General features: G+C 67.7%; 121 protein-coding genes and 1 pseudogene (1 of these 122 running past the window's edge). 60 read left to right on the forward strand and 62 right to left on the reverse strand.

From position 1 onward, the window contains the following. Positions 1–157: 157 nt before the first annotated feature. From LPA44_RS08630 to LPA44_RS08650, 5 genes are read left to right on the forward strand one after another with little or no spacing between them, the layout of a single operon-like run. A complete protein-coding gene (locus LPA44_RS08630; RefSeq protein WP_230889180.1) occupies positions 158–613 on the forward strand; it encodes a hypothetical protein in 456 nt (151 codons plus the stop codon). A gap of 8 nt (positions 614–621) precedes the next feature. Continuing rightward, positions 622–936 (forward strand): transcription factor S, encoded by a 315-nt coding sequence (locus LPA44_RS08635; RefSeq protein WP_230889181.1) that lies wholly within the window; start codon positions 622–624, stop codon positions 934–936. Positions 937–980: 44 nt separating this feature from the next. Beyond that, a complete protein-coding gene (locus LPA44_RS08640) occupies positions 981–1160 on the forward strand; it encodes a hypothetical protein (RefSeq protein WP_230889182.1) in 180 nt (59 codons plus the stop codon). Next, positions 1124–1411: an NUDIX domain-containing protein gene (locus LPA44_RS08645; RefSeq protein ID WP_230889183.1), complete on the forward strand. Its 288-nt coding sequence runs from the start codon at positions 1124–1126 to the stop codon at positions 1409–1411. Before LPA44_RS08640 ends, LPA44_RS08645 begins: the two co-directional genes overlap by 37 nt. Positions 1412–1471: 60 nt before the next feature. Then, a complete protein-coding gene (locus LPA44_RS08650) occupies positions 1472–2965 on the forward strand; it encodes a hypothetical protein (protein ID WP_230889184.1) in 1494 nt (497 codons plus the stop codon). Between the two features lies 1 nt (position 2966). Here LPA44_RS08650 and LPA44_RS08655 read toward each other — a convergent pair whose 3' ends face one another. Further along, entirely contained in the window at positions 2967–3827 is an 861-nt protein-coding gene (locus tag LPA44_RS08655) for a ZIP family metal transporter (RefSeq protein WP_230889185.1), read from the reverse strand. An 81-nt stretch (positions 3828–3908) separates the two neighbouring features. Here LPA44_RS08655 and LPA44_RS08660 point away from each other — a divergent pair, with 81 nt between their 5' ends. Further along, complete coding sequence (locus tag LPA44_RS08660) at positions 3909–4592, forward strand: YqjF family protein (RefSeq protein WP_230889186.1); 684 nt, start codon at positions 3909–3911, stop codon at positions 4590–4592. Here LPA44_RS08660 and LPA44_RS08665 read toward each other — a convergent pair whose 3' ends face one another. The 4 genes from LPA44_RS08665 to LPA44_RS08680 form a co-directional block, all read right to left on the reverse strand. After that, on the reverse strand, positions 4593–5267 hold the full coding sequence (locus LPA44_RS08665) for an SDR family oxidoreductase (protein ID WP_230889187.1): 675 nt from the start codon (positions 5265–5267) through the stop codon (positions 4593–4595). It abuts the gene before it with no gap. 43 nt (positions 5268–5310) lie between these two features. Further along, positions 5311–6636 carry a GTPase gene (locus tag LPA44_RS08670; RefSeq protein ID WP_230889188.1) on the reverse strand — a complete coding sequence of 442 codons (1326 nt, stop codon included), beginning with the start codon at positions 6634–6636 and terminating at the stop codon, positions 5311–5313. A 43-nt stretch (positions 6637–6679) separates the two neighbouring features. Then, the gene (locus LPA44_RS08675; RefSeq protein WP_230889189.1) at positions 6680–7591 is read right to left on the reverse strand and encodes a sodium:calcium antiporter; all 912 of its coding nucleotides are present in this window, start codon (positions 7589–7591) and stop codon (positions 6680–6682) included. A gap of 93 nt (positions 7592–7684) precedes the next feature. Further along, positions 7685–8503: a rhodanese-like domain-containing protein gene (locus LPA44_RS08680; RefSeq protein ID WP_230889190.1), complete on the reverse strand. Its 819-nt coding sequence runs from the start codon at positions 8501–8503 to the stop codon at positions 7685–7687. Positions 8504–8620: 117 nt separating this feature from the next. Here LPA44_RS08680 and LPA44_RS08685 point away from each other — a divergent pair, with 117 nt between their 5' ends. Further along, complete coding sequence (locus LPA44_RS08685) at positions 8621–9499, forward strand: DUF6159 family protein (protein ID WP_230889191.1); 879 nt, start codon at positions 8621–8623, stop codon at positions 9497–9499. Here the strand turns inward: LPA44_RS08685 and LPA44_RS08690 are convergent. Next, positions 9496–9870 (reverse strand): cupin domain-containing protein, encoded by a 375-nt coding sequence (locus LPA44_RS08690; RefSeq protein ID WP_230889192.1) that lies wholly within the window; start codon positions 9868–9870, stop codon positions 9496–9498. The two genes, LPA44_RS08685 and LPA44_RS08690, sit on opposite strands and share 4 nt — an antisense overlap. Before the next feature lie 118 nt (positions 9871–9988). Between LPA44_RS08690 and LPA44_RS08695 the strand changes: the two genes are divergently transcribed. Both LPA44_RS08695 and LPA44_RS08700 read left to right on the forward strand, forming a co-directional pair. Next, the gene (locus LPA44_RS08695) at positions 9989–11179 is read left to right on the forward strand and encodes a redox-regulated ATPase YchF (RefSeq protein WP_230889193.1); all 1191 of its coding nucleotides are present in this window, start codon (positions 9989–9991) and stop codon (positions 11177–11179) included. A 52-nt stretch (positions 11180–11231) separates the two neighbouring features. After that, positions 11232–11561 carry a DMT family transporter gene (locus LPA44_RS08700; protein ID WP_230889194.1) on the forward strand — a complete coding sequence of 110 codons (330 nt, stop codon included), beginning with the start codon at positions 11232–11234 and terminating at the stop codon, positions 11559–11561. Here LPA44_RS08700 and LPA44_RS08705 read toward each other — a convergent pair. Continuing rightward, positions 11558–12517 carry an AEC family transporter gene (locus tag LPA44_RS08705; RefSeq protein ID WP_230889195.1) on the reverse strand — a complete coding sequence of 320 codons (960 nt, stop codon included), beginning with the start codon at positions 12515–12517 and terminating at the stop codon, positions 11558–11560. The two genes, LPA44_RS08700 and LPA44_RS08705, sit on opposite strands and share 4 nt — an antisense overlap. Before the next feature lie 210 nt (positions 12518–12727). Between LPA44_RS08705 and LPA44_RS08710 the strand changes: the two genes are divergently transcribed. Beyond that, positions 12728–13012 (forward strand): translation initiation factor eIF-1A, encoded by a 285-nt coding sequence (locus LPA44_RS08710; protein WP_330166349.1) that lies wholly within the window; start codon positions 12728–12730, stop codon positions 13010–13012. Between the two features lie 65 nt (positions 13013–13077). On the opposite strand, the gene LPA44_RS08715 is transcribed toward LPA44_RS08710, so the two are convergent. Continuing rightward, positions 13078–13512 (reverse strand): universal stress protein, encoded by a 435-nt coding sequence (locus LPA44_RS08715; RefSeq protein WP_230889196.1) that lies wholly within the window; start codon positions 13510–13512, stop codon positions 13078–13080. A 138-nt stretch (positions 13513–13650) separates the two neighbouring features. Next, positions 13651–13845 carry a cold-shock protein gene (locus tag LPA44_RS08720; RefSeq protein WP_059057480.1) on the reverse strand — a complete coding sequence of 65 codons (195 nt, stop codon included), beginning with the start codon at positions 13843–13845 and terminating at the stop codon, positions 13651–13653. A gap of 141 nt (positions 13846–13986) precedes the next feature. Here LPA44_RS08720 and LPA44_RS08725 point away from each other — a divergent pair, with 141 nt between their 5' ends. Next, positions 13987–16311 carry a hypothetical protein gene (locus LPA44_RS08725; RefSeq protein WP_230889197.1) on the forward strand — a complete coding sequence of 775 codons (2325 nt, stop codon included), beginning with the start codon at positions 13987–13989 and terminating at the stop codon, positions 16309–16311. On the opposite strand, the gene LPA44_RS08730 is transcribed toward LPA44_RS08725, so the two are convergent. Further along, entirely contained in the window at positions 16308–17453 is a 1146-nt protein-coding gene (locus tag LPA44_RS08730) for a cobalamin-independent methionine synthase II family protein (RefSeq protein WP_230889198.1), read from the reverse strand. The genes LPA44_RS08725 and LPA44_RS08730 overlap by 4 nt on opposite strands. A gap of 170 nt (positions 17454–17623) precedes the next feature. Between LPA44_RS08730 and LPA44_RS08735 the strand changes: the two genes are divergently transcribed. Next, on the forward strand, positions 17624–18553 hold the full coding sequence (locus LPA44_RS08735) for an EamA family transporter (RefSeq protein ID WP_230889199.1): 930 nt from the start codon (positions 17624–17626) through the stop codon (positions 18551–18553). A 164-nt stretch (positions 18554–18717) separates the two neighbouring features. Here LPA44_RS08735 and LPA44_RS08740 read toward each other — a convergent pair whose 3' ends face one another. The 3 genes from LPA44_RS08740 to LPA44_RS08750 all read right to left on the reverse strand — a co-directional run bounded on the left by LPA44_RS08740 (position 18718) and on the right by LPA44_RS08750 (position 21550). After that, on the reverse strand, positions 18718–18945 hold the full coding sequence (locus LPA44_RS08740; RefSeq protein WP_230889200.1) for a hypothetical protein: 228 nt from the start codon (positions 18943–18945) through the stop codon (positions 18718–18720). 228 nt (positions 18946–19173) lie between these two features. Further along, positions 19174–20574 carry an FAD-dependent oxidoreductase gene (locus tag LPA44_RS08745; RefSeq protein WP_230889201.1) on the reverse strand — a complete coding sequence of 467 codons (1401 nt, stop codon included), beginning with the start codon at positions 20572–20574 and terminating at the stop codon, positions 19174–19176. Positions 20575–20791: 217 nt separating this feature from the next. Next, positions 20792–21550 (reverse strand): Nif3-like dinuclear metal center hexameric protein, encoded by a 759-nt coding sequence (locus tag LPA44_RS08750; RefSeq protein WP_230889202.1) that lies wholly within the window; start codon positions 21548–21550, stop codon positions 20792–20794. 122 nt (positions 21551–21672) lie between these two features. On the opposite strand from LPA44_RS08750, the gene LPA44_RS18250 reads away from it, so the two are divergent. Further along, entirely contained in the window at positions 21673–22215 is a 543-nt protein-coding gene (locus LPA44_RS18250) for an HVO_2922 family protein (RefSeq protein WP_230889203.1), read from the forward strand. A gap of 4 nt (positions 22216–22219) precedes the next feature. Here the strand turns inward: LPA44_RS18250 and speB are convergent, their stop codons facing one another. The 5 genes from speB to LPA44_RS08780 form a co-directional block, all read right to left on the reverse strand. After that, a complete protein-coding gene (speB, locus tag LPA44_RS08760) occupies positions 22220–23038 on the reverse strand; it encodes an agmatinase (protein WP_230889204.1) in 819 nt (272 codons plus the stop codon). Between the two features lie 3 nt (positions 23039–23041). Beyond that, entirely contained in the window at positions 23042–23422 is a 381-nt protein-coding gene (locus tag LPA44_RS08765) for a translation initiation factor IF-5A (RefSeq protein WP_230889205.1), read from the reverse strand. 110 nt (positions 23423–23532) lie between these two features. Further along, the gene (locus LPA44_RS08770; RefSeq protein WP_230889206.1) at positions 23533–24606 is read right to left on the reverse strand and encodes an aminotransferase class I/II-fold pyridoxal phosphate-dependent enzyme; all 1074 of its coding nucleotides are present in this window, start codon (positions 24604–24606) and stop codon (positions 23533–23535) included. A 50-nt stretch (positions 24607–24656) separates the two neighbouring features. Then, a complete protein-coding gene (locus LPA44_RS08775) occupies positions 24657–26318 on the reverse strand; it encodes an ABC1 kinase family protein (protein ID WP_230889207.1) in 1662 nt (553 codons plus the stop codon). Between the two features lie 4 nt (positions 26319–26322). Next, positions 26323–26673 (reverse strand): Hsp20/alpha crystallin family protein, encoded by a 351-nt coding sequence (locus LPA44_RS08780; RefSeq protein WP_230889208.1) that lies wholly within the window; start codon positions 26671–26673, stop codon positions 26323–26325. A 635-nt stretch (positions 26674–27308) separates the two neighbouring features. Between LPA44_RS08780 and LPA44_RS08785 the strand changes: the two genes are divergently transcribed. Beyond that, positions 27309–28508, forward strand: a complete 1200-nt coding sequence (locus LPA44_RS08785; RefSeq protein ID WP_230889209.1) for a molybdopterin molybdotransferase MoeA — start codon at positions 27309–27311, stop codon at positions 28506–28508. Then, positions 28505–30379 carry a molybdopterin biosynthesis protein gene (locus tag LPA44_RS08790; protein WP_230889210.1) on the forward strand — a complete coding sequence of 625 codons (1875 nt, stop codon included), beginning with the start codon at positions 28505–28507 and terminating at the stop codon, positions 30377–30379. The genes LPA44_RS08785 and LPA44_RS08790 overlap by 4 nt, the downstream gene beginning before the upstream one ends. On the opposite strand, the gene LPA44_RS08795 is transcribed toward LPA44_RS08790, so the two are convergent. From LPA44_RS08795 to LPA44_RS08805, 3 genes are read right to left on the reverse strand one after another with little or no spacing between them, the layout of a single operon-like run. Beyond that, the gene (locus tag LPA44_RS08795) at positions 30376–31026 is read right to left on the reverse strand and encodes an HAD family hydrolase (protein WP_230889211.1); all 651 of its coding nucleotides are present in this window, start codon (positions 31024–31026) and stop codon (positions 30376–30378) included. The genes LPA44_RS08790 and LPA44_RS08795 overlap by 4 nt on opposite strands. A 48-nt stretch (positions 31027–31074) precedes the next feature. Further along, on the reverse strand, positions 31075–31443 hold the full coding sequence (gene lwrS / locus LPA44_RS08800; protein ID WP_230889212.1) for an LWR-salt protein: 369 nt from the start codon (positions 31441–31443) through the stop codon (positions 31075–31077). Between the two features lies 1 nt (position 31444). Further along, a complete protein-coding gene (locus tag LPA44_RS08805) occupies positions 31445–31720 on the reverse strand; it encodes a 4a-hydroxytetrahydrobiopterin dehydratase (RefSeq protein WP_230889213.1) in 276 nt (91 codons plus the stop codon). Positions 31721–31797: 77 nt separating this feature from the next. Between LPA44_RS08805 and LPA44_RS08810 the strand changes: the two genes are divergently transcribed. Further along, positions 31798–31965, forward strand: coding sequence for a hypothetical protein (locus tag LPA44_RS08810; protein WP_230889214.1), 168 nt, complete (start codon positions 31798–31800; stop codon positions 31963–31965). Here the strand turns inward: LPA44_RS08810 and hemA are convergent. The 4 genes from hemA to LPA44_RS08830 all read right to left on the reverse strand — a co-directional run bounded on the left by hemA (position 31962) and on the right by LPA44_RS08830 (position 35561). After that, on the reverse strand, positions 31962–33269 hold the full coding sequence (gene hemA / locus LPA44_RS08815) for a glutamyl-tRNA reductase (protein ID WP_230889215.1): 1308 nt from the start codon (positions 33267–33269) through the stop codon (positions 31962–31964). The two genes, LPA44_RS08810 and hemA, sit on opposite strands and share 4 nt — an antisense overlap. Continuing rightward, complete coding sequence (locus LPA44_RS08820; RefSeq protein WP_230889216.1) at positions 33266–33922, reverse strand: precorrin-2 dehydrogenase/sirohydrochlorin ferrochelatase family protein; 657 nt, start codon at positions 33920–33922, stop codon at positions 33266–33268. The genes hemA and LPA44_RS08820 overlap by 4 nt, the downstream gene beginning before the upstream one ends. A gap of 34 nt (positions 33923–33956) precedes the next feature. Beyond that, positions 33957–35012, reverse strand: a complete 1056-nt coding sequence (ahbB, locus tag LPA44_RS08825) for a siroheme decarboxylase subunit beta (protein ID WP_230889217.1) — start codon at positions 35010–35012, stop codon at positions 33957–33959. A gap of 132 nt (positions 35013–35144) precedes the next feature. Further along, positions 35145–35561, reverse strand: a complete 417-nt coding sequence (locus LPA44_RS08830; protein ID WP_230889218.1) for a DUF5778 family protein — start codon at positions 35559–35561, stop codon at positions 35145–35147. Positions 35562–35668: 107 nt separating this feature from the next. Between LPA44_RS08830 and uppS the strand changes: the two genes are divergently transcribed. Beyond that, positions 35669–36577, forward strand: coding sequence for a polyprenyl diphosphate synthase (gene uppS / locus LPA44_RS08835; protein WP_230889219.1), 909 nt, complete (start codon positions 35669–35671; stop codon positions 36575–36577). 49 nt (positions 36578–36626) lie between these two features. Here the strand turns inward: uppS and LPA44_RS08840 are convergent, their stop codons facing one another. Then, positions 36627–37235: an undecaprenyl diphosphate synthase family protein gene (locus LPA44_RS08840; protein ID WP_230889220.1), complete on the reverse strand. Its 609-nt coding sequence runs from the start codon at positions 37233–37235 to the stop codon at positions 36627–36629. 134 nt (positions 37236–37369) lie between these two features. On the opposite strand from LPA44_RS08840, the gene LPA44_RS08845 reads away from it, so the two are divergent. Next, positions 37370–38692 carry a DUF92 domain-containing protein gene (locus LPA44_RS08845; protein ID WP_230889221.1) on the forward strand — a complete coding sequence of 441 codons (1323 nt, stop codon included), beginning with the start codon at positions 37370–37372 and terminating at the stop codon, positions 38690–38692. A gap of 11 nt (positions 38693–38703) precedes the next feature. Here LPA44_RS08845 and dnaG read toward each other — a convergent pair whose 3' ends face one another. Further along, complete coding sequence (dnaG, locus tag LPA44_RS08850; protein ID WP_230889222.1) at positions 38704–40038, reverse strand: DNA primase DnaG; 1335 nt, start codon at positions 40036–40038, stop codon at positions 38704–38706. Positions 40039–40282: 244 nt separating this feature from the next. Here dnaG and LPA44_RS08855 point away from each other — a divergent pair, with 244 nt between their 5' ends. After that, positions 40283–40492, forward strand: coding sequence for a DUF3311 domain-containing protein (locus tag LPA44_RS08855; protein WP_230889223.1), 210 nt, complete (start codon positions 40283–40285; stop codon positions 40490–40492). Further along, positions 40489–41970 carry a sodium:solute symporter family protein gene (locus tag LPA44_RS08860; RefSeq protein ID WP_230889224.1) on the forward strand — a complete coding sequence of 494 codons (1482 nt, stop codon included), beginning with the start codon at positions 40489–40491 and terminating at the stop codon, positions 41968–41970. Before LPA44_RS08855 ends, LPA44_RS08860 begins: the two co-directional genes overlap by 4 nt. Here LPA44_RS08860 and LPA44_RS08865 read toward each other — a convergent pair whose 3' ends face one another. Next, positions 41971–42252, reverse strand: a complete 282-nt coding sequence (locus LPA44_RS08865) for a PadR family transcriptional regulator (protein WP_230889225.1) — start codon at positions 42250–42252, stop codon at positions 41971–41973. A 56-nt stretch (positions 42253–42308) separates the two neighbouring features. Next, positions 42309–42920: a DUF998 domain-containing protein gene (locus LPA44_RS08870; RefSeq protein ID WP_230889226.1), complete on the reverse strand. Its 612-nt coding sequence runs from the start codon at positions 42918–42920 to the stop codon at positions 42309–42311. Between the two features lie 67 nt (positions 42921–42987). Between LPA44_RS08870 and LPA44_RS08875 the strand changes: the two are divergent. Together LPA44_RS08875 and LPA44_RS08880 are read left to right on the forward strand one after the other, a co-directional pair. Next, a pseudogene (locus LPA44_RS08875) lies at positions 42988–43611 on the forward strand (IS6 family transposase); the annotation flags it as partial. Positions 43612–43673: 62 nt separating this feature from the next. After that, positions 43674–44570, forward strand: a complete 897-nt coding sequence (locus LPA44_RS08880; protein WP_230889227.1) for an HFX_2341 family transcriptional regulator — start codon at positions 43674–43676, stop codon at positions 44568–44570. A 253-nt stretch (positions 44571–44823) separates the two neighbouring features. Here the strand turns inward: LPA44_RS08880 and LPA44_RS08885 are convergent, their stop codons facing one another. From LPA44_RS08885 to LPA44_RS08895, 3 genes are read right to left on the reverse strand one after another with little or no spacing between them, the layout of a single operon-like run. Continuing rightward, positions 44824–45879, reverse strand: a complete 1056-nt coding sequence (locus tag LPA44_RS08885; RefSeq protein ID WP_230889228.1) for a hypothetical protein — start codon at positions 45877–45879, stop codon at positions 44824–44826. Positions 45880–45921: 42 nt separating this feature from the next. Further along, complete coding sequence (locus tag LPA44_RS08890) at positions 45922–46593, reverse strand: DUF1405 domain-containing protein (RefSeq protein WP_230889229.1); 672 nt, start codon at positions 46591–46593, stop codon at positions 45922–45924. Between the two features lie 52 nt (positions 46594–46645). Next, positions 46646–48460, reverse strand: a complete 1815-nt coding sequence (locus LPA44_RS08895; RefSeq protein WP_230889341.1) for a formate/nitrite transporter family protein — start codon at positions 48458–48460, stop codon at positions 46646–46648. Positions 48461–48656: 196 nt separating this feature from the next. Here LPA44_RS08895 and pdxS point away from each other — a divergent pair, with 196 nt between their 5' ends. Further along, positions 48657–49565 carry a pyridoxal 5'-phosphate synthase lyase subunit PdxS gene (pdxS, locus tag LPA44_RS08900; protein ID WP_230889230.1) on the forward strand — a complete coding sequence of 303 codons (909 nt, stop codon included), beginning with the start codon at positions 48657–48659 and terminating at the stop codon, positions 49563–49565. A 114-nt stretch (positions 49566–49679) separates the two neighbouring features. Further along, positions 49680–51227 (forward strand): TrkH family potassium uptake protein, encoded by a 1548-nt coding sequence (locus tag LPA44_RS08905; RefSeq protein WP_230889231.1) that lies wholly within the window; start codon positions 49680–49682, stop codon positions 51225–51227. A 28-nt stretch (positions 51228–51255) separates the two neighbouring features. On the opposite strand, the gene LPA44_RS08910 is transcribed toward LPA44_RS08905, so the two are convergent. Next, positions 51256–52002: a hypothetical protein gene (locus tag LPA44_RS08910; RefSeq protein WP_230889232.1), complete on the reverse strand. Its 747-nt coding sequence runs from the start codon at positions 52000–52002 to the stop codon at positions 51256–51258. Between the two features lie 387 nt (positions 52003–52389). On the opposite strand from LPA44_RS08910, the gene LPA44_RS08915 reads away from it, so the two are divergent. The 8 genes from LPA44_RS08915 to LPA44_RS08950 all read left to right on the forward strand — a co-directional run bounded on the left by LPA44_RS08915 (position 52390) and on the right by LPA44_RS08950 (position 60535). Then, on the forward strand, positions 52390–53589 hold the full coding sequence (locus LPA44_RS08915; RefSeq protein WP_230889233.1) for a LeuA family protein: 1200 nt from the start codon (positions 52390–52392) through the stop codon (positions 53587–53589). Positions 53590–53842: 253 nt separating this feature from the next. Then, positions 53843–55621, forward strand: coding sequence for a biosynthetic-type acetolactate synthase large subunit (gene ilvB, locus LPA44_RS08920; protein WP_230889234.1), 1779 nt, complete (start codon positions 53843–53845; stop codon positions 55619–55621). Continuing rightward, positions 55618–56247, forward strand: a complete 630-nt coding sequence (gene ilvN / locus LPA44_RS08925) for an acetolactate synthase small subunit (protein WP_230889235.1) — start codon at positions 55618–55620, stop codon at positions 56245–56247. The genes ilvB and ilvN overlap by 4 nt, the downstream gene beginning before the upstream one ends. Beyond that, positions 56244–57296 (forward strand): ketol-acid reductoisomerase, encoded by a 1053-nt coding sequence (ilvC, locus tag LPA44_RS08930; RefSeq protein WP_230889236.1) that lies wholly within the window; start codon positions 56244–56246, stop codon positions 57294–57296. Before ilvN ends, ilvC begins: the two co-directional genes overlap by 4 nt. Further along, positions 57289–57525, forward strand: a complete 237-nt coding sequence (locus LPA44_RS08935) for a hypothetical protein (RefSeq protein WP_230889237.1) — start codon at positions 57289–57291, stop codon at positions 57523–57525. Before ilvC ends, LPA44_RS08935 begins: the two co-directional genes overlap by 8 nt. Then, positions 57518–58942: a 3-isopropylmalate dehydratase large subunit gene (gene leuC, locus LPA44_RS08940; protein WP_230889238.1), complete on the forward strand. Its 1425-nt coding sequence runs from the start codon at positions 57518–57520 to the stop codon at positions 58940–58942. The genes LPA44_RS08935 and leuC overlap by 8 nt, the downstream gene beginning before the upstream one ends. Then, positions 58939–59553, forward strand: coding sequence for a 3-isopropylmalate dehydratase small subunit (leuD, locus tag LPA44_RS08945; protein ID WP_230889239.1), 615 nt, complete (start codon positions 58939–58941; stop codon positions 59551–59553). The genes leuC and leuD overlap by 4 nt, the downstream gene beginning before the upstream one ends. Beyond that, positions 59546–60535 carry an isocitrate/isopropylmalate dehydrogenase family protein gene (locus LPA44_RS08950; RefSeq protein WP_230889240.1) on the forward strand — a complete coding sequence of 330 codons (990 nt, stop codon included), beginning with the start codon at positions 59546–59548 and terminating at the stop codon, positions 60533–60535. Before leuD ends, LPA44_RS08950 begins: the two co-directional genes overlap by 8 nt. A gap of 13 nt (positions 60536–60548) precedes the next feature. Here LPA44_RS08950 and LPA44_RS08955 read toward each other — a convergent pair whose 3' ends face one another. The 4 genes from LPA44_RS08955 to LPA44_RS08970 all read right to left on the reverse strand — a co-directional run bounded on the left by LPA44_RS08955 (position 60549) and on the right by LPA44_RS08970 (position 63990). Continuing rightward, positions 60549–61316, reverse strand: a complete 768-nt coding sequence (locus LPA44_RS08955) for an amino acid ABC transporter ATP-binding protein (RefSeq protein ID WP_230889241.1) — start codon at positions 61314–61316, stop codon at positions 60549–60551. After that, positions 61313–62047, reverse strand: a complete 735-nt coding sequence (locus LPA44_RS08960) for an ABC transporter permease (RefSeq protein ID WP_442903375.1) — start codon at positions 62045–62047, stop codon at positions 61313–61315. The genes LPA44_RS08955 and LPA44_RS08960 overlap by 4 nt, the downstream gene beginning before the upstream one ends. Before the next feature lie 26 nt (positions 62048–62073). Beyond that, a complete protein-coding gene (locus LPA44_RS08965) occupies positions 62074–63000 on the reverse strand; it encodes a substrate-binding domain-containing protein (protein WP_230889243.1) in 927 nt (308 codons plus the stop codon). A 114-nt stretch (positions 63001–63114) separates the two neighbouring features. Further along, complete coding sequence (locus tag LPA44_RS08970; RefSeq protein WP_230889244.1) at positions 63115–63990, reverse strand: homoserine kinase; 876 nt, start codon at positions 63988–63990, stop codon at positions 63115–63117. A 96-nt stretch (positions 63991–64086) separates the two neighbouring features. On the opposite strand from LPA44_RS08970, the gene LPA44_RS08975 reads away from it, so the two are divergent. Further along, entirely contained in the window at positions 64087–65427 is a 1341-nt protein-coding gene (locus LPA44_RS08975) for an NAD(P)/FAD-dependent oxidoreductase (RefSeq protein WP_230889245.1), read from the forward strand. On the opposite strand, the gene LPA44_RS08980 is transcribed toward LPA44_RS08975, so the two are convergent. Continuing rightward, a complete protein-coding gene (locus LPA44_RS08980; protein WP_230889342.1) occupies positions 65428–66000 on the reverse strand; it encodes a DUF6149 family protein in 573 nt (190 codons plus the stop codon). It abuts the gene before it with no gap. A 161-nt stretch (positions 66001–66161) separates the two neighbouring features. Between LPA44_RS08980 and LPA44_RS08985 the strand changes: the two genes are divergently transcribed. The 3 genes from LPA44_RS08985 to LPA44_RS08995 all read left to right on the forward strand — a co-directional run bounded on the left by LPA44_RS08985 (position 66162) and on the right by LPA44_RS08995 (position 68232). Continuing rightward, the gene (locus LPA44_RS08985; RefSeq protein ID WP_230889246.1) at positions 66162–67415 is read left to right on the forward strand and encodes an NAD(P)/FAD-dependent oxidoreductase; all 1254 of its coding nucleotides are present in this window, start codon (positions 66162–66164) and stop codon (positions 67413–67415) included. A gap of 92 nt (positions 67416–67507) precedes the next feature. Continuing rightward, a complete protein-coding gene (locus LPA44_RS08990) occupies positions 67508–67762 on the forward strand; it encodes a hypothetical protein (RefSeq protein WP_230889247.1) in 255 nt (84 codons plus the stop codon). Between the two features lie 50 nt (positions 67763–67812). After that, on the forward strand, positions 67813–68232 hold the full coding sequence (locus LPA44_RS08995) for a DUF7124 domain-containing protein (RefSeq protein ID WP_230889248.1): 420 nt from the start codon (positions 67813–67815) through the stop codon (positions 68230–68232). 201 nt (positions 68233–68433) lie between these two features. Here the strand turns inward: LPA44_RS08995 and LPA44_RS09000 are convergent, their stop codons facing one another. Then, entirely contained in the window at positions 68434–68850 is a 417-nt protein-coding gene (locus tag LPA44_RS09000) for a hypothetical protein (RefSeq protein WP_230889249.1), read from the reverse strand. 237 nt (positions 68851–69087) lie between these two features. On the opposite strand from LPA44_RS09000, the gene LPA44_RS09005 reads away from it, so the two are divergent. The 5 genes from LPA44_RS09005 to LPA44_RS09020 all read left to right on the forward strand — a co-directional run bounded on the left by LPA44_RS09005 (position 69088) and on the right by LPA44_RS09020 (position 72843). Next, positions 69088–69633: a DUF5815 family protein gene (locus LPA44_RS09005; protein WP_230889250.1), complete on the forward strand. Its 546-nt coding sequence runs from the start codon at positions 69088–69090 to the stop codon at positions 69631–69633. A 639-nt stretch (positions 69634–70272) separates the two neighbouring features. Continuing rightward, on the forward strand, positions 70273–70476 hold the full coding sequence (locus LPA44_RS09010; RefSeq protein ID WP_230889251.1) for a hypothetical protein: 204 nt from the start codon (positions 70273–70275) through the stop codon (positions 70474–70476). Next, positions 70476–70724 (forward strand): hypothetical protein, encoded by a 249-nt coding sequence (locus LPA44_RS09015; RefSeq protein ID WP_230889252.1) that lies wholly within the window; start codon positions 70476–70478, stop codon positions 70722–70724. The genes LPA44_RS09010 and LPA44_RS09015 overlap by 1 nt, the downstream gene beginning before the upstream one ends. A 459-nt stretch (positions 70725–71183) precedes the next feature. After that, on the forward strand, positions 71184–71993 hold the full coding sequence (locus LPA44_RS18365; protein ID WP_442903376.1) for a hypothetical protein: 810 nt from the start codon (positions 71184–71186) through the stop codon (positions 71991–71993). A gap of 232 nt (positions 71994–72225) precedes the next feature. Next, a complete protein-coding gene (locus LPA44_RS09020; RefSeq protein WP_230889253.1) occupies positions 72226–72843 on the forward strand; it encodes a zinc ribbon domain-containing protein in 618 nt (205 codons plus the stop codon). Positions 72844–73003: 160 nt separating this feature from the next. Here the strand turns inward: LPA44_RS09020 and LPA44_RS09025 are convergent, their stop codons facing one another. Further along, on the reverse strand, positions 73004–74116 hold the full coding sequence (locus LPA44_RS09025) for a tyrosine-type recombinase/integrase (protein ID WP_230889254.1): 1113 nt from the start codon (positions 74114–74116) through the stop codon (positions 73004–73006). A gap of 380 nt (positions 74117–74496) precedes the next feature. On the opposite strand from LPA44_RS09025, the gene carB reads away from it, so the two are divergent. Next, complete coding sequence (carB, locus tag LPA44_RS09030; RefSeq protein WP_230889255.1) at positions 74497–77730, forward strand: carbamoyl-phosphate synthase large subunit; 3234 nt, start codon at positions 74497–74499, stop codon at positions 77728–77730. Between the two features lies 1 nt (position 77731). Here carB and LPA44_RS09035 read toward each other — a convergent pair whose 3' ends face one another. After that, positions 77732–77998, reverse strand: coding sequence for a hypothetical protein (locus LPA44_RS09035; RefSeq protein WP_230889256.1), 267 nt, complete (start codon positions 77996–77998; stop codon positions 77732–77734). A gap of 110 nt (positions 77999–78108) precedes the next feature. On the opposite strand from LPA44_RS09035, the gene LPA44_RS09040 reads away from it, so the two are divergent. From LPA44_RS09040 to LPA44_RS09050, 3 genes are read left to right on the forward strand one after another with little or no spacing between them, the layout of a single operon-like run. After that, on the forward strand, positions 78109–78426 hold the full coding sequence (locus LPA44_RS09040) for a hypothetical protein (protein WP_230889257.1): 318 nt from the start codon (positions 78109–78111) through the stop codon (positions 78424–78426). Continuing rightward, a complete protein-coding gene (locus LPA44_RS09045; protein ID WP_230889258.1) occupies positions 78423–78791 on the forward strand; it encodes a hypothetical protein in 369 nt (122 codons plus the stop codon). Before LPA44_RS09040 ends, LPA44_RS09045 begins: the two co-directional genes overlap by 4 nt. Then, positions 78781–79314, forward strand: coding sequence for a DUF7504 family protein (locus LPA44_RS09050; protein WP_230889259.1), 534 nt, complete (start codon positions 78781–78783; stop codon positions 79312–79314). The genes LPA44_RS09045 and LPA44_RS09050 overlap by 11 nt, the downstream gene beginning before the upstream one ends. On the opposite strand, the gene carA is transcribed toward LPA44_RS09050, so the two are convergent. Further along, positions 79311–80369 (reverse strand): glutamine-hydrolyzing carbamoyl-phosphate synthase small subunit, encoded by a 1059-nt coding sequence (carA, locus tag LPA44_RS09055; RefSeq protein ID WP_230889260.1) that lies wholly within the window; start codon positions 80367–80369, stop codon positions 79311–79313. The two genes, LPA44_RS09050 and carA, sit on opposite strands and share 4 nt — an antisense overlap. Positions 80370–80466: 97 nt before the next feature. Here carA and LPA44_RS09060 point away from each other — a divergent pair, with 97 nt between their 5' ends. From LPA44_RS09060 to LPA44_RS09070, 3 genes are read left to right on the forward strand one after another with little or no spacing between them, the layout of a single operon-like run. After that, positions 80467–80880, forward strand: a complete 414-nt coding sequence (locus LPA44_RS09060; protein WP_157502984.1) for an Lrp/AsnC family transcriptional regulator — start codon at positions 80467–80469, stop codon at positions 80878–80880. Between the two features lie 48 nt (positions 80881–80928). Continuing rightward, positions 80929–81552: an isopentenyl-diphosphate Delta-isomerase gene (gene idi, locus LPA44_RS09065; RefSeq protein WP_230889261.1), complete on the forward strand. Its 624-nt coding sequence runs from the start codon at positions 80929–80931 to the stop codon at positions 81550–81552. Between the two features lie 43 nt (positions 81553–81595). Further along, a complete protein-coding gene (locus LPA44_RS09070; protein ID WP_230889262.1) occupies positions 81596–82009 on the forward strand; it encodes a desampylase in 414 nt (137 codons plus the stop codon). Between the two features lie 18 nt (positions 82010–82027). Here LPA44_RS09070 and LPA44_RS09075 read toward each other — a convergent pair whose 3' ends face one another. After that, positions 82028–82264 carry a hypothetical protein gene (locus tag LPA44_RS09075; protein ID WP_230889263.1) on the reverse strand — a complete coding sequence of 79 codons (237 nt, stop codon included), beginning with the start codon at positions 82262–82264 and terminating at the stop codon, positions 82028–82030. Next, positions 82264–83304 carry a zinc-binding dehydrogenase gene (locus tag LPA44_RS09080; RefSeq protein ID WP_230889264.1) on the reverse strand — a complete coding sequence of 347 codons (1041 nt, stop codon included), beginning with the start codon at positions 83302–83304 and terminating at the stop codon, positions 82264–82266. Before LPA44_RS09080 ends, LPA44_RS09075 begins: the two co-directional genes overlap by 1 nt. A gap of 73 nt (positions 83305–83377) precedes the next feature. On the opposite strand from LPA44_RS09080, the gene LPA44_RS09085 reads away from it, so the two are divergent. Next, entirely contained in the window at positions 83378–84016 is a 639-nt protein-coding gene (locus LPA44_RS09085; protein ID WP_230889265.1) for a MogA/MoaB family molybdenum cofactor biosynthesis protein, read from the forward strand. Positions 84017–84073: 57 nt separating this feature from the next. Here LPA44_RS09085 and LPA44_RS09090 read toward each other — a convergent pair whose 3' ends face one another. Together LPA44_RS09090 and LPA44_RS09095 are read right to left on the reverse strand one after the other, a co-directional pair. Further along, positions 84074–84688 (reverse strand): hypothetical protein, encoded by a 615-nt coding sequence (locus LPA44_RS09090; protein ID WP_230889266.1) that lies wholly within the window; start codon positions 84686–84688, stop codon positions 84074–84076. A 180-nt stretch (positions 84689–84868) separates the two neighbouring features. After that, on the reverse strand, positions 84869–85855 hold the full coding sequence (locus LPA44_RS09095) for a zinc-binding dehydrogenase (RefSeq protein WP_269069906.1): 987 nt from the start codon (positions 85853–85855) through the stop codon (positions 84869–84871). A 166-nt stretch (positions 85856–86021) separates the two neighbouring features. On the opposite strand from LPA44_RS09095, the gene LPA44_RS09100 reads away from it, so the two are divergent. Then, entirely contained in the window at positions 86022–86726 is a 705-nt protein-coding gene (locus LPA44_RS09100; protein WP_230889268.1) for a 5-formyltetrahydrofolate cyclo-ligase, read from the forward strand. Between the two features lie 43 nt (positions 86727–86769). After that, positions 86770–87006 (forward strand): hypothetical protein, encoded by a 237-nt coding sequence (locus LPA44_RS09105; RefSeq protein WP_230889269.1) that lies wholly within the window; start codon positions 86770–86772, stop codon positions 87004–87006. Here the strand turns inward: LPA44_RS09105 and LPA44_RS09110 are convergent. The 6 genes from LPA44_RS09110 to LPA44_RS09135 form a co-directional block, all read right to left on the reverse strand. Further along, positions 87001–87318, reverse strand: coding sequence for a cupin domain-containing protein (locus LPA44_RS09110; RefSeq protein ID WP_230889270.1), 318 nt, complete (start codon positions 87316–87318; stop codon positions 87001–87003). The genes LPA44_RS09105 and LPA44_RS09110 overlap by 6 nt on opposite strands. Positions 87319–87343: 25 nt before the next feature. Next, positions 87344–87670: an NAD-binding protein gene (locus LPA44_RS09115; protein ID WP_230889271.1), complete on the reverse strand. Its 327-nt coding sequence runs from the start codon at positions 87668–87670 to the stop codon at positions 87344–87346. After that, complete coding sequence (guaA, locus tag LPA44_RS09120) at positions 87667–88584, reverse strand: glutamine-hydrolyzing GMP synthase (RefSeq protein ID WP_230889272.1); 918 nt, start codon at positions 88582–88584, stop codon at positions 87667–87669. Before guaA ends, LPA44_RS09115 begins: the two co-directional genes overlap by 4 nt. Further along, positions 88584–90224: a CTP synthase gene (locus LPA44_RS09125; protein WP_230889273.1), complete on the reverse strand. Its 1641-nt coding sequence runs from the start codon at positions 90222–90224 to the stop codon at positions 88584–88586. The genes guaA and LPA44_RS09125 overlap by 1 nt, the downstream gene beginning before the upstream one ends. A gap of 74 nt (positions 90225–90298) precedes the next feature. Further along, positions 90299–91255 carry a hypothetical protein gene (locus tag LPA44_RS09130; protein WP_230889274.1) on the reverse strand — a complete coding sequence of 319 codons (957 nt, stop codon included), beginning with the start codon at positions 91253–91255 and terminating at the stop codon, positions 90299–90301. Positions 91256–91299: 44 nt separating this feature from the next. Next, positions 91300–91905, reverse strand: a complete 606-nt coding sequence (locus tag LPA44_RS09135) for an alpha/beta hydrolase (protein WP_230889275.1) — start codon at positions 91903–91905, stop codon at positions 91300–91302. 206 nt (positions 91906–92111) lie between these two features. Between LPA44_RS09135 and LPA44_RS09140 the strand changes: the two genes are divergently transcribed. The 3 genes from LPA44_RS09140 (at position 92112) to LPA44_RS09150 (ending at position 94463) form a co-directional block, all read left to right on the forward strand. Next, entirely contained in the window at positions 92112–92897 is a 786-nt protein-coding gene (locus tag LPA44_RS09140) for a PspA/IM30 family protein (protein WP_230889276.1), read from the forward strand. Between the two features lie 61 nt (positions 92898–92958). After that, the gene (locus LPA44_RS09145) at positions 92959–93984 is read left to right on the forward strand and encodes a hypothetical protein (RefSeq protein ID WP_230889277.1); all 1026 of its coding nucleotides are present in this window, start codon (positions 92959–92961) and stop codon (positions 93982–93984) included. Between the two features lie 47 nt (positions 93985–94031). Continuing rightward, positions 94032–94463: a universal stress protein gene (locus LPA44_RS09150; protein WP_230889278.1), complete on the forward strand. Its 432-nt coding sequence runs from the start codon at positions 94032–94034 to the stop codon at positions 94461–94463. A 16-nt stretch (positions 94464–94479) separates the two neighbouring features. Here LPA44_RS09150 and LPA44_RS09155 read toward each other — a convergent pair whose 3' ends face one another. Then, positions 94480–94752: a hypothetical protein gene (locus LPA44_RS09155; RefSeq protein WP_230889279.1), complete on the reverse strand. Its 273-nt coding sequence runs from the start codon at positions 94750–94752 to the stop codon at positions 94480–94482. Then, positions 94713–94925: a hypothetical protein gene (locus LPA44_RS09160; protein WP_230889280.1), complete on the reverse strand. Its 213-nt coding sequence runs from the start codon at positions 94923–94925 to the stop codon at positions 94713–94715. The genes LPA44_RS09155 and LPA44_RS09160 overlap by 40 nt, the downstream gene beginning before the upstream one ends. A 12-nt stretch (positions 94926–94937) precedes the next feature. Here LPA44_RS09160 and LPA44_RS09165 point away from each other — a divergent pair, with 12 nt between their 5' ends. Beyond that, positions 94938–95744, forward strand: a complete 807-nt coding sequence (locus tag LPA44_RS09165) for a chloride channel protein (RefSeq protein WP_230889281.1) — start codon at positions 94938–94940, stop codon at positions 95742–95744. A gap of 21 nt (positions 95745–95765) precedes the next feature. Here LPA44_RS09165 and thrS read toward each other — a convergent pair whose 3' ends face one another. The 6 genes from thrS to LPA44_RS09195 all read right to left on the reverse strand — a co-directional run bounded on the left by thrS (position 95766) and on the right by LPA44_RS09195 (position 103193). After that, positions 95766–97691: a threonine--tRNA ligase gene (gene thrS, locus LPA44_RS09170; RefSeq protein ID WP_230889282.1), complete on the reverse strand. Its 1926-nt coding sequence runs from the start codon at positions 97689–97691 to the stop codon at positions 95766–95768. Positions 97692–98259: 568 nt separating this feature from the next. Further along, positions 98260–99294, reverse strand: a complete 1035-nt coding sequence (locus LPA44_RS09175) for a dipeptide epimerase (protein ID WP_230889283.1) — start codon at positions 99292–99294, stop codon at positions 98260–98262. Beyond that, positions 99291–100304, reverse strand: coding sequence for a DUF1611 domain-containing protein (locus LPA44_RS09180; RefSeq protein ID WP_230889284.1), 1014 nt, complete (start codon positions 100302–100304; stop codon positions 99291–99293). The genes LPA44_RS09175 and LPA44_RS09180 overlap by 4 nt, the downstream gene beginning before the upstream one ends. A 75-nt stretch (positions 100305–100379) precedes the next feature. Then, positions 100380–101282: a Vms1/Ankzf1 family peptidyl-tRNA hydrolase gene (locus LPA44_RS09185; protein WP_230889285.1), complete on the reverse strand. Its 903-nt coding sequence runs from the start codon at positions 101280–101282 to the stop codon at positions 100380–100382. A 319-nt stretch (positions 101283–101601) separates the two neighbouring features. Next, positions 101602–101994, reverse strand: coding sequence for a hypothetical protein (locus LPA44_RS09190; protein ID WP_230889286.1), 393 nt, complete (start codon positions 101992–101994; stop codon positions 101602–101604). A 131-nt stretch (positions 101995–102125) separates the two neighbouring features. Further along, entirely contained in the window at positions 102126–103193 is a 1068-nt protein-coding gene (locus LPA44_RS09195; protein WP_230889287.1) for an NAD(P)/FAD-dependent oxidoreductase, read from the reverse strand. 81 nt (positions 103194–103274) lie between these two features. Between LPA44_RS09195 and LPA44_RS09200 the strand changes: the two genes are divergently transcribed. Then, complete coding sequence (locus LPA44_RS09200) at positions 103275–103451, forward strand: hypothetical protein (protein ID WP_230889288.1); 177 nt, start codon at positions 103275–103277, stop codon at positions 103449–103451. A gap of 380 nt (positions 103452–103831) precedes the next feature. Here the strand turns inward: LPA44_RS09200 and LPA44_RS09205 are convergent, their stop codons facing one another. Further along, a complete protein-coding gene (locus LPA44_RS09205; protein ID WP_230889289.1) occupies positions 103832–104170 on the reverse strand; it encodes a DUF5802 family protein in 339 nt (112 codons plus the stop codon). Between the two features lie 116 nt (positions 104171–104286). On the opposite strand from LPA44_RS09205, the gene LPA44_RS09210 reads away from it, so the two are divergent. Genes LPA44_RS09210 through LPA44_RS09225 form a run of 4 tightly spaced genes read left to right on the forward strand, consistent with a single transcriptional unit; the run spans position 104287 to position 108866 of the window. Beyond that, positions 104287–104937 (forward strand): ArsR/SmtB family transcription factor, encoded by a 651-nt coding sequence (locus LPA44_RS09210; RefSeq protein ID WP_230889290.1) that lies wholly within the window; start codon positions 104287–104289, stop codon positions 104935–104937. A gap of 47 nt (positions 104938–104984) precedes the next feature. Beyond that, positions 104985–106256: a Glu-tRNA(Gln) amidotransferase subunit GatD gene (gene gatD, locus LPA44_RS09215; RefSeq protein WP_230889291.1), complete on the forward strand. Its 1272-nt coding sequence runs from the start codon at positions 104985–104987 to the stop codon at positions 106254–106256. After that, positions 106253–107176, forward strand: coding sequence for a GNAT family N-acetyltransferase (locus LPA44_RS09220; RefSeq protein WP_230889292.1), 924 nt, complete (start codon positions 106253–106255; stop codon positions 107174–107176). The genes gatD and LPA44_RS09220 overlap by 4 nt, the downstream gene beginning before the upstream one ends. Before the next feature lie 46 nt (positions 107177–107222). Then, on the forward strand, positions 107223–108866 hold the full coding sequence (locus tag LPA44_RS09225) for a potassium channel family protein (RefSeq protein WP_230889293.1): 1644 nt from the start codon (positions 107223–107225) through the stop codon (positions 108864–108866). Here the strand turns inward: LPA44_RS09225 and LPA44_RS09230 are convergent, their stop codons facing one another. Then, positions 108867–109133, reverse strand: the final stretch of a protein-coding gene (locus LPA44_RS09230) for a glycerophosphodiester phosphodiesterase (protein WP_230889294.1). It continues 489 nt past the right edge of the window; the window shows 267 of its 756 coding nt (coding positions 490–756); its start codon lies beyond the right edge, outside the window; its stop codon occupies positions 108867–108869. It lies immediately after the preceding gene.

Genomic DNA, 109133 nt, shown 5'->3' on the forward strand with positions numbered 1-109133 from the left:
TGGCTCGGTACCGACGGCGAGACGCTCGAAGCGATGGCCGAGGGTGACGAGGATGCCGACGAGGGGCCGGAAGTCGTCGACCCGGAGCGCGTCGAGGGCGACGAACTCTCCGAGGTCGTGGACGACTTCGACGAGGACCAGCCGAAGGGTGAGCGCGATGAGTGACGAACACGACGGCGACGACGAACACGAGGAGCGGGAGCCGCTAGCGGACCTCCGCGAGGACGTCGAGCGAAGCCGCGAAGCAGAGACGGACGACGAGTTCGAGGAGCTGTTCACGGACGTCGACGTCGGCAGCGTCGACGAGGAAGAGGTCTGGGAGCAACTCTCGGAGTCCGCGGACGAGCCGGTCGCGGACGCGGTGGGCGTCGCGGAGTCGGCGGGTGTCGAAGCCGGGGCCAGCGGGGAACTCGACCGCGACGTACGCGTCGTCGAGAAACGGCTCTGCCAGGGCTGCGAGCATTTCTCGGACCCGCCGGAGACGGCGTGCACGCACGAGGGGACGACTATCGAGGCGGAGGTCGACACCGACCACTTCCGCGTCGTGAATTGTCCGGTGGTCGCGGCCCGCGAGGAGAGCGAGGCGAGTGATTTTTCCGCGGACGAGCCCTAGCTCGAGACATGCAGTTCTGCGACGAGTGCGGGTCGATGATGCACAAGCAGGACGACGAGCGGGTGTGTTCCGGTTGTGGGAACACCGAGCCCGCCGGCGACAGCGGCGAGTTCGTCACGACCGCCGCTCAGGACACCAGCGACGTCATCGAGACGAGCGAGGAGGCCAACTTCGAGGGGAAACCCACGGCCGAGGAAATCTGTCCGGACTGTGGCCACGACGAGGCGTGGTACACCATCAAGCAGACTGGCGCCGCCGACGAGCCGCCGACGCGCTTCTTCAAATGTAAGGAGTGCGGGAGTCGGTGGCGCGAGTACGCCTAGCACACCTCCGAAACGTTCACGCTCGACTGGGGTGACGCGAGCATATGAACGAGTTCGCGTACGTCGTGAACGTGGACTGCGCCGTGGTGAGAGACGACGAGTACCTCGTCATCGAGCGCGGCAGCGAGGAGGAGCACGCACCGGGAACTGTCGCGTTCCCGGGCGGGAAAGTCGAACAGGAACAAGGTTGGATGCCATCGAGAACACGGCCCGGCGGGAGGTAAGCGAAGAGGTCGGCATTGAGGTCGGGGACATCGAGTACGTCTGCAGTAACACGTTCGTCGCCGACGAGGGGACGCAGTGCTTGAACGTGGTGACGCGCGGCGAGTACGTCGCTGGCGAGCCACGGGTGTACGCCACCGACGAGGTCGAGCGCGCGTTCTGGCTGCCGTACGAGCACTTCGAAGGAAACGAGAACGTACCCGAGTACGTTGTCGAGTTTGCCAAGCGCGTCGCGGCCACCAGAGCGGACTGACGGTTCAGTCGCTGTGTGAGTCCACAGAAGGGCTTTACTGCCGGCGCTGGAGGTCTGAGTATGCGACGCCGAGCCCTCCTGTCGTCGCTGGCGGCGACCACCGCAGCCCTCGCGGGGTGTGCGTCGTCGGGCGATGGCACCGGAACGACCGTCGATGACCCGCAGACGACTAGACCTGTAACGTCGACGAGCGCCGGCGACGTGCCCTCGGGCGAGCCCGAGGCGTACGCGAGCATCGTCGAGTTAGAGACGGGACCGCGGACGTACGCGTTCGCGCCGACGCGCCAGCGCACCGACGACGAGGTGGAGGTGGCGCTGTGGTTCGACCGCACGGCAACGGCCGACCACCCCGCGCGCTTGCGGGGGTGGCTGGAAAACCGGGGCGACTACGCGAACCCGGTTGACGTGGAGTGGATTCCTGCCGTCGGACGAGTGCACGGTCGACAGCCGAGCGGCTACGACCATGGGGCCCGCCTGCACTTCGCGCCGACGGGGAACAACGATCTCGCGGAGACGGTGCCGGAGGTGGTGCGCGACGAGTCCGGCTACTGGCGCGTCGAAGACCTTGGACCATGGATGACCGAGACAGAGCCGATGGAGGCGGGCGAGCGCGTCGAACTGGAGTACGTGCTCGTCGGCGAGCCGGGGATGGACGGGCGACCAACGGGTACCTACGAGTTCCGCGGCCGGGACGGCGACGCGCGGGTCGCCGTCTGGGACACGACTAGTCCAGGGCCGGACGCGGCGTCGCGGTTCGACGGCCGGTCGGTCCCGGCGCTCGCCGAAGACGCGACAGTACAGTGGTTCCACGACGCTGCCGAATCAACAGAAGTGTTCGTCCAACCGGCCAGCGAGCGCGTCGAACTTGACGCTCGCGTAGCGTTCGAGGTGGTGAACCACAGCCACGAGTCGGTAGGCTGCGGGCACTGGAACCTCCACAAGCTCGTGGACGGCGAGTGGTTCCACGTCGCGCCGATGGGGCATACGTCGGACTGCCGGCAGCTCGCGCCGGGCAGCCGGGAGTCGTGGGCGCTACGCGCGTTCAACGGCGACGCCGTGCCGTGCGAGGTGAGCGGAGGTGGCTGCCGGGACGGGCTGACGCGGGGCTATCTCGGTGGCGGCGAGTACGCCGTCGTCGCGGGCTACGGCCACCCCGAGGACCAAAGCGCGGCGCTTGTGGAACTCGTTGGCGATCCCGTGACCATCACCCCGACCGAGGATGCGACCGTTGAGGTGGATGGTGACACGGCGGTGGTGGTGACCGGGCGGTACGGCGACGGCGAGCGTCCGCCGGACGCGTCGTTCACGCTGACGCGCGTGGTGGACGCCGACGAGCGCGTCATCGCCGAACGAGTGATGGGCGACGGCGGGTTCGCCCGAGCGGGAAGCGGACTACGGAACGCGCTCGCGGCAGCGACAGACGACGTCGAGCGCGTGGTGGTGCGAACGGACGAGCATGCGGTGGATGGCGCGCTTGGCTACGATGCCGACACGCGGCGGTTCACGTTCCGCGGGCAAGCGTATGAGGTCACGCGCGGCGAACCAGAAGAGTGAGTCACTGCAGCAGCAGCCACGCGGTCGCGACCGCGATGCCGCCGAGCGCGGTGGAGGCGACGGCGTGGAGGCGGAGCTGGTCGAGGACGCCGTGGTCGTGGTCGTCGAGGCCGCGGGTGGCGGCGGCGTGGACTTCGCTGCCGGTCTCGCACTCGGGGAGGAAGTCCATCGCGACGTGGAGGAAGATGCCGGCGGCGAACCCGAAGATGACGGCGCGGAAGGTGGCGTCCGTTGGGAATGAGAGGATAGTGACCGCGAGCGCGGCGATGCCGACGCCGGCGGATGGGAGTAGCAGCATCATCGGGGAGCGGCCCTGCGCGGTGAGCCGGCGCGCGGCGGCGTAGCCCGCGGGGCCTTTGTGGGAGACGATGGCGAGCCCGAGTAGCGGGCCGAGGTCGGGCATCGCGGTGTAGACGATGCCGATGATGGAGCCGGCGGTCAGCGAGTGCGCGGCCAACTCGGCGGACGTGCGGTCCAGCGGGAGGTCGCGGTGTGTGACGAGGTGGCCGATGGTGTGTGCGCCGAAGCCGACGAGGATGCCGGCGGCGATGCCGAAGCCGCCGGGTTTGGGAGCGTAGCCGATGGCCTGCGGGACGAGGAACGCGGCGGAGCTGGCGACCATCGCGCCGCTGGCGAGGCCGTACCCCCAGACGAGGCCTGTTGGGTGTTCGGTGCTGGCGCGTGCGCCGATTGCGGCGGCGCCGGCCATCGCGGCGAACGCGACCCACGCGATGCCGAGGAGTTTCCGCGCTTCGCCCGTGCTGAAGACGTAGGCGGACAGCGCGAGGAACGCGACGAGACTGACGACGCCGAGGCGCGAGGTGCGCGCCCGGATCGTCGCGACGGACTGCGTGACAGACATTCAGTTATTAAATTCTCCCGGAGAGTTAATACTGTGTCGGTTGGCCGGCACGCCGAAGACCCCAGGTTGCGTACTTCGAGTATGGACGTCGTCTCAATGGAGTGGCGGGACGTGTTGGTCGCGAGTTGGCCGGTCGACCCCGAAGTCGTCGCCAGAAGACTCCCCGACGGTGTCGAGGTGGACACGTTCGACGGCCGTGCGTGGCTGTCCGCGGTCCCGTTCGTGATGAAGGACGTCCGGCCGTTCGGCATTCCCGCGTCCATCGGCCGGACGTTCGGCGAACTGAACCTCCGCACGTACGTCACCGGCGACGCCGGCCCTGGCATCTACTTCTTCAACCTCGACGCGAACGACCGGCTCGGCGTCGCGCTCGCGCGCACCCTGTTCCGGCTGCCGTACTACCGCGCGAAGATGAACGTCACCCAGGAAGACGGCGCAGTCGAGTTCCAGAGCCACCGCACGCACTCCGGCGTCCCGGACCTGGAGTTCGACGCGACCTACGGACCGGTCGGCGAGCCCGAGACGGCGAGTCCCGGCACCCTCGAAGCGTTCCTGCTGGAGCGCTACCGCTTCTACGCGGCCGGCCGCAAGCGGGTGTTCTGCGGCGAAGTCGCCCACGACCCGTGGCGGCTCGCGCACGCCGACGCGACGTTCCGCACGAACGACCTCTTCGCCGCGAACGGCTTCGAACAGCCCGAATCCGTCCCACACCTCCTCTACAGCCCGGGCGTCGACGTCACCGCCGAGCGCGTGCGCGTCGTCTGACTACTCGCTCGATGCCTGCCAGTCCGCGAGGTCCAGCACCGCGCCGTCGAGGCGCTCGGGCTCCGATACCGCCCACGTGAACAACCCCGCGACTTCCGCGGGGTCGCGGCCCCCCTCCCCGTGGAGCGCAGTGTCGACGGCGCCAGGATCTACGCAGCCGACGGCCTGCTCGCAGTCCGCCGCGAACTGGCGCGCGACGCCCTCGACGGCGGCCTTCGAGACGGCGTACGCGCCGAACCCAGGCTCTGTGTCGCGGGCGACGCTCCCGGTCGGAACGACTACCCGCCCGGTCTCGTCCATGTGCGGGAGCGCCTCGCGAACGGCCGCGAACACGCCGCGGGCGTTCGTCCGCATCGTGTCGTCGAACGCGCTGTAGGACTCCTCGAGGAGCGGCGTCTCGCCCGCCGACCCGTGGTAGACGGCCGCGCAGGGCGCAACCACGTCGATACCGGAGGCGTCGCCGGCCTTCGACGCGCGCTCCATGAGGCGTTCGAGTTCGTACTCGTCGCGCACGTCCGCCCGCAGGAACTCGCCACCGAGCTCGTCGGCCAGTGCATCGAGCGCTTGTCGGTCCCGGCCGCCGAGCACGACCGTTGCCCCCTCGTCGGCGAACGCCCGCGCGACCGCTTCGCCGAGGCCGCCGGTCGCACCAGTCACCGCTACCGTGGTCGTCATGGCGACAGCGACGACGCCACCGGGGGTAAATCTCCCGGATGGCTCAGAGGCCGATGTCGTCGGCGTGCGCGTCGACGAAGTCCGCAACCGTGGTGTCGTGGAACTCCACGTGGTAGTCGACCTGCACGATTGGCGCGTCCACGTCGACGTACTCCGACAGCGAGTGCGGCGTCCCCGCGACGACGACCTCGGGGTCCACGTTCCGGATGGTGGCTTCGAGGTCCGCTATCTGCTCGTCGGTGTACCCCATCGCGGGCAGCAGCCGGTCGAGGTGGTCGTACTTCTCCAGAGTGTCCGCGATGGAGCCGACGGCTTCCTCGCGCGGGTCGAGGCGCGTGGCGTCGTAGCGCTCGGCGGCGACCGTGCCGGCGCCGTAGTCGGTGCCGCCGTGCGTGAGCGACGGTCCATCTTCGACCACGAGCGCGTCCTTCCCGCGGACGGCGTCGGGGTCGTCGACGGTCACGACGGAGTCCGCGTGGAGAATCTCGGCGTCTGGGTTTACCTCGCGAACGTTCTCCACGACGGTCCGAATCTGGTCCTCGCTGGCGCTGTTCTCCTTGTTCACGACCACGACGTCCGCGTCCCGGAGATTCGCCTCCCCGGGGTGGGAGGTCAGTTCGTCGCCGGCGCGCAGCGGGTCCGCGAGCACGACGTGGAGGTCCGGGCGGACGAACGGAAGTTCGTTGTTCCCGCCGTCCCATACGATGACGTCGGCTTCCGCGCTCGCGCGCTCGACGATTTCGGCGTAGTCGACGCCCGCGTAGACGACGTGCCCGCGCTGGACGTGCTGTTCGTACTCCTCGCGTTCCTCGATGGTGAGGTCGGCGAGGTCGGACTCGTCGGCGAAGCGCTCGACGCGCTTCTCGGTGAGGTCGCCGTACGGCATCGGCTCGCGGACGACGGCGACGTCGTATCCACGGGATTCGAGTTCGGCGGTGAGCGCCCGCGACACCTGGCTCTTCCCGCAGCCCGTGCGTACCGCGTCCACCGCGAGCACGGGCACGTCGGCGTCGAGTTGCATCTCGTCGGGGCCGACGACGCGGAAGTCCGCGCCGGCCGCCAGCGCCCGTGAGGCGACGTGCATCACCTTCTCGTGGGAGACGTCGGAGTAGGAGAAGACGACCTCGTCGGCGGCGTACTCGTCAACGACGGCTTCGAGTTCGGGTTCGGGGACGATGGGGATGCCGTCGGGGTGGTCTGGGCCAGCGAGTGCCGCGGGGAACGTGGCGTGGTGGTCGCCCGTCTCACCGAGGTTCTGACTTGGCGCGGCGGTGAACGCGACGACGCGGTGGTCGCGGCTGTCGCGGAAGACGGTCAGGAAGTCGTGGAAGTCACGGCCGAGGGCACCCACGATGACGACTCGTCGCATATACTATAGCGTCGCCACGCCACCACTGTAAGCCTACCCGCCACTACCCGAGGAGGAAGGTAGGGACGTAGAGCACGAGACACGCCAGCGACCCGGCGCGGCCGACGGGCCGGCGCGTGTAGACGACCGCGAGCACGAGCGCGCTCGCGACGATCATGTAGCCGACGGAGGTGAGGACGGCGTCGACGCCGGTGACGTGGACGCCCGCGAGCGCGGCGCCGACGCCCAGCGAGAACAGCGGGTCCGTGATGTTCGAGCCGAGCAGCGTCCCCACCGCGATGCCGGTGCGGTCGCGGCGGACGGCGACCAGCGCCACCGCGATTTCGGGCGCGGTCGTCCCTAGCCCCGTGACGAGGCCGACGAGGTAACTCGGGACGCCCACGGCGACTGCGAGCCGTTGGCCGCCCGTCACGAGGAGGTGGCCGCCGACGACCACCAGCGCGACCCCAAGGAGGACGTAGCCTGTGGCGCGCTGGAGCGTCAGCTCCGACTCCGCGACGTGTTCGGCGTAGTCCTCGTGCTCGGCAAGCACCGCGAGGAAACCCAGGTACGCCAGCACCATGAGCGCGCCCTGGACGCGCGTGATGGTGCCGGACTGGAGCGCGACCGCCATCACCGCCATTGCGGCGAGCATTCCACCGCCGTAGACGCGGGTCTTCTCACGGGCGACCGACAGCGGCGCGGCCAGCGAGAGAATACCCACGCCGAGCGTAATCTGGGAGGTCGCGGAGCCGACGATGTGGCCGACGACGAGGTCGCCGGAGCCGTACGCCGCGGCGTACATCGACGTCGCGATTTCGGGCACCGAACTCCCGACGGAGACGACGGTGACGCCGACGAAGAACGTGGAGATGCCGGCATGTCGGGCGAGTTCGCTCGCGCCGTCGACGACGCGGTCGCCGCCGTAGACGAGCGTCGTGACGCCCGCTAGCAGCGTGAGCAGTGACGCGAACACGCTATCGGGCGCGGGCTACGGGGTGTCGTTCGGACGCGCGACTACGCATCGGTTGGGCGGAGACGCCGCATCGGGAAAACAACCGGGGCCGGGTCAGCCCGTCAGCACTGTGCCGGTGAGGTCGCCGAGCGGCCGTGTGACGTCGAAGGCGGGTGTCTGGACGTGAATCGGCGTGTCATCGGTGACGTCGTAGAATTTGAGGTGGAGACTGAACGTGCCGTCGGCGGCGATGGGCGCGGCCTCCTGTTGGCCCGAGGGCTCGTGGGTCGCCCACGCGTAGTCGCCGGCGTGCTGGGGGTCGACCTCGCCGTCGACGAACGCCTCCTGGGGCGCGCTGAAGTCGGTGCCGCGCATCGGCTCGCCGTTCTCGTACCACGGGCCGAACCCCTCGTCGATGACGAAGACGTTCGTGAAGCCGGCCTGCTGGAGCGCGGACGCCCGAACCGAGGAGAGGTGGTGCGGGCAGCCGCAGTAGCAGACGATGCGGTCATCCTTCGACCAGCCGCTGATACCGCCGCCCTCCGAGCCGCGCTGGGCGGGGCTGCTCACGGCGCCGTAGATGTGCGCGCGCTCGTACTGCTGGAGGCCGCGGGCGTCCACGAATCGGGCGTCCGCGCGCTGGTGCCAGTAGCGCGCCACCTCGATGGGCGCGAGCCGGATGGTCTCGCCGTTCGTGGTCGTCGTCGGGAACGACGACGGGTCGACGTTACGCTCGTCAGGGTTGCCGTACTCGGGTGGGTAGCCGTCGGCCGGGTCCTCGTCGGCCGGTAGCGAGGTGTTCGCGTGGAACTCCGCGTTGAGGTTGCCGACGTGGTTGACCGACGACGACGAGGAGCCCAGCAGCCCGAGACAGCCCGAGACCGCAGCCAGCGAGCCCGCGGCACTGGCGGCGAGGAACGCGCGACGGTTCATACCCGTATCTGTGGGCGTCACCGAAGTAAGGGCTGTCGCTGTCCGCACCGTTCGCTCGTTCGCAGCGACTGCGGGCGCGGGGAAGCACTCATCCCGAGCGCCGGTGTACGACCGAGCATGGGACTGCGACGCCGCCTCCGGAACGGGATTACGCTCGCGCGTGACAGCATCGACGTGCTGCGCGACCACCCGAACCTGCTGTGGTTCCCGTTGCTGGCGGGCACCGCTGGCGTCGTGTTCGTCGTGTTGGCGTTCGGCGTCGGAGTCGGCCTGCTCCCGCTGACCGTGCTCGTGAACGCGCCCGAAGCAACCCTGTACGTCGCGCTCGCGGTCGGTTACTTCGGCTCGGCGTTCCTCGCGGTGCTGTTCACGGCGGGGTTGATGTTCGCGACGAAGGACGCCATCGAGGGCCGCGAGCCGAGCGTACGCGCGGGCTTGCGGGCGGCGTGGCAGCACAAGGGCACGCTGTTCGCGTGGGCGGTCGTCAGCACGCTCGTCGGACTCGTCGTGCGCGTGCTCCAGGAGTCGGACAACCTCGCGGGCGTCATCGCGGGTGTGCTGCTGAGTACGTCGTGGGCAGTCATCACGTACTTCGTCGTCCCGGTCGCCATCTTCGAGGACGAGGACATCCGCGGCGTGTTCGGGCGCAGCGTCGACATCGTCCGGGACACGTGGGGCGAGTCGCTGGGCGCGGAGTTCGGCCTCGGGTTCGTCCACGCCGCGCTCTTTCTGGTGGCCCTGCTCGTCGCCGTCGTCGTCTTCGTAGCCTCGGGCAGCATCGCTGCGGCGGCGGCCGTCGGCCTCCCGCTATTCGTCGTGGCGTTCGTCGTCGCGTCGACGCTGAACGGCATCGCGAAAGTCGCACTCTACGAGTACGCGACCACAGGCCAGCCGCCGAACTACTTCGAGAACGTCGACTTCGATGTCGGCGGGGAGAACGACGGCACCCGACAGCCCAAGTCGCCGCTCCAGGATCGGCTCCGCGGCGGCATCTAGAGCCGTTCCAGTTCCTCGACAGTTCGCTCGCTGTCGTCGGCGTCGCCCGTGTTCGTCGTGCCTGCCGGCTCGAACAGCACGACTTTCGTCTCCTCGTGGGTGACCGGGCGGTGTTCGACGCCCGCGGTCGCGACCGTCAGGTCACCAGGGCCGAGGTGGACCGCGTCCTCGTGGTCGTCCTCGCGGTACTCGATGGTGAGGTCGCCCTCGACGACGTAGAACAGTTCGTCGGCATTCTCGTGGGCGTGCCAGACGAACTCGCCGTCCAGCCGCGCGACCTTGACGTGCTGGTCGTTCAGTTCGGCGAGTACGCGGGGCTCCCACGTCTCCTCGAACGACGCGAACGCTTCGGCGAGCGAACGAGCTTCCATGCGCGGAAGTGGGTGCTGTGGGGCGAAAGGTCGTTCGACGCCGGCAGCCGTATGAGAGGCCGTCACAGACCACAGCGGGGACGCAACCCGTTTGTACGGCGGTCCACTGTATCTAACAATGAGTTATCGGATTGGGCTCGTGGGCAAGCCCTCTGTGGGGAAGTCCACGTTCTTCAACGCGGCGACGATGAACGACGTGCCGGAGGGCGCGTACCCGTTCACGACGATCGACCCGGCGGTCGGCGAAGCCTACGTGCGCGTGGACTGCGCGGCACCGGAATTCGACGAGACGTGCACGCCCTCGACGGGCTACTGCGAGGACGGCACGCGGTTCGTTCCGACGAAACTCGTGGACGTCGCGGGGCTCATCCCCGGCGCTCACGAGGGCGCTGGCCTCGGCAACCAGTTCCTCACGGACCTCAACGAGGCCGACGTGCTCGTCCACGTCGTCGACTTCTCCGGGACGACGGACATGGAGGGCGAGGCCACCGAGGGCCACGACCCCAGGAAGGACATCGACTTCCTCGAAGACGAACTCGACCAGTGGTACCTCGACATCCTGGAGAAGGGCATCGAGCGCTTCGAGGGCCAGCACGCCGGCGAGACCGCGCTCGAAGTCGAACTCGCCGAGCAGATGAGCGCGTTCCGCACCACCGACGAGGAAATCAAGCAGGTCATCCTCGCGCTGGGCCTCGAACTCGACCCCGCGACGTGGGACGACGACGACCGAATGGAACTCGCGCGCGAGATTCGCAAGCGCACGAAGCCGATGGTCGTCGCCGCGAACAAGATGGACACCCCCGAAGCGCAGGAAAACTGGGAGACCATCACCGACGACCCCGACTACGACCACCTGACGTTCGTACCGACGAGCGCGCACGCCGAGAAGGCGCTCAAGCAGGCCAGCGAGAACGGCGTCGTCGACTACCGCCCCGGCAGCGACGACTTCAAGATTACCGGCGACGTCGGCGACGAGCAGGCCGCCGGCCTCGAATCGATTCGCGAGTTCCTCGGCGAATTCGGCGGCACGGGCGTCCAGCAAGCCCTCGAAGCCGCGCTGTTCGACGAACTCGGCGTCGTCCCCGTCTTCCCGGGTTCCGCGAACGGGCTCGGGACAACCGACGGCCGCGTGCTCCCGGACGTCTTCCTGCTGCCGGAGGGCGCGACCGCCGAACAGTTCGCGTACCACGTCCACAGCGACGTCGGCGATGGCTTCCTCCACGCCAAGGACTGCCGCGCGAACCGCCAAATCGCCGCCGACCACGAACTCGACCCGCGGGACGTCGTCGAAATCATCACCACGAACTGAGCGCTCGCCCGGGTCCGACACGTTGAGGGACCCGAGCGCTCTCTATCCGGCCATGTCGCCGTGGCTGGTGTTGCTCGTCGCCGGACTGTTCGAGACTATCTGGGCAATCGGACTCGCGTACACTGACGGCTTCACGGAGCCGCTGCCGTCGGCTGCCACGCTGGCGGCGATGGGCGTCTCCGTCTACTTGTTGTCGCGGGCCGTCCAACAGATTCCGGTCGGGACGGCGTACGCCGTCTGGACGGGCATTGGCGCGGTCGCGACCGCGATTCTCGGCGTCTACCTCTTCGACGAGCCGGTGTCGGCGCTGCGCGTGGGCTGCATCGCGCTCGTCGTCGTCGGTATCGCCGGCCTCCAGGTCACGAGCAGCGGCCACGCCTAGAGCACGACACCCGAGCGCAAGAACGCAATGAGTACCGTCAACACCGGGATGCCGAGCAGCGTGGTGACGAGCACGCACGTCGAGACGTACTCGGGGACGGAGACGCCCTCCGAGCGCGCGCCGGCGGCGAACTCGCCGACGAGGATGACCGGCGTGACTGCCGCGGGCATCGCGGCTTCGAGGACGAACACGCGCGCGACCGTCGCGTCCCCGAACGGTATCACGAGCGCGACGCCGAGCGCGACCAGCGGCGCGACCCCGAGCTTGAGCGCCGTGGCCGGTGCCGTCCGGGAGACCGCCGCGCCCGTGTTGGTGCGCGCGAGCTGGATGCCGAGGACGAGCAACATAACGGGAATCGAGGCGTCGCCGACCAGTTTGAGCGACTCCATACCCGCGTTGCTGGCGGGCGGGACGACGCCGAATGCGCGGGCCGCGAGCGCGGCGACGACGGCGTAGACGAGCGGCAGCCGGAACACGCGACGGAGGCCGACCAGTCCCGCGGAGCCGCCGCTCCGGGACGCCGCATAGACGCCGAGCGTGTACATCAGCACGGACTGCACGGAGAGGAACACGACCGCGGTCTGGCGGCCGACGTCGCCGAACGCGAAGTCCGAAACGGGGACGCCGAGGTTTCCGGCGTTCGAGAACATGGCGACGAGCACGAGCGCGCTCAGAATCGGCTCGCGCTCGCCGAGCAGGCGGCCGGTCGCCTCCGCGACGCCCCACATCGCCACCGTAAACGCGACAATGCCGACCGTCAGCCACTGGAGTGTGGCGGCGTCCAGCTCGGTGACCGCGAGGCTGTGGAAGACGAGCGCGGGCGCGAGCACGTAGACGACCGCGGTGTTCAGCGGCTGCGGGTCGACGTCCTTCAGCGTCGCGAGCACGTAGCCGACGGCCGCGATGGCGACGATGGGGCCGACTGCGCCGAGGAAGATGCTGGCGAAGTCAACCATTAGCGAGTGGCCTCCGGGCGGCGCGAGCGGTTCGCGGGCGAGGCGACGGGACGTGAGTCCGGGAGCACGGCTTGTTTCGATGCTCGCAGGTAGGGCCTTTCTGTATTTCGACACCGGACCGCATCGGGGAGGCCGTACGGCAAGCTATCACGTGAGATGTGGTACCACTCCTTCCCGTTGATTTAAACGTCTCGGACGGCTATACTATGTGTGAGCGAAGAATCTGGGCGCCGCAACCTGCGGATGCCCGACGAAGACGAACTTTTCGCCGTCGTGACCGAACACAACGGCGGAAATCACGTGCGTGTGCAGTGCGAAGACGGCGAGAACCGGATGGGCCGCATCCCCGGCCGAATGAAATACCGAACCTGGATCAACGAGGGCGACGTCGTCCTCGTCGAACCTTGGGACTGGCAGGACGAGAAGGCCAACATCGAGTGGCGCTACGACGAGCAGGACGCGGACCAGCTCCGCGAAGAAGGCCACATTAACTGAATCGCCGGCTTCGAAGTAGTTCTGCAGTCTTTTCCCGTATTTCGACGTCGTAGCGACGCTGCCAGCTACTCCTCGTCGGTTAGCGACACCGTGAGCACGGGCACGTCCGCAGAGGTCACGACCTCCCGGGAGACGCTACCGAGCATCGAGTTCTCGAAGTCGCCGCGCCGCGTCCCCATCACGACGAGGTCGACGTCCGACTCGTCGGCGTAGTCGAGGATCTCCTCGCCGGGGTTGCCGCGGCGCAGTTCCGTCTCGACAGTAACGCCCTCGGCCTCGAAGGTCTGTTTCGCGTCACTGAGCGCGCCCCGACCCTCCGCGCGAAGCTGTTCGACGGCTTCGCTCTGCATCGCGTCGTCGAGCGTGAGGAACGCACGGTCGTCGACCACGTAGAGCACGTGGACGGTCGCGTCGCGGCGCGCGGCGATGTCTGCGGCGTGTGCGAACACCTTCAGCGAGGCGTCGCCGCCGTCAGTCGGGACCAGAATCCGGTCGTACATGCTCGCCGGTAGCACCGACTGCGTAATAGGCGCCGGGATTTCGCTCGGGTGCACAGAACCGCGACGCCGTCGCTGTGTGTCGTAGTTCCGAAAGAAACGTAGTGTCTGTGTCGCTGTGAGGCGACGGAAAGAGTCGAATTAGAGCCGGACGACGTTCGTCGCGCGCGGACCCTTCTCAGCCTCTTCGATGTCGAATTCGATCTCGGTGCCTTCGGTGAGGTCCTCGCCGCCGACGTCCTCCATGTGGAAGAACACGTCCTCGTCCGCGTCCTCAGTCTCGATGAAACCGTAGCCGCCCGTGTCGTTGAAGAAGTCAACCGTACCGTTTGCCATTACAACCATACGAAGGCCGGGTACACGGTTAAGGGTTGGCATCCAGCCGTCGACGCGGCGAAGACCCGCAACACGCACGTACGGACTTCGACAGTTCGAACGGCCAACTGATTTTTGGCAGCCTGGGTCGCACATCCGATAATGGCGACACACCACATTCCGAAGGGCGTGAGCCTCGACACGCTCCGGGAGATTATCGCCGGCTGGGACGCCGTCGGCGCGGCGGCGGAACCGAAGTACACCACCGCCGTGGAGGACGCCACGGACATCAGCGACGCGGTGGGCCGACAGACGCGGTTCCTCGAAGACGTCGGCGTGCTCACCGAGGAGGGACAGAAGCACCGGCTGACGGACCGCGGGCAAGCCCTGGCGGGCGCGCTCGCGGTGGACGACGAGGAGCGCGCTAGCGGCCGCGCGCGCGAACTGCTGGCGGACTGGCCGGTGACCGAGGAACTTCGCGGGCTCGTCCGTGGGAATCCCAGTACGGAGGACGAACTCGTGCCGCTCGTGGCCGCCATCACGGGCCACGACCCCGAAGCGAGTCGCGTCCGGAGCGGCATCACCACCCTACTGGAACTGTACGACTGGGCGGGCCTGCTGGACCGCGACGAGGACGGTCAGTATCGCCTCCCCGAAGGAGAGCGTCTGCCGAGCGGCGAAACAGCCGAAGCGGCGACCGGCGAACACGAGACTGAAGCCGGTGCGGCGGTCGGCCGCGTCGCCGCGGAGGCCGAGTCCGCCGCCGAGACCGCCGAGGACGTCGAGGAGACGGTCGAGACCACGGCCGAGCAGGCGGAGACGGCGAGGGAGGCAGCCGAAGCCGCCGCGGCGGAGGCCCACGAGGCAGCCAAGCGCGCGGAAGCGGCGAGTGAGTCCGTCGAAGATACCGCGGTCGCGGTCGAGGAGGCCGCTGCGGACGTCGAGACGGCCGCGGAGCAGGCACGCGAGCGCATCGAGTCGGTGTCCGAAACGGCGGCGGGCGTCGAGACGACCGTCGACGAAGCCGTCGAAGCTGTCGAGGAAGTCACCGAGACTGCCGGGGAAGTTTCTGAAACTGCCGGTGAAGCCACCGAAACCGCCGAAGCCGCGGCAGTAGAGTCTGCCGTCGAACCGGCTGCGGAGGCCGCCGCGGAAGCCGAAGAAACGGTCGAGTCCGCCGTCGAGCCAGTCGCAGAAGCGGCCGAAGCAGAGGGAGAAGCCGTCGAGTCGGCGGTAGAGCCGGTCGCCGAAGCAGCCGGCGAGGAGGCGACGGAAGTGGAGTCGGCTGTGGAACCAGTCGCAGAGGCAGCCGAAGCAGGAGCGGAAGCGGTTGAGTCCGGCGCGGAGCCGGTAAGCGAGGAACTCGAGTCCGCCGTCGAACCCGCGACCGAGGAAGTCGAAGCTGCGGAGTCGGCGGTCGAGGAGGTCGCCGAGGAGCCGGCGACGACACCCGAATCAGCCGTGGAGTCGGTGCAGGACGTCGCGCGCGAGGCGAGCCGCGGCATCAGCCCGGAAGCCGAAACTGAAGCCGGGGACGAGGGTGAAGCCGCGGAAGCCGCCGAAGTAGCAGAGGGAGCTGCCAGCACGTCGCTCCCGCCGGAAGTCGAGTTGGAGTTAGACGACGGGACGAACGTCCACATCGCGGTCGGGGACGACGACGGCATCCAGATTTCCGTCGACGGCGACGTCGACCTGGAGGATTTGAGCGTGGGCGGCGACCTCGATGTCGAGGAGGCCGCGGACGGCGGGTCCGACGACCTCCAGCCCGACGGCGGCGAGCCCGAGCCAGACGTCGACATCTCCGAGGAGGGCGAGACGGTGACCATCGAAATCGGTGCCGAACCCGGAATCACGATTTCGGTCGGCGGCGAGGAAGCCGGTGAAGCGGCCGAAGAAGCCACAGAAGAAGGTGAAGCGGCAGCCGAGGAAGGCGAGGAGGTAGCCGAAGAAGCCACGGAAGAAGCAGCAGAGGCCGCCGAAGCAGGCGAGGAAGAAGCGGAAGCGACGGAGGAGGCGGCCGAAGAGGAAGCGGCCGAAGCAGCCGAGGAAGTCGAAGAAGCGGGCGAGGCGGCTGCCAAGGAAGCCGAAGTGGCCGCCGAGGAAGCGGAAGAGGAAGTCGAAGGCGAGGCCGAGGAGGTCGCCGAAGAGGGCGAAGAAGCCGCTGAAGAGATGGAAGAAGCAACCGAGTCGGCCGAAGAGGCGGCGGAGTCCGTGGAAGCGGCCGCGGAAATCGAGGGCGTAGACGTTCCCGAAGAGGCTATCGAGGCGCTCGTGGATGCGGCGGACGTCTCAGACGTTGAGGCACTCGTCGACGAAATCGAGGCCGCTGCAACGGCGACGGCGGAAGGAAACGGCGAAGGCGGCGAGTCGGGCGACGGCGAGCACGCGCTCTCGCTGGAAGTGGACTTGGACGCCGACCCCGAGGATCTCGAAGTGCTCGTGGGGAGCATCCGGCGCGGGCTGACCGGCGAGAGCGCGGAGGACTAGAACAGGCGGTCGGTGGCGACCGCGGCCCCGTCGACGAGTGCTTCGAGTTTCTTCCACGCGATCTCGGGGTGGACCATCGCGAGGCCGGCCTGCGTGTCGAACCCGCAGTCGGGCGCGGCGACGATGCGCGTGGGGTCGCCGACGGCGTCCGCGACGCGCTCGATGCGGTCCGCGACGACGTCGGGGTGTTCGACGACGTTCGTCTTCACGTCGACGACGCCCGGAAGCAGGTCCCAGCCGTCGGGAAGCGGGTGTTCCGCGAAGACGCGGTACTCGTGTTCGTGGCGGGGATTGGCTTCCTCGATGGAGAGCCCGCCGACGTCGAGTTCGTACAGTTCCGGGAGCACGTCCACGAGCGGGGTGTCGCGGTGGTGGGGGCCTTCGTAGCTCCCCCAGCAGGTGTGGACGCGAATCTGGTCGTCGGGGATGTTCCAGGTGGCTTCGTTGAGCGCTGCGACGTGCAGGCGGACGATGGGCTTGAGCTTCTCGACGGGGCGGTCCCCGAAGCCGCGGTGCCCGGTCGTCAGCAGGTCCGGGGCATCGAGGTGGAGGATTGCGCCGGTGTCGGCGATGGCTTCGTACTCCTCGCGGAGGGCGTCACCGACGGCGTGGACGAACTCCTCGTGGGAGTCGTAGTACTCGTTGACGAGCGTCGCGGCGGCGACGCCGGGGGAGGCCGCCGTCAGGAACGTCCCCTCGAAGTCGGCATCGACGGCGTCGAGCGCGTCCGTGAACGTCTCGATTTCCTCGTCGACGGCTTCCGTGCCGACGTACTCGACGGGGCCGGTGACCGACGGCTGTTTCGTGAGGTCGATGGTCTCGGTGTCGAAGGCGTCGCTGGCGTACTCGGGGAAGTCCGCGAGGTCGTCCCACAGCGGCGCGTCGCGCTCGCCGCCGATGCCGGAGAGGCGGTTGGCGACGTACCAGTTGAAGGAGACGCGGGGCTGCTCGCCGTTGTTCACGACGTCGAGACCGACGTCGGCCTGCTTCCGGACGACGGACTCGGTGGCGTCCTGGACGGTCTGGTGCCACTGCTCGGGGTCGACGGCCTCGCCGTCCTGGCGGCGCTGCAGGAGGTCAAGGAGTTCGGGGTCGCGGGGGAGACTGCCGATATGCGTCGTGGAGATGTGGTCGTCGCTCATTCGTTGTCCGTCCAGACGCCGACGGCGGTGATATGACTTGCGGTAGTATCTCAACTCAAAATATTCCTATAGGTTATCTAGTTCCGGTGAGAAACGACGACGCAGCACGAACGAGCAGTCACCGAACGGGCCAAACGCCCTTTCTCCCGGCCGCCTGAACGACCGGTATAGTGATTCCGCCGACGCTCCCGTTCGACTGCGGGCTGGCGGCACCACCCGCGGTCTGCTCGCTGGCGCTGCTCTCGACGATACTCTGGGGGCTGACCCCGGTGGTCGTGAAGTACGCACTCTCGCGGGGCGGCACACCGCTCCAGGCGGCGGTCGTCATCGTCTCTGTCGACGCCGCCGTGCTCTGGGTAGTGACCACGGTGCTCCACGGCCCAGCCGCCGTATTGCAGTTCTCCGCGCGAGCCGTCGGGCTGTTCGCGCTCGCCGGCGCGATGGGGACAGCGGTGGGCCGCCTCGTGGTCTACAGCGGCATTGACCGCCTCGGGGCCTCCATCAACACCGCCGGCGTGAGCACGCGCCCGCTGTTCGCGGTAGTCATCGGCGCCGTCGTACTCGGCGAGCGCGTCGGCCAACTGACGCTCGTCGGTGCCGCCGTGCTGACCGTCGGTCTCGTCGTCCTCTCGCTGTCGAAGGGCGGCGACGTCAGAGGGTGGCAACGGCGAGACCTATTGTTCCCGCTGTCCGCCGCTGCGCTGTACGCCGCCGCGAACGCGGTCCGCCGCACCGGCCTTGACGCCGCCGGCACGAGCGCGCTCCCCGCGGTGACCGTCAACGAAACTGCCGCCGTGCTCGTCATACTCGGCTACGTGCTCGTCCGTGGCCGCACAGACGAACTGGCTGCACCTCGGGAGACGTACGCGCTGTTCGCGCTCGTCGGCGTGCTCACCGCCACTGGGATGGTGTCGCTGTTCACCGCGCTCGAACACCCCGCCGGCCGCCTCGTCGTCGTCGACCCGCTTGTCGCCGCCGCGCCGCTGTTCACGACCGCGTTCGCGGCCGTCCTGCTCAGCGACGTCGAACGCGTCACGCGCGGCGTGGTCGCCGGCGCGCTCGTGGTCGTCGCTGGCGCGGCGTTCGTCACGCTCGGCTAGGTACTCGAAGTCGAAGAGTCGGCCTCGGCACTCATAGGGCTCGTCGTCCCGCGGGAGCCACCCCGGGTCGGCCCGGTGGCGTCGTCATCGGCCGCGTAGACGTACTGGAGCCACGGACAAGAGGATTCCGAGAGCGTTCACTCGCTACGAGGCACGTCAAGGAGTCAGACGCCGTCCGGCATCGCGTGGTTGGCGTCGTCGGCGAGGTTCCGGAGGCGTTCGGTGTGCGCCGCGTCGAACTGGGACTGGCATCGGGCGACCCACGACTCGGGCGTGTCGCCGTGCTGTCGGTCCGTGTCGTCCGAGACGGGCGTGGTCTGCGTCGCCGTCCCGGGAGGTGTCTCGCTGGTGGTCGGTTTCGATTCGGTCGCGTGCTGTGGATGTGTGCTCACGTCTGAAGTGTGTGGAGAGTCGGTCTGAAGGCTGTACGGCCGGGAAGGAGTTACTCGCGTACAGGTACGACCGACATGAGTTGTCCCCTACTGCGACAAGGAATATAATAAAAGTTCCTGTGCTAAACTGGCGGTCGACGAGAGCGACGTGAGCCAGCGGAGACGACCGGCTAACGAGTGTCGAATCCGGCGGATAAGCGAGAAATGAGTGAGGGGTCGAGCGGCCGGTCAGTCGTCGGCAGCAGCGCTCGCGGTGGCGTCGTCCTGCTCGGCGTCGGCTGCCTCTTCGTCGTCGATGCGCGGGAAGTTCCGGATGGTGGCGTCGCGGAACGCGTCCTCGTCGAATTCGTGGTCGTCGTCGAAGAACTCCATCAGCTGCTCGGTGTCCCGCATCGCGTTCTTCAGGCACGTCGACGCGCCCGGCGAGGGCGTGATGTTGAAGATGATGCCGTCGCCCGTAATCTTGGCCTCACCCATGTCCAGGGACTTCTTCTCGGTGTCGACAATCTGGGGGCGGACGCCGCCGTAGCCCTTCGCGCGCTCGATGTCGTCGAGAGTCGCGCTCGGCACGACCTTCTGGACTTCTGGTAGGAACGTGCGCTTCCCGATTTCCGGGACGTCGTAGACGAGGTTGCGGACGACGTACGGGAAGAGGATGCGGTCGGCGAGGATGTTCCCGTAGCTCAGGAACGAGTCGACGTTCAGCCCGAACACGTCGAAGAAGTCGCCGATGGTTTCGAGTTCGCCGCGTTCGAGCGTCGGCACGAGCTTCGCGGTCGGCCCGAAGCGCGTGATGGAGGCGTCGTGGACGTCGGCGTCGCCGTGGACGGCGGCGAACGGGAGTTTCTTCATCTGGAGGGTGTACACCTTTCCGTTGAGGAAGTCCTCCGCGAGGAAGAAACTACCCGCGACCGGGAGCAGGCTCTTGTTCTCGCCGTAGCCCATCTCCTTGGCAATCTGGAGGCTGTGCGAGCCCGCGGCGACGACCGTGACGTCGCTCTCGAACCAGCCGGCGTCCGTCTCCACGAGGAACTCGTCGCCGGTGTCGTTGATTTCCTCGACTTCGGTGCCGGTGAAGACGTCGACGCCGTCGACTTTCTCGGCTTCGTCGACAAACGACTGGGCCGTCATCCCGTAGTCGACGACGTAGCCGTCGGGCGTCTGGAGCGCGAGCATCTCCTTGTCGGGGTCGCGGCCCTCGACAACCTTCGGTTCGAGTTCCGCGATTTCCTCGCGGCCGATGTCCCGGAGCTTCGGGTAGAGGTCGCCGAACCCTTCGTCGTGGTAGCGGGATTCGAGCTTCTCGACTTCTTCCTCGCCGACCGCCAGCACCATCTTCGAGCGCTTGCTGTGCATCTCGCGGTCGGGGTCCTCGTCTTCGAGGTAGCCCGCGAGCAGCTCCGCGCCCTCCTTGACTTCCTCGGCTTTCTCGAGCGTGTAGTTCGTCTCGATGTCGCCGAAATGCAGTGTCTGCGAGTTGTTCGTGCGGTGGGAGTTGACGCTCGCGATCTCGTCCTCTTTCTCCACCAGCGCGATGTTCTCGATGTCCGTGAACTTCGCGGCCGTGTACAGCAGCGAAGCTCCGCTGATACCCCCGCCGACGATGAGTAAGTCGTATTCGTCTCTCATGCTTGAGTGGCTCCCGCGCGGTAGTCCGTACAGTAACTTGGGTTGCGATTCGGCTACTTAACTCTCCCTTTCCCCGAACGAGAGTAAGTATTGCGAGGGTCCCGAAAACACCACACAGAAGGGGCATACAGATATTTTTCGTGGGAAAGACGCCACGTGACGAAGGGTTGTTTCGTCAGTCGTCGTTCGAGTACTTCGCCTCGATGAGACTGCGTGCTCAGAGCCCGGTTGGGTGGTCGACGAACGTCGTCTCCACGCCCCAGTCGTCGACGACCGACTGGAGCGCGCGCACGCCCAGCGTCTCCGTGGCGTAGTGACCCGCCAGGAACACCGAGATGCCGGCTTCCCGGGCCTCGTGGTAGAGCTTCTGCTTGCCTTCCCCGGTGACGAAGGCGTCCACGCCGTCGGCCTCGGCCTCCCGAATCCAGTCCGCGCCGCTGCCGGTCACCACCGCGACTTCCTCGAGCGCGTCCGGCCCGAAGTCCAGCACCTGCACGCCGCCCTTGGGGTCGAGTTCGTCGTCGAGCGTCGCTGCGAGTTCGTCCGCCGTGAAGCCCATCGGCGCGGTGCCGCGCGACCCGAGGTGTTCGCCGGCGTGCGCGCCGAACGGCGCGCGGTTCTCCAGCTCAAGCAGGTCGGCGAGCCGCGCGGCGTTTCCGAGTTCCGGGTGGCCGTCCAGCGGGAGGTGGGCGGCGTACAGCGCGCAGTCACCGTCCAGCAGCGCCCGCACGCGGTCGTACTCGCGGCCCGTCACCGCGTCGATGCCACCCCAGACGATGCCGTGGTGGACGACGAGCAGGTCAGCGCCCCACCCGACGGCCTCCTCGATGGTCGCGGTCGCGGCGTCCACCGCGAACGCTACCTGCTCGATTTCAGCGTCATCCGGGCCGACCTGGAGGCCGTTCGTGGCGGCGTCCTCGTAGTCGTCGACGCGCAGTCGCTGGTTGTACTTCGCGACGATGTCCGAGAGGTCCATGTGCGAGTGCGTGGGCTCCGGGGACTTCTAGGCGTCGGCAGCGAGACCGACCAGAGGGGTCTCGAATCGCGAGCGGCGAGCCCCCTGCAACCGTTTAACTCGGCGGGGCGCGTAGTGCCACCGTGACACGAGACGACTACGAATCCGAAGTGACCGCGAGCCCCGAGGACGCCGCGGCCGTACTGAGCGACGTCGCCGACGGCCTGCTGGCGGGGTCGATTCGACTCGGTGAGGGCGACGACGCCGTCGCCGTTGACGTCCCCGCGGAACTTTCGCTGGAAGTGGAGTTCGAGCGCGAGGGCGACGAACTGAGCCTCGAATTGGAGTTGGAGTGGGACGACGAGGCGAGCGACGCCGTCTCTGCAGTCGAAACCAGCGACCAGGAGAGCGAAACGGCTGAAGAAGAGAGCGACGCCGATGTGTCGTCCGAAGCCCCTGAAGTGGCCGACTGCGCGGTTCCCGTCGGGGCGGCCGACGGATCGCAGTCGCTGGCCCGCTTCGAGGTGTTCGAGGACAAGGCAGGGGAGTTCCGGTGGCGGCTCCGCCACCGCAACGGCAACGTCATCGCGAGCAGCGGCGAAGGCTACACGCGCAAGCACAACGCGTGGAAGGGGCTGCGCAGCGTGATGCAGAACGCGCCCGAGGCGGACGTCGTCGAGGAGTAGCGGGCTACGCGTCGGCGTGCGTGTGGACGAACTCACGGACGAGTTTCGCGGCGAGCGTGGCGGCCTGGCCGTCGTCGCGGTCGTTGACCTCCACGACGTCGAAGGCCACCGACTGCGGCGCGAGCGCGCGGACGAAGTCCCGCATCGTCGCGGAGTCGAGGCCGAACGGCTCCGGCGTGCCCGTTCCAGGGGCGTACGCAGGGTCGGCAGCGTCGATGTCCACCGAGAGGTAGACCGAGCCGTTGACGTCGGGCGTCCAGTCGGCCGCTTCTTCCGGCGTGACGACGGTGACGTCGCTCTCGGTGGCGCGCTCGTACTCGGCCTCGTTGCCCGAGCGCGCGCCCACGACGATTGCTTCGTCGGCGACGTCGAGCGCGTGGCGGGTGACTGTCGAGTGACTGAGCGGGTCGCCGCCGAGTTCCTCGCGGAGATCAAGGTGGGCGTCCAGCGCGACGAACACGTCGGGGTCGGCAGCGCGCACGCCCGCCACCGAGACGGTGTGTTCGCCGCCGAGAAGCACGGGGACGGCGTCCGCCCAGTGGACGTCCGTCAGGACGCCTTCGAGGTAGTCGAGGTACTCCGCGGTGTCGTGCCACGCGTGGACGTCGCCGTGGTCGGCGACGTGGAGTTCGGAGAAGTGTGTCCCCGTCGTGGGGTGGAAGTCCTCGAACGTGCGAGCGAACTTCCTGACTCGGTCCGGGCCGAACCGCGCGCCCGGACGGAACGACGTAGAGGTGTCCAGCGGCGCGCCCACGGCGACGTAGTCCGCGTCGGCGAACGGCGCGTCCGCGGACTCGTCGACGGGGCTGGCGCCGGGGAACATCCGTTACTGGAGGATTTTCCGCTTATCCTCGAATTCGAGGAACTCGATGTTGTCGTCCGCGGAGAGGTCCAGGTCCGCAGGAATCTGCATCGTCACGGTCTCGTAGGTGTCGAGGTCCATGACCTGCGCGACCGTCTCGGATTCGATGGAGACGACCTGACCCTGCTTTCGCTCGATGATAGGAATCCAGACCTTCGCGTCGACGGGCTGGCTGAAGCTGCGCTTCTTCCCGTCGAAGACGCCCTCGGCCTCGACGCGGGCCTTCGCGCTCCCGTGCTTCCCGGGCTTGGCGGTACTGTAGGCGTTGATCTGACACGGCGTGTCCTCGATCATCACGTAGTTACCTTCCTGCAGTTCCCGGACTTCTGTCTGCTCTTTCGCCATACGCCCGGATTCACGCCTGCCGTGTATAAACGGTTTGGAACGCGTTCCGGCCGGGAGAGGCCCCCACACTCGCGGAGACGGCCACGTGAGAGTGGACCGAACCCGCTAGTTCAGAGCACGTCGTCCACGCGCGCCAGCCCCTCGCGGAGTTCGTCGGTCGGCAGCCCGAAGCCGAGCCGGAAGTAGTCGTCGTAGGACTCGCTGCCCGTCGAGAAGCAGTCCCCGGGCGCGAGCACGACGCCGGCGTCCTCGACGACCGTCCGGCAGAACGCCCGCGAATCCACGAAGCCGTCGGGCACGCGCAGGAAGACGTTGCAGCCGACGGGGTCGGGCCAGTCGAGGCCGTGGCTGCGCGCCCACTTCGCGGTAATCTCGTGGTTCTGCCGGACGTGCTCTAGCGCCTCCGAGCGCAGCGTCTCTTCCTCGCCGTCGAGCACCTGCCGCGCGACGTGCTGGCCGAACTTCGACGGCGAAATCGTCGTGTAGTCCTTCCAGCGCTCCGCGGCCTCCACGACCTCCGCAGGGCCGGCGAGCCAGCCGAATCGGAGGCCAGCGAGCCCGTACGCCTTCGAGAGGCTAGCCGTACTGATACCGTACTCGCCCATGCTCGCGACCGGCGGCACGGGGTCCTCGGCGAGCAGCCGGTACACCTCGTCGCCGAGCAGGTAGGCGTCGTTGTCGGCGGCGACGTCGTAGAGCGCGCGCATCGCGTCCTCGGGGTGCTTGCGGCCGGTCGGGTTGTTCGGGTTGTTCACGACCACTAACTCGGTCTCGGGCCGCATCGCGTCCGCGACCGCGTCCACGTCCAGCGTCCAACCGGGCTCGTTCAGCGGCACTCGTGTTACGTCGCAGATGGAGTCGGGGACGGCGTGGAGACTCTGGTAGGTCGGCGTGACGACGACCGCGTGGTCGCCGGGCGAGAGCAACGACTGGAACGCGAGGAAGTTCGCCTCTTGCGTCCCCACAGTACAGAGCACTTCGTCGGCGCTCCGGCCGTAGTCCGCGGCAATCGTCTCGCGGACGTCGGGCGCGCCGTTAGTCGGGATGACGTAGCCGAGGTCGCCGGGGTCGGTGTCGAAGCGGTCCGCCGGGAGGCTGCGGACGCCGCTCTCCGCGAGCATCACGTCCGCCTCGTGCTCGTACGCCGCGAACCACCGCTCCAACTCGAAGGGGTCGACGTCCATAGCCGGCGTTCGCGCGGCAGCGTGAAAACAGGGACGGCGTCGGCAGCCCGTCAGTCCTCGCGGCGCTCGCCGAGATTCTGGCGCGTGAATTGCGGGGTCGCCAGCGTCCCGCGGCGCTTCCGGAACGACCGGTAGAGGCCGATGCCGACCGCGGCCGTGAACGCGGCCATGACGCCCGCTGCGACGAGGTCGGCTTCCACGTAGAGGAGTGCCGTGGTTGGCACGCTCGTGGCGAACACGAGGCCGAGCACGACCCGGCGCGCTAGCCGGTCGACGACGCCGTCGCTGTCTTCGAGGTCCGCGCGCACGTGGAAGTCCTCACGCTCCACGCGGTCGAGCGCGGACTCCAGTTTCGGCGGAATTCGGACTGCCGACTGCGCCGAGCGTTGGAACTGGTCGACGGTCTCCTCGGCGAACTGGCGGACCGACTCCTCGCGGTAGCCCTGATCGGTGAGATACTCCGTCGCCACCGAGATGAAGTCGAACTCGGGGTCGAGGGTGACGCAGACGCCCTCCACGACGGTCGCGACCCGCAGCACGAGCGCGAGGTTCGACGGGAGGCGCAGCGGGAACTCGTAGATGGTGTCCTCGACCTGGCCGACGATTTGCTGGACGCGGTACGTCTCGATGTCCTCCCCGCGGGCGTCCTGAATCGCGAGCTCCATCACGTCCGCCATCGTCGCGCGGTCGGCCTCCGGGGAGAGCGTCCCCATCTCGATGAGCGCGTCCAGAATCGCGTCGATGTCCTGGTTGGCGACCGCGACGTAGAAGTCCACGATCTTCCCCTGGACGAAGTCGTCGACGCGCCCGCTCATCCCGAAGTCGTAGAACACCACCGAGCCGTCGTCGCGGACCGCGAGGTTCCCCGGGTGGGGGTCGGCGTGGAAGACGCCGTCCTCGATTATCATCTGGAGGTACGCGCGCTCGACGGTCTCGGCGACCTGCGAGCGGTCGACGCCCCGGCGGTCCAATTCCTGAACGTTCGAGATTTTCGTGCCCGGAATGTACTCCATCGTGAGCACGCGGTTGCTCGAGTGGGTTCCGTAGACCGCCGGAATCACAACGTCGGAATCGTTCGCGAAGTTGCCGCGAATCTCGGTGAGCATCTCCGCCTCGCGGGCGTAGTCCATCTCCTCGCGGATGGTCTTCGCGAATTCGTCGGCGAGGTTCTGGAGGCTGAACGCCCGCGACTCCCCGACGAACCGCGCGACGATTGGGAGCGTCCACCGAATCACGCGGAGGTCAGCCTCCACGAGGTCCTCGATGTCCGGCCGCCGCACCTTCACCGCGACTTCGTCGCCGTCCACCTTCGCGGTGTACACCTGACCGAGACTCGCGCCGCTGATGGCCTCGGTGTCGAAGTCGTCGAAGCGCTCGTCGACGGGACCGAGTTCGTCCTCGAGGACGACCCGGGCGTCCTCCCAGTCCGCGGGCGGCACGCGGTCCTGAAGGTCCGCCAACACCTCCACGTACTCCGGCGGGAGCACGTCCGGCCGCGTCGACAACAACTGCCCGAGTTTGATGAACGTCGGCCCGAGGGTCAACAGCGAGTCAAGCAGCCGGCGAGCGCGCGCCACCCGCATCTCCGTCGTGACCCGGCGCTGCCCGCCGAAGAACACGAACCGCCGGCGGTCGCGCAAGTACCCCCACACGAGCGGGAAGAACTGCCAGACGACGACGGCGAACCGCCGGTACGCCTTGAGCAGCGCCACTCGTCTACCCCTCGATGGGGACGCTGTGGCTGTCGGTGCCGCGTTTCGGCAGCCGAACGTCGAGCACGCCGTCCTCGACGCTCGCGGACGCGCCCTCGTCGGTGGCGTCCGGCGGCAGCGGGAGTTCTAATTCGAGGAACAGCGACCGCTCCTCGCTGCGGTAGTCGAACTCGGCGGGCACGTCCTTCTCGCGGCGCGCGTCCACCGCGAGCGTGCGACCCTCCACGCGGACGTCCACGGTGTCGCCCGTCGCGCCCGGCACGTCCACGACGAACGCGTACGCGTCGTCACTCTCTAAGACGTCGACGAACACGGAATCGGGCAGGCTCCCCAGCGCTTCGCGCAAGCGGGACATGCTCGGGCGTTGGGTCGGCGCAGCGTTAAACCCGGTGGTCGTCGGCGGGAACGACCGCGAAAACGGAGCAGACCGTCCGCGATGGACGGGCGCACTCGCGGCGGGGGACGACCGCGAGGGCGCGAAACCGGCTGTGCTTCGACACACCGGATGGCGTCCTGACAGACTCTGATGTGGACCACGCCGGTGGGGGGAATCGCGTGGCCCGACCGCGTCGCCGGCGGCGAGAGGGGGATGTGGGGAGTGCAGCCGGCGACGCACCGTGACGCTCAGTGTGCCCTGACCGGCGGCGAACGTCTGCCGCCACCCGACTCGTAGACCGCCGGGGTATTCAACGATGCAGTCGCTCGCCCCGGATTAGCGACGGTTAAGCCGAATTAAGCGGGGTTTTCGGGCTGTTGGGCGGGTTCGCGGGGTGGTTCGGTCGTCGGGGTGGGTGCGCTAGGGTGTTCACGGGTCGGCCGCGTCGGTCGCGGGTCGCTTCGGTCAGCCACGCTGCTCGCGGGTCGCTTCGCTCCCCGCTCGCCATAACGTGCTCTCCCTACGGTCGAGCACGCACTCCCCGCTCGCATTAACGCGGCAGTCCAGCGGACTGCCGCGCAGCCTTTACCCCGACCCCAACCCAACAGACGCTCATGACCGAACACGACCGGCACGACGCCGGCTTCAAGGAACGAACACGCGTCGAGGCCGCGCGCGAGCGGCTGCTCGACCGGGTCGCGGTCCACGACCGCACCGAGCGCGTCGCGCTCGAAGAGGCGGACGGGCGGACCGTCGCGACCGCGGTCACCGCAGAGCGGGACGTCCCACACTACCGGCGCGCGGCGATGGACGGGTTCGCGGTGCGCGCCGAGGACACGTTCGGCGCGAGCGACCGGTCGCCGGCCATCCTCCGCGAGGACGAGGCCGAGCGCGTGCACACGGGGAGCGCGGTCCCGGAGTGGGCGGACGCGGTCGTGATGATCGAACAGACCGACACCGCCGACGGCGACGTCGAAGTATTCTCCGCGGTCGGCGAGGGCGAGAACGTCGCGCCCGTCGGGGAGGACGTCGAAGCGGGCGACCGGCTCTACGAGCCCGGGCACCGCCTCCGCCCCTCCGACCTCGGGCTGCTGAAGTCCGTCGGGCTGCGCGAGGTCGAAGTGTACGAGCGCCCGGACGTCGCCGTCGTTCCGACCGGCGAGGAACTCGTGCAGGACGACCCCGAACCCGGCGAGGTCGTGGAGACGAACGGGCTCACGGTCTCGCGGCTCGTGAAGCGCTGGGGGGCGAGCCCGCGCTACGAGGACGTCGTGACCGACGACGAGACGGCGCTCGCGGACGCCATCGAGGCGAACGTCGACGCAGACGTCGTCGTGACCACCGGCGGGTCTTCGGTGGGCGAGCGCGACCTTATCCCGGAGGTCGTCGACGACCTCGGCGAGGTGTTCGTCCACGGCGTCGCGCTGCGGCCCGGCCACCCGGTCGCGCTCGGCGAAGTCGCGGGGACGCCGGTCGTGATGCTCCCCGGCTACCCCGTCGCGTGCATCGTGAACGCCGTGCAGTTCCTGCGGCCCGCGGTGAAGCGCGTCGGCGGAATGCCCCTGGACGACCTGCCGAGCGTGCAGGCGCGGTTGGACGGGAAGATTCGCTCCGAGCCGGGCGTCCGGACGTTCGCGCGAGTTCGCCTCCGAGAGTCGGACGGCGAGCGCGTCGCGGAGCCGGTGAGCGCGAGCGGGAGCGGCGTGCTCTCCAGCGTCGCGCTCGCAGACGGCTGGGTCGTCGTCCCCGAGCAGACGGAGGGCATCGACGCCGGCGAGACAGTCGCCGTCGAGAACTGGGAGGCGCACCGATGAGCGACCGCAAGCAGTTCCGCGACCTCGCCAGCCCCGAGGAAGCCCGCGAGGTCATCGCCGGCCTCGACCTCTCGCCGGGCGTCGAGCGCGTGGACTTGGACGACGCGGACGGCCGCGTGCTCGCGGACCGCATCGACGCCCGCCTCGACGTCCCGGGGTTCGACCGCGCGAAAGTCGACGGCTACGCCCTCCGCGCCGCGGACACGTTCGGCGCGAGCGAGACCGACCCCGTCGAAGTCGAGTGCGTCGGCGACATCCACGCGGGCAGCGAGCCCGACGTCAGCGTCGGCGAAGGGACCTGCGCGGAGATTTCGACCGGCGCGCCCGTGCCGCCCGGCGCGGACGCCGTCGTAATGGTTGAGCGGACGGCGCGCGACGGAGACACAGTCACAGTCAGAACCTCGCTCGCGCCCGGCGACGGCGTGATGGTCGCGGGCGCGGACGTCGCGGCGGGCGATCGCGTGCTCGGCCCAGGGACGCTGCTCACGTCCCGGGAAATCGGACTGCTCGCGGCGCTCGGCGTCGAGAGCGTGCCGGTGCGCGCGAAGCCGCGCGTGGGCATCGTTTCAACTGGGGACGAACTCGTCCGGCCGGGGGGCGAGGTGAGCCACCGCGCGGGCCAGATTTACGACGTGAACAGTTACTCGATTGCCGCCGCGGTGCGGGACGCGGGCGGCGAACCCGTGCTCTACCCGCACGCGGGCGACGACTACGGGGAACTGGAGCGCGTGCTCCGCGACGCCGCCGACGAGTGCGACCTCGTGCTCTCCTCGGGGTCAACCTCGGCGAGCGCGGTCGACGTCGTCTACCAGGTCGTCGAGGAACGCGGTGAACTCCTCCTGCACGGCGTCAGCGTCAAACCCGGGAAGCCGATGCTTCTCGGCGAGATGGGCGGGTCAGCGTACGTCGGCTTGCCGGGCTACCCGGTGTCCGCGCTCACCATCTTCCGGGCGTTTGTCGCACCCAAAATCCGAGATGCAGCAGGCCTCCCGGAACCGCGCTCGGCGACTGTCGAGGGGCAGATGGCAGTGCGCGAGCGCTACGCGGAGGGGCGCACGCGCCTGATGCCAGCGGGCCTCGTGGAGTCCGGGAACGGCGAGACGCTCGTCTACCCGGTCGACAAGGGCTCGGGCGCGACCACGAGTCTCGTGGAGGCCGACGGCACTGTGACTGTCGATGCCGACACGGAGTATCTCGACGAGGGCGAAACCGTCGAAGTCGAACTGTTCTCGCCGGACGTCCGCCCACCGTCCGTGTTCGCCGTCGGCGAGCGCGACCCCGGGTTCGACCGCGTGCTCGACCGGCTCTTGAACCCGCGGTTCCTCGGGCTCGGCTCCCGCGAGGGCGCGCGCCGCCTCCGGAACGGCGTGCCGGACGTCGCCGTGACGACTGATGGAAGAGGTGAGGGCGAGGAACTCGCGTCGTGGACGCGCGAGTGGGGGCTCGTCGTCCCCGCCGGCAATCCGCTCGCCGTCTCCGGCATCGCGGACCTCGTGGATTCGGACGTGACGCTGTCGAACCGCACCGGCGCGAGCGGGCTCCGCGACGCGTTCGACGACGCACTCGCCGAATTGGCCGACGAGCGCGACAGCGACCGCCGTACGCTCGCCGAGAACGTCGACGGCTACGAGCGCGAGACAAAAGGCACGGAGAGCCCGGCACGAGCAGTGTTGGAGGGCGACGCCGACGCCGGGCTCGCGCTGCGCGCGACGGCAGACCGCCTCGGCCTCGAATTCGTGCCGGTCGGCGAGCAGACGGTGCGCGCGCTCGCGAACCCCGAACGCGTCGAGAAAGCCGGCGTGCAGGAACTCGCGGACGTGCTCGACGATTTGGAGGACGTGCTCGCGGACCTCGCGGGCTACGAGGCTTAGTCCGCGCTCCGGGGCGCGAGGAAGAGGTCGTCGAAGGACTCGACGCGGTGGTCGCCGAGCACGCAGTGCCCGCGCTTGTGGGGGTCGTGGCGCTCGACGTGGACGCCGTCCAGCCCGGCGTTGCGAGCGGCGCCGACGTCGCTCTCTGCGTCGCCGACGTAGACGCCGTCGTGGTCCGGGCCCGCGTCGAGGTCGGCGAGCGCGAGTTCGATGGGGCGCGGGTCGGGCTTCCAGCCGGTGTCGTCGTCACAGCAGACCACGACGTCGAACCAGTCGCCGATGTCGAGGCTGTCCATCACGGGCTCGGTGAGGAACTCCGCGCAGTGCGTGACCACGCCCACGGGCCCGTCGAGGTCGGCGACCTGCGCGGCGTCGTCGTAGAGGTACGTCGCCTCCGCGCGCGCAGTCGGGTCCTCGACGTCGTGGAACGCGTCCCAGAACACCGACGGCTCGAACCCCCACTCGCGGAGCTGGACGTCCCGCGAGCCGCCCAGGCCGTGCCACAGCACTTCCGCCTGGTAGTCCGAGAACTCGTGGCCGACCCGGTCGCCGACGCGGTCGAACACCTCGCGGGTGTACGACCACTCGGTGTCCACGAGCGTGCCGTCGAGGTCGAACAGCCAGACGTCGTAGTTGGAGGGCTGCATCAGACCGGAGCGTAAGGGACGCCCTGACAAGTGTTTTGCCCCGGTGTGTCAGTCCTCGACTTCCACGGAACTACCGAGGTACTTGTTGAGCACCTCGGGCGTGCTGTCGGCTTTGAACAGGTCGAGGTGCGCGCTAATCTCCTCTTTGAGCGCGTCGTAGTACTCGCGGTCGGTTTCGAGCGCACGATACTCCACGGAGTCGACGGGGACGCCGAGAGCGTCCTTCGTCAGTTCCCGGAAGTGGTCGTGGTCGCCAATGTTACCGCGCCAGAGGTTGTCCCGGAAGAACAGCCAGCCGGGCTCGCCGGGCTCGGCGGCGATGCGTTCCATGCGCGTCTCGAAGACCTGCGGGTCGACGCGAACCTCGTAGTCGGGGTCGAGGCGGAACCGCACCGCGAACACGTACTGCGCGTCCATCCTACCGGAGGTCGTTGCAGAGCTCCGCGAGTTCGATGTCCTGCGTCGTGATACCGCCCGCCTCGTGGCTCGTGAACCGCACCTCGACTTCCTCGTAGCGAATCCGAATCTCGGGGTGGTGGAACTGCTCCTCGGCGAGTTCGCCGACTTCCGAGGCGAACGCCACGCCCTTCAGGTAGTCGTCGAACTCGTAGATGCGCACGATTTCGTCGCCGTCGCGCTCCCAGCCCTCGGGGAGTCGTTCCTCGACTTGGTCGTCGGAGAGGAGTTCTGTCATGGTCGTGCCGTCGCACGCCAGTCACATAATCGTACCCGCCGACACAGCGAAGGACCCGCGCGACGACGCCGGAACTGATGGACGCGAACTGGTCGTTGACAGTCACCACCGTGGTCGGCGTCGTGCTCGTCCTTGCAGTCGCTGTCGCCGCGAACGCCGCCGGTCTCACGGGCGCAGTGGCGCTACTGCCGCCACTGGCTGCCGGAGTAATCGTCGCCGCAGGAATCAGACTCGGGTACGCTTAGTCCTCGGACTCGGCGGGCGTCGCCTCGCCGGCGGGCGCGTCGAACGGCATCCCGTCCTCGAAGTCCGGGTCGAACAGCTCCAGCGCGGTCGCGATGGTCGACCAGTCGTCCTCCTCGGCGGCGTCCCGCAGGCTCTTCGTCGGTGCCGCCAGGAGTTGGCTGACCAGCGCGTCTGCCATCGACTCGAGGACTTCGCGCTCCTCCTCGGAGACCTCGCCCTCCGCAGCCTCCAGTTTCGAGACCGCCGTCGAGACCTCGCGGGCCTTCAGACGGTCGGCGCTCTCGTACATGCGCGCGATGACCTCGTCGGCGCGCTTGCGCTTGTACTGGGCGAGCAGGCGCTGGAACTCCGCTTCCAGCATCGCTTCGACCTCGCGGGCGGCGTCCTCGCGCTGCTCGCGCGTGGACTCCGTGACCGCGTGGAGGTCGTTGAGGTCGTGGACGGACACCGCGTCGAGAGCAGATGCGCCCGGCGCGACGTCCCGCGGCTGGGCGAGGTCCACGACGACCGTCTCGCCGGCGTCGGCGAGTTCGGCTTCGTCGAGGACGTGGTCGGGGCTGCTGGTCGCGGTGACGACGACGTCCGCGTCGTCGGCGTGCTCGGCTGCGTCGGCCAGCGCCGCAGTCTCGGTGTCGGCGTCGACGGCGTCGGCGACGCGGTCGGCGCGGGCGGTCGTCCGGTTGGCGACGACGACGCGGTCGACGCCCGAACTCGCGAACGCCTTCGCCGCGAGCGCGCCCATCTCGCCGGCCCCGACGACCAGCGCGCTCGCGCCGTCGACGTCGACCTCGTCCTCGACGAGGCGGACGGCCGCGCTCCCGAGCGACGTGACGCCCTCGTTGATTGCGGTCTCGGTGCGTGCGCGCTCGCCGACGTGGATGGCCTTCGTCACCGCCTGCCGGAGCACGTGACCGATTGCGCCGGCGTCCTGCGCTGTGTCGTAGGCGTCGCGCACCTGGCCGAGAATCTGGTCCTCGCCCACCACGAGGGATTCGAGGCCGGCGGCGACCCGGAGGAGGTGGCGCAGGCTCTCCTCGTGCCCCATCGCGACCGCGCCCTCTGTCGCCGGGTCGAAGCCGGCGGCGGCGAGCACGCGGCGGCCGTCCCGCGGTTCGTCCGCGACGACGTACGCTTCCGACCGGTGGCACGTCTGAATCACGAACGCTTCCTCGACGGCGGGCTCGACGAGCAGCGCGTCGAGGGCGTCCGCTTCGCTGTCCGCACTCGCGGCCTCCAATTCCGAGAGGGAGGCCGACTCGTGGGAGACGCGCACGCCCGAGACGACACCTGTGTTTCCGTTCACGTGGACCACTCTGAGTTCCCCACGACGTCGGCGACGACGTCGTCGGCTGTTTGCCGGGCGTTTGTCCCACCAGTACGTAAAGCCTTCCAAACCGGCCCCGACCGCACCACCGCCCGGACCGCGTTCCGGCGGGTTTCGGGGTCGACCTCGGCCGCTCGCAACTCCGTGCGGAGGTCGGCCGTCAACTCGGCCATCGCGCCCGCGCCAGCGAGTTCGTCCTCCAGCTGCTCGCGGAGGTACTTCGAGAGCGCGGGGCTCGCGCCGCCGGTCGCGACGGCGACCGCCACCGGGTCGTCGCGAATCGTCCCGGGGACGACGACGCTGTCGGCGTCCCTGCCGCCAGATTCGTCCGCGCGGTTCACGAGCGCGCCGGCATCCCGCGCCGCGGCCACGAACGCGTCGTTCACGTCCGTGTCGTTCGTAGCGGCCACCACGAGTGCCGGGTCCGCTCGCGCCACCCAGTCGGCGGCGTCCTCGGGTTCGGGCGCGGTCTGCACGCGCTCGGCGTCACCGAAGTCCGCGTCCGCGAAGTCGGGACTCAACACGAGCACGTCCGCCTCGCGGGCGAACTTCCGAGCCTTCCGCGCGCCGACCGGCCCACCGCCGACGACGAGCACGGTCTCGTCCGCGAAGTCGTGGAACAGCGGAATCACGCTTCCGGCCTCCGAGTGTGCCCCCGTCGGCCGCTCATGCGGTGTTCGCGTCAGCGCGTTCGGCGAGCCGGATGCCCGTCTTCTTCAGGATGCGCGTCGAGAACAGCGTGTCCCAGTCGTCCTCGCCGACGTCCCAGTACTCGGCCATCACGTCCCTGACCTGCTCGATGCGCTGCTGGCTCTCTTCCTCGCTACGGCCGTGCGTCATCGCGAAGAAGTTGTACTCCCAGACGCCGTCGTGGCGCGGGCGCTCGTAACAGTGCGTCACGAAGTCGAGGCTCGCCACGGCGGGTCCAACCTCTTCGACGAGGTCGTCGGGCACGTCCCAGACGGTCATCCCGTTCTCCGTGTACCCCAGCGAGTAGTGGTTCGGGATGACGCCGACGCGCCGGACCTTCCCCTCCTCGTTGAACCGCCGCAGTGTCTCCACGACCCAGTCGGTCTCCTGGCCGATTTCCTCGGCGACCGCCTGATACGGCGTCTCCACGATTGGGAGGCCGTCCTGCACTTCCAATACGAGGTCGCGTTCCGCCGGCGTGAGCGTGTCGCGGTCGGTCGGGTCCGGCGTCGGCCCGAGGTGCGAGAGGTCCACGTCGCCGTCCGAAATCGGGCCGTCCACGAGGAACTTCGCCTCCACGCGGAACTCCTGTTGCTTCGGGAGGTTGTACGTCGGCTGGCCGGTCTCCTCCTCGATATCCGCCAACACGTCCTCGACGCGCTCGTCGTCGGCGACCGACACGACGAACCACATGTTCAGGTGTGGGTGCTCGCGCTCGTAGTTGTGCGCGACCTCCCGGTAACTGTTGACGACGTCGGCGATTTCCTCGAACTCGTCCTCGGGCGCGTGCATCGCGACTAGCGACGCGTTGCCGCCGATTTCCTCGGCGTTGATGAGCGCGCCGAACCGCGTCAGCACGTCCTCATCGTCGAGGCGGCGTACGCGGTCGAGCAGGCCCGCCGGGTCGACGTCCACGCCCCGCGACCGGAGCGCGTGCGCCGCCGGCTCGAAGGGCCGGTGCACGACCGGGAACCCCCCCTGGAACGCGTTCAGTACCGCGCGGTCCCGGTCGTCGAGGTCCGCGATATTCATAGCCACTACTGAGGGAGCGCGAACCATAAACGACCCGACTCACACCGCGGACTGGGAACCGTGAATTACAGATACAGCCCGTGAGTCGGCAACGAAGAGAATTAGCGCGTGCGGCTCGCAGCTGTCCCGGAGTTACCCCTCGAAGCCGTCCTCGGTGATGCCGACCACGCGCTCGACGCCGTCGAGGGCGCGAATGTCGTCGATGACGGCGTCGTGCTCGCCGGTCGCTTTCCAGTACAGCACGAGGTCGAACGTGCCCTCGCGGAGCAGCTGCTGGCACTCCCAGACGAAGTCGTCGCCGTCAAGGGTGAGTCCCTGGTGCTGGTTCACGCCGAACTCGTCGCTGTCGTTGCCCGAGTAGACGTACGTGTCGCCGACGGCGGCGTGCTCGGCGACCGCGCTGCCGGCGTCGAGGGTGAGCTGGTGGAGCAGGCTCTCCGCGCTGGAGTCGTAGGTGGTGTGGACGACCGCGCCCGCGAGCTCGATGTCGCCGGGCTGCAGGAGTTCGACCGTCTCCCGGTAGAGGTCCTCGTTGACCGTCTCGCTCATGGCCGAGACGACACACCTACGAGCCATACGTGTGGCGGTTCGCCGCCGCAGCACCCGGTCGCGCGCGAGCAGAAGGCTGATACGTACGACCGTCGTCAACTCGCCTGATGCGAGACTGGCTCCGTTCGGTCCTGAACGCCGGCTACGAGCGCGTCCTTCGCCACGAGGTCGACGGCGCGCCCGCACACGTCGCCGTCATCCAGGACGGCAACCGCCGGTACGCCCGCGAACGGGGCAAGGACGCGACCGAGGGCCACAGCGAGGGCGCCGAGACCACCGAGAACGTCCTCGACTGGTGTGCCGAAATCGGCGTCGAGGAACTCACGCTGTACGCGTTCTCTACGGAGAACTTCGACCGCCCCGAGGCGGAACGCCAACATCTCTTCGACCTCCTCACGGAGAAGTTCCGGGAGTTCGCGGACGCCGACCGCGTCCACGACCAGGGCGTCCGGATTCGTACCATCGGCGAGACCGACATGCTCCCCGAGCGCGTGCGGGACGCCATCGAGTACGCCGACCGCCGCACCGTCGGCTACGACGACTTCACGCTGAACATCGCGGTCGCGTACGGCGGCCGCGCGGAACTGCTAGGCGCTGCGCGCGGCGTCGCTGAGGCGGTCGCGGACGGCGACCTCGACCCCGAGGACGTGGACGTCGCGGAAATCGAGGACCGTCTGGAGACGAGTCCGGTCCGCGACGTCGACCTCATCGTGCGCACGGGTGGCGACGAGCGCACGTCGAACTTCCTGCCGTGGCACGCCAACGGTAGCGAGGCTGCCGCGTTCTTCTGCACGCCGTACTGGCCGGAGTTCTCGAAGACCGACTTCCTGCGTGCCGTCCGTACGTACGAGTCCCGAGAAGCGTCGTGGCGGCGGACACGAGCGGAGCGCGCCCTCGCGCTCGTTCGCGCGCTCGGCAGCGAAGTCGGGGAGGCGCGGCGCATCCTCGACCGCCTTCGGGACCACCTCCCGAACCCGCCCGAAGACGTCGAGGCGGAGGGGCAGTCAGCGGACTGATTCGGTTCAGCGGCCGAATTCCCGACAGACGGGTCTGTCGACGTTCGGCCTAGCGGCCGAACCGCCGCTGCCGGTTCTCGTAGTCCAGCACCGCGCGCAGGTAGTCGCGCTTGCGGAAGTCCCGCCAGTTGACGTCCGTGAAGTATAGTTCCGAGTAGACGGACTGCCAAATCATGAAGTCCGAGAGGCGCTCGGCGCCGATCTTGATGACGAGGTCGGGCTCCTCGGGGAAGACGAGTTCTGACTCGACGACGTCCTCGTCGACGTCCTCGGGGTTCATCTCGCCAGCGTCGACGGCTTCCGCGACGTTCCGGACGGCGGTCGCGAACTCCTGTTTGCCGCCGTGGCCGACGCTCACTTGAATCGGGGCGTCCGCGCGCTGGTCGTCGTCCGGCCCGCGGACGGCAACCTCGCGGGGTGCGGAGACGCGCGCGAGTTCGCGTTCGAGCGTCGGGACGGCGGCCTCGTCGAGGACGCTCACGTAGACAGTGACGCGGTCGGCGCCGTAGTTGAACGCCCACCCGAAGAAGTCCGCGAGCGTGTCGTACGCGCCGGCTTCGAGGAGGTCGCGCTCCGTGATGACGAGCGCGACGTGGTCGGGCGCGTCGGCGTCGTGGCGGCGCACGCGGAGCGCGAGGTAGCGGTCGTAGAGGCCCACACCGTCGCATCCGCCGTCGCGACGCAAAACCTTGCGGGTCTGCGGGCGTGGCGACCCTTTTCCCGGCGGGTAGCGGGCGTCGCGGTTCCCGGTTCGGGGAAGTTAAGTAGGGTCCCGGGTAACCCACGACGGACGTGAACTGGAGTCTCCGGCGCGCCGCGGCGTTCGCGCTCGTGGCGTCGCTCTCGCTGCTCGCGCCGTTGCTCGGCCGGGCAGCGGCCGCCCCGTTCGTGCTCGTCGCCGCGGCAGCCGCCGTCGTCCCCGAGGGCTGGCTGTTCGAGGTGTTCTCGACGCCGCGCGACCGCCGCGAGGGACGGCTGTGGACCCTCGTCGGCTTCTCGCTTGCAGCCGCCGGCCTCGGTCTGCTCGTGCCGCTGTTCGAGGTGCCGGTGGGCGTGTTCGTCGCGAGCGTGCTCGTCGTCGGCTACGGCGACCTCGGCCGGCGGCTCGTACTCGCTGCTCGGGAGAGCCGCGCGCTCTCGATGGTCGGCTTCGTCGTGCTGGGCGCGCTCGCGGCGCTGGCCGGGCAGAGCGTCGCCGCGGCACTCGCCGGCCAGCCGGTCGTCACCCCGACGCACGTGTTCCTCGCGTCGAGCGGCGCGCTCGCCGCCGGGATTCTGCGGTCGGTGTTTATCGGCCGTGACGACCCGGTCGTGCTCGTGACGGTCGCGCTCCTCCTGTGGCTGTTCGCCGTGCTCGCACCGTTCGCCGACGTCTCGGCGACGACCGCGTGGGAGCGCGTCGTCGTCGCGCTCGTCGTCACTTCCGGGTTCGGCTACGTCTCCTACGCGCTGGACGCGACCTCGGTCGCCGGGATGCTGACGGGCGTGCTCCTCGGGCTGCTCGCGGTCGTGCTCGGCGACTACGGCTGGTTCGTGGTACTCATCGCGTTCTTCGCCATCGGCAGCCTCACGACGAAGTTCCGCTACGACCAGAAACTCGAACGCGGCGTCGCCGAGGACAACGAGGGCGCCCGCGGCACCGGGAACGTGCTCGGGAACTCCGCGGCCGCCCTCGTCGCGCTGCTGTTGTACGCCGCGCACGCACACGTGCCGCTCTCGGACCTCGCGTACCAGTTCGCCTACGCTGGCGCCGTCGCTACTGCGCTGGCGGACACGCTCTCCAGCGAGGTCGGCGGGCTCTTCGACACGCCGCGGCTCGTGACGACGTTCGAGCGCGTCGAACCCGGGACCGACGGCGCGGTGACGTGGCAGGGCGAAGTCGCGGGGCTCGCGGGCGCGGGCCTCATCGCCGCCATCTGTGTCGCCGTCTTCGGGTTCGGACTCGCGGGCGCCGGCGTCGTGGTCGCTGCGGGCTTCGTCGGGATGACCGCGGACAGCGTCGCCGGCGCGGTCATCGAGGGCGACGTCGTGGGGAACCAGGGCGTGAACTTCCTCGCGACGCTCTCCGGTGGCATCGCTGGCGGCGCGCTCGCGCTGCTGGTCGGTCTCGCCTAATTACGCCAGAATCAGTAGTCGTCGGCGGTGTGGACGCGCACGCCGGCGGGCTGTTTGACGAACTCACCAGCGCTGGTGCCGACGAGCTTCGCGACGCCCCGCTGGGCGGCCACGTCGAGTAGCCGCTGCGTGATGGGGCCGTCGAGGACGACGACCCGCGGCACCGTCGTCGCGGCGTCGAGCGTCTCCATCGCCTCCTCGGCGTCGGCTTCCGTGAGGACGTCGAGGTCGTCTCCGAGCAGCCGGACGGTCCCGGAGCCGACGATCTCGTCGACGTGGTCGCCGACGGTCTTCGAGACGGGTTCGGGTGGCTCCGTGGGGGACTCGGGTTCGGTCTGCACCGTGCTCGTCGCTGACGAGGTCGAAGCAGGCGCGGGCGTCGCGCTGCCGTCGGTCGCCGCGGTCGCTTCGTCGGCCGTGACGGATTCGACAACGGACGCTGGTGTTCCGCCGACCACGTCGTCGACGGATGTCGCGTCCGCGACTGCGGGCTCGTCCTGCTGTGTCTCCTCGGACTCGTCCACGTCGTCGGGTTCACTCACGAGCGTCGCGGAGTCCGCCGGCGTCTTCTCGCGGAGTGCGACGTCGACGGCCCCCCGAGAGAGGTCTTCAACGGACTCCCCGTCGGGCGGTCGCGCGACGTAGTCGAGGTCGCCGACCTGCCGGAGTTCCCGGAGGATGAGGTCGCCGCCGCGGTCCGCGTCGAGGAACGCGGTCGCGGTGCGCTCGTGCGTGAGGTCCGCAACGGCGTCGGGGACGTTCGTCCCCTCGACAGCGATGGCGTTCTTGATGCCGTACTGGAGGAGGTTGACGACGTCCGCGCGACCCTCGACGACGAGGACGGCGTCGCTCGTGGCGACGTGCGGGCCCGCTGGCAGGCCCTCGTACTCCGTCACGTCCTCGACGCGGACGCTCTCGCGGACCTCGCGGAGAATGTCCTCGGAGTCGATTGCGCCCTCGTCGAACGCCGACGCGAGGAGTTCCTTCGCGCGGTCGACGATTTCCCGGCGCTTGGCGGCGCGCACGTCCTCGATTCGCTCGACTTCGACCTGCGCGCGACACGGGCCGATGCGCTCGACGGCCTCCAGGGCCGCCGCGAGCGTCGCCGTCTCGACGCGGTCGAGACTCGACGCGATGGTGATGGTGCCGAAGGACTGGCCGCCCTCGCTGTCGACGGAGACGTCGATGCGGCCGAGTTTCGCGGAGTCCTGCAGGTCACGGATGTCGAGGTCGTCGCCCAGCAGGCCCTCGGTCTGCCCGAAGGCGGCACCGACGACGTCGGTGCGCTCGACGACCCCGTCGGCAACGAAGTCCGCGTGGATGAGGTACTTCGCGGTGTCCTCCATCAGTATTGTGCTCTCCTAGAAGTATGGAGGCGTGCGGGAAATAGCTGTCGCGACGGCGACCAGCGCCGCTGTCTACCGCCGAACGACGGTTTCGGCAACAGAGGGAACACGCTCGGCTGGGCGAATCGCCCTCGTCGAGAGTGTGACGCGACACGTCCACGGATAGGAGAAAAATTTTCTACGAAGTGTTCTTCGGAGGTTTTCAGTAACATTTAACCCGGATAGGTAGACACCTAGCAGTAACATGCCATCACGTTCGGCACTCGGTTGGGGAATCGTCTTCGTCGTGCTCGTCGCACTCGCCATTCCGTGGTTCCTGTGGAACGACGCCTCGATGGTCGCCGGCCTGCCCGTCTGGGTGTGGTGGCACGTCGGCTGGATGGTCGTCACCGCGGCGGCGTTCGCCGCGTTCGCGCGCCGCGACTGGGGGACGTTCGCGGGGGTGGCGAAATGAGCGCACTACTCGAAATCAGTATCGTCGCAGCGTACATGCTGGTCGCGCTCGGCGTCGGCGCGGTCGCGTACCGCGTCACCGACCGCACCGCCGAGGACTACTACCTCGCGGGCCGCGGCCTCGGCACCGGGGTGTTGCTGTTCACGACGTTCGCCACCCTCCTCTCGGCGTTCACGTTCTTCGGCGGCCCGAACACCGCGTTCTCCGCGGGACCGGAGTGGATTCTCGTAATGGGACTGATGGACGGCGTCCTCTTCGGCCTCCTGTGGTACCTGCTCGGCTACCGCCAGTGGCTGCTCGGCCGCGCGCACGGCTACGTCACGCTCGGCGAGATGCTCGGCGACCGCTTCGGCTCGAAGACGCTCAGAGGGCTAGTGGCGGGCGTCAGCATCTTCTGGCTGTTCCCCTACGTGATGCTCCAGCAGGTCGGTGCCGGCACCGCGCTCGAAGCGCTTACGAACGGGACGGTCCCGTACTGGGCTGGCGCGGGCTTCATCACGCTGTTCATGATCGCGTACGTCGTGCTGTCGGGGATGCGCGGCGTCGCGTGGACGGACACCCTCCAGGGCGTATTCATGCTGTCGATGGTGTGGCTCGCGTTCGCGTGGATTGCGAGCGCGCTCGCCGCCGAACCCGGCGGCATCGGCGCCGCGATGCCCACGGAGTTCCGCGCGCTCGGCGGCGGCGTCTACTCGCTACAGTGGATGCTCTCCCAAGCCATCGGCATCGCGTTCGGCGTCACGATGTTCCCACAGGTGAACCAGCGCTTCTTCGTCGGGAAGTCCGAGAAAGTGCTCAAGCGCACGTTCGCGCTGTGGCCCGTCCTCGTCGTGCTCCTGTTCGTCCCGGCGTTCCTGCTCGGGTCGTGGGCGCAGGGCGTCGGCCTCGCGATGCCAGACGGCGGGAACATCCTCCCCGTGCTGCTCGCGGAGTACACGCCCGGCTGGTTCGCCGCGCTCGTCGTCGCGGGCGCGCTCGCCGCGATGATGAGTTCCTCGGACTCGATGCTGCTCTCGGGTGCGTCGTACTTCACGCGGGACCTCTACCGGCCGTTCGTGAACGCCGACGCCAGCGAAGGCTACGAGAACAAACTGGGGCGAATCGGCGTCGTGGTGTTCGCCTCCGCAACGTTCGTCGCGAGCCTGTTCACGCCCGGCACGCTCGTCTCCATCGGGGAGACCGCGTTCGGTGGGTTCGCCCAGCTCGCGCTCCCGGTCGGCGTCGCGCTCTACTGGCGAAACACCACGCGTTCGGGGATGCTCGCGGGCGTCGGCGGCAGCCAACTGTTCTATCTCGTGACGGTGTTCGGCCCGACCGTGTACGTCGGCGGCGTCCCCGTGTTCGCGGACGCCTACTGGGGCTGGCTCCCCTCGGTCGTCGGCATGGCTATCGGGCTCGTGCTCACGGTCGGCGTCTCCGCGGTGACCGCGCAGGCCACCAGCGAGGACACGAGCGTCTACTTCGAGGCGGCGGACTGACTACCAGTTGGCGAGGCGCTCGGCGACCCACTCGCGGTGCTCACGGAGGCGTCGCTCGCCCGCTTCGGTCAGCAGGAGGCGATCGTGGACGCCGTCCGGTTCGCGCTCGATGAACCCCGCGTCTTCGAGTTTCCGCACTGCGCCGTTGAACCGCTTCGGTCGGATGCGCTCGTCGTTCTTCCGCTCGATGGCGCGCTTGACCGACTGCTGGGTAGGGTCGCCATCGCTGGCGACGACCACGCAGACGTCGCGGCGCAGCCCCGACGACAACCACTTGCTCATAGCCGCGTGTTTGCGCGAGCCGAAGAAACCGCTGACGGTCGCCGCGTTCGAGTGACTTACCGGGAGTCCACGCCGCCGAGGAGGTAGCCACCGAACGCGAGAACCCACGCGAGTCCGAGGTACGCGACCCAGCGCTCTAATCCACCGATACCGAGCGGCGTCCCATCGCCCAGCGACACGAACAGGACGAACGCGACCAACTCCGCAACGCCGAGCACGATGGAGACGTACCGCATCGGCCCACGGACGGTCGCCGCGGCTGCAAGCGCGCTGAGGCCGAGGCCGCCGAACGCGACGAACGCCGCGACGAAGTGCGGGACGCCGGTCTGGGACGGAAACACACCGACCCCCACGACGCCGACGCCAGCAACCGCGAAGATGCCCGGAAACAGCGGACGGTCGTACACCACCCGGAGCGCGTACGCGGCGAACATCACCAGCAGGCCAGCAACGACCATCGTCGCGTTGAACACCGCCTGTGAGGCCGGCGGTGCGCCCGCCGCGCCGAGCGCGCTAATCGTCTGGTCGGCCGCACTGTACCCCGGATAGAGCACTTCCGCGGTGACGAAACCCAGCACCGTGAGCACCCCGCCGACGACGAGTGCCGTGCCCGCGAGGGTGCGAGCGCGACCAGCGTCCATGCTCGTCGCATCGGCGTCGTCCGGCAAGTAAGTACGCCCCGCCACGGTGGTCGCGTTAAGTTAGAGGATGAGGCGGTCATTAGTTCGGATGCCTATGGCCGAATTAGACCGCCTCAGCGAGTCTACCGAGTGTATTAACTTGGACTTTGTGGAGCGAGAACGGACACCCCGCGAGATTATTGAAAAGGGTATTCGCTATCACCTTGCAGGACTATCACTTTCGAATACAGTTACGCTTCTTGAGGATTTGGGTGTCGAGCGGAGTCGTGTCGCCGTTCATAACTGGATACAGAAGGCCGATCTACAGCCAGCTGACGGTGAAAGCCCGGATCGCATTGCGGTCGATCAGAAAGCGATCCGAATCAACAACGAACAGTATTGGCTGTACGCTGCTGTCGATCCAGAAACGAACAGATTCCTCCACTCTCGGCTATTTCCGACGTATACGATTCCGATTGCTCGAGAGTTTCTCACTGAGTTATCCGAGAAACACGACGTCGAAGACGCCGTGTTTCTCGTCGATGACGCGGACGATTTAATCGGCGGACTCCGTCGAGAAGGCTACAGCTACCGCGTCCAGCAACACGGCTTCAGAAATTCAATCGAACGTGTCTTTAGAGAGGTAGAACGACGAACCTCTTCGTTCTCAAACTGTTTCAGCCATGTCGATCCAGCAACTGCTGAAACGTGGTTGCAAGCCCACGCCGTCTGGTGGAATCATGTCAAAGTTAACACGACCGCCACGGTAGCCTTTTCAGCGGGATTCCCCAAGACTCGGGCATGCAGACGCACGTCGTCCCGGTCGGCTTCGACTACGACCGGCTCATCGCGCCGCTCGTGCGCGAACAGCTCTCCGTCGACCGCGTCGTTCTCCTGGAGGGTGCGGTCGGCAGCGAGGCGAACGTCGAGTACAGCCAGCGTATCTCCCAGAAGCTCGAAGACGACTTCCGGAACCTCCTCGGCGCCGAGACCGAGCGCGTCTCCGTCGTCGACGTCTACGACTACGACGCCGCCTTCGAGCAGGCGTTCGACCTCATCGAGGACGAACTCGACGCCGACCCCGAGGGCGAAGTCTGGGTGAACATCGCGTCGATGCCCCGCACCGTTTCGTTCGCGTTCGCCATCGCCGCCCACTCCATCATGGTCGAGCGCCCCGAGGACCGCGAGCGCATCCACACCTACTACACGGCCCCCGAGAAGTACCTCGAAACCGAACTCGCGGAGGAACTGCGCGCGAGCGCCGACCTCCTCGAAGCCGTCGCGGACGGCGACGTCGACGAGAGCGACGTACGCGACCAACTCGACGACGCCCGCGACCTGCTCGCGGAGTTCGACGAGCGCGGTACCACCATCGGTGCGAAGGAAATCGACGGCAGCCACGTCGTCGAACTCCCCGTCGCCTCCTTCTCGAACGTCAAACCCTTCGAGGAACTCATCCTGTTCACGCTCGGCGAACACGGCGAGTTCGACTCCGTCAGCGACCTCGCGAAGACCCTAGCCGCCGAACTCAACGAGGAGTACACGGACAGTTTCCGGTCGAAAGTCACCTACACTGTCGACAAACTCGGCCCCGGCGGCAAGGGCTACGTCGAGCGCGAGGAGCACGGGAAGTCGTATCGGACGCGGCTCTCGCGTATTGGCGAACTCTGGGTTCGCGCGCACCAAAACGACGACTAGGGAGAGTTGGAAATCCGGTCGGACCCGCGACTAACTGCTTCTTCGCTACTCATTGAAATCCCTCGGCCCGCTCGCGGTCGTTCGCTCGCTGCGCGCTTCGTTCGCTGCGCTCACTGCAGTGCTTACGTCGCGAGACGACCACGCGAACGCGAGCGCGCCTCGCCCTTTCGATCCGCCGGAAATCGGAGATTTCCGAGGGCTCGGGAGAGCTGTGCTCTCCCGGCGACCGCCAGAATGCCGGCTGCTTAGTTGGCTACAGTCCGAATCCAGTGTGGTCCTCGGGTGGCGAAATCGGACTCTTCGGGGGTTCTTCGGGGAGTTCGGGGTCGTTGTAGGAACCGGGTGCGACGTCGTTCGGGCCGGCAGGGTAGAAGAGGGCGGCGAGTTCCTGAATCTGGCCGCGGCCGACCGAGAGTTCGAACTGGCCGCCGCCGTAGAGCGCGACGTCGTGCTCGAACGCCCAGTCGAGTGTCTCGAAGAGGGATTCGAGCGTGCCGAAACGGGAGGGTTTGACGTTCAGCCAGCGCACGTCGAACGGCGCGTCGAGCGCGTTGTCGAGGCCGTGAATCGGAGCGTCCCACGCGACGCGGTCGGCGTGGTCGGCGACGACGTCGCGCGTGGCGTCCGTGACCGCGGGGTCCTCGACGGTGGCGACGGGGAACGTCTCGAAGACGCGCTCGTAGAGGTCGGGGTCTGGGGCCTGGTCGACGTCGGTGCCCTCGTAGTGGCCCTTCAGGTCGAGCACGCGGACGGCGGCGGAGTCGGCGAGGTAGTCGAACGTCTCGTCGGGCCAGTCAGTCGTCGGGTCGAGTTTGAATTCGGCGTCCGGGTAGCGCGACAGTAAGGTCTCCACGCGCGAGGTGTCGCCCTCGGGGAGGCGGCTGCTGACGACGAAGCGCACGGGGTCGAGCGTCTGGTCGAGGCGGTCGGCGAGCGTCTCTCCCGCTTGCCGGAGCGCGAGGTCGAGCGCGGCGGCCTCGAACCCCCAGCGGCGGTAGTGCTCGAAGGCCTCGCGCGCCGGGTCGTCGACGGGCCAGAGGTCGGTCTCGTCGAGGACTGTGGAGAACTCGGCGAGCGTGTACTCGCCAGCGAGGTCGAACGCTTCGCCCTCGGGTGTTCTCTCCTCGTGTTCCTGGAGTGCGTCGTGGTGGACGGCTTCGTAGGTGACGTCCTCGCCGCGGCCCGTCTCGCCTGCTCCGGAGAGCGAGACGACCGTGGTGGCGCGCGTGAACGCGGGCGTCTCGCGTTCCACGCGGTCGAGGGTGACGGCCTCGACTGTCACCGGGAGGTCGGTAATCGCGTCGTACATGGCTGGACGGACGACGGCAGGCGGGAAAAAGCCAGCAGGAACTCAGTCCGCGAGCCGGGATTCGAGCGTCTTCACGCGCGTGGCGAGCGCGAGGAACGTCGCGAGGAGCGTGAGCGTGACCGCGGCAGCCGCGGCGAGGTCGTGGGCGGGAATCGAGTGGCCGACGCCCGCGACGACTTCCGCGCGCAGGAGCGTGTGGTGGGGGCCGCCCGCGACGCTGACGAAGTAGTCCACGAGGTCGTTGAAGCCGTACCACGCCGCGGCGACGGCGACCGCGCCCACGGAGAACTTGGCGTAGCGGTGAATCACGAACGCCTCGACGGCCATCCCGAGGTGGCTGAGGACGAGGAACCAGTACATGACCCACCAGAGGTCGCCCTGGCCGTTCACGACGAGCTGGACGAACGGCGTCCACAGCCCGAGTTTGATGCAGCCGAAGAAGGCCAGCGCGTGCAGCCAGTCGGCGTCGACGTCGAGCTTGTAGGCGGCCAGCGAGAGTCCGATGAACAGCGTCGCGACGGGGCTGTCCGGGACGACCGGCCACGCCAGCATCGGCGTGGCTTCGAACTGCACGCGGTAGTACCAGAACCCGAACGCGGTGCCCGCGAGGTTGATGGCGACGATGACCCACGCCAATCGGAGCGCGAGGCCCTCCAGCCAGTCGGGCAGCGGCGCGAGATACCACGGGAGGTCCGACCGGGACGGCAGCGACATATCCGAGAGCGTCGCGGGACCGCCGCATAGACTTGACGGAAACCGAGCCCGGCTACCGACCGAACAGCCGCTCGAGGATGCTGCGGTCGGTCGCGCGCTCCGCGAGAATCATCGACGTGTCGATGTCCTGGACGATGTCGTAGTGGAGCGCGTTCTGGGCGAGGCGCGCGAGCAAGCCCTGGGAGGTCGCGCCAATCAGAAGGAGGGTGTGGTCGCCGCACTCGTTGGCGATGGCGGTCTCGACGTTGCCGGAGTCGTCGACGCGGAACGTCGCGTCTTCGAGGCCGTGTTCGGCCGCCCAGTCGGCGAGGAACTGTTCGCCGGCCTCGTGGTCGTCGGAGCTATCGACGACCCGGAGGAGCGTGACCTCCGAGCCGGCGGTCTGCCGGAGGATGCGCGCGACCTCCGCGTTCAGGTCGGCGTGGGGGTTGTCCGCGACCGGGAGCAGGATGCGGGAGGCGTCGAGCCCGCGGTCCCTGAACACGAGCACGTCCGACGGCAGCCGGTTCGTGAGTTCGTCCAGCGGGCGCTCCGCGCGGCCGTTCGACCAGAGGCGGTCGTCGCCCCACCCCATCACCATGAGGTCGGCGCGCTTGCGCTTCGCGACGTCGAAGAGCTCCTCGAACGAGCGATGCGAGACCACCGTCGACGTCTCGCAGGGGACGTCGTATCCCGCCGCGCGCTCGCGGAGGTCGGCCATCAGCTCGTCGGAGTCCTCGACGATGCGCTCGTGCTGGTCGACCCGGTAGCCGCGCGGCGTGCGGTCGGGCATCTGGACAATGTGAACGATGTGGACGCTTGCGCCGGGCTTCCGGCTAGCGAGCGTGCACGCGAGGTCCACGAGGTTGGTCTCCGTGCGGGGGTTCGATATCGGGACGACGATGCGGTACTCGTCGGCTTCCGCGAGCGCCTCCTCGCTCGTGTGATCGATGAGGGGAACGTACGACCGGCCGACGAGACCACCGAACACCCACTCGCGGATGGAGAGCTGACGGTCGGAGCCCTCGAAGCGCGCGGACGCGAGCCGGTGTTCGGTCGTCTGGAAGTAGTTGACGACGGTGACGAGTACGACGCCGCCGATGGTGTTCCCGAGCAACACGGGGAGCACGAATTCCCAGAGGCCGGTCGTCATCGACAGCGACCCCTGGAAGACGAGGTACATCATCTCCGTGAACGAGACGACGGAGTGGTAAAGGCCGCCGAGCGGAATCGCGAGGAACGCGATGTAGACGACGACCATCCGGGAGATGGTGTCGCGGGCGGCGTACTCCACCCAGACGACGCCGGCGACGACGAGGCCAGCGAACGCGGCCTTCGAGAAGAGGCTCCACCACGGCGTCGAGACGCCCTTCTCGCCGAGGTACACCGCGACTTCGGCGGCCTCCGGGGAGATGACGCCGCCGAACGCGAGCGCGGCCGCGCCGAGCGCGCCGCCGAGGAAGTTCCCCGCGAGCACGACCGACCAGTTGCGCAACAGCGCGGGGATGCTGGCGAGGCGCTCCAAGGTCAGCGCGACCGGCGGGAGCGTGTTCTCGGTGTAGAGCTGGTAGCCGCCGATGATGATGTAGATGAAGCCCAGCGGGTACAGCAGCGCGCTCAGGATGGGGTCGCCGCCCGTCGTCGCGGTCAGCGAGACGTACAGCATGAACGTAATCGTAATCGCGAAGCCGGCCGCGAGCGCGCTGAAGAACAGTTCACGGCTGCCCGAGGTAATCTCCTCGTCGGCGGCCGCGATGATGCGCTGGAAAATTTCGTTCGACGTGAAGCGGTCGCGGACGACCGAGCCGACTGCGGGCGCGCCGCTGCGCGAACGCTCGATTGCCTCGCGGACCGACTCCTCGGGGTCGGGTGCGTCCGGCGACGCCAAGTCCACGTCCGTGTCCCCCTCGGGCGGATGCTGGGAGTCGGGCGTGGGTGGCGCGTCCGAATCGTCTCCGTCAGCCATTACCGGTGCGTCGGCGGGGTCGCCCTAATCGTTTGCCATCACAGTACCCGGTGGTCGCCGCCACAGCGGACGTTCCGCAACCAACCCAATTAAGCGGCGGCGCACGCAACACCCTCGTATGGCTACCGAGACCGACCTAGAGGACTTGCGGCGCGGCAGCGACCTCGTGAAACGCGGGTTCGCGAAGATGCAGAAGGGCGGCGTCATCATGGACGTGGTGAACGCCGAGCAGGCGAAGATTGCCGAGGAAGCCGGCGCGGTCGCCGTGATGTCCCTTGAAGCGGTGCCGGCGGACATCCGCAAGCGCGGCGGCGTCGCGCGGATGGCCGACCCCGCGGACGTCCAGGAGATCATCGACGCGGTCTCCATCCCGGTGATGGGGAAGTCCCGCATCGGCCACACGAAGGAGGCCGAGATTCTGGAGGCCGTCGGCGTGGACATGATCGACGAGTCGGAAGTGCTGACGCCCGCCGACGACAAGTACCACATCGACAAGCGCGAATTCACGTCGCCGTTCGTCTGCGGCGCGCGCAACCTCGGCGAGGCTCTCCGGCGCATCGACGAGGGCGCGGCGATGATTCGCACGAAGGGCGAGGCCGGCACGGGCGACGTGAACCAGGCCGTCCACCACCAGCGCACCATCAAGAGCGCCATCCGCGAGCTCGAAGGGATGACCTACGAGGAGCGCGAGCACTACGCCCGCGACATCGAGGCGCCCGCGGAGCTCGTCCATGAGACCGCCGAGATGGGGCGGCTCCCGGTCGTGAATTTCGCGGCGGGCGGCATCGCGACGCCCGCCGACGCCGCACTGATGATGCACCACGAGTGCGACGGCATCTTCGTGGGTTCGGGCATTTTCGGCGCAGAGGACCCCGAATCGATGGGCCGCGCCATCGTCGACGCCGTGAACAACTGGGACGACCCCCAGCGCCTCGCCGAGATTTCGGCGAACATCGGTTCCGGCATGAAGGGCGAGGCGAACGTCGACCTCCCCGAAGAGGAGAAGCTGCAGGGCCGCGGGAACTGACGGCGCACTGCTGAGGGTCGCGGTTCGGTTTCTTCGTTCGGCGACTGACTGTAGTGAGCCGCGGAGCCGTGCCGAAACGGCCATCTGTCCCCAGTCGGTTGTGGTGGACGTTCGATGGTCCGCATGCCGAGCACGTACGTCGACTACCGGGTGAGCGTCGCCTACGTCGGGACTGTCCTCAAGTACATCGGCGTGACGCCGCTGTTCCCGCTCGTTCTGGCGCTCTACTACGGGGAGGACCCGGTCCCGTTCGCCGTCGGGGCGGCCGTCATGGTCGGCGTCGGCGCACTGCTGGAACGACTACGCACCGACGAGGAACTCGGGAACCGGGAGGCGTTCCTCCTCGTGAGCCTCTCCTGGCTGGTCGTCCCGCTGGTCGGGACGGTCCCGTACCTCGTCGCCGGGACGGGCACTATCGCGGGCCCCGTCAACGCCCTCTTCGAGAGCATGAGCGGGTTCACGACGACGGGTGCGACCGTCCTCGGCGAGATTTCCGTCGAGCGCCACGGCCACGCGATGTTGATGTGGCGCCAGCTCACCCAGTGGCTCGGCGGCATGGGCATCCTCGTGTTGATGGTCGCTATCCTGCCGAAGCTGTCCGTCGGCGGCGCGCAGGTCATCAACCAGGAGGCGCCGGGGCTCGCGCTGGAGAAGCTGACGCCCCGGATTCAGGAGACGGCACGCGCACTGTGGGCCGTCTACGTCGGGTTCACGGTGCTGGCGGCGGTGGTATACTACGCGCTCAACGTGGTCGGCGTCGCGCCGAATATGGACCTCTACAACGCGGTCGCGCACGCGCTCACGACGCTCCCAACCGGGGGCTTCTCGCCGGAGGGCCGGAGCGTCGAGGCGTTCGCACCCGTCGTCCAGTGGGCGTTCGTGCCGTTCATGCTCGTCGCCGGGACGAACTTCGCGCTGTTCTGGTACGTGCTCAAGGGCGAGCCCCGCCGGCTCGTCGACAACACGGAGTTCCGGTCGTACCTGCTCGCCGTCGCCGGCTTCGGCGCGGTCGTCTCGGGCGTCCTCTTCGCGGGCGTCGGCATCGCGGAGACGCCGACGAACGTGAGCGCCATCGCGGGGAACGTGGAGAATGCGCTCCGACAGGGCGTGTTCCAGGTCGTCGCCATCGTGACGACGACCGGGTACGCGAGCATGGACGTCAACAACTGGGACGCCTCCGCGCAGACGATTCTGCTGTTCGCGTACTTCCTCGGCGGCTCGGCGGGTTCGGCCGCCGGCTCCATCAAAATCGTGCGCTGGGTGCTCGTCAAGCGCGCCATCGGCCGGTCGCTGTTCACGGCCGTCCACCCCGAGGCGGTGCGGGCGATACGGCTGGAGCAGGAGGTCGTCGACGAGGAGACGATTCGGGACGTCTTCGCGTTCGTGCTGCTGTTCTTCGGGCTGTTCGCGGCTTCGACGGTGCTGCTCTACCTCGACAGCTTCCGCACGCCGGAAGTGACGCTGTCCGGCCTCGACGCGATGAGCGTCGCCATCGCCACGCTGGGGAACGTCGGCCCGGGCTTCGGTGTTGTCGGCCCGATGGAGAGCTTCCGGCTGTTCTCGGACCTGGGGAAGCTCTACATGGTCTTCCTGATGTGGATTGGCCGCCTCGAAGTGCTGTCGGTGCTGGTCGTGTTCACGCCGTCGTTCTGGCAGCGCTGACGCGCGGGCCAGTGGATGGTGCTTCGAGTCAGAAGCCGCCGTAGCGGATGTACACCATCGTGGCGACGACGGCGAGCTGGAAGACGCCCTGGATGCCGCCGAGTTTGGCGTTGCGCATGCCGATGTCGGCGATGACCTGGGTGTCGGGGTTCTCGGAGGTCATCTGCTGGTACATCCGGACCTCGCCGGGCATCAGCACGCCGAACCCGAGCACGTTGAGGACGGCGACGATGGCGAGCGCGACGACGAAGACGGGTTCGGTCCACCCGAAGTCCGGGACGGTAGTAGCGAGGAACGCGAGGGAGCCGACGAGGACGACGCCGAACCACGCCTGCCAGCGCCAGTCGCCGAACGCGTCGAACTGCCAGCCGACGAGCAGCAGCGTCGGGACGAGCGCGACGAACGTGAAGATGGCGAGCCAGACGTAGGCGTGCGAGAAGATGGCCGGAATGCGGAGCGCGAGCGTGATGCCGCCGGCGATGGTGACGGCCGACAGCGATGGCAGGAGGAACGACGTCTTCGGGGTGAGTCGCTGGAAGACGTTCGCGCGCTGTTCGACGTCGAGGCCGCCGAGGACGGGGCCGAGCACGAGCGCGATGAAGACGTCGATGCCGGTCCAGAGGACGCCGGCCATGACGTGGACGTACGTGTGGTGGACGACGTCCGCGAACGTCGTCGCGTAGACGAGCGCGAGTAGGGGGATGCCGATGACGGCGACGGCGAACGCCGGGTTCGCGCGCTCGGCGAGCCCGCGGATGGTGCCGCGGATGCTCATTCGACCACCGCGGGGGAGTCCCGCGTCTGGAGTCGATGCGTTCTGGGTGTAGTCTGTCGGTGTCGCACACCGACCACGTTTCAATCGCGTATCATAATCGTTACGCAGGCCGCGACGGGGTGTGGCGAGCGCGCGCTCGTCGCGCGCCCTCCACGAATGTCCGGTTTTCACCCCCGAATCGGGGAGCGAGTCGGACGTTCGGACATTCAGGTGTATGTAGTGAAATAGGTTCCTTATATCCGATTTGACGTACTGCCGTCTTGCGATTCTCGCTGTTCCGGCTGAACGATGATGCAGAATCGTCGCGGGCAAGTTTCTGTCAGGGGGAAACACGTAAATAGTCGGGGCTCCGCGAGAGTGGTACGATGTCTCACAACGAGGCGCCCGGTGCAAGTCCGGGGGAACGAGTTCTTCCAGGGCACGTTAGCCCAGCGTAACGAATTCGAGACGGTACGAATCTTCGACACCACGCTGCGTGACGGCGAGCAGACGCCACGGACCTCATTCAGCTACGACGACAAGCGCGCCATAGCGGCCGCGCTCGACGACGCGAACGTCGACGTCATCGAGGCCGGGTTCCCGGCCAACAGCGAGCAGGAGGCCGAGGCGGTCGCCGACATCGCGGCTTCGACAGAGGCTACCACGTGCGGGCTGGCCCGCGTCGTGGAGTCCGACGTCGAAGCAGCCGTGGATGCCGGCGTGGACATGATCCACGTCTTCGCGTCCACGAGCGACGTGCAAATCGAAGACTCGATGCATAGTACACGCGAGGACGTCGTCGCACGCTCGGTCGCGGCCGTCGAGCAGGCCGCCGCGGCCGACGTCGAAGTGATGTTCTCGCCGATGGACGCCACGCGCACGGACCCCCAGTTCCTCGCCGAAATCGTCGAAGCGGTCGACGACGTCGGCGTCGACTGGATCAACATCCCGGACACCTGCGGCGTCGGGACGCCCAAGCGGTTCGGCGAGCTCGTCGAGTACGTCGGCCAGCACACCGACGCACGCATCGACGTGCACACGCACGACGACTTCGGACTGGCCACCGCGAACGCCCTGACCGGCGTGGAGTACGGCGCCGACCAGATGCAGGTGTCGGTCAACGGCATCGGGGAGCGCGCCGGCAACGCCGCCTTCGAGGAGGTCGTGATGGCCGCCGAGAGCCTCTACGGGGCGGACACCGGCATCGACACGACCGCCATCACGGAGCTCTCGAAGCTGGTCTCCGAGCGGTCGTCGGTCCCGGTCCCGGTGAACAAGCCCGTGGTCGGCGCACACGCGTTCGCCCACGAGTCGGGCATCCACGCCGCTGGCGTCATCGAGAACAGCGAGACGTTCGAGCCGGGTGTGATGACCCCCGAGATGGTGGGGGCCGAGCGCGAAGTCGTGCTCGGGAAGCACACGGGCACACACGCCGTCCGCGATCACCTCGAAGACGCCGGGTACGACCCGACCGACGAGGAGGTACGCGAGGTCACGAAGAAGGTGAAAGCCCACGCCGGCGATGACGAAGTCGTCACCGACGCTGTCCTCCGCGCGTTCGCGGGTGAGGTCGGTATCGAACGCGCCACGGAGGAGGTGACGGCGTAATGCCGTCCGGCAGGTATTGCGCCCCCAGCAACGGCTTTATTCGTCGAGCCCGACTGTCGGGCTACGATGCTGCCCGACGCTACACAGGCGGGTCTTCTCGCGGGCAGCGGTGCTCTCGTCGGTATCGTAGGGGCGTAAGCTCCCCTACCACCACTTCTCCACGAACCGACCCGATTCACCGACAACCGACAGCCACCGCAGCATCCGCCATGACACAGTCCACACAGAACGCGACACCGCGGGAGGGGTATCGATGACAGACCACGGCGCAGTGACCGAACCCGACGACGCCGACGACGCGACCGCCGACGAGCCGGCCGAAGACGGAGAGCCGACCGAATCCACGGCGCAGACGGGCGCGGAGTCCGTCATCGCGTCGCTGGAGACGGCGGGCGTCGAGACGGTGTTCGGCGTGCAGGGCGGTGCCATCATGCCCGTCTACGACGCGCTCTACGACTCCGAGCTTGACCACGTCACGATGGCGCACGAGCAGGGCGCCGCGCACGCGGCCGACGCCTACGGTGCCGTCACCGGTGACCCTGGCATCTGTATGGCGACGTCCGGGCCGGGCGCGACGAACCTCGTGACCGGCCTCGCTGACGCGGACATGGACTCCGAACCCGTCGTCGCGCTCACCGGCCAGGTCCCCACGGAGCTCGTCGGGAACGACGCGTTCCAGGAGACGGACACGGTCGGCGTCACGACGCCCATCACGAAGTCGAACTACTTCGCGTCCAGCCCCGACAGCGTCGGCGAGGACGTGAGCACGGCGTTTGCGCTCGCGAACCACGGCCGACAGGGGCCAACGGTCGTCGACCTGCCGAAGGACGTCACGACCGGCGAGACCGACGTCGACCCCGTCGAACCCTCCGTTCCGGGTACCGTCGACGTGCAGACGCACGCCGACGACGAGAACGTCGCGGCCGCCGCGCAGACCATCGTGGACGCCGACGAGCCCGTGATTCTGGCGGGCGGCGGCGTCGTCAAAGGTGACGCCACCGAGGAGCTGTACGCGTTCGCGACCGAGCACGAGATTCCGGTCGTGACGACGATGCCGGGCATCGGCGCGTTCCCCGAGGACCACGACCTCGCCATGGAGATGGCGGGGATGCACGGCACCGGCTACGCGAACATGGCAATCACGCTGACCGACTGCCTGCTGGCAATCGGGACGCGCTTCGACGACCGCCTCACGGGCGGCGTCGACTCGTTCGCGCCGGACGCCGAAGTCGTCCACGTCGACATCGACCCCGCAGAGATTTCGAAGAACATCGAAGCCGACCACCCGCTAATCGGCGACGCCGGCACCGTCCTCGACCAGTTGGACGAGGCGATGCCGGGTTCGCCCGAGACCAGCGAGTGGGCCGAGCAGTGCCGCGAGTGGCAACAGGAGTACCGACTCGACTACGCGGCACCCGAGGACGAACCGCTGAAACCCCAGTACGTCGTCGAGGCCGTCGACGAGGCGACCGCCGACGACACCGTCGTCACGACTGGCGTCGGCCAACACCAGATGTGGGCCTGCCAGTTCTGGACGTACACGGAGCCGCGGACGTGGGTGTCCTCCCACGGCCTCGGCGCGATGGGGTACGGGCTGCCGTCGGCCATCGGCGCGCGCGTCGCCGCCGACGACGACCAGTCCGTCGTCTGCTTCGACGGCGACGGCTCGTTCCTGATGACGTGTCAGGAGCTGGTCGTCGCGGTGCGCGAGCAGATGGACATCACCGTCTTCGTGTTGAACAACGAGGCCATCGGGATGGTCCGCCAGTGGCAGGACGCGTTCTTCGAGGGGCGCCGCATGGCCTCGGAGTACCCGTGGGTGCCGAAGTTCGACACGCTCGCGGAGGCGTTCGGTGCGGACGGCTTCCGCATCGAGGGCTACGACGACGCCCCCGGCGTCATCGAGGAAGCGCTCGCCACCGACGGTCCCGCTGTGGTCGACGTCTACATCGACCCGACCGAGGACGTCTACCCGATGGTTCCCTCGGGCGGCGACAACGGCCAGTTCGCGCTCTCGGAGGAGCACCTATGAGTGAACGAAACACCGAACGAGAGGGACTGCCGGGGCCGGCCCCGGAGGAGCGCCGTCGACCGAAGGGACGGCGGAGCTCGCAGGGCATCCGCATCGACCCCGAAGCGGAGGCCGAGCATCCGCCGCGGCGCACCGTCATCTCCGCGCTCGTCGAACACGAGCCGGGCGTGCTCGCGCGCGTCTCCGGGCTGTTCAGCCGGCGGCAGTTCAACATCGAGTCGCTGACCGTCGCGGACACCCAGAACGACGACTGGGCGCGTATCACGGTCGTCGTCGAGGAGCCCGACCCCGGCATCGACCAGGTCGAGAAGCAACTAGAGAAGGTCGTTCCGGTCATCCACGTCCGCGAACTCGAGACCGACGCGGTGACCCGCGAGCTCGTGGTGGTGAAAGTCGACGCCGACCGCCCCCACGAGGTCCACGCCATCACGGAGATGTACAACGGGAAGACCCTCGACGCCGGTCCGCGGACGATTACCGTCGAGTTGACCGGCGACGAACAGAAGATAAACGACGCCATCGACGCCTACCGGCAGTTCGGTATCCGGGAGATTGCCCGGACCGGGCAGACGGCGCTGGCGCGTGGCGAGACCAAGACAGCAGTCGTTCCAGACCACCTCAAATGACAGCAGAAGACGCAGACTTCACGCAGCCAGTGTACCACGAATCGGACGTCGACCGCCGCTACGTCGACGACAAGACCGTCGCCGTACTCGGATACGGCAGCCAGGGCCACGCGCACGCCCAGAACCTCGACGACAGTGGAGTCGACGTCATCGTCGGCCTCCGCAAGGACTCGTCCTCGCGGTCCGCGGTGAAAGCCGACGGCCTGCGCGTCGAGACCCCGAAGCAGGCCGCACGCGAGGCGGACATCGTCTCCGTGCTCGTCCCGGACACCGTGCAGCCGTCGCTGTTCGAGACCATCGAACCGGAACTGGATGCCGGTGACACGCTCCAGTTCGCGCACGGGTTCAACATCCACTACGGCCAGGTCGAGCCGCCGGAGGACGTGGACGTGACGATGATTGCGCCGAAGTCCCCGGGTCACCTCGTGCGCCGGAACTACGAGGCCGGGCAGGGCACCCCGGCGCTGCTCGCCGTCTACCAGGACGCCACGGGCGACGCCCAGCAGGAGGCGCTGGCGTACGCCGACGGCATCGGCTGCGCTCGCGCGGGCGTCGTCGAGACGACGTTCCGCGAGGAGACCGAGACTGACCTATTCGGCGAGCAGGCCGTCCTCTGTGGGGGCGTCACGAGCCTCGTCAAGACCGGCTACGAGACGCTCGTGGACGCCGGCTACAGCCCCGAGATGGCGTACTTCGAGTGCCTGAACGAGCTCAAGCTCATCGTCGACCTGATGTACGAGGGCGGCAACTCCGAGATGTGGGATTCGGTTTCCGACACCGCGGAGTTCGGCGGCCTCACGCGCGGTGACGAAATCGTCGACGAGCACGTCCGGGAGAACATGGAGGAGGCCCTCGAAGAGGTCCAGAACGGCGAGTTCGCCCGCGAGTGGATTGCGGAAAACCAGGCGGGCCGGCCGTCGTACCGCCAGCGCCGGCAGGCCGAGCAGAACCACGAAATCGAGGAAGTCGGCGAGCGCCTCCGCGACCTGTTCGCGTGGGCTAACGACGACGCGGACGTCGAGCAGGCCGAGGTGTCCGCGGATGACTGAGCAGACGCTCACGGACGTCAGCCAGCGCAACCCCGAGGCACCCGAGGGCGTCGGCTCGGTGTTCCGACGCGGTCCCGTGGTCGCCGCAGACGGAGGTAAACGTGAGGCGACCGAAGAGCAGACGATGAAAGACGTCGACCAGACGCCGCCGGCCGAGGACGAGGGTGCCAACCCCGTATGGGAGCGCGGCGGCGAACCCGTAGCGGACGAGGACGGACGCGATGAGTGAGAACACGCTCTACGACAAGGTCTGGGATCGACACGAAGTGACCGAACTGCCGACCGGACAGTCCCAGCTGTTCGTCGGCCTCCACCTCATCCACGAGGTGACGAGCCCGCAGGCGTTCGGGATGCTCAAAGAGCGCGACCTCGACGTCGCGTACCCCGAGCGCACGTACGCGACCGTCGACCACATCGTCCCGACCGCGGACCAGTCGCGCCCGTACAGCGACGACGCGGCCGAGGAGATGATGAGCGAATTGGAGGAGAACGTGCGCGCGGCGAACATCGACTTCGCCGACCCGACGACCGGCCGTCAGGGCATCGTGCACGTGGTCGGCCCGGAGCAGGGGCTCACCCAGCCCGGGATGACCATCGTCTGTGGGGACTCCCACACGGCGACGCACGGCGCGTTCGGCGCGCTCGCGTTCGGCATCGGGACGTCCCAGATTCGGGACGTGCTGGCGACCGGCTGTGTCGCCATGGAGAAACAGAAGGTCCGTCGCATCGAGGTCACCGGCGAACTCGACGACGGCGTGACGCCGAAAGACGTCATCCTGCAGGTCATTCGGAAGCTGGGCACCGACGGCGGCGTTGGCTACGTCTACGAGTACGGCGGCGAAGCCATCCGCCACATGGACATGGCCGGCCGGATGAGTATCTGTAACATGTCCATCGAGGGCGGTGCTCGCGCGGGCTACGTCAACCCCGACGAGACCACCTACGAGTATCTGGAAGGCCGCGACCGCGTCCCCGACGGCGAGGAGTTCGAGGAACTCAAGCGCTACTGGGAGTCCATCGCCTCCGACGCGGACGCCGAGTACGACGACGTCGTGGAAATCGACGGCGACGACCTGGAACCCACGGTCACGTGGGGGACGACGCCTGGCCAGGGCATCGGCATCTCCGAGGAGATTCCCGCGCCCGAGGACCTGCCCGCGGACAAGGAGGACAGCGCACGCGCCGCGCAGGAACACATGGACGTCGAGCCCGGCGACACGATGGCGGGCTATCCCATCGACGTGGCGTTCCTGGGGAGCTGTACGAACGCGCGCCTGCCGGACCTCCGGGAGGCCGCGGAGGTCGTGAAGGGCCACGAGGTCCACGACTCCGTGCGCGCGATGGTCGTGCCGGGCAGCCAGCGCGTCAAAGCCGCCGCCGAAGCCGAGGGCCTCGACGAAGTGTTCGAGGAAGCCGGCTTCGACTGGCGCGGTGCGGGCTGTTCGATGTGTCTGGGCATGAACGAGGACCAGCTGGTCGGCGACGAGCGGTGTGCGTCCTCGTCGAACCGGAACTTCGTCGGCCGCCAGGGCTCGAAGGACGGCCGCACCGTCCTGATGAGCCCGCCGATGGTCGCTGCAGCCGCCGTGACCGGTGAGGTCACGGACGTGCGTGAATTGGAGCGCTTCGAGGAGGTGCGCGCATGAGCGACGAAGGACCTGCGGAGACCGTGAAGCAGGTCTCGGGGACGGGCGTCCCCGTGCGCGGGAACGACATCGACACGGACCAGATTATCCCCGCGCGGTTCATGAAGGTCGTCACGTTCGACGGCCTCGGCGAGTTCGCGTTCTTCGACGTGCGCTTCGACGACGACGACAACCCCAAAGAGCACCCGTTCAACGAGGACCACTTCCAGGGCGCGTCCGTCCTGACGGTGAATTCGAACTTCGGCTGTGGCTCCTCCCGCGAGCACGCACCACAGGCGCTGATGCGCTGGGGCATCGACGCCATCGTCGGCGAGTCGTTCGCCGAGATTTTCGCGGGGAACTGCCTCGCGCTCGGCATCCCCACCGTCACCGCCTCCCAAGAGGACGTCGAAGCCCTCCAGGACTTCATCGACGAGCACCCCGACGAGGAAATCGAGGTCGACGTCGTGAACGAGGAAGTCCGGTACGGCGACACCACCATCGACGCCGAGGTCGACGACGCGCAGCGGCGCGCGCTCGTCGACGGCGTCTGGGACACGACCGCGCTGATGGGCGCGAACGCCGACACCGTGCGCGAAACCGCCGAGAGTCTCCCCTACACGGATGTCTGAGGAGATTGCGGTCATCCCCGGCGACGGCATCGGGCAGGAAGTCGTCCCCGTCGCCGTGGACGTCCTCGACGCAGTCGGGGACTTCGACTTCGTGCACGCCGACGCCGGCGACGCGGTGAAAGAGGAGACCGGGACTGCTCTCCCGGCGGAGACGCGAGCGGCCGTCGAAGCCGCTGACGCGACGCTGTTCGGCGCGGCCGGCGAAACCGCCGCGGACGTCATCCTGCCGCTGCGCTCGGCAGTCGAGTCGTTCGTCAACATCCGCCCCGCCCGCGCGTACCCCGGTGTGGACGCGCTCCGCCCGGAGACCGACGTGGTGTTCCTCCGGGAGAACACGGAGGGCGTCTACGCGGGCCACGAGGACGACCTCAGCGACGACCTCTCGACGCTCACGCGCGTCGTCACGTCGTCGGCGTCCCGGCGGCTCGCGGAGTTCGCCTGCGACTTCGTCGAGGCGGGCCGCGGCCCCGAGGGCACCGACGGCTTCACGGTCGTCCACAAGGCGAACGTGATGCGGAAGACGGACAGCCGCTTCCGCGACGGCGTGCTCTCCGTGGCCGACGAGCAGGGCGTCGCGACCGACGAGGAGCTGATGGACGCGTTCGCGACGCGGCTGCCGCTGTATCCCGACGACTACGACGTGGTCGTCTGTCCGAACCTCGCGGGCGACGTGCTCTCGGACCTCGCGGCCGGCCTCGTTGGCGGCCTCGGCCTGCTGCCCTCGGCGAACGTCGGCGAGGAGCGCGGGCTGTTCGAGCCCGTCCACGGCACCGCACCGGACATCGCCGGCGAGGGTGTCGCCAACCCCGGTGCGACCGTGCTGTCGGCGGCGATGCTGTTGGAGTTCCTCGGCTACGAGGAGGACGGCCAGCGCGTCCGCGACGCCGTTGAGGGCGTGCTCGCGGACGGTCCGCGGACGGCCGACCTCGGTGGCGACGCCACCACGGAACAGGTCGGCGACGCGATTCTCGACCGGCTGTAGCGGCTCCCTCTTTTCAGTAGACGAGTTCGCCGTCGATGAACTTCCGCGCGCGCTCGTCGCGGGGGTTCTCGAAGACGCGGTCCGCGGGCCCCGACTCGATGACGCTGTCGTCGAGGAGGACGGCGACGCGGTCGGCGACGCGCTGGGCCTGATTCATGTCGTGGGTCGCCACGACGACGCCGATGTCGCGCTCGGCGGCTGCGGTCATGGCGTCCTCGATGACGGCGGTGTTCCGCGGGTCGAGGTCCGAGGTCGGCTCGTCGAGCAGCAGGAAGTCGGGGTCGTACGCCAGTGCGCGCGCGAACGCGACGCGCTGGGCTTCCCCGCCGGACAGCGAGTCCGCGGGCTTGTCGACGTAGTCGGCGAGCCCGACGACGTCGAGCGCGTCGCGGGCCGTGTCCGGCAGTTCGGTGGTGCCGACGAGCGCGCGGAGTTCGTCGTGGACGCGCTCGCGCCACGACCGCCGGACGCGCAGGCCGTACTCGACGTTGCGCGCGACCGACGCGTCGAAGAGACTCGCTTCCTGGAAGACGACGCCGACGCGCCGCCGGAGCGCGAGGCGGTCGTCGGTGGGCAGCGACCACGCGTCGGTGCCGTCGACGGCGACGCTGCCCTCGTCGGGCGGCGTGAACAGCCCGAGCAGGCGCAGCAGCGTCGACTTCCCCACGCCGGACGGCCCGATGATGGCGACGACTTCGCCCTGCGGGACGCGCAAGTCGACGTCCCGGAAGACCACCTCGTCCCCGTAGGCGCGCGTGACGCCGTCGGCGCGTAGCGTCATCGCATCTGCCCTCCGTCCCCGAGACGGACGACGACGGCGTTCACGGCGAGCACGAGCACGAGTAACACCGCACCGAGCACGAGCGCGGTCTCGTAGCGGCCCTGCCGGGCTTCCAGTTGGACGGCGGTCGTGAGCGTGCGCGTCTTCGAGACGCCGTCCGAGCCGGCGATGTTCCCGCCGACGATGAGTACGGACCCGACCTCGCTGATGGCGCGCCCGAATCCCGCGAGTACGGCGGTAGCGATGCCGTAGCGGGCTTCCTTGACGACGGTCAGCGCCACGTCGAGGCGCGTGCCGCCGAGCGCGAACGCGGCGTCCCGGACGTCCGCCTGGACGCCCGTGACGGACGCCAGCGCGATACCGGTGATGGGCGGGGTCGCGAGCACGAACTGGGACATAATCATCGCTTCCTTCGTGAACACGAGGTTGAGTTCGCCGAGCGGCCCCTGATTCGAGACCGCGAACAGTACGACCAGCCCGACGACGACGCTCGGGAACCCCATGCCGGTGTTGATGGCTGCCTTGACCAGGCGCTTGCCGGGGAAGTCGGTGAAGCCGACGACGAGTGCGACGGGGACGCTGAACAGCGTGCTGAGCGCAACGGCGGAGAGGCTGACGTACAGCGAGACGTAGATGATGCTGAGGACGTACGTCCGCTCGAACGGGAACTCGACGAACAGCGGCCCGGCAGCGGCCTGCACGAGCGTCGAGACGACGTCAGCCAGCGGCATGAGTGCAGCCAGCACCGCGACCATCTTCACTCGTTCGACTCGTCAGCGCTCCAGCCTTCGGGGACGTACTGCTGGAAGTTCGGGTCCTCGGAGAGCGCGCGCGGGAAGAACAGCTGTTCGCCGTTCGCGGTGTAGTCCGAGATGACTTGCTGGCCCTGTGGGCTCGTGATGTAGCCGATGTACGCCATCGCGAGGTCGTAGTTGGCGTCCTCGTGGCGTTCGGGGTTGGCGGCGAGCACGCCGTAGGGGTTCGCGAGCAGTTCCGGGCCGCCCTCGATGGGGCCTTGGACGAGGATCGTGAGGTCGATTTCGGACTGCTGGGAGAGGTAGGTGCCGCGGTCGGCGAGCGTGTAGCCGCCCTGCTCGTTGGCGATGTTGAGCACCGCGCCCATCCCCTGGCCGGTCTCCTGATACCAGCTGCCGCCGGGTTCGACGCCCGCCTCCGACCAGATGCCGAGCTCCTTCGTGTGTGTCCCGGAGTTGTCCCCGCGGGAGATGAACTGGGCTTCGGATTCGGCGATGGTGGCGAACGCCTCGGCCGCGGAACTCATCCCCTCGATGCCGGCGGGGTCGTCGGCCGGACCGACGATGACGAAGTCGTTGAACATCAGGTCGCGGCGGTTGACGCCGTGGCCGTTCCGCATGAACTCGTCTTCGAGCGAGCGCGCGTGGACCATGATGACATCGGAGTTGCCGTTGCGCGCGGTCTCCAGCGCCGCCCCCGTCCCCTGCGCGACGGAGTCGACGGTGACGCCGTACATGTCCTCGAAGGGCGCGTTCAGCGCGTCGAGCAAGCCAGTGTCGTACGTGCTCGTGGTCGTGGTGAGCGTGAGCGTCTCGCCGGCGACTTCCGCGCCGCCGCTACTGCCGCCGAGCGGGTTCGAACAGCCCGCAAGTCCAGCTGCTGCGCCTGTACCGAGTGCTGCGAGGAACTTCCGCCGTTGTATTGGCATGGATACATCGCTGGACGCCACCCTCAAAAGTGTTGCCAGAACGGCGTGATAACTATCGGTTACGCTACTGGTCGAATGTGAGTAGAAGTGAACGCCAGTAGGTTCGCCGCCGGCTTAGAGGATGGTCGCGCCGTCACCGACTCGCGAGCGGTACGCGGTCGCGTCGACGCCGTCGCGCTCGAAGCCGTCGACGAGCGCGCTGGCGACGCGGCGCTGGTCGTCGTCGTGGCAGACGGCGAGAATCGCGGGGCCCGCGCCGCTGACTGTGACGCCCGTCGCGCCGGCCTCGCGGGCGGCCTCGCAGGCGGTGTCGTAGCCGTCGATGAGTTTCGCGCGGGCGGGCGTGACGAGGTGTTCTTCGAGCCCGCGGCCGACGCGCTCGGGGTCGTTGCGGCACATCCCGATGGAGAGCGTCGCCGCCGACCCGACGGTGTCGACGAGGTTCTCGATGGACGCGGTTTCGGGAACGACACCGCGGGCGTCGCGCGTCGAGACGACGATGTCCGGGAGGCAGACGACCAGCGCGAGGTCCGCGGCGACGCGCTCGATGCCGTCGTCGCGGACGACCGTGAATCCGCCGAGAATGGCGGGAGCGACGTTGTCCGCGTGCGCGTCCCCGGAGACCGCGGCCTCGCCCTCCGCGGCGACGCGCACGAGTTCGCGCTGGCTGAGGTCGCGGTCGTACAGTTCGGCGAGCGCGACGGCCGCGCCCGCGGCGCTGGCGGCCGACGACCCGAGTCCCGACGACGGCCGGACGCCCTTGTCGATGGTGATGTGGGCGGGCGCACCCAGTTCCTCGGCCACTACGCCGGCCGTGTTGTCCATCGGTTCCTCGGGGATGAAGTCCGCGCCCATCCCAGTCATCTCGATTGTCGTCTCCGATGCGCGCTCGACGTGGACGACGTCCGCGGGTCGGTCGAGCGCCACCCCGAAGACGTCGAAGCCGCTGCCGAGGTTCGCACTCGTCGCCGGCGCGCGGACGGTAACCATGCCCGTCCGTTACCGGGGCCCGCGCAAAAGCGTAGCGGACTCCGCAACGCACGGCCGACCGCAACGTTAACCCGGAGTCGCGCCCGACCTGCGAGCATGATTGCCATCGTCGGGGGCGGCATCGCGGGACTGGCGGCCGCGCGCCGACTCCAGGGCCACGGCCACGACGTGCGCGTCTTCGAGGCGTCCGGACAGGTCGTGTTTGTTTCGGCGACCACCGAGACGGCCGGCGACCCCATCGAGACGTTCTACCACCACCTCTCCGCCAGCGAGGAAACCATCGTCGACCTGCTGGACGACCTCGGCCTCGGCGACGACCTCCAGTGGCCCATCGGGAAGAACGCCTACTACGTCGACGGCACCATCCACCCGATGGACAAGCCCTGGGAGATTCTCGCGTTCCCGCACTGGAGTCTCTACGACAAATTCCGCCTCGGGATGCTCACGCTCGACGTCGACGTGCGCGGCGGCATCCCCTCCTTCGACACGTACGACGACCTCGAGGACTTCGAGGATATTCCGGTCAAGGAGTTCTGCATCGAGCACACCACCCGCAACGTCTACGAGACGTTCTTCGAACCCCTCCTTGAGGCGAAGTTCGGCGAGCGCATGGAGGACGTCTCCGCGGCGTGGCTGCTCGGTCGCATCAAATTCCGCGGCGAACGCGACCTCCTCCGGGGCGAGCCGCTGGGCTACCTCGACGGCGGCTTCGGCCGGCTGAACGACGCACTTGTGGAGGATGTCGGCCGCGAGCACATCGACACGAACACGCGCGTCACGAACGTCGGCACCGCCGACGGCCAACTCCAGACGGTGACTGTCGAGCACAGCGACCCCGCCGAGGACGGTTTCACGAACGTCGAAACGGTCGATTCGGACGCCGTCGTGGTCGCCGCGATGCCGAACGTCCTCGAAGCGCTCACTGGCCATGAGTGCGACATCACGTTCCAGGGGACGGTCTGCTCCATCGTCAGCATGGACCGCCAGCTCACGGACACATACTGGCTGAACATCGCTGACGACGCGCCGTTCGGCGCGCTCATCGAGCACACGAACTTCGTCCCGCCGGAGCGCTACGGCGGCGAACACCTGCTGTACGTCCCGAAGTACATCCAGAGTCCCGACGACCCCGTCTGGCAGATGAGCGACGACGAGGTCGCCGACCACTGGCTCGACGGCATCGAATCACTGTTCCCCGAATTCGACCGCTCGCACGTCAACTGGATTTCCACCGCGCGCAACCCCCGGACGGCGCCCGTCTACGAGCGCGGCTACCTCGACATGGTGATTCCCTACCACCTCGACACCGAGGTCGCCGACGGCGTCTACTACGCTGGAATGGCCTCACGCGCCCAGTACCCGGAGCGCTCGCTCAACGGCGGCATCGTCGCCGGGTACGAGTGCGCCGACCGCATCGCCGGCGAGAAGGAGGCGTAGTTACGTCCCGGGGCTCTTCGACGGGTCGACATCGTCGGGTTCCTCGACGTCGCCGCGCTGCACCTCGCCGTCCTCGGTCTCGACGTAGACGTCGTCGGCGTAGCCGCCCTCGGTGTGGTCGAAGTCGGCCTCGTCGAGACGGTCGGGTGTTGCGGGGGCGTCCGCGACGCCGTCGGCGGGCCGGAACTCGCCGAGCGGGTCGTCGACGCTGACGCCGTGGGCGTCGAAGAACTGCTCGTAGCGCTCGTAGTGGTCGGTCAGTTCGCTCGGCGGGAACTCCATCATCTCCGCCCAGCCGTGGTTGTAGAAGTCGAAGTTCGCGACGATGTGCGTCGTCTCGCGAGCCTCGGCCTCCGAGTAGCCTTCCTGGAGGGCAGCGAGGTACATGTCCATCGTCGCGTCGAAGAAGTCCTCGAGGTGGTCGCGGCGCTCCTCGCGGCGGGCCTCGTCGGCCTTCCCCGAGAAGATGCGGACGTGGAGGTCGACCAGCCCCTTCTTGGCGACCGAGCGCACGCCGGGCAGTTCCAGCGCCTTCCGGGACGCGAAGTGCTTGGCGTTCTGGTGGAGTTTCACGTCCACGGCTACGGACGCGGGCCTAAAGAACGTCCCGACGCGGCACCGTTCGCGCTCGCTGCCGACGCGGGAAATCACGTGCGTACGCCGCGTTCGCGCAATATTCTCGTCCCGCCGGAGAGATAGCAATCCACTTTAACCCGGAATGCCACAGTCCGAACATGAGCGAGTCCTACGTGATAATCGGCGACGGCATCGCGGGCAGCTCCGCCGCCGAAGCTATCCGCGAGGAGGCTCCCGACGCCGACGTCACCGTCGTCACAGACGAGGGCGAGGCCCTCTACAACCGGATTCTCATCAAGGAATTCGCGAAGGGGAAGCTCCCGGAAGCCCCCATCAGCATCCACGAACCGGACTGGTACGACGAGCGCGACATCGACCTCCAGTTGAACACGCTCGTCACGGGCGTCGACCCGGACGCCCACACCGTCGAAACCCACGAAGGCGACGAAATTAGCTACGACAAGCTGCTGGTCGCGGCGGGCGGCACGCCCAACCAGCTCCCCGTCGAGAACTCCGACGCCGACGGCGTCCACCACTTCTGGACGTTCCAGGACGCACGGAAGATTCGAGAGCACGCCGAAGACGCCGACACGGGCGTCGTCGTCGGTGCGGGCCTACTCGGCATCGACCTCGCGGCCATCTGCGGCGGCCAGGATGTCGACGCGAAGTACCTGATGCGCGGCGACCGCTGGTGGCGGTACGCGCTCAGCGCGGAAGGCGCCGAAATCATCCACGAGGGGCTCCGCGAGAAGGGCGTCGAGCCCGTCTTCGAGTCCGGCGCGGACCACTTCGAGACGAACGACGACGGTGAGGTCGTCGCGACCATCGACGGGAACGGCGACCGCCACGACTCGGACTTCGTCGGCGTCGCCATCGGCCTCGACTTCAACGTCGAAATCCTCCAGGACACCGAAGCCACCATCGACAACGGCGTCCACGTCGACGAGTACATGCGCACCGACGTCGAGGACGTCTACGCGGCAGGCGACATCACCCAGTACTGGGACACCATCATGGACGAGCGCGCGCAGAACGGCTCGTGGGGCTCCGCGAAACAGCAGGGCGCCCTCGCCGGGAAGACGATGCTCGCGGACGAAGGCTACGACGTCGACATCGAGCCGTTCCGCTGGGTGTCCTCGTACTCGATTACGCACTTCGACTTCCCGTTCCTCTCCTTTGGCTTCCCGACGATGGGCGACGAGTCCTGCGAGCGCAAGTACAGCGACACGGAGTGGCGCCGCCTGACGTTCAAGGACGGCAAACTCATCGGCGGCGTGCTTATCGGGAACCTCGCGCCGCAGTCGAAGTACAAGAAGCTCATCAAGGACGAGGCCGTCGTCGCCGACCAGCAGGACGTCCTCCTCCAGGAGAACTTCGAAATCGACGAACTCGCGATTCCGCAGGAACAGTAGGACTCGCCTCGCGCTCGGTCGTTCGTCGCCCGTTTTCTGTATCTCCGTCGACTGTCGTGAGCCCCGACCTGCCGGTATCCTTATGTTCTTTCGTGGCATACGTTGGCACGGCACACAATACTGCCGGTGAGCACATGAACCCGATTCTGGAAGCAACCGAGACCGCGCCGACGACCGTCGAGGAGACCGTCCGCGACTACGACGAACTCCACGACCGAGCACAGGCCGCCCTCCCGGACGCCGTCGCCGGCGACGGCGTGGCAATCCCCGAGGAGGTCGCCGACGACCTCGCCGACGGCGAAGTCGTCCGGTTCACCGGCTACTATCGCCTCGACATCGCTCAGTAGCGCGACCCGCGACCGAAGCCGTTTTTCCCGTTCGCGCCCGACGTTCCGCCATGAGCCAATCCGGCGGGAGCACGGACATGACCCTCGCGTTCGAGCTGTCCGCGCTCCAGGAACTCGCGAAACCCGGGACCGCGTTCGCGGGCGCGCGCCAGTGGACCGAGTACGTCGGCGTCGTCTCCGACGAACCCACGTACGTCGTCACCAACTTCACGCGCAAACGCCGCATCCGTCAGGACTTCTTCTCCGGCCCCAAAGGCCGCAAAGAGAGCCTCGAATCCGTCAAACGCCAGTTCGACACCGAACGCCACGTCTTCGTCGGCATCGACGACGACGACCGCGCACTCGCCGAGGAAGTCGGCTGGGAGTACCTCCCGCTGGAGGACGCCGCCGCGAAAGCCGACTGGGACCTCGCTAGCGAAACCGACGACGAACCCGAAGACGAAGCCGAAGTCCGCGACGACTGGCCCTGAAAGGCACTTTTTGCTGCGCTCGGCGCGCTTTGCGCGCCGTCACTTGCAAAAACTTGCGGAAAAGCACTCCTCCTTCGGTCCGCTTCGCGTCCCTCAGTCGTCGGCCCGCGCTCCCCTCGGTCGCGCGGTGAACCGCTTCGTTCGGGTTCTTCGAACCGCTCACTCGCGGATGCTCGTCGGCGGTTGGTCGGTCTGCTGTCGTTAGTTCACGTCCTTCTGCCGGAAGTACAGTTGACTACCGGCGACCAGCAGCAGCGTCGCGGCCACGAGGATGACGGCGCCGGCGACGTCGTAGGTGCCGTCGACGAGAATCGCAGTCGGGTCGAAGTAGCGCATCGGCGCGACTGAGCCGGCCCACGCGTAGTCCGTGCTCATCACTATCGACTCCAGCAGGAACAGCCCGAACACCGTCGCCATCGCCGCGCGCTGGACGATGCTCTCGCGGTCCGCGAGGACGCTGAACGCCAGCCCGATTGCCGCGCACGCGAACAGGTACGGCAGCGAGAGGAGGTGGACGGCGACGAGGTCCCCGTGCGCTTGGTGAGGTTGCGGAGTTCGATGGCGGCCATAGCGGACAAACGCACACCCGCCAAGAAGATTCGGCCCGAGAACAGCCAACAGCGGACCGACCAACCGATAACGGGTGAACGGAAAGGGGCGGCTGGCTACGCTCCCGCGCCTCGCTGCGCGCTTCCCTCACTCGCTACGCTCGTTCGGTTCAGTGCTTGCGTCGTCGGGGTTCGCGTAGCCAGCCGGGGCTTTCTAGACGTGCACGCCTCTCGTCGCTCAGAGAACGTCCCAATTTCCAGACGGCGTTCGCGGGGCTTAACCGCTCGGCGGGCCAACCGCGTGGTAATGACCGAGCCGCGCGTACCGGGGGCCGAGGACGACGACGCGTGGGTGGACCTCCCGTGCGGGGAGCAGGCTCACGTGAAGGACTTCGACTTGGGGATGCGGGAGTACGACTGTTCCTGCGGGGAGACGCACGCAGTCGTGATGGACATGCATCCGCCGTCGCGGTTCGTGCCGGAGGACATCGTCGCGGTGTTGAAGGAGGCGGTGACGCCCGCGCCCGAAGACGAGTTCGAGGAGTTCGGGACGCCGCACTTGATGGGCGCGGTGATGGAGCAGCTCCCCGAGGACATCGTCGCCGTGGATGAGAGCGAGAACGGGAGCGTCGGCTACGCGCTGCTGTGGGTGACGGACCTCGAAGCGCGTGAACTCCACGAGGTCGTCGTCGAACTGGTCGTGGAACTGATGGACCACGCGGTGAGCCACGCCGACGACAGCGGCACCGAGAGCGAGTTCGAACAACAGATGCAGGAGTTCGACGTCAGCGAGTTCGTGGACTCCTACCGCGCGCAGCGGGACTTCGACGACGAATACGATACTCCGGCATAGTACTCCAGTCATGGATCAGGGGCTTAAGCGTCTGAAGCCCCCATTTTCCCCGAGTGGTTGTTCCACTGTCAGGAAATCGCGACTGAAGTATACTGTGCCGTGTCGTATTTCGTCAGGTGCCTCATCCAATATTACATCATCCACGACTGTAAAAGTGCCGATATCTTGATTAAGAAGGGCTAATGTGGCATAATTGTATTTTGGGATCTCCCTCTCGGTTTTATTTTACAGTCGTTTTCCTTATGTATATATAGGGTGTACACGGGGTGCGCAATTATCGCTCACGCTGCAACCCAATTTGGTCCCGAGTATTCCCCTACGATTCCCCATTTAAGTAGGGTGCGAACATTACGAAGTTAAATGTAGACGGGTGGCTGTGATGCCGGTCGTCTCATGATCGTTGAAGAACTGTTCAGATTGGTGTCTGTTATATGGCCGGCGAGGTGTGAGAGCACCGGGTAGTCGGCTTCTGTCGCAGAATTATGTCAACTAAAACGAAATCAGATGAAACGAACGTACACGTATGGCGGTCGGACCTCGATGACCTCGATCAAGTGGCCATCGAACTATTCGGTACCAAAAACGTCCCGTACCGAGCAACCATCCAGCGATTAATTGCAGAGTATGAGGGAGAAAACCATGAGTGAGAAAATCGTGCTGGAAGTGAGTGACGAGTTAGCCGATGCAGTTGAGCGAGAATACGCGGAACGACAGGCGCATGCCATCGAATCGATGGAGGCACACGGTTGGGACATGCAGGCTGAAAAGGTCAAGAATACTGATTTGGCTGAAAACACTGCTGAAAAGGCCTTATTCGTGCTTAAGCAGGAGGTGACTAACTGATGGGCCTGATTGGAGACTCAGACGCGAAGACTGCTGTGAACCTTTCTCTACCTCAGAGAGTGGTGGAACGACTGCACTACGAAGCCAAACACCACAAGCAAAAACGCGCGTTCATGAGCGGGGATGTACCGGTAGCGCCGTCCGTACAGTACGAAGGCGAAGAACTGACAGCCGACGAAGTCGATCTTGTGGAGCAGTTCATCGGCTGGAAGATGTACGACTCAGTACCCCGGAAATACTTCGACTGATTAGGCCGGGGGGTGATTCTGTCAGGTCGGATGGCTTCCCAAAAATCACCAGAAATCGCAGCCCAGCGAACAACCTCATGCAGCAAGGCGAACCGCTAATTAACCAGTAAATGAAGGGTAACGGACCTCTCTCGATGTTTGAGTTTAGTCTACCAGTTTTAGCCCGTTAGCCGGCTGAAGTCCGTTCTGTCTCTCTCGGTTTCGTCCGTGTTGGCCCCAATTGTCGCAATCGGTTACGAACAGATGTGTCTAATTAGATTCATTAACGAGCGGATTAGCCCGGTGTGTCGTCGCACACCGAACTACCCTGAAGAATCGACAGCAGGTGGTAACCATGTACACATACAGTATCCATACTGATAAGTTTTTTGGTCGACCTAAAACATGCCCTGTGTCTGGTGATTACAGATGAACGCCCGCGACATGGAGGCCGACGTCGTCGAAAGCAACCGGGGCAAAATGGGCGGGTTCGGACCGGACCGGTCACTGTCGGTAGCCGACACTGCCGACGTCCCACTTGCCCCGGCAACGAACTCTCTCCCTCAATTCGTATTAGGCCCCGACGGGTCTGTTCCGACGTGGTCACAGGCTTCTGAGAGGTTCGTGAAGCGTTTACAGGCAGATAGCCCACATAACCCTCGATTCGGCAGTGAATGGTCTGTGCGAACTCATGCGCGCCTCCTACGGGCCGATGAATGCATGAGAGAATGGTGCCAGACAACCGTACTCCTGACGTTTACTGGCACACCGTATCTGACCGACGACGTCGACCGACCGATGCCACCGACGTCCTTCATGATGGCACTGGCAAAATCCCAGTCGGCTCGGAGAAACGCGCTACGGGAAGTGCTCGACAACACCGGGGGTCGATGGGTGACCATGAAGGTAATCGGATCACATCAATCCGGATACCCACACGAGCACGTTCTGATTGGGATTGAGGCCCCCGTGTCGTCCGAAGATTTCGAGCCTGTTATTCGTGCACACAGATCCGAGAGTCCCATCGCCGGTGACGGAGCGCACGGTGTCGGGGCAATCAGAATCGAATCCAACCCCAATCAAGCCGAAATGACCGGCGGGGTTCGCTACGTGGCACCAGATGCGCCCGGAGTTCGAGACGTACTGGAGGCCGAAGAATCCGGTCGAACTCCACAAGGCATCGTGAACGAATCAACACACAGGCAACGAACGGCGTCAGTGCTGGAAGCAACCGGTACGCAAGCCGTGCGCATCGAGTCGTCAGACAACGTGCATGCCGACTGGCACTAACTTAAATGCCAGTTACAGAATAGGCGTACCAGTCCTTCTACACCCAATTCTTCGGTATCTCACTCAGGGCCTGAGACAAATCGAACAATAAGGCCAAGAGTACCAGTCTGTTCTACGATGGCCGAGGCCGAACCGACTTCGGTCTTTGGGGTGACTGCATTCTGATCCAAGTACGCAACTGACACAGAACCATGCCCGACATGTTTAAACAGTATCATGATATGTGTGACGTATGGTAGAGTGTAGCGCTTGCGGAGCAGAACTCCAATCAGAGGCAGAGTTCTGCCACAACTGTGGCAACAGTGTCGAACATTCCACAGATAGGGGAGCAGAAACGACTGGTCAAGAAGAACAGTCAAATTCCAAGGCATCCCTTTCCGAAGTTGAAAAGGAAGATGTGTCTGACGACAGTGCCTTTTTAGATCTACTGTCGAACCTATCAGTCAATCAGGTTTTTATCTATAGCGGGATTATCGTCGTTGGAGTCGGCTCCCTACTACCGTGGGTCGGGTTTAGTGCATTAGGATTCTCCACCACGTTTATCGGAGTTGATACAATTGATGGGATATCGACAGTTGGGATGGCTATCGCAGTTTTCATCATCTCAAAAACAGCGTGGAGGAAAGAATTCATCGCAGTATCATTACTCCTTTCAGCAGCCATAGTAGTAGTCGGGTTGGCATACATTAACGATCCACTCGTTGTGCTCGATAAGAGCAGGTTTACCACCGGACAATTGCGGACATTTAGAGCCTCAGCGAACCTAAAATCAGGAACCTATTTGACTATCTTTGGTGGCGTCTCGATGGTTGTTGGCACCTTTAGGGAACTTGCAAAGACTGTGGTGTAGTTCAAATCCCAGATGGATTCGTCAACTGTAGGGATGTTCCGATCATCATACCATCACACCGGGAACATATCCGAATTACGTGGCAATCCCGGCTAAAAGGGTGGTAGTTAAATAAAATTCAACCAGCGTATATCCGGTGATAGACCAAGAGGTTTGACCGCTACAGGTCGAGATTCTCTCGTCTGATTTGTGCCTTCGTTTCCTCGTCTTGGCGATCGTAATGGCGCGACATCACCTCCTCGGAGAGGTCACAGCGACCGCTGATTGTCTCCGTATGGATGTCATGGTCAAGGTGCCGGTGCGTGATAGAACCACGGCGTACCGGATGGCACGACACCGAATCCGGACATTCATTCGCATTCCGTTTTCCCCCCGTAGCAGGGCATTCCTCAGGATCACGGTCATCCGGGCATTCGTTTTCGTACACGCACGGTCGAGTCAGCCCCCGGAAATCACGTAGTATCGTATTGTAGGTGACTCGGCCAGCCCGCGTCGTAAGCAACGGTTTACGGCCATCCTCGACACTTTCCGGTTGGAGACGTCGACGATCGATGTAGTCTCGGATGACCGCAGCCACTTCACGGGAAATGTTCACTCGACGTTCACTCTCCTCCTGATTCTTCAACGGGGTATCCGTGTCCGGGCGATGCACCAATTCAATCTGGGGGGCATCGTCGTCAAGGTAACAGTCCGAGATGTCGATCGATCGCATCGCTCCCGCGCGCATGGCGGTTTCCCAGCAAATTGCGAACTCTACATGCTGGCGAGATGCGTACTGGAACTGCTCACAGTAGTCGAGGATTGCCTCCGCCGTGCCCGTGTCTATTTTCTCGTCGCGAGTTCCATCCGGGGCGGAGGCGTCCGGTGCTTTTTCCGCAAGGCCATCTCGGACATATTCAACTTGCTCGCAGTGCTGGATGAATGACCGCAGCACCGAGAGATACTGGCCCACGGTGGTTGTTGCGATGTCATCCGACATGAGCGAGCGTTTGAAGGCCATCAGATCTGCACCAGTCACTTCGGACATCACTTCGATGCCCTGCTCGTCACAGAAGTCCGTCCACAGATTCACGATCGTCCGGTATCCTCGGACCGTTTCGCTGGACTGCTCATTTGTAGCCGTGGCTATCCAATCATCGGTTGCTTCGTCGGGCGTTTGCTCAATCATGTTTGTACTGAGTGAGGCACCCGACGACCGGCCACTCGGATTTGAACCTGAGGTGACCGCGTTTGCGTGCCGAAACATCTTGTCGTGTTCTGTTTTGCTGGTCACACGAGACACAAGGGGCGAATACCCCATAAACTTTGTCAGAATTGGGACTAATAATGCGGACCGAAGGACCTAAACCCAGAGTATAGGGCCTTAATAGCGCTTTTACAACCTCTTTGTCGCCCGCCATTATCAGTCACTTTTCTGATATTGTGTCGTGTTCCGACGACGAATACGACACACCCGCGTAAGTGTCGTTGCCGGAGTGTCAGCAGTGCTCGCGTAGCGGATACCGTCGTCGGTTTTTGCTCTGTGTGTCCCGTAGCGACGTTCAGCCGGTCGTGTCCGATGTACCCGTAGCGCTTCGATTTTCGCAATTCGACTTCGAACTTCTGTCCATTCCGCGGGGCTTATTACGATGGGCGAACTCCGAACGAGTAGAAATGAGCGAGCACGACGACCGCACGGTACTGCTCATCGGGAGCGGCCCCATCCAGATCGGACAAGCGGCTGAGTTCGACTACTCCGGCGCGCAGGCATGCCGGGCACTGCAGGAGGAGGGCGTGCGAGTCGTGCTCGTCAACTCCAACCCTGCGACCATCATGACGGACCCCGAGATGGCCGACGCGGTGTACATCGAGCCCATCACGACCGACGCCATCGCGGAGGTCATCGCCCAGGAGAACCCCGACGGCGTCATCGCCGGGCTCGGCGGTCAGACCGGGCTGAACGTCACCGCGGAACTCGCCGAAGAGGGCGTCCTCGACGAGTACGACGTCGACATCATGGGAACGCCGCTGGACACCATCTACGCGACCGAGGACCGCGACCTGTTCCGTCAGCGTATGGAGAACCTCGGCGAGCCCGTCCCAGCGTCGACGACCATCACGCTCGACGAGGGCGAGTCCGTCGAGGACTTCGACGAGGACGCGCTGCGCGAGCGCGTCGAGGCCGCCGCCGACGAGGTCGGCGGGCTGCCGGTCATCGCGCGCACGACGTACACGCTCGGCGGGAGCGGCTCCGGCGTCGTCGACGACATGGACGAACTCGTCGCTCGCGTGCGGAAGGGCCTGCGCCTCTCGCGGAACGACGAGGTGCTCGTCACCGAGTCCATCGAGGGCTGGGTCGAACTGGAGTACGAAGTGATGCGGGACGCCGACGACTCCTGCATCATCGTCTGCAACATGGAGAACATCGACCCGATGGGCATCCACACGGGCGAGTCCACCGTCGTCACGCCCAGCCAGGTCATCCCCGACGACGGCCACCAGGCGATGCGCGACGTCGCGCTCGAAGTCATCCGCGACTTGGGTATTCAGGGCGGCTGTAACATCCAGTTCGCGTGGCGCGACGACGGCACGCCCGGCGGCGAGTACCGCGTCGTCGAAGTGAACCCCCGCGTCTCGCGCTCGTCGGCGCTGGCGTCGAAGGCGACCGGCTACCCCATCGCGCGGGTCACTGCGAAGGTCGCGCTCGGCAAGCGTCTCCACGAAATCGAGAACGAGATTACCGGCGAGACCACCGCCGCCTTCGAGCCCGCAATCGACTACATCGTCACGAAGGTGCCGCGGTGGCCCAAGGACAAATTCCCGGACGTGGACTTCGAACTCGGCACGGCGATGAAGTCCACGGGGGAGGCGATGGCCATCGGCCGGACGTTCGAGGAGAGCCTCCTGAAGGCGCTGCGCTCCTCGGAGTACGACCCCGACGTCGACTGGGGCGCAGTCAGCGACGAAGAACTCGAAGCCGACTACCTCGAGACGCCGACGCCCGACCGCCCGTACGCGGTGTTCGAGGCGTTCGACCGCGGCTACACCGTCGACGAGGTCAACGACTTCACGAATTTCCGCGAGTGGTACTTGGAGCGCTTCCAGAACGTCGCGGAGGCGGCGGAAGCCGCCAGCGAGGGCGACTTCACGGCCGCCGCCACCGCCGGCTTCACGAACCACGAAATCTCGGCGCTGGCGGGCGGGGAGTTCGACGACGCGAACGCGTCGTGGCTGCCCGGCGCGACCGACGACGCGGAGGACGAGCTCGCGCCCGACGGCGCCGGCGCGAGCGTCACCGACATCGAGGAGGCCGTCCCCGGCCGCTCGTACAAGCAGGTGGACACGTGCGCCGGCGAGTTCGCCGCGCAGACGCCGTACTACTACTCGTCGCGGCGCCCCGAGTGGTTCAACGGCCCGCTCAAGGGCGACGCGGCCGCGGGCGAACTCCGTGTGAACACGGACGTCGACTCCGTGGTCGTCGTCGGCGGCGGCCCCATCCGCATCGGGCAGGGCGTGGAGTTCGACTACTGTTCGGTGCACGCGGTGCGCGCGCTCCGCGAGGCTGGCATCGAGGCGCACGTCGTGAACAACAACCCCGAGACCGTCTCCACTGACTACGACACCAGCGACGGCCTGTTCTTCGAGCCGATTACGGCCGAGGAGGTCGCCGACGTGGTCGAGGCGACCGACGCGGACGGCGTGATGGTGCAGTTCGGCGGCCAGACCTCCGTGAACGTCGCGGACCCGCTGGAGGCCGAGTTGGAGCGCCGCGACGGCGTGGACGCCGAGATTCTCGGGACGAGCGTGGACGCGATGGACCTCGCGGAGGACCGCGACCGGTTCAACGTGCTGATGGACGAACTCGGCATCAGCCAGCCCGACGGCGGCTCCGCGACCAGCGAGGAGGAGGCGCTCGACCTCGCCCACGACATCGGCTACCCCGTGCTCGTCCGCCCGAGCTACGTGCTCGGCGGGCGTGCGATGGACGTCGTCCACAGCGACGAGGAACTCAAACACTACATGGAGGAGGCCGTCCGGGTCAGCCCGGACAAACCCATCCTCATCGACGAGTTCCTCGCGGACGCGGTCGAACTCGACGTCGACGCCGTCGCGGACGGCGAGGACGTCCTCATCGGCGGCGTGATGGAGCACGTCGAGACCGCGGGCGTCCACTCCGGCGACTCGGCGTGTACGATTCCGCCGCGCTCGCTCGACGAGGAGACGCTCGGTCGCGTGCGCGAGGTTACCGAGGATATCGCCACTGCGCTGGATACGGTCGGCCTGCTGAACGTCCAGCTCGCCGTGCAGGACGGCGAGGTGTACGTGCTCGAAGCGAACCCGCGCTCTTCGCGCACGGTCCCGTTCGTCTCGAAGGCGACCGGCGTCCCGATTGCGAAACTCGCGGCGAAGGTGATGGCCGACTTCTCGCTCTCGGACCTCGACGTCAGCGAGGGCGTCCCGGAGCAGTACAGCGTCAAAGAGGTCGTGTTGCCGTTCGACCGGCTGCCGGGTTCGGACCCGCGTCTCGGGCCGGAGATGAAGTCCACGGGCGAAGTGATGGGAACCGCCGCGAAGCCGGGGCTGGCGTACTGGAAGGCCCAGCGCGCCGCGGGCAACGACCCTGAAATCGGCGGCACTGCCGTCGTCGACCTCCCGGTCAGTGGCTTCGAGGAGTACTTCGACGTGCAGACGTTCGACGACCTCTCGGAGGCGATTCGCCGCGGCGACGTCGACTTCGTAATCTCCGACGAGCGCGACGCCCTCGAAACCGCCGTCGAGGAGGAAGTGCCGTACCTCTCGACGGTCGAGAGCGCGGAGGCGATGCTCGAAGGCGTCGCCCACCACGACGACGACCTCGACGTGCTGCCGGTCGGCGACCGCCCGATTCGCGACGAGCAGTGGGGCTGATTCAGGCGAGCGCGAACACGGCGGCACCCGCGAGGACGAAGGCGGCGAGCGCGTACCACGGCTCTCGGCGGACGGTGCGGCCGGCGACGCTGCCGTAGCGCCGGAGGCCGAGCGCCGCCGCGACGAACACGACCGCGAGCGCGACGCCGAGGTCCGTGTAGTCGATGGCGTGGAGGTAGCTGGCGAACGCGCCGACGGCGGCGCCGAGCACGCCGGCGTGCCACTCGCGGAACGTGAATTTGTTTCCGGAGAGGACCGAGTCCGACATTAGTTTCCGATTCTGTGCTCGTGGATTTATAGTTTCGGTGCGCGGCACGCGTTCGTGTCAGCCCCTCGCCCAAACTGCTTAGTGACCGCGTCGAAAAGCGACGGACCAGCATGGCGCTGCCGACGTGGGCGACGAACATCACCGTCGCGCTCAACATTCTGACGCTCGTCGCGACAACCGTGGCGTGCACGTTCGCGACCATCGCAGCGGCGGGCTTCCGGGAGACTGAGTGGGGGCGCGCGCTCGCCCCGCTGCCCGTCGTGTTCGCCGCGATGACAGTCTCGACGGGCGCGACGCTGCACCCCGCGACGCCCGCGGACGGCGGCGAACTCGCGCTGGCGATGTGGGCGATTGCCATCGTCGCCATCACCGTCTCGTGTTGGCGGTTCGTGACCCTGTTCACGGAACGGCGGGTGGTCGGCCGATGATGCCGCTGGCCGACGCGACCGAGTGGCTGGTCTGGTTCGTGGAGGTCGCGGTGCTCGTGGTGCTGTGCGCGGGCTTCGCGTACCCCGCCGTGGCGTACTCGCGGAACGTCCTCTACCGGGGCGGCGTCCTGTTGTTAGTGGGCGCGCTGGGCTGCCTGATGGTCGGGTCGGTGCTGGAACTCTTCGTGGACGTCACCAGCGCCGGCGCCCTCGTCGAGGTGGCAGCGTACGTCGCGTACGCGGCCAGCGGACTGGTGAGCGTCGCCGCGACGTGGCGGTTCGCCCGCGAATTCGTGCACCTCGGGCAGGAGGGCGTGGAAATCGACGCCGGCGAATTCAGTGGAGGGTTCGAGCGTGACTCCTGAGTTCGAGCGGCGGCTCGGCGACCTGGCGGCCGGCGAGGTCGCGCTCTGTGTGCAGCCCAGCGGCCAGCGCATCGTCGACGCGCTCCCCGACGCCGCGTTCCAGAATCTGCTCGTGGTGACCACCGACGGCCACCTGGGGCAACTCGAAACGCGCATCGAGGAACGCGGCGGCGACCCGCGCCGCGTCGGCGTCATTCCCGTCACGGGGACGGAGGTCAGCTACGACGGGCCGCTGTGGGTGACCGAGCGCGTCGCGCCGAGCGACCTGACGGGCGTGAGCATCCAGTTCTCGAAGGCGTTCGAGCACGTCGAGCCCGAGACCGGCTGGGTGGTCGTCGACGGCGTCGGCGTGCTCTCGATGTACGTCGCCCCCGAGCGGCTGTTCCGGCTGCTGGACACGCTCGTGAGCGCGATACGGGCGCGCAACGCCCACGGCGTCCTGACGACGGCGAGCGGCGTGCTCAGCGAACAGGCGTCGACGCAGCTCCGCGGCCTCGTCGACGAAGAAGTACGGTTAGATTAGTCGGCCGTGACCGTCGTGCGGCTTGAGGCCAACTCGAGCACGTCGTCGAAGAAGTCGAGACTGTCGTGGGGGCCGGGGTTGGCTTCGGGGTGGTACTGGCGCGTGATGACGTCCAGTTCGTCGGAGTCCAGGCCCTCGGGGGTGTCGTCGTTGACGTTGACCTGTGTGACGTCGAGGTCGCCGGGTTCGGCGACCGTGTAGCCGTGGTTCTGCGTGGTCATCACGACGCGGCCGGAGTCGTAGTCCAGGACCGGCTGGTTGACGCCACGGTGGCCGAAGTCCATCTTCTCGGTGGTGCCGCCGAGCGCGCGGGCGACGACCTGCTGGCCGAGGCAGATGCCCGCGACCGGGAGGTCGCCGACGAATTCGGAGACGAGCGTCTCGGCGGCCTCGAAATTCGCGGGGTCGCCGGGGCCGTTCGAGATGAACAGCACGTCCGGGTCGACGGCCGCGAGTTCCGCGGGCGTGGTGTCGTAGGGGAGGACGTGGACGGTCGCGTCGCGTTCGACGAGCTCGGAGACGATGGAGCCCTTGGCCCCGCAGTCGACGAGCGCGACGTCGGTGTCGCCGTCGCCGTGGACCTCGGGCTCGTCGACGCTGACGCGGCTGCCGATGTCCGTGAGGTCGCTCATGTGCGGGCAGTCCGCCAGTTGCGCGCGGGCGTCCTCGGGGGTGGCGTCGGGGCCGGCGGCGATGCCGACCTTCATCGCGCCGCCCTCGCGGATGTCGAGGACGAGGTCGCGGGTGTCGAGGCCGTCGACGGCGGGGACGCCCTCCTCGGTGAGCCACTCGGCGACGTCGTCGGTGAGTTCGCGGGCGACGACGGCGCTGGGGTGGACGCGGTCCGACTCGAAGCGTTCCTCACGGACGCCGTAGTTCCCGATGAGGGGGTACGCGAAGGTGAGTACTTGGGCCTCGTAGGACGGGTCTGTGAGGCTCTCCTCGTATCCAGTGTAGGCGGTCGTGAACACGAGTTCGCCTCGCGCCTGGCCCGGGGAGCGGGCGTTGGCTTCGACCACGTCGCCGGTCTCTAACGCGAGGTAGGCGTCCGACATTACGAGATTCAAACGCATCCCCGGAGTATAAATCTTGCTTTCGTAGCGAAGTTGCGAAATTCGAAATTCTTTTTGTCCGGGGGACCAACGCTTGGACATGGACGACATCGACCGGCGCATCCTCGACGCGCTGCGACGGGACGCCCGCACCCCGTACACGGAAATCGCCGACGACATCGGCGTCAGCGAGGGCACCGTCCGCAACCGCGTCGACAGCCTCCTGGAGGAGGGCGTCATCGAGCGGTTCACCGTCGCCACCTCCACGGGCAACGTGAAGGCGATGATAGAAATCGGGGTGGCGATGGACGTCGACACCCACGAGGTCGGCGACCGCATGGTCGACTGGGAGCCCGTCGACTTCGTCTGGCAAGTATCGGGCGAGGACGACATCGTGCTCGTCGTCGACGCCACGGACACCGGCGGCGTCAACGAACTCGTCTCGAAGGCCCGCGAACAGGAGGAGGTCGTCTCCACGAAGACGCGACTCATCCTCGACGAGAAACTCGGCTGACCGTAGCGAGTCGAAGCGCTATTTACCCACGTGCCCGTCGGTGACGCCATGAGCGATTCAGGGCCCGACGTGCCCGTCCAGTCCGCGCGCACCGACGAGACCGCGGAGAACGCCGAACAGGACGTCGTCGCCGTCGACGCCTATGACGAGAAGGAAGGCCTCGCGAACCGCCTCGACGCCCACACCGGCGACGGCATCCGCCACCGGGCATTCACGTGCCTGCTGTTCGACGAGGACGGCCGCGTGCTGCTCGCCCAGCGCGCCGCCCGCAAGCGCCTCTGGGACACCCACTGGGACGGCACCGTCGCCAGCCACCCCGTCGAGGGACAGACCCAGAAGGAAGCCACCCGCGAGCGCCTCGAAGAGGAACTGGGCATCACGCCCGACCAGTACGACGACCTCGAAGTCACCGACCGCTTCGAGTACAAGCGCCACTACCTCGACGAGGGCCTCGAGTGGGAGGTCTGCGCAGTACTCGTCGCGACGCTGTCGGACACGAGCGTCGACCCCGACCCCGACGAAGTCGGCGGCATCCTCTGGGTGGACTACGAGGACCTCTACGAGAACCCGCGCTACTACCGCCAACTCCGCCTCTGCCCGTGGTTCGAAATCGCGATGCGCCGCGACTTCGAGGGCGACGCCGACCCCGTGCCGGACGGCACCCGCGAGTAGCGCCAGCGGGCGGATTTTTCCGGCCAGGTCACGAAGTGCAGTTGTGTTCGAACTCGGCCGCGCGGCCTACGACGCGGTGCTCGACCACGCACGAGCGGACGCACCGCGCGAGGCCTGCGGCGCGCTGCTCGGCCGCCACGAGGACGACCGCGTCATCGCGGAGGCCGTCCGGCGCGTCCCGAACGTCGCGGATGCGCCCCGCGTCACCTACGAACTCGACCCGGAGGCGACGCTTTCGGTCTTCGACGAGGCGGAAGCGACGGGCCGGGAGGTCGTCGGCTTCTACCACTCCCACCCCGCGGGTCCCGCGCACATGAGCGACACCGACCGCGAGCAGGCGTCGTGGCCGGGCTACGTCTACGTGCTCGCGTCGCTGGCCGCGCGTCCGCCGATTCTGGACGCGTGGACGTGGACCGGCGAGCGCTTCGAGCGCGAGGACGTCGCGCTGAGCGACTAGAACAGCAGCCGAGAAGCGTTACCGCCCGCGGACGGCGGTCCAGACGCCAATTGCGCCGAGCAGTATCGCGGGCACCATCGGCACCGCGAGGTACGTGTCCCGGAAGCCGAGCCAGAAACTCCCGGGCCCGACGACGTAGAGGTACAGCGGCGCGAGAATCCCACAGACGACCAGCGCCGCGACGACTAGCCACTGCGCTCGCTCGCTCATGCCGCCGGCGTCGTCGTGGTCCTCGCGGGGATCGTGGGTCACCATTAGCGTTCGCTGTCGGGGATTACCACTACCTTCCCAAAGCCCTCCCGGTTCTCCAGCAGCTCGTGGGCGCGCGCCGTCTCGCTCATCGGGAGCACGTCCCGAATCCGCACGTCGAAGGTGCCGTCCCAGACCAGCGAGAGCGCGTCGTCGGCCTCCCCGGGCGTCGCCATCGTCGACCCGAGCACGGACAACTGGTTCCAGAACAGCCGCTGGACGTGCGTCTCGGGCCGGCCGCCCGTCGTCGCGCCGCACGTCACGAGCCGGCCGCCCTTCGCCAGCGAGCGCAGCGAATTGCTCCACGTCGCCTCCCCCACGTGGTCGACGACCACGTCCACACCGCGCTTGCCAGTCCGCGCGCGAATCTCGTCCGCGAAGTTCTCCGCCTCGTAGTTTATCGCGTGGTCGGCACCAATCTCTTCGGCGTACCGGAGTTTCGCATCGCTGCTCGCGGTCGCGTACACCTCCGCGCCCGCATGCGAAGCAATCTGGACGGCCGCGTGCCCGACGCCGCCGCTCGCGCCGAGCACGAGCACGGACTCGCCGGCTTCGACGTCAGCGCGCGTGTGGAGCATCCGCCACGCCGTCTGGAACACGAGGGGCGCAGCCGCCGCCGTCTCCCAGTCAACGTGCTCGGGTACGGGGACGAGGTTGTCCGCGGGGACCGCAGCGTACTCGCTATGGACGCCCGTGACGTGCTCGCCGAGGACGTGGAACGACGTGCACAGCGGGTAGTCGCCGTCCCGGCAGAACTCGCAGTCCCCGCAGAAGACGCCCGCCGAGACCGCTACACGGTCGCCGGACTCGAAGCGCGTGACGTCGGAGCCAGTCTCCGTGACGACGCCCGCGGCGTCGCTGCCCGGGACGTGGGGCATCTCGAGGTCGAGTTGCGGCATCCCGCGGCGCGTCCACACGTCGAGGTGGTTGAGCGCGCCCGCCTTCACGTCGACGAGCACCTCGTCGCGGCCGACCTCCGGGTCCGGGACTTCGCCGTACTCGACGACCTCGGTACCGCCGTGGCCCGCGAAGTGGACTGCCTGCATGCGCGAGGCGTCGCGGCCCCCGACCAAAACTGTGGGGTCCACGCTTTTCCCGCCGGCGCGCGAACCCGCGCCCATGGTCGATTTCCAATCCCGCGAGACGCGACGGGACGACGAGGAGGAAGCGCCAGCCGACGACTCGGCCGACGAACCGGCCGACGACCCGCTGACCGAGGAGAGCGAGCCCCACGAGCACGACGACGAGGCGGAGCACGACCACCACCACCACGACGTCGAGCACGTCGGCGTCGCGATTCTCACGGTGTCCTCGTCGCGCTCGCTGGACGACGACCCCGCGGGCGACGCCATCGCGGCGGCGTTCGAGGCCGACGGCCACGAGGTCGTCACGCGCGAACTCGTCCGTGACAGTTACGACCGCGTGCAGGGCGGCATCGACAATCTCGCGGGCCGCGGCGACGTCGACGTCGTCGTCACGACCGGCGGCACGGGCGTCACGCCCGACGACGTCACCGTCGAGGCCGCCGAGCCGCTGTTCGAGAAGACGCTGCCGGGATTCGGCGAACTGTTCCGGCGGCTCTCCTACGAGGAAATCGGCGAGAAGGTCGTCGCCACGCGCGCCACCGCGGGCGTCGCCGACGGCGTCCCCGTGTTCTGCCTCCCTGGCAGCGAGCACGCCGCCGAGCTCGGCAGCGAGGAGGTCGTCGTCCCCGAAATCGGGCACCTCGTCGGGCTCGCGAGCCGCGAGGACGCGTAGCCGGCGGCTACGCGGCGAACCACTCGAAAAAGAACGGCACGACGACGTCAGGAAACGTTACTCGAGGGGCGCGACGTTCGCGGCGGTGGTCGTCTCGTTGTCGACCGTTTCGTTGTCGGCGGTCTCGTTCTCGGTCGTCTCAGTGTCGGCCGTCTCGTCGTCAGCGGTCTCGTTCTCGGCCGTCTCATCCTCGCTCGCGTCGCCCTCGTCACCGAGGAGGTCGCTCAGCGCGTTCCCGAGGTGGTCGACGTCACCGCCGAGGAACGACTGAATCTGCTCGTGGATGGCGGAGACGTGGTCCGGGACCTGCTCGGGGAGGACCGTCGGCGGGCCACGTTCGCCGGCCGCGTCGGACGCGTTCTCGTCAGCGTGCTCGGAGGCGTTCGCGGCGTGCTCCGAAGCGTTCGCCGCAGGGCCGACGTCGCTAGGCGGGCCGGCGGACTCGTTGTCGTCCGCGTCCGTCTCGTTCTCGTCGGCCTCGTCCGCGTCGTCGCTGTCGGACTCAGCGTCCGCCTCGCTGTCGTCGCCGGCGTCGTCCGGCGCGTTCCCGTGCGCTTCGTCGGGTGCTTCGTCTGTCGGTGCGTTGCCGGGGGTCGCAGCGCCAGCCGCTGCGGCGCCGCCGACGAGGACGGTCGCCGCGACGACCAGCGTGAGCAGTTTGCGTGCGTTCATCGCAGTCGTCTCTCGGAGCCCATCCCACTTGAACCGGGGTAGCCGTGAAGCCGGATTTCCGGTTCAGTAGCCCGTCTCAACCCCGATTAAGCCGAATTCAACTGCGATTAACGGTGGTCGTGCGGCGGAACCAGGCCGGCTCCGTCACGGCGCGCCCCCTCGTCGCTGGCGCGCGCCGAACTACTCGCGAGTGAGCACGAGCTTGCCGTGGAAGTCGCCGGCTTCGCCGCGGCGGTGGGCGTCGGCGACCTCGGCGAACGTGAAGTACTCCGAGACAACGGGCTCGACTGCGCCGTCGTCGACGAGCGCGGCGACCTCCCGGAGTTCCTCGCCGATGCGCTCCTGTCGGTCGCCGAGCAGTACGGGGAGGATGACCAACACGACGCCGAGTTCGAGGGAGTTGGCGTGCATCGCCGAGAGGTCCTGCGTGGAACTAGACTCCGTGGTGACGACCGTCCCGAACGGCCGCACCGCGTCGAACGACGTCTGGATGTGGTCGTCGCCGACGGGGTCGAACACCACGTCGAAGCCGTCGCCGGTGGCGTACTCGGCCGTGTAGTCGGCGACGTCAGTGGTCGTGTAGTCCACGGTCGCGTCCGCGCCGAGGTCGCTAGCGAGGTCGCGCTTCTCGGCGGTCGAACCGGTCGCGGTGACCGTCGCACCGAGGTTCGCGGCGAGCTGGACGCCAATGTGGCCGACGCCGCCGCTGGCGCCGTAGACGAGCACTTCGTCGTCCTCGCCGACGTCGGCCTTGTCGGTGAGCATCTCCAAGGCAGTCGTGGAGACGACGGGGAGCGCAGCGGCGTCCTCCAGCGGGATGGCGTCGGGTGCGGGCGCGAACGTCCCGGCGTGTCCGACGACGTAGTCCGCGAGCGCGCCCTGTCGGCCCGCGCCGCCCGGCATCCCGTACACTTCGTCGCCGACTTCGAAGGCGTCGACGTCGTCGCCGACAGCGTCCACGACGCCCGCGACGTCGCAGTGCAGAATCGCGGGGAACGGCGGCGCGAAGTCGGGGATGTCGCCGCGCCGGATCTTGTAGTCGACGGGGTTGAGGCTGGTCGCGGCGACCTCGACGCGGACCTCCTCCGGACTGGGCTCGGGGGTCTCCACGGTCGTCTCGGTGAAGACGTCCGGGTCACCGTACTCCTCGACGACGTACGCCGTCATCTGCGAATCAGTCACGTGCGAACCGACGGGCGGCGCGTGGAAAGAGACACCGGCGTCGGCGCACAGTTCCGGCTCGTCAACCGCCTCGGGGTCAAGCCCCGTGGCATCCGCCTCGTGCCGCCTGTGAAGCCGTGGGTTCACGTCGTGCCGGCACGCAGACACCCACATGGACAAGCAGGACCTCCGCGAGCGCGTCTGGGACGACCTGGAGGCCAGCGGCGAAGCCCGCTTCCCGTTCCCGCCCCACGGCCGCATCCCGAACTTCGCGGGCGCCAGCGACGCCGCCGAGCGGCTCGCCGACACCGACGTGTGGACGAGCGCGGACGTGGTGAAGGCGAATCCGGATGCCCCACAGTTGCCGGTGCGACGCGCGGCACTGCGCGCGGGGAAGACGGTGTACGTCGCCGTGCCCCGCTTGCGCGACGAGGAGTGCTTCCTCCGTTTGGACCCCACGGAGGTCGCGGACGTCGACGACGCCACGACGGTCAGCGGCATCAGCGAGCACGGCACACCAGTCGGCCCGGAGGACGTCGAGCCCGTCGATCTCATCGTCTCCGGGAGCGTCGCGGTCACGAAGCGCGGCGAGCGCGTCGGGAAGGGCGAGGGGTACAGCGACCTCGAATTCGCGCTGTTGCGGGAGTTCGACCGCGTCGACGACGACACGGCGACGGTGACGACGGTCCACGAGCGACAGGTCGTCGACGAGGCGATTCCGACCGGCGACCACGACGTGCCGATGGACTACATCGTCACGCCCGAGCGCGTTATCGACACCGACGCGCCCGCGACGAAACCCGAGGGTATCCAGTGGGATGCGCTGAGCGAGGAGCGCCGCGAGGAGATTCCCGTCCTGGAGCGTCTCGCGCCCTGAATCGGCCCACAGTTTAAACGGGAGAGCGCCGTACTCGACGCGTATGCCGGCTTCGAGCGGCGACGACCCGGACGCGAGCGCGGAGGCGGCGCTGTCGGCAGCCATCGACGCGGCCGACGGCGACCCCGACTGCGCGCTCTGCTCGAAGCCCGCGGACTACTTCCTCTACGAACCCGGGACCGTCGAGAAGTTCGTCTGCTGGGAGCACGTCAGCCCGCACTCCGCGGCCGTCGACGGCGAAGGTGAGCGGCCCGGTCGCCCGGTCGCGCTCTCGCTATGACTCCATCGGCGCCATCGTCGCCGTGAACACCGCCACGTCGTCGCTCTCGTTGCGCGCGCCGTGGGCGACGCCGCGCTCGTGGACGACCACGCCCGGCGCTGACACGGTCTCCTCGCTGTCGCCCTGCACGACGACGACTTCGCCCTCCAGGACGTGGAAGGTGTTCGTCTGGTCGCCGTGCTCGTGCGGTTCGACCTCCGCACCCGGGCCGAGCGCGAACGCCTTCACGAGTTCGTCCGGCGAGTAGTACAGCTCCTCCGTGACGACCTCGCCAGTCTCGGGCGCGAGGTCGGGATAGCGGTCGAGTGACACGCGAGAAGGGAGACAGCGGAGGTCCTTATCTGTCGGGTTCGACGAGTTCCTCGGCGACCGTCTCGGGACCCAGCAGCGCGGGGTCGACGGCGAGGTCGAGCACGCCTTTCACGAATTCGGGCATCGAGTCGGGCGTGAACGCGACGGTTTTCAGGTCCGCGTTCTGCTCGCGAGCGACCGGAATAGCGGTCGCTTCGGCCGCGTCCGTGATGACCAGCAGGTCGGCGTCCGCGACGCCGGCGTCTTCCAGGCGCTCCCCGGAGGCGACGCCTTCGATGCTGGTGACTTCCACGCCCTCGTTCCGGAGGGCGTCGACGATGCCGCGGTCGGGGCCGACGACGATTGCCTTCATTCGTACTCGATGGTCGCGGGTGGTTTGTGGGTGACGTCGTAGACGACGCGCGAGACGTCGTCGATGGTCCCGGCGATGCGGGACTGGAGGCGCTGGAGGGTCTCCCACTCCAGTTCCTGGGCGCGCGCGGTCATCCCGTCGCGGGACTCCACGGAGCGCACGGCGACGACGTAGCCGTGCACGCGGTTGTCGCCTTTCACGCCCGTCGCCTTCCCGAGGACGGCGGCGAACGCCTGCCACGGGTCGTACTCCTCGAGTTCCTCCTCGACGACCGCGGTCGCCTCGCGGCAGACCTCGACCTTCTCGGGGGTGACTTCGCCGAGCACGCGCACCGCGAGCCCGGGCCCGGGGAACGGCATGCGCTCGCTGATGATTTCCTCGAGGTCGAGGTAGCGGGCGACCTCCCGGACTTCGTCCTTGTAGAGGTCGCGCATCGGCTCGACGATGCCCTCGAAGCCGACGCGCTCGGGGAGCCCGCCGACATTGTGGTGGCTCTTGATGGTACCCTCGCTCTCGATGCGGTCCGGGTAGATGGTGCCCTGCACGAGGTAGTCGGCGTCGACGTCCTCGGCGACCGTCTCGAACTCCCGGATGAACTGCTCGCCGATGACGTGGCGCTTCTCCTCGGGGTCCGTGATTCCCGCCAGTTCGTCGAAGAAGCGGTCCTGCGCCTCCACGACGCGGAGACTGTCCATGTAGTCGAAGACCTCCCGAATCTCCTCTGTCTCGCCCTTCCGCATCAGGCCGGTGTCGACGTAGACGGGGACGAGCTGGTCGCCGACCGCCTCGTACGCCAGCGCGGCGGCGGTAGAGGAGTCGACGCCGCCGGAGAGCGCGATGATGGCGGTGCTGTCGCCGAGTTTCTCCTGAATCTCGGCTTTGGCATCCGCGACGAACTCCTCGACGTCGACCATCAGTTCACCACCTCCGCTTCCGTCTCGGTGGCTTCGAGGACTGCGTCCAGCAGCCCGACGAACGGCGGGCTCGCGCGGGTCGGCCGGGACCGGAACTCGGGGTGGAACTGCGTCCCGAAGAAGAACGGGTGGTCGTCGTACTCCAGAATCTCCATGCGGTTGCCGGCCTCCCCGGAGAACGTCAACCCGTTGTCCGTGAGGTCGTCGATGTAGTCGGGGTTGACCTCGTAGCGGTGGCGGTGGCGCTCCGTACACGAGGTGTCGCCGTACAGTTCGTGGGCGAGCGTCCCGGGCTCGATTTGGGTGTCGTGGGCGCCCAGGCGCATCGTCCCGCCGAGGTCTTCGAGGTCGTACTGCTCGGGTAGCAGGTCGATGACCGGGTGCGGCGTCTCCTCGTTGATTTCCGAGGAGTGGGCGTCCGCCATCCCGAGGACGTTGCGCGCGTATTCGACGACCGCGAGCTGGAAGCCCAGACAGAGCCCGAGGAAGGGGACGTCGTGTTCGCGGGCGTACTGAATCGCGCGAATCTTCCCTTCCGTGCCACGGGAGCCGAAGCCGCCGGGGACGACGACGCCGTCGGCCTCGCGGAGACGCTCCTCGTGGTCGTCGTTCATCTTCTCGGAGTCCACCCAGAGGACGTTCACGTCGACGCCGCGTTCGAGGCCGGCGTGCTTGAGCGCCTCGTGGATGCTCATGTACGCGTCCTCGAGGGCGTACTTCCCGACGAGCGCGATGTCGACTTCGCCCGTGCGCTCGCGGGTAACGAGGTCACGCCACTCCGTCGAACGCTCGGCCTTCGGGAGGGCGTCGTCGGCGATGTCGAACTCCTCCATCACGTACTCGTCGAGGCCCTCCTCCTCGACGACGAGGGGGACGTGGTAGACGTCTTCGACGTCCGGATTCGAGAAGACGGCGTCGGTCGGGACGTCGCAGAACAGCGCGATTTTCTCCTTGACGTCGGGGTCGAGTTCGTCCTCACAGCGCCCCACGAGGACGTCCGGCTGGAGACCAATCGACCGGAGTTCCTTCACGGAGTGCTGGGTGGGCTTGGTCTTCTGCTCGCCCGTCTGGGAGTACGGCACGAGCGTGACGTGCGTGAACAGGATGTCCTCGTCGTCCTCCTCGTGGCTGAACTGGCGCAGCGCCTCGAGGAACGGCATCCCCTCGATGTCGCCCACGGTGCCACCGACTTCGACGATGCAGACGTCGGAGCCCTCGGCGGCCTCGCGGACGCGCCGCTTGATGTCGTCGGTGACGTGCGGGATAATCTGGACGGTCTTCCCGAGGTAGTCGCCGGCGCGCTCGCGCTCGATGACGTGCTGGTAGACCTTCCCCGTGGTGACGTTGTGGTCGGAGGTCATGTCGACGTCGAGGAACCGCTCGTAGTTCCCCAGGTCGAGGTCGACCTCCCCGCCGTCCTTGAGCACGTACACTTCGCCGTGCTGGTAGGGGTTCATCGTCCCCGCGTCCACGTTGAGGTATGGGTCGATTTTGACGGCCGTGACGTCGAATCCGGCGTTCGAGAGGAGGCGGCCCAGACTGGCGGCGGTAATGCCTTTCCCCAGTCCGGACATCACCCCGCCAGTAACGAACACGAACTTGCTTCCCAGTGTCGGGTCGTACCCGGTCTCCGTCGGCATACTGACTGTGCGGCGGGCGCGGCAAAAACGGTTTCGGGACGGGCGTCGTTCGCCAGCCGCTGGCACGTCCCGGCCTACGGCGAGGAGACGCCGGGGACGCCGGGTTCGCCGTCTCCGAACACGAAGTGGCCGGGGGACTCGGTGCGCCGCGAGATGGCGGCGACGCGGACGACGTACGCCGACAGCAGCGCGAACGGCGCGAGTGCGACCACGTGGACGGCGACGACGAGCGCGTGCGTGCTCGGCAGTTGGGAGAAGTGCAGCAGGAAGAACGACACCGCCGCGATGGAGGGGACGGCGACGTAGACGAGGTTCGTGGAGAGGCCCGCGAATTCGCGGCGGAGGTACAGCGACTTGAAGTACGCGCGGGCGACCGCGAAGTACTCCAGCAGGTCCAGCATCTCCTCGAGCGTGGTGGCGGCGGTCTCGGGGAGGTCGTCGCCGTGCTCGGCGCGGAGCCGCTGGAGGTCCGCGACCTGCCGGGCGTAGTCGAAGTGCATCGTCGCCAGCACCGCTTCGAGCGGGCGCTCGACGTCCTGGAGCCGGGCGTTCATGTCGCCGGACGCCGCGCCGAGCCGGTCGAGGTAGGCGTCGAGGTCCGCGCGCACGTCGATGTCCGCGGGCGGTACGTCGTCTTCGAGGCGCTGTCCGCGCTCGACGATGTCCCCGGTGAGCACCTGCAGGAACCCCTCGGGGTCGGCGGGCACGTGGTCGGCTTCGACGACGGACTCGAGTTGCCGCCGGAACTCCGCGGTGTCCCGGATGCGGCCGAACTGCTGGCCGAGCGGGCTCTGCTCGCCGGAGACGAACACGGAGTTGACGGAGACGACGATGGAGACGAGCACGAAGTTCCCCGACAGCAGCGTCGTCACCAGCGGCACCGTCGTCTCGTGGCCGCCGCCACCGAGCGTGATGAGGTGGCCGACTGGCCCGAACAGCACCGCGAACGCGGCCAGCAGCGCGGCGGCGACGGCGCGGCGGTCGCCGGTCAACAACACCCACCGCGTGAACGACGTCCAGCGACTCGTCATACGCGCAGCGTGGACGCGTCGCCTGATAGCGGTTGTGGCGATACCTAGCAGGCGTCCGCGAGGAACGGCCCGACCGCCTCCGCGACGTGGTGCGTGCGCCCGACGAAGAAGTGGTCGGCGTCCAGTTCCACGACCTCGCAGTCGCACTCGCGCGCTGCTTCGACGACCGGCTCCCAGTCCGCGGTCGTGTCGCGGGTCGCGTAGACGACTTGCAGCGGCGCCGTCACGTCAGCGAGCGCGTCCGCGGCGTCCAAGCCGGCTTCGAGTTCGGCGGTCGGCGCGAGCAGCGACACCGCGCACAACTCGACGTCGACGCTCGCGGCGGCGAGCGCGGCAATCGACCCGCCGAAACTGAACCCGAACAGCCCCACGTGCTCGTAGCGCTCGCTCGCCCACCGGACGGCGTTCCGCGCGTCCTCGCGCTCCCCCAGCCCCTCGTCCCAGTCGCCGTAGTCGAAGCGCAGCGCCGCGACGCCGCGCTCGACGAGGTACTCCGCGACGGCGACGAGGCGGTCGTCGCCGCGGTGCCCGCGGTGCTGCGGGTGGGGCGGACACATGACGACGCACGCCGACGCTTCGCCGTCCTCGGGCGCGTCGAGGGTCGCTTCCACGTCCCGCGCGCCCGGCACCAGCACGGTCTTCTGTTGCATGCACGGCAGTTTGCGGGCTGGCGTCGTGTAGGCTGCGGTCGTGGGGGCTCGCGGGTCACTCCGTTCACCGCTCGCTCGTTCCGTGCTCTCACTGCGTTCGAGCACGCTGCTCACGCATCGCTGCGCTCCGCGTTCGCGTTAACGTGGCCTCGCTGCGCTCGGCCACGCCGATGAACGTTTTACGTCCAGAGCCCAAAGTCGTGTGTATGGGTATCGTGTCACGCCTCTCGTACGCGGTCCGGTCGAAACTGAACGCGGTCGTCAGTTCCGCCGAAGACCCGACGGAGACGCTGGACTACTCCTACCAGCGCCTGCGCGACGAACTGCGGGACGTCGAGAAGGGGCTGGCGGACCTCACCGCCCAGAAGAAGCGCCTGGAAGTCCAGCGCGAGCGCCTCCAGCGGAACGCCGAGAAGCACGACGAGCAGGCCCGCGAGGCGGTCCGCCAGGACCGCGACGACCTCGCGCGGCGCGCGCTGGAGAAGAAACGACAGAAGCGCGACCAGGTCGCCGAAATCGACGACCAAATCGCGGACCTCGAGGAGACCCAGCGCGACCTCGAGGAGCAGAAGGTGGAACTGGAGACCCGCGTCGAGGAGTTCCGCACGAAGAAGGAGACGATGAAGGCGCGCCACGAGGCCGCGCAGGCCCAGACGCGCGTCTCGGAGGCCGTGACTGGGGTCGGCGACGAGGCGACGGAGGTCACGCGCGCCATCGAGCGCGCGAAAGACCAGACCGAGGAGATGGAGGCGCGGGCCGCCGCGATGGACGAACTCGACGAGCGCGGCGTCCTCGACAGCCCGCTGGGCGACGACCGCGACCGCATCGACCGCGAACTCGACGAGGAACGCGAGGACCGCGAGGTCGAAGCGGAACTGAACGAACTGCGCGCGGAGGTCCGTGGGGAGGACGCCGTCGAGCGTGGCGCGGGTGGCGACGAGGCCGTGGACGCGGAACTGGAGACCATCCGCGAGGAGGAAGAGCAGGCGTAGTCGGCTACGGCGAGCGCGTCGTGGCGACTACTGTTTTCCGTGCGTGCGTCGAAGCCCGGGTATGGCCGACAGCGACGATAGCAAGCCGAGCGACCAGCTGCGCGAGCGCGTCCCGCGCAGCAGCCGGTGGGTCTGGGTCGTGTTGGACGCCGACCGGCAGGCGGTCGCGGCCGGCGTGCTCGCAGTGTTGTTCTGTTCGATGGTTGCCGTGGGAACGCTGTTGCCGACGCCCGCATACGAGTTGTTGACCGACGGCGACCCCCACGAGACGCTGTTCGACGCGCTCGTCGCGGCGACGATTACGGGCGTGACGCTCGTGCTCACGCTGAGCCAGCTCGTGCTCTCCCAGGAACTCGGCGCGGCGGGCGACCAGCGCGAGCGCATGGAGGGCGCGCTGTCGTTCCGCGAGGACGCCGCCGACGCCGCCGGGATGGACGTCGCGCCCGCGGAGCCGTCGGCGTTCCTCCGCGGGCTCGTGGAGGCGACCCGCGAACAGGCGAACGCGCTCGCCGACGCCGCGCCCGACGGCGAAGCAGGCGCGGCCGTCGACGCCTACGTGGACAACCTCACGGAGAACGCGCGCGTGGTGGCGAATCAACTCGACGGCGCCCAATTCGGGGAGTTCGACGTGGTTTGGGCGGCGCTGAACTACAATTACTCGTGGAAGATGTACGCGGGCGAACGCCTCCGCGCCGAACACGGCGACGCGCTCGGCGAGGACGCCGACGCGGCCCTCGACGACCTCCTGGACACGCTAGCGCTGTTCGGACCGGCGCGCGAGCACTTCAAGACGCTGTACTTCCAGTGGGAGCTGTCGGACCTCTCGCGGACGCTGCTGTACGCCGCCGTCCCCGCGCTCGGGGTCGCCATCGTGTCGCTGCTGTTCCTCGACCCGGCGGCGTACCCCCGGAGCACGTTCGGCCTCAACCACGCGCTGCTCGTCGTGAGCGCGGCCGTGACCGTCACCGTGCTGCCGTTCGCGCTGCTTTTGTCGTACATCCTCCGCATCGTCACTATCACGAAGCGCACGCTCTCCATCGGCCCGTTCGTGCTCCGGGAGACCGAGCGCAGCGGGGACGTCGACTGACGCCAGCGCACCCGACACTTACGTGGCCGTCCGTGCTACCCCGACGCATGTACGACGCGGTCCTCGTGCCGACGGACGGCAGCGACGCCGCCTCCGCGGGCGTCACGCACGGTCTCGACCTCGCCGCGGAGTTCGACGCGGTCGTCCACGCGCTCTACGTCGTGCCCGAGTCCGAGCGCGCGAGCATCGTCGGCAGTTCGAGCAACCCCGGGGAGTCGAGCGTCGCCGCCGCCGCCGAGCGCGCCGTCGAGACCGTCGCCGCGGCCGCCGACGACCGCGGTCTCGACGCCGAAACCGAGATTCGGAGCGGGACGCCACACCGCGAAATTCTCGACTACGCCGACGAGGCGGCCGTCGACCTCGTCGTGATGGCGACCCACGGCCGTACGGGCGTCAGCAGGCTGCTCTCCGGGAGCGTCACCGAGCGCGTCGTCCGGAACGCCGACCGCCCCGTGCTCGTCGCGCGCCGGACGCCGTGACGCCCCGAATCGTAAGCTACGTCCCCGCTCCGGGCATCGGGCCGGTGTAATGGACCAGCGTCGGTTCTCGAAACTGCTCGCGTGCGCGGCCGTGCTCGGCGTCGCGGTCGGCCTCGTCGCCACGGGGTTCCGGGTGGCGTGGCTGGCCGCCAAGCACGCACTCTGGCACACCTTCGAGGCGACCTACTGGCGCATCCCGGTCAGCGTGGCGGCCGGCGTCCTCATCGGCGCTATCCTCTACAAGACCTACTACCCGGGCGCGCTCGCCGCGCTCGTCCGCCAATTCCACGACGAGGGCAGGGTCCCGCTCGCGGAGAACATCCCCACAGTCCCGGTCGGCTTCATCGGGCTCGTCGCGGGGCAGAACGCTGGCCCGGAGGGCGTGATGAGCGTCGTCGGCGGGAGTTTCGGCACGCAGGCAGCGGAGACCTTCGGGATGCCGAACGCCGAGAAACTCCTCACACGCTCGCGGGCATGGGCGCGGGGTTCGGCGCCATCCTCGGCGCGCCCATCGGCGGCGCGCTGCTGTGGCTGGAACTCCCTCACGAGCGCGGGCTCGAGTACTACGAGGCCATCATCCCGACGTTCGTCGCGAGCTTCGCGGGCTACCTCACGGAGGCGGCGCTCGGCGGCTTCCACCTGTTCCCGACGTGGCACGTCTCCGCGGTCGCGCCCATCTCGGGCGGCCAGTTGGTCGCCGCAGCCGCCGTCGCCGTCGTCACCATCCCGTTCGGCGCGCTCTACACGACCATCTTCGACACCGTGGGGCGGCTGTTCAACCGGTGGTCGCCCGCCATCTACGTCCGGACGACCGTCGCCGGCCTCGGCATCGGCCTGCTCGGCTACGCGCTCCCCCTGACGTACTTCTACGGCGGCAGCAAGATGAACCAGCTCGTGGGCACCAACCTCGGGCTCGGAGTGCTGGTCGCGACGCTGCTCGGGACGATGGTCGCGGCCGCGTTCACCATCAACGGCAACTGGATTGGCGGGCTCATCGTCCCACACATGTTCATGGGCGCGGTGCTCGGGCTCGCGGCGTCGACGGTCGTCCCCGCGCTCCCGCCGATACTCTCGATGCTCGCGGGCATGGCCGCGTTCAACGCCGTCGTCACGGGAACGCCGCTGTCGTCGGCGCTCATCGCCATCGCGCTGACCGACGGCGCGAGCATCACGCCCGTCTTCCTCGCAGCGCTGGTCGGGTTCGTCGGGAGTCCGCTCGTCGGCTTCCTTCAGACCGCGGCGCCACGCCGCGAACCGCCGAATTTCCACGTCGGCGACTGACCGCGAAAAACGAGTATCGGGTTACTCGTCGACGAAGTCCGGTTCCGTGTGCTTCTCCGCGACCTCGCTGTCAAGGTGGTCAAGGAACGCGTCGAGGTCGACGTCGTTGCGCTCGCGCTCCTGGCGGTCCCGCACCGAGACCGTCCCTGCTTCCTCCTCGTCGTCGCCGAGGACGAGCATGTACGGGACGTTGTCGTCGTGGGCCTGCTGGATTTTCCGGCCGACCGTCCAGTCGCGGTCCTCGACTTCCACGCGGTAGCCCTCCAGTTCGTTCTTCACGCGGTGGGCGTACCCGAGGTTGTCGTCGGTCACCGGGAGGATGCGGACCTGCTCGGGCGCGAGCCACGTCGGGAAGCGGCCGTTGTAGTGCTCGATGAGCACCATGAAGAACCGCTCGTAGCTCCCGTAGAGCGCGCGGTGAATCATCACCGGCTGGTGGGCTTCGTTGTCCGACCCCGTGTACTCGAGGCCGAAGCGGTCCGGCATGTTGAAGTCCAGTTGGACGGTCGGGCCGTCCCACGTGCGCCCGAGCGCGTCCTCGAACGCGAAGTCGACTTTCGGCCCGTAGAACGCGCCGTCGCCGGGTTCGAGGTCGTAGTCGACGTTCTGCTGGTCGAGCACGTCGCGGAGCTGGCTCTCGGACTGCTCCCAGATCTCGTCGCTCCCCACGGACTTCTCGGGGCGGGTGGCGAGCGCGACCTCGTAGTCGAGGTCGAACGTGTCCAGCACCTCGAAGATGAGGTCCATGATGCGGCGGACCTCCTCCTCGATCTGGTCGGCGCGCGCGAACACGTGGCCGTCATCAATGGTGAACGCCCACACTCGGCTGAGTCCGGAGAGCTCGCCGCGCTGCTCGCGGCGGTACACCTTCCCGTCCTCGAAGTACCGGACCGGGAGGTCGCGGTAGCTCCACGAGGACTGGTCGAAGATGGTGGCGTGGCCCGGGCAGTTCATCGGCTTCAGGCCGTACTCCTCGTCGTCGACGTCCATGAGGAACATGTCGTCGACGTAGTTCTCGTAGTGGCCGGACTTCTTCCACAGTTCCGTGCGGAAGAGGTGCGGCGTCTCGACCTCGTCGTAGCCCATGTCGCGGTTCAGACCGTGGACGTAGTCCGAGAGCTCGCGAAGCACGGTCTTCCCGTTGGGGTGATAGAGCGGAAGCCCGGGGCCGGTGACGTCCGGAATCGAGAAGAGATCCATCTCGGAGCCGAGTTTGCGGTGGTCGCGCTCCTTGGCCTCCTCACGGCGCTGGAGGTACTCCTCAAGGCCGTCCTCGGTGGGGAACGCCGTGCCGTAGACCCGCGTCAGCGTCTCGCGCTCCTCGTCGCCGCGCCAGTACGCCGCGGACGTCTCCAAGACCTCGAAGCCGCCGATTTCGCCCGTCGAGTCGACGTGCGGGCCCTGGCAGAGGTCCTCGAAGCCGTCCTGCCGGTAGAAGCTCACGGGGTCCTCGCCGGCCGCCTCGGTCTCGAGAATCTCGCGCTTGAACGGGTTGTCCTCGTACTTCTCGAAGGCCTCCTCGCGGTCGTACTCGACGCGCTCGACGTCGTAGTCGGCCTCGATGATGTCCTCGGCCTCCTCCTGAATCTCCTCGAGGTCGTCGGCGTCGAGTTCGACATCCGCGATGTCGTAGTAGAACCCCTCGTCGGTGTACGGCCCGATAGTGAGTTTCGCATCGGGGTGGTGGCGGAGGACGGCCTGCGCGAGCACGTGCGCGGCGGTGTGCCGGAGGACGTCGAGGTAGTCGTCGGAGCCCTCGGTGACGATTTCGATCTCGCGGTCCTCCGTAATCGGCTCCTCCTTCGCGACGAGTTCGCCGTCCAGCTTCCCGGCGACTGTGTCACGGCCGAGGCCGGGCCCGATTTCGTACGCTACGTCCTCGACCGTCGCCCCGGCTTTGACGTCCAGCGTCGCGCCGTCCGGGAGCGTCACAGTAACGGTGCTCATTCTGTCCGTTAGTTCGCCCGGAGGCACCCATAAGCCTGTTGAGACGGTGCGAGTGCATACCGAACCATCAGAAGCGTCAAGTCGCGCTTGACCTCCTCCCACGGCTCAAACGGTGGGATTCCTCTCGCGGTGGGCAATCCCGGTGATTGCTGCACCCGGAGGCAAGATTCCCCCTCATGAGGTACTCTAGTTTGTGCGTTCCGCTTCGGCCCCTGAACGGGGGTCTGGTGTGCTTGCCCTTTCGGGGTATCCGCTCACGGTACCCCGCATCGGCTCAGCAACGATGCGTAAGTCCACCGTCGTGTTCTCTCGGGTGGGCAGCAGGCCGGGCCATCGGCCTCACCCCTGTTTCACTCTCTTCGTAGGCGGTGGCAAGTGCGGGGCAGGCTTGCTTTTTGGTGATGGAGACACCCATCCAACTCCAAGTTTCCCCGACTTGCTTGCCCTATTGTACTCTCTTGGATATGTAAACCGTTGGGATTGCAGCAGGACGAACGGGAGTGGACTAGCGCACTCTGCTGTCGCTCACCCCCATCCCCGACAGGGGTGGCCTTCCGCTCGATACGTGTCAGACCTCGCGCGCGCCCGTCCCGGCCCGGTCGACGGCCTGCAGGTCGATGTGGCCGGCGGGCATCGGGACGCCGTCGAAGTCGTCCTCGGCGAGCAGCAGCGAGCCGTCGAGGTCCGCGTAGTCCAGGAGGGGCGCGAGGTGGCAGGCCGCCGCGATGCTGGCGTTGGACTCGATCATGCACCCGCACATGACTTCGAGGCCGTGCGCGCGGGCGGTGTGAATCAGGCGCTTCGCCTCGCGCAGCCCGCCCGTCTTCATCAGTTTGAGGTTCGCGATGTCGCAGCGGTCCGTGATGTCGGGGACGTCGCTGGCGACGAGGCAGGACTCGTCGGCGGCAATCGGGAGCGGCGAGCGCTCGTAGACGTACTTCAGGCCCTCGCGATTCTCGGCCGGCACGGGCTGCTCGACGAACTCCACGTCGTAGTCGGCGAGCCACTCGATGTTTCGGATGGCTTCTTTGGGTGTCCACGCTTCGTTGGCGTCGACGCGGATGGTGGCGTCGGGCGCGGTCTCGCGGACCGCCGAGAGGAGTGCTTCGTCGCGGCTCGTGCCGAGTTTCACCTTCAGCGTGCCGTAGCCCGCCTCGACCGCCTCGGCGGTCTTCCGGCGCATCGTCTCCTCGTCGTCGATGCCGATGGTGAAGGAGGTGTCGAGCGTGTTCGCGGCGTCCAACCCCCAGTAGCGATAGAGTGGCAAACCCGCGCGCTTTGCGGCGAGGTCGTGGCAGGCGATGCTGACCGCGCTGCGCGCCGCGGGGTTGTCCTCGACGACCTCTCGGAAGCCAGTCTCGATGCGCGCGAGGTCGTGCGGGTCGTCGACGCGCTCGACGACGGCCAGCAGTTCCGGCAGGACGGCTTCGACGGTCGCCGCCGTCTCCCCGTAGTGCGCGGAGGGCGCGGCACCGCCGACGCCGACGTTGCCCTCGTCGTCCTCGACGCGCACGACGACGTTCGCGGCGGTGTCCTGCGTGCCGCGCGCGATAGTGAAGGGGTGTTCGAGCGGGAACTCGTAGCGCTCGAACTCGGTCTTCATCGAATCACCTCGATGACCGAGTCGGGCCCGAACCGCACGGGGTCGTCGGCGGGCGCGCCGATGGCATCGGAGAAGTCCGCGACGGCGCCGCAGGCGGCCGTGTCGGTCTCGACGCTGCGCGTGTTCAGCATCCCGCCAACTACGTCCGCGTCCGTGACCGGTTCGACGAAGGCCTCGTAGCGCTCCACGAACGACTCGACGGGCGGGAGCGCCTGGTCGTAGCCGTGGACGGAGTCGCGGCCGTGCTCGTGGCAGAGCACGAGGTGGTCGGGCATCGACCCGTGAACGATGCTCGCGGTGACGCCGGAGTACGCGGGGTGGACGATGCTCGCCTGGCCCTCCACGAAGACGTAGTCGTGGTCCGCGCCCGCCTCCAGAACCATGCGCTCGACCGCGCCCGCGGCGAAGTCCGAGACGACGCGGTCGACGGGGATGCCCTCGCCCTCGATGAGGATGCCGGTCTGCCCGGTCGCGACGAACGCCGCGTCCATATCCTGCTCGCGCGCGGTCTCGTACAGTTCGCGGGTGGCGGTCATCTTCCCGACCGAGCAGTCCGTGCCCACGGTCGCGACGACCGTCGCGTCGACGTTGTCCGCGACGCCGTCCGCGACACCCAAGTCGGCTGGCGGCTTTCGCACGTCCCAGAGTTCGCAGCCGTGTTCGGCGGCGAGGTCGGCGAACTCCTCGTCCTCGCTGAGGAAGTAGTGCAGCCCCGAGTAGACGTCGCAGCCGCGTTCGAGCGCGTTCCGGACGTCCGGCCGCCACGACTCGTCGAACGCGCCGCCGATGGGTGAGATGCCGATTACGAGCGCGTCCACGTCGTCGGGCACGTCGCTCATCGACGCGACAACGGGCGCGTCCTGTACGTCCGCGAGGTGGTCGTTGACGCGGGTGCCGTCGTTGTCCCGGTCGAGCACCGCGACGACGTCGTAGTCGGCGTACCGGAGGACGCCCACCGCGGTCTTCGCGCGGCCGGGGAACTTCTCGTGCGCGAGGAGTGCGACTTTCATACGACGACGGAGGCCCGCCGCCGCCTTAAGCCTGAAGTCGCGGGCAACCCGAGCACCGGAAGCCGGTCTGACAGGTCACAACAGCGACAGCGGCACCGTCCAGAACGTGTCGTGGGCGTCGTCGAGCGCGGCTTCGGGCTTCCCGGTGGCGTCGACGGCGGCGGTGGCGTCGGCGTCGAACTCGTCCAGCAGCGTGCCCTCGCCGACGACGAACACGTGCTCGGCCTCGATGCCCTCCAGCGCGTGCTGGCACTTCTGGAGGTGTTCGCTAATCTGGCTCTCGCGGCGGCGCTCGAAGCGGTCCTGCGAGAATCCGCCCTTCGAGTGTTTCCCCTTCACGTCGCTCTCGAACCCCTCGAAGTGGACGCGCTCGGGTTGCGGGCCCTCACCCATGTCAGCGTCGAAGACGCCGAGCGCGAACAGGTCCGCGCGCACGACGGCGAGCGCGTACCGTCCGGTCGGCGCGAGCCACTCTCGTTCGACCTGCACCGTGGAGTCCCACGTCTCGAACGCCGCCGGCGGGTTCGGCGGGCGGAGCGCCGCGGAAAGCAGGCCTTCGCGGTCGCGGACGACGAGACAGGGCGCGGCGCGCTCGACGAGCGGCGCGCGGTCACCGAACGCCTCCCGCACGTCCTCGGGCGGGTCGTTGGGCACGTACGCCGTGAGCACGCCCTCCTCGGTGCTCTCGACGCTGTCGAGGAGCGCGACGACGCGCTCGCGACGCTCCCCGCGGAGGTCCCGACGCCCGCGGAATTCGGGGCCGCCGTCCTCGCCGCCTAGCCGCTCGACGCGGTCCTCCAACTCGATAATCCTGTCTTCGAGCTCGTTGACGCGCTGCTCGGCTTCCTGCTTGTCGCGGACGGCCTCGCTGCGGCGCTCGCTCTCGGCCTCCAGTTGCGCCGCTAGGGACTCTTTTTCGTCTTCCAGTTCCTCGATGCGCTCCTTGAGTGCCGCGCGCCCGAGGAGTCTATCCAGCATGGACGAATGGCGACAGCCCGGCCGCTTAGGCGTTTCCCACCTACGGTCGGAGTGTTCGGACGGGCAGACGAAACTGCGGAGACGACTCGGCCTCGTGAAAGCCCTCGGCGAGCTCGCGGTCGTTCGCTCGCTGCGCTCCTCGTCACTCGCGACGCTCGTTCCTGTGGTGCTTACGTCACGAAGCGACCATGCAAGCGCGAGCGCGCCTCGCCCTTTCAATCCGCCGGAAATCGGAGATTTCCGAGGCCTCGGGAGAGCTTCGCTCTCCCGGCGACCGCCAGGCCTACCGGTTAGTTCGCCCGCTAACGCTAGCGTCGTCTCACGGGCGAAGCACACGAGCCGCTACTCCGGGTCGCAGTAGCGCGGTCGGCGGAACCTCCATGCTGAGCACGCGGCCGTACGTCGAGGACACCTCGCCGTCGTCGTGCGCGGTGTCGACCACGCGGGAGACGTAGCGGTCGAACAGGCGCGTCGGGAGCGAGCGCGAGCCGTCGGTCTCGTCGAACGCGAGGTCCGCAGTCGTGGCGAGCAGCCACGCGACGTCGACGACGTCGCTGGCGCTGTCGAAGAATCGCTGCGGGAGGTCGTCGGTGCGGTCGGCGAGCGCGTGGCCGAGCAGGACGGCTTCGAGGCACGCGACGGACATTCCCTGCCCGTAGACGGGGGTCAACTGCCACGGGCACGGTGGCCCGTGGCTTGTCAGTGGACTCACCGCGTCATACCCGAAGGGTTTTCGGGCGTTCACGGGTCGGCATCCCTGACTTCAGGGCCGGTTGACTGCGGCCCGTGGCCGGCGACAACTGTGGGCCGCCGACCACTACCAGACTAGGGGGATGCCATTCACTAAAAGACTGGTATGATGCAGCGAGTGTCGGCTTCCTCCCCGCCCACGGTGGGGCGGGGAATCCGCCTTGGTTTTCTTTTGAAACTCGCGACAGCGTCGCCGAGCACGACGAGGCCGTCCGGGAACTCGTCGAGTGCTTCGTAGCGCCGCCGGCGGGTCGCCGGGAACGGGTAGTGTGCGACCTCCTCGACGAGCGGCTGGCTGGCGAGAAGTTCGGCGAGGTCGTCGATGGGGAGCGTCTGTGCGTACTCGCGGAGCGCGTCGACGTCCGTGGGTGGGTCGTCGCCGTGGACGCCCTGGAGCGTGACGAGCCAGCGGTCACCCTCCACGGGAAACACGCCGCCCCCGCGGGGTTGCTGGGGCGACGGCGGCACAAAGTACGCGCGGCGGTCGTCGGGCGGGCGCTCCACGATGGCGGTGCTGTACGCCACGTCCACGGTGAGTTCGTCGACTGGCGGCGCGTCGTAGCCGTGGGCGTCGAGCCACGACGGCGTCGAACTCGTGCGGCCCGTCGCGTCCACGACGAGGTCCGCCGGGAGGTCGGCCGTGTCGTCGCCCTTCCGAACTTCGACGCCCGCCACGTCGTTCGCGTCGTCCGCGAGATAGTCCGCGACCTGCGTCTCACCGCGGAGCGTAACGCCGTCGCGGGCGGCGAGTCGCTGCCGAATCGCGTGCTCGAACAGCGGGCGGCTCGCCGAGTACAGCACCTTCGGCTGCGGGCCCGTGGCGAGCACGCCACCCTGCTGGTAGTACGTGAGGTCCGTCGTCCAGTCGAGCATCAACCCGCCGGCCTCGACGAGCGTCTCGCCGTAGCCGGGGAAGAGGTCTTCGAGGGTCGCGCGCCCGGCTTCGAGGAGGACGTGGGGCTGACGGGACTGTGGGACGCCGCGGCGCGCGCTCACGTCGGCGGGGAGCGGGTCGCGGTCGAGGACGGTCACGCGGTCGAACGCGTCGTCGAGCACGCGCGCCGCGACCATACCGGCGACACTCGCGCCGACGACAACCGCGTGGTCGCCGACGGCGGGAATCGCGTCGGGGTCGTACCGTGGGACGGACGCCAGCGTCACTGGTCGGGTGGTGCGTGGCAGGCGGGTTAAGCGTTCCCGGTCGGCCTCAACGCTTTTGCGCTTTGTGAGGAAAGATAACACGTGGCAATTGCACTGACCGACTGGGTCGACGTCGACGACGCCTCGCCAGCCGAGCGGCTGGTCGTCGAATCTGTCGTCGCGCCCGGGCCGCGGGTGTCGGCGGGCCCAGTCTCGGTGCGAGAACTCGTTGAGCCACGCGTCCCGACGGCCGAACTCGCGTGGAAGAACAAGGAGTAACTCAGCAGTTTCAAGGCGGATTCTCCGGCCTCAAGGAACGAATACTTCCGACACTGAGTCGGAAGGACGACGCGAGTAGGCCGGAGAGCAAGCCGACACGGGAGGAAACAAACAACGACGGGTGACGCTGACTGACTCGCTCTCGAAACGCTTTTTCGCGGATCTGCCCAACCAAGAAACAGTGATACCGTCGCACACGTCGCCGGTATCACGGGCCGCAGTAGCCCGACCCCGAATGGTGGAGACGCCGACCCCGAAGGTCGTTCGGTACGGGCGAGGAACAACCTTCCTCCCCGGCGACAACTGACGGCGAGTCCCACATCAAAGCCCCTCCCTCAACAAGCGAGGTCACTAGACCGAGCGAAGTAGGGTAGGGTCGGCTACACCGCGCCCATGTCGAACAGGCGGGCGGCGTGGTCGCGTTTCGCGAGCAGTACTTCCTCCAGCGACGGTGGGTTCTCGACATCGACGTTCTCGAGCACGTCCTCGGGGACGGCGAGCGTGCGCTCGGGGACGTCGTCCTCGCCGTGGACCGAGAGGTGCGCGGGGCCGATTTTCATCACGAGCGGGAGGTCTGTCCGGGAGATGCCCTCGTCGTCGGCGTAGAGCTGCTCGTTGACCCGTTCGTGGTGACGGCTGTTGATGGCGGCGCGGTTGCCGCGCGTCGGTTCGACGTACAACCGTCCGAGGTAGTAGCCGCTGGAGAATGCCTCGAACATGTATGCTAACGTTTGCCACGGGAGCACATAAGCGCTCCGGCGAACCCTGAAGTCGTCGCGCAATTCCACCGAGAGCAGACACCCTTATCCGGGCTCACCGCTAACTCAGGGTGAATATGGACTCGGGGGCACTGCTCGACATACTCGGCAACGAGAACCGGCGACGCATCCTCCGACTGCTCGCGCGCAAACCCTGTTACGTCACGGAAATCTCGGAGTACCTCGGGGTCAGCCCGAAGGCGGTCATCGACCACCTCCGCCGGCTGGAGGACGCCGGCCTCGTGGAGTCGGAGGTCGACGACCAGCGCCGGAAGTACTTCCACATCGCCGAGAACCTCCGTCTGGAGGTACGGCTGTCGCCGTTCGACTTCGGGGCGAAGTCCGCATATCCCGCGAGCGCGGACCTCGACCTGACGCGGTGCCAGCACGTCTCGATTCGAATCCGCCAGGACCGCAACGACGACGTCGCGGACCTCGCGGGGAAACTCCAGGAACTCAAGGACCTCGAACGCGAGCTGTCGCTGGCCCAGCGCTGGGTACAGGGCCGGCTCGCTGACGTCCAAGACCAACTCGGCGAGGCCGTCGGCGACGGGAACGAACGCCTCTACGCGGACGTGCTCGCAGCGCTGGCGTCCGGCGAGCGCTCCGCGAGCGCGGTCGCCGCCACCCTCGACGCCCCCGAGCCGCTCGTGGAGGGCGTCCTCGAGACGCTGCGCGAGCAGGACGTCGTCGAGCGCGCGGACGGCGAGTGGCACATCGCCGAGTAGCACGCGAGTAGCAACCTTTTCGTCGGCGCGCCCGGAAGCAGCTCAACATGAACCAAGGGGACCGCGTGCGCGTCGACCGCGACGGCACGACCCACGAGGGCGTGCTGTTGCCGTCGGCCGAACCCAACCACCTCGTCGTGAAACTCGACTCCGGCTACAACATCGGCGTCGAGCGCGACGCGGCCGACGTCGAAGTACTGGAGCGAGACGTCTACGATGTCGAGAGCGAATCCGAGGAGGGGGCCGCCTCCGAGGTCGAATTCGACGACGACCTGCCGACCATCGCGCTCATCTCGACTGGTGGCACCATCGCCTCCACCGTAGACTACCGTACGGGCGCCGTCACCGCGCAGTTCGACGCCGAGGACGTGCTGCGGGCGGTGCCGGACCTCGCGGGTCGCGCGAACTACCGCGGCCGCGTCGTGGCGAACATCCTCTCGGAGAACATGGAGCCGCCCATCTGGCAGGAGCTCGCCGACGCCGTCCGCGAGGAAATCGAGAACGGCGCCGACGGCGTCGTCGTGATGCACGGCACGGACACGATGCAGTACTCCGCGAGCGCGCTATCCTTCATCCTCGACACGCCCGTCCCCATCGTCTTCACGGGCAGCCAGCGCTCCGCGGACCGTCCCTCCTCGGACAACGTGATGAACGCGGTCTGCTCGGTGGAGGCCGCGAAGGCCGACGCCGCCGAGGTGATGGTCTGCATGCACGCCTCGGAGAGCGACGACCGGTGCGCGCTCCATCGCGGCACGCGCGTCCGGAAGAACCACACGAGCCGCCGAGACGCCTTCGAGACGGTCGGCGCGGAGCCACTGGGCTACGTCGACTACGACGAAGCCAGCGAGGAAGCAGCCGCCGAATCCCGCGGCGTCCAATTCACGAAGGCGTACGCCGAGCGCGGCGAGACCGACCTCGACAGCAGCCCGGACCTCGACTCGGACGTCGAACTCGTAAAATTCACGCCCGGGATGGACGACGCGTTCTTCGACCTCTGCGAGGGCAAGTCCGGTGTGATTATCGAGGGGACGGGGCTGGGCCACGTGCACACGGACTTCATCGACCGCATCGAGGACCTCGTGGATGACGGTACGACAGTCGTGATGACCAGCCAGTGTCTCGACGGTCGGGTCTGCGACCGCGTCTACGACACGGGCCGGGACCTCCTCAACGCCGGCGTCGTCGAGGGCGAGGACATGCTCCCCGGCACCGCGAAGGTGAAACTGATGTGGGCGCTGGCGAACACGGAGAGCGTCGCGGAGACGATGCGGACGCCGCTCGCGGGCGAAATCACGGACCGCTCGGTTCCGTGGGAATGACCGGGGACGTCGAGATTCGGCCGGCGGAATTGGCGGACTACGACGACGTGGTGGCGTTCGCCAGCGACACGTGGGCCGACCGCCGCGAGGATGGCGACTACATCCCGCAGGTCTTCGAGGACTGGGTGGAGAGCGACGGCCCGCGCCAGCGCACGCTCGTCGCGGACACCGGCGACGACATCGCCGCAATCGCGCAGTTCGTCCTGCTCTCCGAGCACGAGGCGTGGGCGCAGGGGATGCGCACGAACCCCGAGTACCGCGGGCAGGGCGTCGGCTCGACGCTCGTCCACGCGGGCTTCGACTGGGCGCGCGAGCAGGGCGCGACGGTCGCGCGCAACATGGTGTTCTCGTGGAACGTGATGGGGATCGGGCACTCCCGCGCGACCGGCTTCGAGCCCGCGACGGAGTTCCGCTGGGTCCACCCGGAGCCGGACGCCGACGCCACCCCGGAGCACGAACTCACGAGCGACGCGCACGCCGCGTGGCAGTTCTGGCAGGACAGCGCCGCCCGCGACCACCTGCGGGGGCTCACGCTCCATACCGGGGAGTCGTGGGCGCTCTCGGAGCTCACGCGCGACCGCCTCGCCACGGCCGCCGACCGCGTCGCCCTCCAGGTCGTGCAGGACGACGCGGGCACACAGGGGTTCGCGTTCCGCTCGCGCACCTACGAACGCGAGGAGGACGGAGAAGCACAGACGTACGCGGAGTACGGCGTCGCGGCGTGGGCCGACCAATTTGCCTGTAACTCACTGCTCGACGCGATTGCCGCGGACGCCGCGAGTGTCGATGCGGACCGCACGCGCGTGCTCATTCCCGAGACCGCGGCGGCAGTCAGCGACGTCGCGGTCACACGCACCGAAATCGGCGAGGAGCCGGACTTCGTGATGGCGGCCGACCTCACTGCCGACTACCGGGCGTGAGCAGCGAAACGTTTTGTCGCCGGGTGCGGTAGCCTCGGGCACTCGAATGCGCGAACTCCGCGGCATCTCCTTGGACCCCTCGGATTTGACGTACCGCCAGCGACTGATTCTCGCGTACGCCGGCGGCCTCGTCTCGGTCGTGCTCGTGTTCACGGGCCTCTACTACTGGGGGATGGCCGTTCTGGAGGCGCGCCCGCGGTCGCCGTACCAGGCGTTCAACACGGTCATCGAAGTGATGACGACGACCGGGTTCGGCGCGGACTCGCCGTGGGAGACGCCGCTGATGAACCTCTTCGTGGCGGGGATGCAGGTCTCGGGCGTCGCCGTCGGGTTCGTGACGCTGCGCGTGCTCGTCATCCCGCTGTTTGAGCGCACGCCCGTGAACCTCGACGACCAACTCACGGCCAAGGACGGCCACGTCGTCGTTGCGGAGTACCGCCGCGACAGCGAGGTGCTGCTGGACGAACTCGAAGCGATGGACGTCGACTACGTGCTCGTGGAGTCCGACCGCGAGGAAGCCATGCGGCTCTCCGACGACGGCTACCAGGCCATCGACGGCGACCCGGAGGACAGCGAGGACCTCAAACGCGCGAGCATCGGGAAGGCGGACGTGCTCATCACGGACACCGACGACCGAACGGCGAGCGTCGTGTTGACCGCGCTGGAGCACAACGAAGACCTCCGGGTCGTGAGTTTCACGGCGTCGACGCGGCGGAAGGCCGCGCTCGCGGAGGTCGGCGTCGACCGCAGCGTCGCGCCGCACGCGCTCATCGGCCAGCGGCTCGCGGAGAAGGCGACGACGCCGGTCTCGGTCGGCGAGGTGGCGACCGACGAGGTCGCCATCCGGGAGCTTCTGGTGCGCCGGGACAGCCCGCTGCACGGCGTCCGCGTCCGGGAGTCGCCGCTCGCCAGCCACCCCGAGTTGACGCTCGTCGCGGGCTGGTTCGACGGCGAGTTGCGAATCCCGCCGTCGCCCGAGGAGCGCCTCACGCCGAACACCGTGCTCGTCGTCGCGGGGCCGGCGGCCCTCATCGACGAGGTCGCCGGCGAAATCGCGGGCGTCCAGCGCTCGCGGCTGCGCGACCACTCGCGGGTCGTCGTTGCCGGACTCGGCGAGGGCGGTGCCGCGGCCGTCGAGTCGCTACCCGACGACGTCGAGGTGACGACCGTCGACGAGTCCCCGGAGGCAAATCCGGACGTGGTCGGCGACGCCACCGAGCCGGAGACGCTGGAAGCCGCGAACGTCGTGGACGCGACCGCGTTGGTCGTCACGGTGAACGACGACGCGACCGCGCTGTTGACCGTCGCGATGGCGCGCTCGCTGTCCAGCGACGTGGAGATTCTCGTGCGCGTGACGGACACGGAGAAGGCGTCGGCGGCGTTCCGTGCGGGCGCCGACTACGTGCTCTCCGTCCAGCGCGTGAGTGCGCGCCTCGTCGCCGCGGAGGTGCACGGCGAGCGCGTGATGGACCCGGTGGGGCAGATTCGGCTCGTCCGCGCGGACGCGACGCCGTTCGTCGGACAGACGGTCGCGACGGCGAGCGACCCGGAGAAGGGGTGGACGGTCGTCGGCGTGGTCCACGACGGAGAGGTGAACACGAATCAGGCCGCTGCAATCGATGCCGGCGACGAGGTGTTCGTCGCGGGCAGCGACCGCGCCATCCGCGGTTTCGAGCAGTCCGTGGACTAATTATGCGAGCCGCGCCGGGTCGCCCGCGTAGTCGGCGACGCCCGGATAGTCGGTAATGACGCCGTCCACGCCGGCGTCGCTACACGCGACGGCGTCCTGCCAGTCCGTGACGGTCCACGCGTTGACCGTGCGGCCGTCGCGGTGCGCGTGGTCGACGAGGTCGTCGCTGAGGCCGTCGACGGGCGCGTGGAGCGCGCGACAGTCGAACTCGCTGGCGCGCGTGAGCCCGCGGTCGGTGTCGAGACACAGCGCCGCGCGTGGCGTGTC

Source organism: Halobacterium sp. KA-4 (genome assembly GCF_021028995.1).
Taxonomy (GTDB): Archaea; Halobacteriota; Halobacteria; order Halobacteriales; family Halobacteriaceae; genus Halobacterium.

Coding starts and splice junctions, on each gene's coding strand:
- ilvN (WP_230889235.1), top strand. CDS start 55,618: ATGAGTGAACGAAACACCGAACGAGAGGGACTGCCGGGGCCGGCCCCG.
- LPA44_RS08680 (WP_230889190.1), bottom strand. CDS start 8,503: ATGAACCGTCGCGCGTTCCTCGCCGCCAGTGCCGCGGGCTCGCTGGCT.
- LPA44_RS08880 (WP_230889227.1), top strand. CDS start 43,674: ATGCAGACGCACGTCGTCCCGGTCGGCTTCGACTACGACCGGCTCATC.
- lwrS (WP_230889212.1), bottom strand. CDS start 31,443: ATGGACGCGCAGTACGTGTTCGCGGTGCGGTTCCGCCTCGACCCCGAC.
- LPA44_RS09135 (WP_230889275.1), bottom strand. CDS start 91,905: ATGCAACAGAAGACCGTGCTGGTGCCGGGCGCGCGGGACGTGGAAGCG.
- LPA44_RS08810 (WP_230889214.1), top strand. CDS start 31,798: ATGGACGCGAACTGGTCGTTGACAGTCACCACCGTGGTCGGCGTCGTG.
- LPA44_RS08750 (WP_230889202.1), bottom strand. CDS start 21,550: ATGGACCTCTCGGACATCGTCGCGAAGTACAACCAGCGACTGCGCGTC.
- uppS (WP_230889219.1), top strand. CDS start 35,669: ATGCGAGACTGGCTCCGTTCGGTCCTGAACGCCGGCTACGAGCGCGTC.
- LPA44_RS08655 (WP_230889185.1), bottom strand. CDS start 3,827: ATGTCTGTCACGCAGTCCGTCGCGACGATCCGGGCGCGCACCTCGCGC.
- LPA44_RS08695 (WP_230889193.1), top strand. CDS start 9,989: ATGAGTTATCGGATTGGGCTCGTGGGCAAGCCCTCTGTGGGGAAGTCC.
- LPA44_RS08935 (WP_230889237.1), top strand. CDS start 57,289: ATGACTGAGCAGACGCTCACGGACGTCAGCCAGCGCAACCCCGAGGCA.
- LPA44_RS09140 (WP_230889276.1), top strand. CDS start 92,112: ATGGGTATCGTGTCACGCCTCTCGTACGCGGTCCGGTCGAAACTGAAC.
- LPA44_RS08885 (WP_230889228.1), bottom strand. CDS start 45,879: ATGTACGACGCGATTACCGACCTCCCGGTGACAGTCGAGGCCGTCACC.
- LPA44_RS08965 (WP_230889243.1), bottom strand. CDS start 63,000: ATGCCAATACAACGGCGGAAGTTCCTCGCAGCACTCGGTACAGGCGCA.
- LPA44_RS08730 (WP_230889198.1), bottom strand. CDS start 17,453: ATGAGCGACGACCACATCTCCACGACGCATATCGGCAGTCTCCCCCGC.
- LPA44_RS09145 (WP_230889277.1), top strand. CDS start 92,959: ATGGCCGACAGCGACGATAGCAAGCCGAGCGACCAGCTGCGCGAGCGC.
- LPA44_RS08635 (WP_230889181.1), top strand. CDS start 622: ATGCAGTTCTGCGACGAGTGCGGGTCGATGATGCACAAGCAGGACGAC.
- LPA44_RS09080 (WP_230889264.1), bottom strand. CDS start 83,304: ATGCAGGCAGTCCACTTCGCGGGCCACGGCGGTACCGAGGTCGTCGAG.
- LPA44_RS09085 (WP_230889265.1), top strand. CDS start 83,378: ATGGTCGATTTCCAATCCCGCGAGACGCGACGGGACGACGAGGAGGAA.
- thrS (WP_230889282.1), bottom strand. CDS start 97,691: ATGAGCACCGTTACTGTGACGCTCCCGGACGGCGCGACGCTGGACGTC.
- LPA44_RS09180 (WP_230889284.1), bottom strand. CDS start 100,304: ATGAAAGTCGCACTCCTCGCGCACGAGAAGTTCCCCGGCCGCGCGAAG.
- LPA44_RS09105 (WP_230889269.1), top strand. CDS start 86,770: ATGCCGGCTTCGAGCGGCGACGACCCGGACGCGAGCGCGGAGGCGGCG.
- LPA44_RS08830 (WP_230889218.1), bottom strand. CDS start 35,561: ATGAGCGAGACGGTCAACGAGGACCTCTACCGGGAGACGGTCGAACTC.
- leuC (WP_230889238.1), top strand. CDS start 57,518: ATGAGTGAGAACACGCTCTACGACAAGGTCTGGGATCGACACGAAGTG.
- LPA44_RS09130 (WP_230889274.1), bottom strand. CDS start 91,255: ATGACGAGTCGCTGGACGTCGTTCACGCGGTGGGTGTTGTTGACCGGC.
- LPA44_RS08970 (WP_230889244.1), bottom strand. CDS start 63,990: ATGGTTACCGTCCGCGCGCCGGCGACGAGTGCGAACCTCGGCAGCGGC.
- LPA44_RS08890 (WP_230889229.1), bottom strand. CDS start 46,593: ATGTCGCTGCCGTCCCGGTCGGACCTCCCGTGGTATCTCGCGCCGCTG.
- carB (WP_230889255.1), top strand. CDS start 74,497: ATGAGCGAGCACGACGACCGCACGGTACTGCTCATCGGGAGCGGCCCC.
- LPA44_RS09220 (WP_230889292.1), top strand. CDS start 106,253: ATGACCGGGGACGTCGAGATTCGGCCGGCGGAATTGGCGGACTACGAC.
- LPA44_RS08720 (WP_059057480.1), bottom strand. CDS start 13,845: ATGGCAAACGGTACGGTTGACTTCTTCAACGACACGGGCGGCTACGGT.
- LPA44_RS08905 (WP_230889231.1), top strand. CDS start 49,680: ATGGTCCGCATGCCGAGCACGTACGTCGACTACCGGGTGAGCGTCGCC.
- LPA44_RS08745 (WP_230889201.1), bottom strand. CDS start 20,574: ATGAGAGACGAATACGACTTACTCATCGTCGGCGGGGGTATCAGCGGA.
- LPA44_RS08630 (WP_230889180.1), top strand. CDS start 158: ATGAGTGACGAACACGACGGCGACGACGAACACGAGGAGCGGGAGCCG.
- LPA44_RS09035 (WP_230889256.1), bottom strand. CDS start 77,998: ATGTCGGACTCGGTCCTCTCCGGAAACAAATTCACGTTCCGCGAGTGG.
- LPA44_RS08685 (WP_230889191.1), top strand. CDS start 8,621: ATGGGACTGCGACGCCGCCTCCGGAACGGGATTACGCTCGCGCGTGAC.
- LPA44_RS09150 (WP_230889278.1), top strand. CDS start 94,032: ATGTACGACGCGGTCCTCGTGCCGACGGACGGCAGCGACGCCGCCTCC.
- LPA44_RS08660 (WP_230889186.1), top strand. CDS start 3,909: ATGGACGTCGTCTCAATGGAGTGGCGGGACGTGTTGGTCGCGAGTTGG.
- LPA44_RS08985 (WP_230889246.1), top strand. CDS start 66,162: ATGAGCGAGTCCTACGTGATAATCGGCGACGGCATCGCGGGCAGCTCC.
- LPA44_RS09005 (WP_230889250.1), top strand. CDS start 69,088: ATGACCGAGCCGCGCGTACCGGGGGCCGAGGACGACGACGCGTGGGTG.
- LPA44_RS18365 (WP_442903376.1), top strand. CDS start 71,184: ATGGGCGGGTTCGGACCGGACCGGTCACTGTCGGTAGCCGACACTGCC.
- LPA44_RS08955 (WP_230889241.1), bottom strand. CDS start 61,316: ATGACGCTACGCGCCGACGGCGTCACGCGCGCCTACGGGGACGAGGTG.
- carA (WP_230889260.1), bottom strand. CDS start 80,369: ATGTCGGACGCCTACCTCGCGTTAGAGACCGGCGACGTGGTCGAAGCC.
- LPA44_RS09175 (WP_230889283.1), bottom strand. CDS start 99,294: ATGAAGACCGAGTTCGAGCGCTACGAGTTCCCGCTCGAACACCCCTTC.
- pdxS (WP_230889230.1), top strand. CDS start 48,657: ATGGCTACCGAGACCGACCTAGAGGACTTGCGGCGCGGCAGCGACCTC.
- LPA44_RS08790 (WP_230889210.1), top strand. CDS start 28,505: ATGAGCGACCGCAAGCAGTTCCGCGACCTCGCCAGCCCCGAGGAAGCC.
- LPA44_RS09100 (WP_230889268.1), top strand. CDS start 86,022: ATGGACAAGCAGGACCTCCGCGAGCGCGTCTGGGACGACCTGGAGGCC.
- LPA44_RS08780 (WP_230889208.1), bottom strand. CDS start 26,673: ATGTCCCGCTTGCGCGAAGCGCTGGGGAGCCTGCCCGATTCCGTGTTC.
- ilvC (WP_230889236.1), top strand. CDS start 56,244: ATGACAGCAGAAGACGCAGACTTCACGCAGCCAGTGTACCACGAATCG.
- LPA44_RS09010 (WP_230889251.1), top strand. CDS start 70,273: ATGAGTGAGAAAATCGTGCTGGAAGTGAGTGACGAGTTAGCCGATGCA.
- LPA44_RS08995 (WP_230889248.1), top strand. CDS start 67,813: ATGAGCCAATCCGGCGGGAGCACGGACATGACCCTCGCGTTCGAGCTG.
- LPA44_RS09205 (WP_230889289.1), bottom strand. CDS start 104,170: ATGTTCGAGGCATTCTCCAGCGGCTACTACCTCGGACGGTTGTACGTC.
- LPA44_RS08860 (WP_230889224.1), top strand. CDS start 40,489: ATGAGCGCACTACTCGAAATCAGTATCGTCGCAGCGTACATGCTGGTC.
- LPA44_RS08770 (WP_230889206.1), bottom strand. CDS start 24,606: ATGGACGTCGACCCCTTCGAGTTGGAGCGGTGGTTCGCGGCGTACGAG.
- LPA44_RS09020 (WP_230889253.1), top strand. CDS start 72,226: ATGGTAGAGTGTAGCGCTTGCGGAGCAGAACTCCAATCAGAGGCAGAG.
- LPA44_RS08650 (WP_230889184.1), top strand. CDS start 1,472: ATGCGACGCCGAGCCCTCCTGTCGTCGCTGGCGGCGACCACCGCAGCC.
- idi (WP_230889261.1), top strand. CDS start 80,929: ATGAGCGATTCAGGGCCCGACGTGCCCGTCCAGTCCGCGCGCACCGAC.
- gatD (WP_230889291.1), top strand. CDS start 104,985: ATGAACCAAGGGGACCGCGTGCGCGTCGACCGCGACGGCACGACCCAC.
- LPA44_RS09225 (WP_230889293.1), top strand. CDS start 107,223: ATGCGCGAACTCCGCGGCATCTCCTTGGACCCCTCGGATTTGACGTAC.
- LPA44_RS08855 (WP_230889223.1), top strand. CDS start 40,283: ATGCCATCACGTTCGGCACTCGGTTGGGGAATCGTCTTCGTCGTGCTC.
- LPA44_RS08950 (WP_230889240.1), top strand. CDS start 59,546: ATGTCTGAGGAGATTGCGGTCATCCCCGGCGACGGCATCGGGCAGGAA.
- LPA44_RS08805 (WP_230889213.1), bottom strand. CDS start 31,720: ATGACAGAACTCCTCTCCGACGACCAAGTCGAGGAACGACTCCCCGAG.
- LPA44_RS08725 (WP_230889197.1), top strand. CDS start 13,987: ATGGCGACACACCACATTCCGAAGGGCGTGAGCCTCGACACGCTCCGG.
- LPA44_RS09210 (WP_230889290.1), top strand. CDS start 104,287: ATGGACTCGGGGGCACTGCTCGACATACTCGGCAACGAGAACCGGCGA.
- LPA44_RS08785 (WP_230889209.1), top strand. CDS start 27,309: ATGACCGAACACGACCGGCACGACGCCGGCTTCAAGGAACGAACACGC.
- LPA44_RS08670 (WP_230889188.1), bottom strand. CDS start 6,636: ATGCGACGAGTCGTCATCGTGGGTGCCCTCGGCCGTGACTTCCACGAC.
- guaA (WP_230889272.1), bottom strand. CDS start 88,584: ATGGTCGACGTCGAGGAGTTCGTCGCGGATGCCAAAGCCGAGATTCAG.
- LPA44_RS08910 (WP_230889232.1), bottom strand. CDS start 52,002: ATGAGCATCCGCGGCACCATCCGCGGGCTCGCCGAGCGCGCGAACCCG.
- LPA44_RS09095 (WP_269069906.1), bottom strand. CDS start 85,855: ATGACGGCGTACGTCGTCGAGGAGTACGGTGACCCGGACGTCTTCACC.
- LPA44_RS09165 (WP_230889281.1), top strand. CDS start 94,938: ATGGGCGCGGGGTTCGGCGCCATCCTCGGCGCGCCCATCGGCGGCGCG.
- ilvB (WP_230889234.1), top strand. CDS start 53,843: ATGACAGACCACGGCGCAGTGACCGAACCCGACGACGCCGACGACGCG.
- LPA44_RS09045 (WP_230889258.1), top strand. CDS start 78,423: ATGATGCCGCTGGCCGACGCGACCGAGTGGCTGGTCTGGTTCGTGGAG.
- LPA44_RS09090 (WP_230889266.1), bottom strand. CDS start 84,688: ATGAACGCACGCAAACTGCTCACGCTGGTCGTCGCGGCGACCGTCCTC.
- speB (WP_230889204.1), bottom strand. CDS start 23,038: ATGTTCCCCGGCGCCAGCCCCGTCGACGAGTCCGCGGACGCGCCGTTC.
- LPA44_RS09185 (WP_230889285.1), bottom strand. CDS start 101,282: ATGCTGGATAGACTCCTCGGGCGCGCGGCACTCAAGGAGCGCATCGAG.
- LPA44_RS08715 (WP_230889196.1), bottom strand. CDS start 13,512: ATGTACGACCGGATTCTGGTCCCGACTGACGGCGGCGACGCCTCGCTG.
- LPA44_RS08690 (WP_230889192.1), bottom strand. CDS start 9,870: ATGGAAGCTCGTTCGCTCGCCGAAGCGTTCGCGTCGTTCGAGGAGACG.
- leuD (WP_230889239.1), top strand. CDS start 58,939: ATGAGCGACGAAGGACCTGCGGAGACCGTGAAGCAGGTCTCGGGGACG.
- LPA44_RS08640 (WP_230889182.1), top strand. CDS start 981: ATGAACGAGTTCGCGTACGTCGTGAACGTGGACTGCGCCGTGGTGAGA.
- LPA44_RS08700 (WP_230889194.1), top strand. CDS start 11,232: ATGTCGCCGTGGCTGGTGTTGCTCGTCGCCGGACTGTTCGAGACTATC.
- LPA44_RS09040 (WP_230889257.1), top strand. CDS start 78,109: ATGGCGCTGCCGACGTGGGCGACGAACATCACCGTCGCGCTCAACATT.
- LPA44_RS09075 (WP_230889263.1), bottom strand. CDS start 82,264: ATGGTGACCCACGATCCCCGCGAGGACCACGACGACGCCGGCGGCATG.
- LPA44_RS09060 (WP_157502984.1), top strand. CDS start 80,467: ATGGACGACATCGACCGGCGCATCCTCGACGCGCTGCGACGGGACGCC.
- LPA44_RS08705 (WP_230889195.1), bottom strand. CDS start 12,517: ATGGTTGACTTCGCCAGCATCTTCCTCGGCGCAGTCGGCCCCATCGTC.
- LPA44_RS08665 (WP_230889187.1), bottom strand. CDS start 5,267: ATGACGACCACGGTAGCGGTGACTGGTGCGACCGGCGGCCTCGGCGAA.
- dnaG (WP_230889222.1), bottom strand. CDS start 40,038: ATGGAGGACACCGCGAAGTACCTCATCCACGCGGACTTCGTTGCCGAC.
- LPA44_RS08765 (WP_230889205.1), bottom strand. CDS start 23,422: ATGGCGAAAGAGCAGACAGAAGTCCGGGAACTGCAGGAAGGTAACTAC.
- LPA44_RS09015 (WP_230889252.1), top strand. CDS start 70,476: ATGGGCCTGATTGGAGACTCAGACGCGAAGACTGCTGTGAACCTTTCT.
- LPA44_RS09125 (WP_230889273.1), bottom strand. CDS start 90,224: ATGCCGACGGAGACCGGGTACGACCCGACACTGGGAAGCAAGTTCGTG.
- LPA44_RS08975 (WP_230889245.1), top strand. CDS start 64,087: ATGATTGCCATCGTCGGGGGCGGCATCGCGGGACTGGCGGCCGCGCGC.
- ahbB (WP_230889217.1), bottom strand. CDS start 35,012: ATGAATATCGCGGACCTCGACGACCGGGACCGCGCGGTACTGAACGCG.
- LPA44_RS08960 (WP_442903375.1), bottom strand. CDS start 62,047: ATGCCGCTGGCTGACGTCGTCTCGACGCTCGTGCAGGCCGCTGCCGGG.
- LPA44_RS08795 (WP_230889211.1), bottom strand. CDS start 31,026: ATGCAGCCCTCCAACTACGACGTCTGGCTGTTCGACCTCGACGGCACG.
- LPA44_RS08865 (WP_230889225.1), bottom strand. CDS start 42,252: ATGAGCAAGTGGTTGTCGTCGGGGCTGCGCCGCGACGTCTGCGTGGTC.
- LPA44_RS09115 (WP_230889271.1), bottom strand. CDS start 87,670: ATGAAGGCAATCGTCGTCGGCCCCGACCGCGGCATCGTCGACGCCCTC.